This window comes from Streptomyces daqingensis (genome assembly GCF_014645895.1).
Lineage (GTDB): Bacteria > Actinomycetota > Actinomycetes > Streptomycetales > Streptomycetaceae > Streptomyces > Streptomyces daqingensis.
The window spans coordinates 1-115,343 of record NZ_BMMP01000005.1 but is presented as its reverse complement, the minus strand read 5'-3'; the positions used below and the strand labels follow the sequence as shown (position 1 = coordinate 115,343).

The following is a 115,343-nucleotide window of genomic DNA, read 5'->3' as shown; positions in this document are numbered from 1 at the left end:
CCGCGCGCCCATGACCGCCGCCTCCAGCGTGAAGCGCTGCAGCGGTTCGCCCGGCGAGTAGCCCGTCAGCGTGCGGATGCGCTCCAGGCGGTAGGAGAGCGTGCGGACGCTCAGCCCAAGCCGCCGCGCCGCCTCGGCGTTGACGTAGCCCGCGGCCGCGCAGACGGCGAGCGTCTCCAGCAGGGGCGCCGCACCGCCGCGGGCCTTCGTCAGCGGCCCCAGGACCGTCGCCACGAGGTCCGCCATCGCGGCACGGTCCCGCAGCAGCACCGGGAAGACGAGCATCTCCGAAGCGCTCAGCCGGACTCCGTCCAGGCCCAGCCGGTCGGCCAGTTCGAGGGTGCCCAGTGCCTCCTCGTAGCTGCGCACCACGCCGCCCGCACCGGAGTGATCGCGGCCCACCGCCACACGCTCCGCCGCCGGATAGCCGGCGCCAGGGTGCTCGGCGAGCCGCGCGAACTGGTCCAGCACGTCGCGGTCGTTGCTCGACGCGATGCACACAAGGCGGCCGTCCTTGGTGGCCAGCAGCACGTCACGCGCGCCGAAGCGGCCGAGCAGCTCCCGCTCGATGCGCCGGACGGTGCGGTGCACGTCGTCGTACCTCTCGGCGCCGGACGCCACGGCCACCGCGTGGACGCCCGCCAGCCGGAGCCCGAAGCGCTGTGCCTGCTCCGCCAGCCGCCCCATGTCGCTGCGCCCGTACAGCAGGTCGTCGACGAACTCCCGCCGCTCGTTCTCCTCCTGGCGCATGGCGAGCCGCTGGGCACGCTCGTGCCCCTCGCCGAGCGCGCTCACCGCCGCCTCGACCGCACCCAGGATCGCGTCGCCCGTCCGGGCCCGCTCCCCCGCCGTGCCCGCCCGGGCGACGCCCGGCAGTTCGCCCCACAGCCTCCGCGTCTCCCCCAGGTAGAGCCCGACGAGCTCACGCAGGTGCACGCCGCGCTCGGCCGCCAGCTCGCCCAGCGCGCGGAAGCCGTCCAGCTCGTCGCGGCGCGGGAGCCGCCCCGTCTGCGACACCTCGGCCAGCAGCTCCGGGTAGCCGCGGGCGAAGTCCTCGTCGCGGGCGTCCGCCCCGTCGTGGGACGCGGGTCCGCCGCCGGTGCCGCCCTCTCCGGGCCGGCCCGCCCTTCCCCCGGACCCCGCCGCTGGTCTGCTGCCGGCCATCGCTCCCACTCCCCGCCCCGCCTCACTGCAGGCGCCCGTATGTCTCCTGAGGTGCGCCACAGAGTATGCGAGCCGTGGGAGAGGCCGCGGATGACGAGGGCGGAAGGGGACGGTACGGTGTCGGTACCACGTCAAGATCGATGGCGTGGCGGTGTGCCGGGAAGTCTGGTCGGCGGCGCTTACGAGCGTCCTTGCCCCCTCCCGTCTTCGGAGACCCACAGATGCCGGACAGCTCCCGATCACGCACGGCCGCCCCTCTCTTCTCCCGCCCGTCGGCACCGGAACGCCGCCGGCTCACCGAAGCGCTGCGCACCGAGACCGTGGGCGGCATGGTGCTGCTGGCCGCCGCCGTCGTGGCGCTGATCTGGGCGAACACACCGTTGAGCGCCTCCTACGAGGCTGTGCGCTCCTTCCATTTCGGGATCCCCGCGCTCGGCCTCGACCTGTCCGTGGAGCACTGGGCCTCCGACGGCGTCCTGACGCTCTTCTTCTTCGTCGCCGGCATCGAGCTGAAGCGGGAGCTCGTCACGGGCGAGCTGCGCAATCCGTCGGCCGCCGCGCTGCCCGTGGTCGCCGCACTGTGCGGCATGGTGGTGCCCGCCGCCTTCTACCTCGCCACGAACCTGGCGGGCGGCGGAGAGCTGAGCGGCTGGGCGGTGCCGATGGCCACCGACATCGCCTTCGCGCTGGGTGTCCTGGCCGTCATCGGCACGCACCTCCCGGCCGGTATCAGGGCCTTCCTGCTGACCCTCGCCATCGTCGACGACCTGGGTGCCATCGTCGTCATCGCCCTCTTCTTCACCTCCACGCTCAACTGGGCGGCCCTGGCGGGCGCGCTGGCGGGACTCGTGCTCTTCCGGATGCTGCACGTCAGGTGGCGGGTGCGCGGCTGGTACGTGTACGTGCCCCTGGCGCTCGTCATCTGGGCGCTCATGTACAACAGCGGCGTCCACGCCACGATCTCCGGTGTCGTCATGGGCATGCTGCTCAGCGTCCGTCCCCGTGAGCGCGGCCGCACGTCCGGCAGTGACGCGGCTCAGGACGCGGAGACCTCCGGCGACGACGACCCGCCGCCTTCGCCCGCCGACGAGGTCGAGCACCGGCTGCGGCCGCTGTCCGCCGGTTTCGCGGTGCCGTTCTTCGCTCTCTTCGCCGCCGGCGTCGCCGTCTCCGGTTCCGCGCTCGCCGACGTCTTCCGCGACCCCGAACCCCTGGGCGTCGTGCTGGGGCTGTTCCTGGGCAAGCTCGTGGGCGTCTTCGGCGGCACGTACCTCGCCGCCCGCTTCACCAAGGCCCGGCTCGATCCGGCGCTGTCCTGGTCGGACGTCTTCGGCATATCGATGCTCGCGGGGATCGGTTTCACGGTCTCGCTGCTGATCGCGGAGCTCGCGTTCGAAGGGAAGGCGGTGACCGAGCACGTGAAGGCCGCCGTCCTCGTCGGTTCGCTGCTCGCGGCCCTCGCGGCGTGCGTGCTGCTGAAGATGCGCGACGCGAAGTACCGGGCCCTGTGGGAGGAGGAGACCCGGGACGAGGACAAGGACACCGTCCCCGACATCGACCAGCCCGAGGACTCCGTGCTCCGCCCGGCGGAGGCGGCCCGCAGGGCGGCCGAACGCGCACGCGAGGCAGCGGAGCGGGAGCGGGAGGAGACGACGGCGCAGGACGGCGGCTCAGCGGACCGCGCGCCCCGCGGGCGGGACTTCCGGCACGGCGAGCACGGAGACGGGAGCCACGGGGCCGGCTAGGTATGCAGCCAGGCCCGTACCAGGCGGATGCGGCGCTCCTCGTGAGGGTTCCGGCCGCGACGGCGCCATGCCGGCGGCGGATACGGGCATCAGCTCTTTCTATTGTTCACGGCCCCCGGTCAGCCGGGACGATGAAGCCCGGGGACGCGGAACCTCGTCCGGCCCGCACGCCCGCACGGGACGCCCGGATGCGGGTACGGAGGGCGTACACGAGGCACCTCGGGACGGGTCCGTGCCTGCAGTTCGACGACGAGGAGTGAGCCATGGACGCCTCCCAGAGCGGGCTGCGCCCGTACGTGGAGTCGTGGAGGCCCGAGGCCGTCACGGAGACCGACGGCATGCCGCCCGCACCGGCCGCCTCGCTGTCCGCCGTCCTGGACCTGCCGGGCCCCGCGGCGGCGGAAGGCGATCCGCTGCCGCCCCTGTGGCACTGGCTGTACTTCCTGCAGTGGCCGCCCCAGAAGGAGCTCGGGGACGACGGGCATCCCGCCGACGGCCGCTTCCTGCCGCCGATCCCCGAGAGGCAGCGGATGTTCGCCGGCGGCCGCTGCCGGATCGGCGAACCCCTGCGCCTGGGCGAACCGGCCGAGCGAGTCAGCAGCCTGGACGCCGTGGAGACCAAGCAGGGAGCCTCGGGCGAGCTCCTCTTCGTCACCGTGCGCAGCGCCTACAGCCAGCTCGGCCGGACCTGTCTGGTGGAGGAGCAGGACATCGTCTACCGCTCGGGGCGGAGCGGCGGCCGGCACCCCGCGGAGCTCGACACGTCGGCCGTGCCCGACGAGGCCGGTGAGCCCTGGTCCTCCCCCCTGCGCACGGACCCGGCCCTGCTGTTCCGCTTCAGCGCCCTCACCGCGAACGCGCACCGCATCCACTACGACGCGCCCTACGCGCGGGGCGAGGAGGGCTACCCCGGCCTCGTCGTCCACGGCCCGCTGCTGGTGCTGGCGATGCTGGATCTGGTGCGCCGCGAGGCTCCGGGACGGCGTGTGACGTCCCTGTCCTACCGGTTGCGGCGTCCCGCGTTCGCGGGCGAGCCCCTGCTGGCCTGCGGTACGCCGGCGGGCGGGAGCGCCGCCCTGCGCATCGCCACTCACCGTGAGCCCCGCCACGCCACGGCGGAGGTCGCCTTCGCCTGACACCCGCCCGCGCCGCCGCCGGTCCGGTCCGCCGGTTCCGCTGCGGCGTGGTCAGACGACGCCGCCGGACTTCAGACGCTTGATCTCGCCGGCGTCCCGCCCCAGCGCGGTCAGGATCCGCTCGGTGTGCTCGCCCGCCGCGGGGACGGGGTCCATCCGCGCCTCCACTCCCGCCAGGTCCGCCGGCGGGCAGAGGGCTTCCATCTCACCGCCGGGGACGCTCACCCCGCGCCAGCGCCCGCGCTCGGCGAGCACCGGGTGGTCGAGGAAGGCCTGTACGTCGTTCACGTCCGCGTTGGCGATGCCCGCCTCGTCGAGCAGGTCCGTCACTTCGCTGCCGGCGGAGCGCCGGAAGCGTTCGGCGACGATGGCGTTCAGCTCCTCGCGGTGGGCCACACGGTCCGACCCGGTGGCGAAGCGCGGGTCGTCCACCAGCTCCGGCCGTTCGAGGAACCGCTCGCACAGGGCGGTCCACTCCCGCTCGTTCTGGATGGAGAACAGCACCTGCTTGCCGTCCGCCGCGGTGTAGGCGCCGTACGGCGCGATGGTGGCGTGCTGGGTGCCGACGCGGGGCGGCTGGGTTCCGCCGTAGAGCGTGTAGTACGCGGGCTGGCTCATCCACTCGGCGAGCGCCTCGAACAGCGAGACCTCCACGGCCCGGGCCACCCCCGTGGTGGCCCGCGTGTACAGGGCGGTGAGGACCCCGGAGTACGCGTACATGCCGGCGGCGATGTCCGCCACCGAGACCCCTGCCCGCGCGGCCTCCTCCGGGGTGCCGGTCAGCGAGACGAGGCCGGTCTGGCACTGCACGAGCAGGTCGTAGGCCTTCCGCCCGGCCCAGGGGCCGCTGGAGCCGTAGCCCGTGATCGAGCACGGGATCAGCGAGGGGAAGCGCTCTGACAGGGACTCCGCGTCCAGTCCGAGCCGTGCCGCCGCGCCCGGGGCGAGGTTCTGCACGAACACGTCCGCCTCGGCGAGCAGTTCCTCGAGGATCTCGCGTCCGGGCGGCGACTTCAGGTCCAGGGTCAGGGACTCCTTGGACCTGTTGAGCCAGACGAAGTAGCTGGACTGACCGTGCACTTTCGTGTCGTACCGGCGGGCGAAGTCGCCGCCCGCGGGCCGCTCCACCTTGATGACCCGGGCGCCGAGATCGGCGAGCTGGCGGGTGGCGAAGGGCGCGGCCACGGCCTGCTCGACGGTGACGACGGTGACGCCGGAAAGGGGGAGCTCGGTCATGCTGGGCCTCTCTGCGGGGGGACCGTGGGCGGGGAAACCCGCGGCGTTACCATCATGGGCACTCATGGCAGGGCCGGTGAAATGACGTCTCCTGATGGAGCCATGTCCGGCGGAAATGGCACGGAGTGGTCCAGTGGACTTCAGACAGCTCAAGGCGCTCGTCACCGTGGCAGAGGTGGGCAGCGTCACCCGGGCCGCGGAGCTCCTGCATCTCGTCCAGCCCGCCGTCACGCGGCAGATCCGCACGCTGGAACAGGAGTTGGGGGTGGCGCTGTTCGAGCGCACCCGGCACGGCATGAGGCCCACGGCCGCCGGGACGACCCTCGTGGAGCGTGCCCGACGGGCGCTGGCCGAACTCGACCGGGCGCGGGCGGAGATCCAGCCGACGCCGGGCGTGGTCACCGGCATCGTGACCGTCGGCCTCCTCGACAGCGCGAGCGACCTGCTGGCGGAACCCCTCGTCTCCGCCTTGGCCCGCGACCATCCCGGCGTCCAGCTGCGCCTGCTCACCGCTTACTCCGGCCACCTGCAGCAGTGGCTCGACGACGGCGACCTCGACCTCAGCCTGCTGTACGGCCTGGAGAGCAGCCCCTCGCTCAACGCGGCACCCCTCGTACGGGAGAGGCTCTGGGTCGCGGCCCCGCCCTCCGAAGCCCTGAGCGGCGACGAGCCCGTGCCCTTCGCCGAGGCCGCGACGCGACCCCTCGTCATGCCCGCGGCCGGCCACGCGCTGCGAACGCTGATCGACGGGGCGGCGGCACGCGCCGGCGTGCGGGTGGCGGAGAGCGTCCAGACCAACTCGATGCGCGCGCAGAAGCAGCTCGTACGCGCGGGCCACGGCTGGACGATCCTGCCCGCCGTCGGCATCGCCGCCGACGTCGCCGACGGCTCCCTCAGCGCCGCCCCTCTGTCCGAACCGGACGTCTGGCGTTCGATCGTGCTCGGCACTCCGAGGGCCGGACGGATGCCGGCAGCCGTCGAAGCCGTCGCCAGGGAGCTGACCCGCCAGGTCCACTCCGCCGTCCACAAGGGGCGATGGCCCTCGGCGCTCCTCGGCGGGACGGGCACTGCCCAGGAGGCCTGACGCCGTGCGCCCCGTCAGCCGTCTCCGGCGGCGGGGCCGTCGCAGCGGCCGGTGCCGTCAGGCGGCGGCCTCGTCCCGGGTGCGCTCGTGCCGCAGCAGTACGACGCCGTTGCCGAAGGTGCGGGTTCCGGCGAGGCGCAGGTCCGCTCTGGTGTCCGTCGCGTGGAAGAGGGGTCTGCCCCGGCCGAGGAGGACCGGATGGACGTAGAGGCGGTACTCGTCGATCAGGTCGCGCTCCCTGAAGGCCGCCGCGAGGGAGGCCCCGCCCAGGGCCATGTCCCCGCCCGGACGGGCCTTCAGCTCCCGGATCCCGCCGGCGTCGACGGAACGGCGGAGCGAGGTGTTCCAGCGGAGGCCGCCGGGGTCCAGCGTCCGGGAGAAGACGAACTTCGGCATCTCCCGCCAGATGCCGGCGAACTCCCTCACCGGTTCGGGGACGCCGGGGCCGGCGTCGGCGGTGGGCCAGAACTCCGCCATCAGCTCGTACGACACGCGCCCGTCGAGGAAGGCGCTCATGCCGCGGAGTTCGTCGTTGAAGTGGCGGTGCAGCTCCTCGTCGACCAGGTGCCAGTCGAGCTCGCCGCCGGGGCCCGCCATGAACCCGTCCAGCGACACGGACATCGCGACGACGATCTTTCTCATACCGCGCTCCTGTCCGGGAAGGAGTGGTGCTCGTGCGACACGAGCCACCGCCCGTGCTCCTTGCGCAGACCGAACGTGAGACGCAGCCGTCCGTCCGGGTTCTCGTGCAGCTCCCTCTCCGTTCCGCAGCGCAGCAGCGCGTGCGCGAAGGCGACGTCCTCGCCCGCTGTGACGTCCAGCGAGACGAGCTCGAACGTGGCCCCCTGCGCCTGCCACATGAAGAACGGCGGCCACGTCTCCCGGTAGTGGTCGATGCCCACCACCCCCTCCTCGGGCGGCGGGACGTCGAACATCACGATGTCGTCGGCGTGGTCGGCCAGCACGCCGTCCATGTCGCCCTCGTGCACCGCCTCTGCCCAGCGCTCGATCAGCGTTCTGATGCGTCTCTCGTCATCGGTGCTCATGGAGGTGCCGACCGCCGCCGCGGCCTCGACTCATCGCCGGCGCGGGCGCCGTCCGGGCTCGTCCACCACGGTGGCGTACGGACCGGACCCCGGCGTGGCCGCGGGAGCCCGGCGGCGGATGTCCCGAAGCTGGCCGCTGTGAGTGGTGCGCTCGTAGTGCGGTTGCCGGTGGAGCTGGTACGGCCGAGGGCGGTCGAGTCGATCCCCGACGGCCCCGGCTGGCACCACTCCGTCAAGCTCGACGGATGGCGCGTCGCTCTCGCCGTCACCGGGGAGGGCGTGCGCGTGCAGTCCCGCAGCAAGCGCGACGTCACCCCGCAGTTCCCCGAACTGGCGGCTGCCGCGGCCGGGTTGGAGGCGGGCACCGTCATCGACGGCGAAGCCGTCGTGTGGAGCGAGGAGCAGGGGCGGTTCGACTTCGAGGCTCTCCAGTCCCGGGGCCTGGCCAGACGCCCCCGTCCCGGCGCGCCCGGCGCCGTTCTCGTCGCGTTCGACCTGCTCGCCGTGCCCTACACCGATCTGCGCCCCTCCCCGCTGCGGACGCGGTGGGCCCGGCTGCGCGACGTCGTCGGGCAGGCGGGGCCCGAGATCCAGACGGTGCTGGCCACCGAGGACGCCGAACAGGCCCGCGCGTGGACGCGCGAGCTGAGGCCCCGGGGCGTCGAAGGCATCGTCTCCAAGCGCTGGGACTCCGCGTACCGGCCGGGCGACCGGCGGGCGGCGTGGCGCAAGATGCGCATCAGCGACACGGTCGACGCGCGGCTCCTCGGAGTGGTCGGTCCCGGGCGGCGACCCTGGTCCGCAGTCGTCGCGCTGCCGGACGGGCGGCGGGCGGTCACCACGCCCCGGCTGGACTCCGTCGCCGCGGCCCGGCTCGGGCAGGCCGTCGCCGGGCAGCTCGGCGAGGAGGTGCGGGACGCCGAACTGGACGTCCGCTGGAGGCCGTTGGCGGAACCGGTCACCGTGGAGGTCCGCGTCCGCACGGGCCGGGACACCCTGGTGCGCTACGCCCGCCTGCGGCCGGAGATGTGACGCGGCGCGTGGCCGGGGTGCAGGCGGCCGCTCACTCGTGCACGGACCGCCGGCCGCGCGTCACGCCGGGGCCACGGCCTCCGCGAGGTCTTCCAGCGCGTCGGCCAGCAGATCGGCGCTCCGCAGAGCGACAGAGGGCGCCGGCTGGTCCGCCTCCAGCTCCCACCACTGCGACAGGGCCGCGTGGACGGAGCCCCAGTCCAGCGGCTCGTTCTCCCGGACGGCCCTGTCCGCCGCCGGCAGCGTCTCCCGCAGCGCGGCGGCGAACTGGGCGGCCCCCGCGCTCGGTTCGGCGCTCCGCTCCGGCAAATGCGCCTCCAGCAGCATCGTCACGCGCCCTCCGGTGAGCAGCGCCGCCTGCGCGTCGGACGCCGAACGCCGCGAGAGCCTGCCGCGGTGCCGTACGGGTTCCGCGCCCGCGCGGCCGGCGGTCTCGTCCCATTCGAGACGCGCGGCCCGGGCGTCCAGCAGGGCGTCGCGCACCTTGCGGTCCGGGTGCTCCGGTGCGGGAGTGCCCGCGGGCCCCGAAGCGGCTTTGGCCGGGTCGGCGAAGCACTCCAGGACGGCGACGGTGTAACTCACCGTCGCCGAGAGCCAGTCCGCGAGCCGGTCCCGCAGGAGCGGCGTCTGCCACGCCGGGAAGACGGCGTAACTGAGCATGGCCAGCGCGCCGCCGATCGCCGTCAGCCAGATGCGTTCCAGCACGGTCTGCGACCACGTCGACCCGGCGACGCCGAGGAGGAAGACGACGTACGAGCCGATGCACGCCGAGGTGATGGCGTAACCGGTGCGCATCAGCAGGTACATGAGGCCGACGCTCACCACCGCCAGGCCCGCGCTCGCAGCGGGCGGCGGGTGGAAGAGGACCGTCACCGTGCCGGCGACGGCCACCCCGAACAGCGTCCCCACGAGGCGCGCGACCCCGCGCTCGTACGTGCGGGAGAAGTCCGGGCGCAGCACCATCACGGCGGTCAGCGGCACCCAGTAACCGTGCTCGGGCGGCAGGGACTTGCCGATCAGGTAGCCGACGGCGACGACGACCCCGACGCGGACGGCGTGCCGGCACACCGGCGACGACCAGCGCAGTTCGCGGCGGAACGTGCGCAGCGCGAGGGGCACCAGCGCGGTCAGCGACGGCTGGCTCAGGTGCCGCGGCGGGGGGATCTTCACCGGCCGGCCCCGCGCGTCGGGGTCCACGTAGACGTCGGCGTCGTCGGCGCTGCCGGAGCGGGCGGGCATGTGCCACGTCGCACGCGGGACGAGCGGCAGCCGGCGGGTGACCTCGACGGGCTCCTGCGCGGCGTCGACGGCGTCCTCGGTCAGGGCGATCAGCCGCATGCCCGCCTTGCGCGCGGGCCCGTTGAGCTCCGGCCCCGTCTCCGGAACCTGCAGCACCTCGAGGGCGTCCGCCGGGATGCGCACGCGCTCGGCGCGGCGGATCGCGCGTGCGGTGGCGTCCAGCACCGTCGCCGCCGCCGCGAGCAGCTCCCGCACCCGCTCGCGCTCCCGCCCCACCATGGGCGCTCCCACGTACGGGTCGGCGAGGGAGGCCAGCACCGGCCGGAACCGTTCGGCGAGGCCCCGGTACCCGCCGAGCTGCCGCGGGCGGCGGCGCGCCTGGCGCGGGGAGACGGCGGCGGCGCTGCGCGCCTTCATCAGCGGCTCGGGGTCGAAGGGCGCGCTCGGATCGTGCCGGAGGCGTCGCGCGTAGTCGGCGACGCCGGCCAGCGCGTCGGCCAGCGCGTCGCGCCGCTCACCCCAGCGCCGTACGGGGAACAGCACGATCAGCGCGGCCTGCACACACCCGCCGGCCGCGATGAGCGCCGCGTGCGCGAGCGCGCCGAGCAGCGTGGTGGGGAGGGTGACGGTGACGAGCATGACCGCGACCGTGGAGGCGGCCACGACGCCCGCGGTCGGCCCCACGCCCCAGGCCATGCCGGCCGCGAACGCCCATGCTGCGAGCAGCAGTACGAACACGAGCGGGTTCCCCGACGCCAGGAAGCCCACGAACGTGGAGAGCGCCAGCCCCGCCGCCGCGGACAGGGCCAGCACGGGGCGGGGCCGCCAGCTCCGCTGGAAGGTGGCCACGCCGGAGGAGAAGGCACCGAAGGCGGAGGAGACGGCGAGCTCCGGCGACCCCGCCCAGAGCGTCAGCCCGACGACGATGCCGACGCCGACCGCTCCGCGGAGCGCGATGAGCGGGTGGATGGAGGTGCGCTCGACCGACAGGCCGGCCCGGGCGGTCTCTCCGATCGCTCGGATCCAGGGCACGGCCTTCATACGCACGAGGATACGGGGACGGCCGAGGTCAGAGGGGTGGCGGTGCGCCGCCCCGAACCGGGACGCCCGCCGCCCGTGCCGCCGGGCCGCGCATCTCCGGCCCGGGCCGATGAGTTCGCCCCGGCCCGCCGGTCGGAATCGGGAGCGGAGCGGCGGCGCATGTCCGTGCCCGTCCGCACAGCCGCACAGCCGCACTTCCGACCGAGGAGAGACCGATGACCGGCAGCACACCCGGAAGCGAGTCCGCATCCGGAGCCCCGACGCCCGAACTCGTCACCGTGGGACAGGCCGTCACGGCCGTCGTCCGGGGCGTGGTGCCCACGGCTGGGTTGCGCGACTTCTTCGACGGCTCGTTCCGTGAACTGGCAGCCGTCGTCTCGAAGCAGCAACTCGCCCTCCAGGGGCCCGCGTTCGCGCTGTACCACGGCGTCCCGGGCGATACGGCCGACCTGGAGGTCGGCTTCACCACGGACCGTCCCGTCACACCCGAGGGCCAGGTGGCCCCCGGAACGCTCCCCGCCGCGCGCGTCGCCCGCGTGGTCCACTGCGGCTCGTTCGACGCTCTGGGCAACTCCTGGGGGCGGCTGGGCGCCTGGATCGGCGAGCAGGGGATGACGCCGGGCGAGGACATGTGGGAGTGCTACCTCACGGAGCCCTCCCCGGACATGGACCCGGACGACCTGCGCACCGAGCTCAACTGGCCCGTGCGGGACTGACGTACGGGCTCGGTCGGCCTCTTTTGCGCCCGGGCGAGCCCCGGGCCCGACGCGCGGCGGCGGGACGGTCGTCGCGGCCGCCCCGCCGCCGCTCACAGCGCTACGGCAGTGGGCTCACCGGCCGGACTGCCCGTCCCGCCCGGCCCTTCCGCGCAGCGGTCCGGTACGGAACCGCACGGTCTGCCCGCGGGTTTCGGCCGGGTGGAGTCCCGCCTTCTCCAGTACGCGGACCGACGCCCGGTTCGCGGGCTCGACTTCGGCCCGCACCTCGTCCACGGACGGCGAGGACAGCGCGAACGCCACCAGGGCACGGACGGCCTCGGGGGCGTAACCGCGGCCCCTACGGGAGGGAACGACGCCGTAACCGAACTCGACGGTGCCGGCGTCCGGTGGCCAGAACAGCCCGATGGAGCCGACCACAAGTCCCGTGGCCCGCTCGAGGATCTGCCGCTGGCCGTGCTCACCGCGGGAAGCCGGGTGCGCCTCGACGAAGCCCGCGATGACGCGGTCGCCGTCGGCGGGAAAGTCCTCCGCCCAGTGGGGCAGACGCTCGTCCCGGTTCACGGCGGCAGTGTCGGCGGTCGGCCAACTGCGCAGCCGCAGGCGGTCCGTGAGCAGATCTCTTCCGTCGGTGGTGAAGGAATTCGACACGCGATTCTCCTGGTCGCTGGGGCGACCGGGCCGCGCGCTCAGCGCAGGGCGGCCCGGACAGGGGCATGCTGACGGAGCTCACGGCGAGCCATATTCATCAACCTCCCTTGTCTCGGCGGCAGTTCGCGGTCGCGTCACAGCGCCGGAGCGCAGGATACCAACCCGGCCGCCCGCGCCCGGGCCGTCTTGCCCGTCCCAGGCGGTCCTCAGACGCGGCGAAAGCTCCGCTTCGGCGAGTGGACGACCACGCTCCCGGTCCCGCCAGGAGCTTCCGCGTGGTCGTCTGCCTGTCCGTCCCCCTCGACGGGCCCCGCATCCCCAGGACTAGCCTGCGAGCCCTGGGCGGCAGCGGGGACAGCGAGTGGCCACCTTCCGCCGCCTTTTCGCGACCCGGTCCGGCGGTGAGAGGTTCCGCGCGGGCGATGTCGCTCTCGCACCCAGGAGCGACGAGTGCTGCGCCCAGGGACCGCGGCGTCCGTAGTCTTCCGTAAGGCCCTTGCAGGAGAGGGAAGCCGAGCGGATTCCCTGTGTGCGAGACCGCGGTGAGGCGGACCGGCTCGGGAGTCCGGCGACCCGGGACGAGCGTCGGAGAGTGAACTGACCGTGGGATGTGACAACGACGCCGCGATCCGTCCCGTACGCCCCGGGGAGCTGGAGGCCGTCGCCCTGCTCCGGTGGCGGTGGATGGCGGAGGCCGGCGGCGAATCGGCGGCGGCACGCGAGGAGTTCGTGGCCCACTTCGCCGCCTGGGCCGAGGCTTGTGCGTCCTCCCACCGCTGCCTGGTCGCGGTACGCGCGGAGACCGTCGTGGGAATGGCGTGGCTGGCGGTCACGGAGCGGGTGCCGCACCCCGGCGCCCTCGTGCGGGCGTCCGGTGACGTCCAGTGCGTGTACGTCGTCCGGGAGAGCGCGGCAGCGGGCTGGGGAGCCGCCTGATCGACGCCGTAGTGGCGCCGGCACGCGAGGCGGGGCTCGAACGCGTGACGGTCCACTCCGGCGACAGGGCGGTCCCGGCGTACGCACGCCGCGGATTCGCCGTCTCCCCGCGCCTTCTCCAGACGGAGCCCGTCCCGCGGACGTGAACACGGCGGGCAGAACCGTGAGTTGACGGTCCGGGACTTCATGGCCCGCCTCCGCGCCCGACGGCGGCTCCCTTCCGGGCCTCACACCTCCGCCGCGTACCGCCAGAAGTCGCGCATCCCCTCCGGCGCCACCGGTGACGTCAGCTCCAGCTGGGTGAGGAGGAGGGTCACGGTGCCGGTGGCGGGGACGATGTGCCCGGCCGTACCGGAGCCTCCGACCCAGCCGTAGCGGCCCGGCACGTTCCACGGATCTCTGCGCTCGACGTCGACCGAGCCCCCGAAGCCCCAGCCCTGGCCTTCCAGGAACAGCGCACCCTGCTCGCGCTGCGCGGGGGTGAGATGGTCCGTGGTCATCAGCCGCACCGACTCGGGGGACAGCAGCCGGCGGCCGCCGGCGCTCCCGCCGGCGAGGAGCATCCGCGCGAAGGCGTGCCAGTCGTCGGCCGTGGAGACCAGCCCGCCGCCGCCGGACGGGAACGCGGGCAGGCTGCTCCACTGCCCCTCGGGTGCGTCGGCCGGCTCCGTCCCGTCCGGTCCCGCCCGGTAGAGACCGGTGAACCGGCCGAGCTTGCCGGCAGGGACGTGAAAGCCCGTGTCGGACATGCCGAGCGGTTCGAAGAGCCGCTCGGCGAGGAACTCGTGCAGCTGCATGCCCGACGCACGCGCGACGAGCACCCCCTGGATGTCCGAGCAGACGTGGTACAGCCAGCCCTCGCCCGGCTGGTGCAGCAGGGGGACGCGGGAGAGCCGCGCCATCCACTCGTCCGGCGGCGCGGCCCTCTGAGGCTCCATCGGGGAGAAGTCCAGTTCGCTGAACAGCAGCTTGACGGCGGGCAGTTCGAAGTCGGACGGAAATCCGTACCCGGCCCGGAAAGTGAGCAGGTCGAGGACGGTGACCGGCCGGGACGCCGGCACCACGTCGTCGGCAGGGCCGGACGGACGGCGCACCACGACCGGCGACGCCAGCTCCGGAAGCCAGTCCGCGACCGGGTCCTCCAGCGCGAAGCGGCCCTCCTCCAACAGCACCATGACCGCCGCCGCGGTGACGGGCTTCGTCAGCGAGGCGAGCCGGAAGACGGAGTCCCTGGACATCGGGACGGTCCCCGCGGTGTCGGCGAAGCCTGCCGCCGACACCTCCGTGCGGTCCCCGCGAGCCACGAGTCCCACCGCTCCCGGAGCCCGCCCGGGGCCGGTCTGCTTCGCCAAGACGTCGTGCAGAGCGCTCATCGTTTTCCTTCCGGAGTGTGCTGGCCGGAAGGACGACCTCGTCCGGGGCGCGAACTCATCGTTCACCTGCGGGACGTGCCCTACGAAGCGCACGGGGCGACCGGACAGCGGCCGGACCGGGAGTGAAGCGGGGATCGACGCGGCGCCAGGGCTCCCCCTTGAGCGCTACTCCTTGCGGGACAGCAGAAACGCCTGGGGCGTCGTCTCCATCCCGCGGTCGTCGGGCTCCCGCGACAGCCGGGCCTGTACGGGCAGTCCGGCCTCGGCGAGCAGCTCCGCGACGAATTCGGGCTGCCGCCGGTGGAAGTCGAGGGAGACCTTGTGGCCGAGGGGGCGGTCCAGGTAGATGGGTTCGTCGCCGATCTGGAAAGCGAACAGCGCGTGGCCTCCGGTCACGAGCAGCCGGTGGAACTCGGCGAAGAGCTGCGGCAGCAGGTCGTCGGGGGTGTGGATGATCGAGTGCCAGGTCACGATTCCGCTGAGCGTGCCGTCCGGCCGGTCCAGGTCCGTCATGGTGCCCTCTTCGAACCGGAGGCCGGGATGCGTCCGCCGGGCCAGTGCGACCATCTCCGGCGACAGGTCGACCCCGTGGGCGCTCAGCCCCAGCCCCTGCAGGTGGGCGGTGACCCGGCCGGGACCGCAGCCGAGGTCGGCGACAGGGCCGCCTCCCGCGTGCCGCACGAGTTCCGCGAAGGCGGTGAGCATGGCGCGGTCCAGCGGCTTCGCGTCGAGCTCGTCGTGGAAGCGCGCGGCGTAGTCGACGGCGACGGCGTCGTAGAACGTCCGTATGCCGCTCAGGTGATCGGGCTGGGTCACAGCGGGGAAGATAACAGTCCCAACCACGCTTCGTGCGCACCCAGTTGAGCACAGCGAGGCCCCGCCCGGACGATTCCGGGCAGGGCCTCGCTCAGCGGCGTCCGGTCTACGACGAGGTCGGGAAGCCCAGGTTGATGCCGCCGCTCTCGGCCGGGTCCGGCCAGCGGGTCGTGATCACCTTGCCGCGCGTGTAGAAGGCGATGCCGTCGTTGCCGTAGATGTGCAGGTCACCGAAGAGGGAGTCCTTCCAGCCGCCGAACGAGTGGTGGCCGACGGGCACCGGAATGGGCACGTTGACGCCCACCATCCCGGCCTCGACCTCCAGCTGGAAGCGGCGGGCGGCGCCGCCGTCGCGGGTGAAGATGGCGGTCCCGTTGCCCCAGCGGCTGCTGTTGATGAGGCTGAGGCCCTCCTCGTAGGTGTCCGCGCGGACCACGCACAGCACCGGGCCGAAGATCTCGTCCCGGTAGGCGTCCATGTCCGGGGAGACCTTGTCGAGGAGCGATACGCCGAGGAAGAAGCCGTCCTCGTGACCGTCCACGGTGTAGCCGGTGCCGTCGACGACGACGTCGGCGCCCTGGCCGCGTGCCCCGTCCACGTAGGAGGCGACCTTGTCGCGGTGCTCGCGGGTGATCAGGGGGCCCATTTCGGAGGACGGGTCGTCGCCGGGGCCGATGCGCAGCTTCTTCGCACGGTCGGCGATCTTCGCCACGAGTTCGTCGCCCGTGTCGCCGACGGCGACCACGACGGACACGGCCATGCAGCGCTCCCCCGCGGAGCCGTACGCGGCGTTGATGGCGTTGTCGGCGGCGAAGTCCAGGTCGGCGTCGGGGAGTACGAGCATGTGGTTCTTGGCGCCGCCGAGCGCCTGGACCCGCTTGCCGTGCGCCACGGCCTCCGACTGGATGTACTTCGCGATCGGCGTCGAGCCGACGAAGCTGACTGCCGCGACGTCGGGGTGCGACAGCAGGCGGTCCACAGCGACCTTGTCGCCGTTGACGACGTTGAGGACGCCCTCGGGAAGCCCTGCCTCCGCGGCGAGTTCGGCCAGCCGGTACGGCGCGGACGGGTCCTTCTCGCTGGGCTTCAGCACGAAGGTGTTACCGCAGGCGATGGCGAGCGGGAACATCCACATCGGCACCATGGCCGGGAAGTTGAACGGCGTGATGCCCGCGACCACACCGACCGGCTGGCGGATGGACGCGACGTCGACGCGGGTGGAGACCTGCGTCGACAGCTCGCCCTTGAGCTTCTCCGGGATTCCGCAGGCCAGTTCGAGGATCTCCATGCCGCGCGCGACCTCGCCCAGCGCGTCGGAGTGCACCTTGCCGTGCTCGGACGTGATCAGCGCCGCGATCTCGTCGCGGTGCGCGTCGAGCAGCTCGCGGTACTTGAACAGGAACGCGGTGCGCTTCGCCAGCGAGCTCTGCGACCACTCCCCGTACGCCCGCCGGGCGGCGTCCACGGCGGAGTCGACCTCCTCGGCGGAGGCGAGGGCCACGTGCGTGGGCTGGGCGCCGGTCGCCGGGTTGTAGACCGGGCCGACGTTGCCGGAGACGGACTCGACGCTCTTGCCGCCGATCCAGTGTCCGAGGGTCTTCATGGAGTGGGGCCTTTCTTCAGGGAGTTGCGAGTCTGCGGGGGTATGGGTGCGGGGCCGGCGCCCGGCGTCGCGGGCGTTCACAGGTGGCGGCGCCTGGCCGAGGCATGGCGTTCGTACTCCTCACGCGCCTTGCGCGCCGCCGGACGTCCGGAGGTCTCGGCGACGACGACGTCCCACCAGGCCGTGGGCCCCGGGGCCGCCGGCGCGGCCGGGCCGGTCTCCGTCTCGACGTACACGCACGTCGGCCGGCTGGACGCCCGTGCCTGCGCGAGCCCGGTGCGCAGCTCGCCGAGGTTCTCCGCGCGGATGACGTCCATGCCCAGCGAGGCGGCGTTGGCGGCGAGATCGACGGGAAGCGGCTCGCCCGTGTAGCCGCCGTCCGCGGCGCGGTGGCGGTAGGCGGTGCCGAAGCGTTCGGCGCCCGTCAGCTCGGACAAGCCGCCGATGGAGGCGTAACCGTGGTTCTGCAGCAGCACCACGTTGATGTCGACGCCTTCCTGGACGGCCGTGACCAGCTCCGTCGGCTGCATGAGGTACGTTCCGTCGCCGACGAGGGCCCACACGGGCGCCTCCGGGGCGGCGAGCCGCACGCCGATGGAGCCGGGGATCTCGTAGCCCATGCAGGAGTAGCCGTACTCCAGGTGGTACTGCCGGGGAGAGCGGGCCCGCCACAGCTTGTGCAGGTCGCCGGGGAGGGAGCCCGCGGCGTTCACGACGACGTCGTCGTCGCCCACCACCGCGTCCAGGGCGCCCAGTACCTGCGCCTGCGTGGGCCGCACGCCCTCGTCCTTCGCGGCGTACGCCGAGTCCACGACGCGTTCCCAGCGGGCCTTGGCCTGGGCGTACTCGTCCTCGTAGGCGGCGGCGACGCGGTGGCCGAGCAGTTCGCCCGCCAGTGCCTCCAGCCCCGCGCGCGCGTCGGCGACGAGCGTCTGCCCCGCCATCTTGTGCGCGTCGAACGCGGCGACGTTGATGTTGAGGAAGCGGACGCCGGGTTCGGCGAACAGCGTGTTGGAGGCCGTCGTGAAGTCGCTGTAGCGGGTGCCCGCTCCGATGACGAGGTCGGCGGTGCGGGCCAGCTCGTTCGCGGCGGCCGTGCCGGTGTGGCCGACCCCGCCGACGTCGGCGGGGTGGTCGTGACGCAGGGAGCCCTTGCCCGCCTGGGTGCTGGCGACGGGGATGCCGGTGGCGTCGGCCAGCGCGCGCAGCGCGTCTTCGGCCTCGCTGTGGTGCACACCGCCGCCCGCGATGATCAGCGGCCGCCGCGCGGCACGCACGGCCTCAGCGGCGGCGGCGACCTCGGCGGCCTCCGGGGCCTGGCGGCGTACGCGCCAGACGCGCTCCGCGAAGAACTCCGCGGGCCAGTCGTACGCCTCCGCTTGCACGTCCTGCGGCAGCGCGAGCGTGACGGCGCCGGTCTCGACCGGGTCGGCCAGGACGCGCATCGCCTGGAGCGCCGCCGGGATCAGCGCCTCCGGGCGGTGCACGCGGTCGAAGTAGCGGGAGACGGGGCGCAGGGCGTCGTTGACGGACACGTCGCCCGCCCAGGGCACTTCGAGCTGCTGGAGCACGGGGTCGGCGGGGCGGGTGGCGAAGGTGTCGCCGGGCAGCAGCAGCACAGGGATGCGGTTGACGGTGGCGAGGGCCGCGCCGGTGACGAGGTTGGTGGCACCGGGACCGATCGAGGTGGTGACGGCGTGGGCCGAGAGGCGGTTGCGCTGGCGGGCGTATCCGACCGCCGCGTGCACCATGGCCTGCTCGTTGCGGCCCTGCAGGAAGCGGAGGGGCGCGCCGTCCCCCTGGCCGCTCTCCACCAGCGCCTGCCCGAGGCCCGCGACGTTGCCGTGCCCGAAGATGCCCCAGCAGGCGTCGACGAGACGGTGCCGCTGCCCGTCGCGTTCGGTGTACTGCGCGGACAGGAAGCGGACGAGGGCCTGGGCGACGGTCAGCCGCAGCGTCGCGTCCCCGGCGCCCGTCCTGGTCTCTGCTGAGCTCACTTGCCGTCCTCCCCTTCCACTGTCGGCGCCTCGTAGAGCGGAAGCCTTGGATCGACAGGCTGGTGCTCCCAGCTGCCTCGGATCCAGGCGTGGTCTGGATGGTCGCAGATAAGCCACGCACGCTCCAGCCCCGGACCGGCCATCACGTTCAGGTAGTACATGTCGTGGCCGGGGGCGGCCATCGACGGCCCGTGCCAGCCGTCCGGGATCAGGACGGCGTCGCCGTCGCGCACCTCGGCGAGCACGTCCGTGGAGCTGCCCGGGCCGGAGGGCGAGACGCGCTGGTAACCGAGGCCGGGGATCGCCTCCTCGCCGGTGCGGTGGGGGGCGATCTCGAAGTAGTAGATCTCCTCCAGCTCGCTCTCCACGCCCGGCCGGTGCTCGTCGTGCTTGTGCGGCGGGTACGAGGACCAGTTGCCGCCCGGCGTGAGCACCTCCACGGCGATGAGCTGGTCCGCCTCGAACACCCCTGCCGCGGCGAAGTTGTTGACCTGCCGGGAGCAGGTGCCGCTGCCGCGCAGCTCGACGGGGACGCCGGACGCCGGCCCGTACCGCGCGGGCAGGCGCCGGGTGCAGCGGGCGCCGGTGAGCGCGAAACGGCCGCCGGCCTCGCTCGTGACGGTGGCCTTCGCGTCCCGCGGCACGTAGGCGAAGTCGCTGACGCCGTCGAAGACGCTCCGGCGCCCTCGCAGGGAGAACGCGGCCTCCTCGGTGGTGACGGAGCAGCCGCCGCTCAGCGGCAGGACGATCCATTCGCTGTCCCCGGCGCCGAACTCGTGCGAGCCGCCGGGTTCCAGCTCCAGCACGCGCAGCGAGGAGTACCCCCAGCCGGCACGTGCGGGGTCCACATCCAGGGCGTACGGCCCGGCGGCGGCGCTGCCCGCCCGCAGGTGCAGCCCGCTGCCCGTCCCCGGCGTCGCGGGCGTTCCTTCAGTGCTGCCAGTCATGTTCGTCATCCTCGACTCTCTGCCGCTCCGGAAACATCGGGTCGTGGCCGCCTGGGGGCCGCGCACCGCCGTGCGGGACCGTCCGTCCCGCGGCGGCCCCGGCGGGCCGCCGTCTCAGAGGAGCCCCACGGCGGTGTCCACGGCGGCGGCCACGTCGCCGTCCGCCGGGTAGAGCAGGGACCGTCCGGCGACCAGCCCCCGCACCGTCGGGAGGCGCAGCGCCGAGCGCCACTTCTCGTACGCGCCGTCCTGGTCGCCGTTCGTCTCGCCGCCGAGGAGGACGACCGGCAGCGTGGAGGTCTCGGCGACCCAGGCCATGTCGTCGGGGTTCTCGGCCACCGGCAGCTTCAGCCAGGTGTACGCGGACGTGCCTCCGAGCCCGGAGGCGATGGCGATGGAACGGGTGACGGCCTCGGCGCTCAGGTCGTTGGTCACGGCTCCGCCCACGCGGCGCGAGATGAAGGGCTCGACGAAGACGGGCAGCCGTTGTCCGGCCATCTCGTCGACCGCCCGGGCGGTGGCGACCATCGTGGACAGCGAGCCCGGGTCGTCGTAGTCGATGCGCAGCAGCGCCTTGCCCGCGTCGAAGCGGAGCCGCGCTATGTCCTGGGCCCGGTACCCCGTGAACCTGTCGTCCAGCTCGAAACGCGCGCCGTAGAGGCCGCCGCGGTTCATGGAGCCCATGACGATCTTGTCCTCGAGGGCGCCGAGCAGCAGCAGGTCCTCCAGGATGTCCGCGGTCGCCAGCACGCCGTCCACGCCGGGACGGGAGAGCGCCAGCGTCAGCCGCTCCAGCAGTTCGCCCCTGTTGGCCATGGCGAGCGGGCTGCCGCCCGTGCCCAGGGCCCCGCGCGCCGGATGGTCCGCGGCGACGATCATCAACCGGCCGCTGCCGCCCACCAGGGGGCGGCGGGCGCGTCTGGCGGCAGCCTCCGCGATCGCCTCCGGGTGGCCGGCCCGAACGGCGGAGAGGTCACGGATGCTGATGCTGCTCAAGGGGACTCACTTTCGTGGCCGGGTGTGCACGCGGGGGACGGCCGGGACATTCCGCCCCGGGGCGGACCCCGGCGGGCGGGCGGACCTCTGGAGGGGCGGACGGGCCGGAAGGGCGGGCGCAGGGGCGGACGGACGGATTCAGCCGCGCATCAGGGCCTCGACCTCCGAGGCGGTGGGCATCGCGGTGGAGCAGGCGAGCCGCGAGGCGACGAGGGCGCCGGCGGCGTTGGCGTAGCGCATGGCGTACTCGAGGTCCCAGCCCGAGAGCAGCGCGTGGCACAGCGAACCGCCGAAGGCGTCCCCCGCGCCCAGCCCGTTGACGACCTCGACCGGGTGGGGCGGCACCTCGGCGCGTGTGCCGTCACGGTGCGCGGCGAGCACGCCCTTCGGGCCCTGCTTGACGACGGCCAGCTCGACTCCGGCTTCCAGCAGGGCGTCGGCGCAGGCCCGCGGTTCGCGGGTGCCGGTGGCGACTTCGCACTCGTCGAGGTTGCCGACGGCGACGGTGGCGTGGGCCAGCGCCTGGCGGTAGTACGGGCGGGCCTCGGCCATCGCCTCCCCGGGCTCGCCGGAGGCCGCGTCCCCTTCCGCGCGGCCCCAGAACATGGGGCGCCAGTCCATGTCGAAGACCGTCGCGGTGCGCCTGTCTCCGGGGGCGGCGGCCTCCTGGCTCTCCGCGCGCATCTCAAGTGCCGCCAGGGTGGTGGTGCGGCTGGGCTCGGCGCACAGACCGGTGCCGGTCACCCAGAAGATCCCGGCGTTCTCGACGGCTTCCCTGTCCAGGTCCTCCGTGCGCAGTTCGAGGTCGGGCGCCTTGGGCTCCCGGTAGAAGTAGAGCGGGAAGTCGTCAGGGGGGAAGATCTCGCAAAAGGTGACGGGCGTCGGGTAGCGCGTCACCGGCGTCACCCACCGGTCGTCTACGCCGAAGCCGCGCAGCGCCTGATGGCAGTACTCGCCGAAGGGGTCGTCGCCGGTGCGGCTGATGACGGCGCTGGAGCGGCCGAGCCGTGCCGCGGCGACGGCCACGTTGGTGGCGGAGCCGCCGAGGAACTTCCCGAACGTCTCGACCTGCGGCAGCGGCACGCCCGTCTGCAGCGGATAGATGTCGACGCCGATGCGGCCCATCGTGACGACGTCGTGCGGCTGTGCCGTGGCTGCCATGAACGACCCTTCCCGTTCGGTCTTCCTCGCGCTCGGCGCTTCCCGGTCCGGTTCCTCATCGTCAGTGCTGTCCTCGACACCTGTCAACAGTTTGTCCTTACATACTGACGTCATGCCCGGAGGTGGTCACTACGGTGATCAGCGGGACCGCACGGCACTCGTACGTCCGTATGAAACGTTGTCCTAACAAACTCTTGACAGTGCCGCCGCGCACCGAGTTGGCTCGCCCCCGGTGCCCCGGACCCGCCCGGGGCCTGGCCCGCAGGCTCACCCGCACGTACCCGAGGAGCCCTTCCGTGAGTTCCGTGAATCCCTCCCTCGACCGCATCCGGGTCGGCTCGGCCCCCGACTCGTGGGGCGTCTGGTTCCCGGAGGACCCCCAGCAGGTGCCCTGGCAGCGCTTCCTCGACGAGGTCGCGCAGGCCGGCTACGAATGGATCGAACTGGGCCCCTACGGCTATCTCCCCACGGACCCGGCCCGCCTCGGCGACGAGGTGGCGTCGCGGAACCTGAAGGTCTCCGCCGGCACCGTCTTCACCTCGCTGCACCGCGGACCCGAGGTGTGGGACGCCACATGGGAGCACGTCAGCCAAGTCGCGGCCCTCACGCAGGCGATGGGCGCGGAGAACCTCGTCGTCATCCCCTCCTTCTGGCGCGACGACAAGACGGCCGAGCTCATCGAGGACAGCGAGCTGACCCCCGAGCAGTGGCGGCACCTCGCGAGCGGCACGGAGCGGCTCGCCCGCGAAGTCCGGGAACGGTACGGGCTGGGAATCATGGTCCACCCCCACGCCGACACCCACATCGACACCGAGGAACACGTCGAGCGCTTCCTCGACGCGACCGACCGCGACCTGGTCAACCTCTGCCTCGACACCGGTCATTACGCGTACTGCGGCGGCGACAGCGTCAAGCTGATCGAGACCTACGGGGAGCGGATCGGCTACCTGCACCTGAAGCAGGTGGACCCCCGGATCCTCGAGGACGTCGTCAGCAAGGGCACCCCCTTCGGGCCGGCCGTGCGGCAGGGCGTGATGTGCGAACCGCCGCTGGGCGTCCCCGCGATGGAGCCGGTGCTCACCGCCGCCCAGGGCCTCGGAGTGGACCTCTTCGCCATCGTCGAGCAGGACATGTACCCCTGCCCGCCCGACCAGCCGTTCCCGATCGCCGAGCGGACCCGCCGCTTCCTGCGGGGCTGCGGAGCCTGACTCCGCGACGCCTCCCTGCAGTTGACGGCGGCCGCGGCCGCCGGACCGGCCGCTTCGTGACGCGCGCGGTCCGCCGTGCCGCGCGCGTCACGGACGTCACCATTGCTCGGGCGGTACGTCACAGATCCTCAACAGGCCCTCCCCGCTTGTCACTCGGTGTCGTTCACCGGACACAGCCTGATGATCGACAGCCACGACCGTGGCTCGCGTGGGAGGTGCCGAGTTGCCCGATCGACGACTCTGGTCGTACAAGGACATCGCCGCGCACATCGGAGTCCAGACGGACACGGTGCGCTCGTACCGCAAGCACGGCCTGCTGCCACCGCCCGATCTCGTCGAGCGGGGCAAGCCGTTCTGGTACGCGGACACCGTCCGGGCCTGGGTCGCCCGCCGCCCCGGCCACCGAGGAGGGCGCTGACGGCGGACCGCGGCCTGTCCGCACCGTTTCCAGAGGGCCCCGTGCGGCGTTCTCCCGGAGCAGTCCCGGGAGAACGCCGCACGGGGCCCTCTCTCATGCCCGGCCGCATGCCCGGCCGCGTGCCGTGCCGCGTGTCCGAGCGGACCCGCGCACGTGTCGGGGACCTGTGCCGGACGGTTTTCCAGAGATCTCAGGAATACCTAGGGGGGGTATAGTGTTGAGCGGAAGACCAAGGCCCGGAGACACAGAACTGGAGCGAGGGATGAGCACTGTCACCACTTACAAGGTCACCGGCATGACCTGCGGCCACTGCGAGAGCGCGGTCGTCGAGGAGGTCTCCGCCATCGAGGGGGTGACCTCGGTGAAGGCCACCGCCTCCTCCGGCGAGGTGACCGTCACCTCCGCCGCCGAACTGGACGAGGGGACCGTCCGCGCCGCCGTGGACGAAGCAGGCTACGAACTGGCAGGACGCGCCTGAGGGCGCGGAGGAGGCCACGATGACCAGCGTTACGGCTCAGGGGGCTCCGGTCCCGCCTCCCGGCGGCAGCCGGGAGGACGCGGAGGGGGCGGCGGCCACCCGGCGGGTGGAGCTGTCGATCGGCGGCATGACGTGCGCCTCGTGCGCGGCCCGCGTCGAGAAGAAGCTGAACCGGATGGACGGCGTCAGCGCCAGCGTCAACTACGCGGCGGAGAAAGCCAGGATCTCCTACGCGGACGCGGTCTCCGTCGACGACCTCGTCGCCACGGTCGAGCGCACCGGCTACACGGCCGAGCCGCCTCCCCCGTCGCCGGCCCCCGCCCCGGCGGGGACGCCCGCCGCCGGGACGGGCGCCGCGACCGCCGGGGAGAACGGCGAGGAAAGCGCCCCGGCAGGCGAACTGCGCGTGCTGCGGCAGCGGTTCCTCACCGCGCTCGCCCTGTCCCTGCCCGTCGTGCTGCTGGCGATGGTGCCCCCGCTGCAGTTCGACAACTGGCAGTGGCTCTCGCTCACCCTTGCCGCTCCCGTCGTCGTGTGGGGCGGACTGCCGTTCCACCGCGCCGCCTGGACGAACCTGCGGCACGGCGCGGCCACCATGGACACCCTGATCAGCGTCGGCACGCTGGCGGCCTTCGGCTGGTCCCTGTGGGCGCTGTTCTTCGGTGACGCCGGCATGCCGGGAATGCGGCACGGCTTCGACTTCACGCTCTCCCGGCAGGGTGCGGAGGGAGCATCGGCCCTCTACCTCGAAGTCGCCGCCGGCGTCACGACGTTCCTTCTCCTGGGCCGCTATCTCGAAGCCCGCGCCAAGCGGAAGGCGGGCGCGGCCCTGCGGGCGCTGATGCAGCTCGGCGCCAGGGACGTCGGCGTACTGCGGAACGGCGTGGAGACGAGGATCCCGGTCGCCGAACTCGCCGTGGGGGACCGCTTCGTCGTACGTCCCGGCGAGACCGTGGCCACGGACGGCACGGTCGAGGAGGGGAGTTCGGCCGTCGACGCCTCGATGCTGACGGGCGAGTCCGTGCCCGTGGACGTCACGGCCGGGGACGCCGTCACCGGCGCCACCGTCAACGTCTCGGGGCGGCTGGTCGTCGCCGCCTCGCGGGTCGGCGCCGACACCCAGCTCGCGCGCATGGCCCGGAGGGTGGAGGAAGCGCAGAGCGGCAAGGCGGCCGTGCAGCGGCTCGCGGACCGCGTCTCGGCCGCCTTCGTCCCCGTCGTCCTCGTCCTCGCCGTCGCCACGCTCCTCGGCTGGCTGCTGGCGTCCGGCGACGTCACGGCCGCCTTCACCGCCGCCGTCGCGGTGCTCATCATCGCCTGCCCCTGCGCACTGGGCCTGGCGACCCCGACGGCCCTGATGGTCGGCACCGGACGCGGCGCCCAGCTCGGCATCCTCATCCGGGGGCCGGAGGTGCTGGAGTCGACGCGGCGCGTCGACACCGTCGTCCTGGACAAGACGGGGACGGTCACGACGGGGCGCATGGCGCTGCGCGACGTGGTGCCCGGCGAGGGCGTCGGCGAGGACGAACTGCTGAGGGTCGCGGGCGCACTGGAGGACGCCTCCGAGCACCCCATCGCGCGGGCGATCGCGCAGGGTGCGCGGGAGCGCGCCGCGGAGGACGCGCCGCCGCTTCCGGTGCCGGAGGACTTCGAGAACCTCGCGGGCCTCGGCGTACAGGGCACGGTCGAGGGACGGCACGTCCGCATCGGGCGGCCCCCGTCCGGCCCGGTGGAGAACCGGGACGGCGCCGGCGGCGCTCCCGCGGCCGAACAGACCGTCCTGCCCGACGGATTGGCCCGCGCCAAGGCCGAGGCGGAGGCGGCGGGGCGTACCGCCGTGGCCGTGAGCTGGGACGGCGCCGTGCGGGGCGTGCTCACCGTCTCCGACACCGTGAAGGAGAGCAGCGCGCAGGCGGTCCGTGAACTCAGGCAGCTCGGGCTCACCCCCGTCCTGCTCACGGGCGACAACCGGACCGTGGCCGAGGCCGTCGCCCGCGAGGTCGGCATCGAGGGCGAGGGCGGCGTGATCGCGGAGGTGCTGCCGGAGGACAAGGCCGAGCAGGTGCGGCGTCTTCAGTCCGAGGGGCACACCGTGGCCATGGTCGGGGACGGCGTCAACGACGCGGCGGCCCTGGCGAGCGCGGACCTCGGCCTCGCGATGGGCACGGGGACCGACGCCGCCATCGAAGCCGGCGATCTCACCCTCGTACGAGGGGATCTGCGGGTGGCGGCGGACGCGATCAGGCTGGCCCGCAGGACGCTGGGCACGATCAAGGGCAACCTGTGGTGGGCCTTCGGCTACAACGTCGCGGCACTGCCGCTCGCGGCGGCCGGGCTGCTCAATCCGATGATCGCCGGAGCCGCCATGGCCTTCTCGTCGGTCTTCGTCGTCACCAACAGCCTCCGGCTGCGCCGGTTCCGCTGACGGGCCGGCCCGCGCCCTCCCGGGCGCCCACCGGAAGGCGTGAGGAAAACGTGAAGATGCTGTGACAGCCGGTCCTCAGTGCCCGGCACCCCGCGACTCTTACGGAAGTCACCCGGAACATCCGACTCCGCAAGCTTTGGGAGGAGATTCCGGCCCGTCGCGGGACGAACGAAAAGCGCCCCGCCGAGCAGGTCCCCCCACGGGCCTGTCGACGGGGCGCTCCCGTTTCCCGGTCACGGATTCCCCCCACGGGATCCTGGCCGGGTGCTTGCTGGCTGCACGTACGCACGGGAGGGCCGCTCAAGCTCCCCGGGCACGCTTGCCGATGGTGCCATCCGCGCGCGTCCCCCAAAGACGCACTCGGTGGGTGGCGGCGACTCCGCCGGGGGCCGCTGCCACCCGGTTAGACGTCCGACCCCGGGCAATGGTTACCCCCCAATTTCTGTGACCTACGTCTCGTTGGGGATCTGCACATACGGAAGGCCCCAATCCGCCTGGATGGGGCCTTCCTTGAGCACTCCCCTGGGCGGTGTCACGGAGTGTACAGCCAGGGTCACCCGCGGGTCAGCGGGATTCGATGGGAACGTACTCCCGCTGGACGACACCGGTGTAGATCTGGCGCGGGCGGCCGATACGGGAACCCGGCTCCTTGATCATCTCGTGCCACTGGGCGATCCAGCCGGGCAGCCGGCCCAGCGCGAACAGCACCGTGAACATGCTGGTCGGGAAGCCCATGGCCCGGTAGATCAGACCCGTGTAGAAGTCCACGTTCGGGTAGAGCTTCCGCGAGACGAAGTAGTCGTCGCTCAGGGCCCGTTCCTCGAGCTTCAGTGCGATGTCGAGGAGCTCGTCGCTCTTGCCCAGCGCGGAGAGGACGTCGTGCGCCGCGGCCTTGATGATCTGCGCCCGGGGGTCGAAGTTCTTGTAGACGCGGTGACCGAAGCCCATCAGCTTTACGCCGTCCTCCTTGTCCTTCACCTTGCGGATGAAGGAATCAACATCGGAGCCGGACGCCTTGATGCCCTGCAGCATCTCCAGGACGCTCTGGTTCGCGCCGCCGTGCAGCGGCCCCCACAGCGCGTTGATGCCCGCCGAGATGGAGGCGAACATGTTCGCCTGCGAGGAGCCCACCAGACGGACGGTGGAGGTCGAGCAGTTCTGCTCGTGGTCCGCGTGCAGGATCAGCAGCTTGTCCAGGGCGTTCACCACGACCGGGTCCAGCTCGTACTCCGCCGCGGGCACCGAGAAGGTCATGCGCAGGAAGTTCTCGACGTAGCCGAGGTCGTTGCGCGGGTAGACCACGGGGTGGCCGATGGCCTTCTTGTACGCGTAGGCCGCGATCGTGGGCAGCTTGGCCAGCAGCCTTATGGTCGACAGGTGCCGCTGCTCCTGGTCGAACGGATTGTGGCTGTCCTGGTAGAACGTCGACAGCGCGCTGACCACCGACGACAGCATCGCCATCGGGTGCGCGTCACGCGGGAACCCGTCGTAGAAACGCTTGACGTCCTCGTGCAGCAGGGTGTGGCGCGTGATCTCGTCCTTGAACGCCGCCTGCTGGTCGACGCTCGGCAACTCGCCGTTGATCAGCAGGTAGGCCGTCTCCAGGAACGTGCCCCGCTCCGCCAGCTGCTCGATCGGATATCCGCGGTAGCGCAGGATGCCCTGCTCACCGTCGAGATACGTGATGGCGGACTTGTACGCGGCGGTGTTGCCGTAGCCCGAATCCAGGGTCACCAGACCGGTCTCGGCGCGCAGCTTTCCGATGTCGAACCCACGGTCACCGACCGTGCTGTCGACGACGGGGAAGCTGTGCTCATCGTCCCCGTACCGAAGTACTACAGAGTTGTCGCTCACGTCTTCCCTCACCGACGTAGTGCCTCTTCTTCGAGGTGCCCTGACCCGTTCACTGTCCCCCACTCCGTGCGGTGCGGTGCACTCGGGGTCGGCCAATGGGCTCTTTGGTGGCACGCAGTGCCGTGGTCTTTCTCAACATCCTGCACCCTCGACACGGCGCCGGTCACCCCCCGGAACCGCTTGCTCTCCATCGCCCTGCGCGGATCGGCCGAACAGACGGTGATCCAGTGCGGTGCAGCGCCGACCAGCCGAGACCGTGCGCACTGCCTGGCCGATCGCCCTGCGCGACCCCACCAGCACGACCAGTCGCTTTGCCCTGGTCACCGCCGTATAGAGCAGATTGCGCTGCAGCATCATCCAGGCACCCGTCGTGACGGGAATCACCACAGCCGGGTACTCGCTGCCCTGCGAGCGGTGGATGGTGACGGCGTACGCGTGGGCCAGTTCGTCCAGCTCGTCGAACTCGTAGTCCACCTCCTCGTCCTCGTCGGTGCGTACGGTCAGGCGCTGATCGTCGGGATGCAGCGCCGTGACGACACCGACGGTGCCGTTGAAGACACCACACGCACCCTTCTCGTAGTTGTTACGAATCTGGGTGACCTTGTCGCCCACGCGGAAAACCCTTCCGCCGAAACGCTTTTCCGCGAGGTCGGGACGGCCCGGGGTCAGCGCTTGCTGCAGCAGCCCGTTCAGCGCGCCCGCACCGGCCGGGCCCCGGTGCATGGGGGCGAGGACCTGCACGTCCCGGCGGGGGTCCAGTCCGAACTTCGCGGGGATGCGGCGGGCGACCACGTCGACGGTGAGCCGCCCGGCCTCCTCCGAGTCGTCCTCGGCGAAGAGGAAGAAATCACTCAATCCGTGGGTGACGGGCTGCACCCCTGAGTTGATGCGGTGTGCATTCGTCACCACGCCGGACTGCTGGGCCTGGCGGAAGATCCGCTTCAGCCGCACCGCCGGCACGGGCCCCTCCTCGGCGAGCAGGTCCCGCAGCACCTCGCCGGCCCCCACGGACGGCAGCTGGTCCACATCTCCGACGAGCAGCAGATGTGCCCCCGGCGGCACGGCCTTGATCAGCTTGTTGGCGAGCAACAGGTCGAGCATCGACGCCTCGTCCACGACGACGAGGTCGGCGTCCAGCGGGCGCTCCCTGTCGTACGCGGCGTCGCCGCCGGGCTTCAGCTCCAGCAGCCGGTGCACCGTGGACGCCTCCGCCCCCGTCAGCTCGGCCAGGCGCTTGGCGGCGCGGCCCGTGGGCGCCGCCAGCACGACCTTCGCCCGCTTCGCCCGCGCGAGCTCCACGACCGAGCGGACCGTGAACGACTTGCCGCACCCCGGGCCGCCGGTCAGCACGGCGACCTTCTCGCTCAGCGCGAGCCGCACCGCCTGCCGCTGCTCGGGGGCCAGCTCCGCTCCGGTACGGGCGGCGAGCCAGCCCAGCGCCGCGTCCCAGTCGACGTCCCGGAACGCGGGGAGGCGGTCCTCCGGCGTGCGCAGCAGGCGGTGCAGCTGCGAGGCCAGCGAGATCTCCGCCCTGTGGAAGGGCACCAGGTAGACCGCCGTGACGGGGCGGCCGTCCTCCCCCGGAACGCTCTCCCTGACGACGCCCTCCTCGGCCGCCAGCCGGCCCAGGCAGTCGACGACGAGGCCGGCGCCGACCTGCAGGAGCTTCACGGCGTCCGAGATCAGCCGCTCCTCCGGCAGGTAGCAGTGGCCCTGGTCCGTGGACTGGGACAGCGCGTACTGGAGGCCGGCCTTGACCCGCTCGGGGCTGTCGTGCGGAATGCCGACCGACTGTGCGATGCGGTCGGCCGTGAGGAAGCCGATGCCCCACACGTCGGAGGCGAGGCGGTAGGGCTCGTTGCGCACCACGGAGATCGAGGCGTCGCCGTACTTCTTGTAGATGCGCACCGCGATCGACGTGGAGACGCCGACCCCCTGGAGGAAGATCATCACCTCCTTGATCGCCTTCTGCTCCTCCCAGGCCGCCGCGATCTTCTTCGTGCGCTTGGGACCGAGCCCGGGCACCTCGATGAGCTTGCCGGCGTCGGCCTCGATCACCTCCAGCGTCGCCGTGCCGAAGTGGTCCACGATGCGCTCGGCGGTGCGGGGGCCGACACCCTTGATCAGGCCGGAGCCGAGGTAGCGCCTGATGCCCTGCACGGTGGCGGGCAGGACCGTGGTGTAGTTCTCGACGGTGAACTGGCGGCCGTACTGCGGGTGCGAGCCCCAACTGCCCTCCATCCGCAGCGACTCGCCCACCTGCGCGCCGAGCAGCGAACCGACGACGGTGAGCAGTTCGCCGCCGCGGCCCGCGTCGACGCGGGCCACCGTGTACCCGTTGTCCTCGTTGGCGTAGGTGATGCGCTCGAGCACGCCTTCGAGCACGGCGTTCCGGAAAGCCATGTGACAGACCGTAGCGCCGCCCGCAGACATCGCGGGGCAGACCGGTCACGGGAGCCGGCCGCAGGGCCCGGCACGCTCATCCGGCCGCCCCCGGCGGGCAGTTGCCGTACGGCCGCCGGGGGCACGGGGGCGGCCGCGGGGCAACGTCACGATCGCGCACGAACCCCTTGCGCGAGGGCGGTGGAGTCCCGTTCCATGTCGCATGTAATCGTTACCATGTGATCGACTCCCAGGACGGGTCAGGAAGTTGACCAGCATCAAGGACGTGGCCTTCGCCGCGGGTGTCTCCGTCGCCACGGTCTCCCGGGTCCTCAACGACCACCCGGCCGTGCGTCCGGACACGCGCACGCGCGTGCTCTCCGCGGTCACCGATCTCGGCTACCGGCCCAACGCCGTCGCACGCTCCCTGAGAACCCATCAGACGCGCACGCTGGGCCTCGTCATCAGCGACGTCCTCAACCCGTTCTTCACGGAGCTCGCGCGCGCGGTCGAGGACGCCGCCCGCGGACGCGGCTACAGCGTCGTCATCGGCAACGCCGACGAACACGCCGCCCTGCAGGAGCACCACGTGCGCACCCTCCTGGAGCGGCGCATCGACGGTCTGCTGGTCTCGCCCACGGACGGCGGCACCTCGATGATCAGGGACGCGGTCGCGGCCGAGACTCCCATGGTCTTCGTCGACCGCTGGATACCGGGCCTGGACGTGCCCGTCGTCCACGCCGACGGCAGGCCCGCCGTCCACGACCTCGTCGCCCACCTCCACTCGCTCGGCCACCGGCGCCTCGCCATCATCGGCGGCCCCAGCGAGACGACGACGGGCAACGAGCGCGTCGAGGCCTTCCGGGAGGCGCTGGAATCGCACGGCCTGCCCCTCCCCCGCCGGTACATCGGCGAGGGCGACTTCCAGACCGAGAGCGGCAGGCGCGCGACCGCGGCGTTCCTCGACCTCGCCGAGCCGCCCGACGCCGTCTTCGCCACCGACAACCTGATGGCGCTCGGCGCGATGGACGAACTGCGCCGCCGCGGCCTGCGGGTTCCCCAGGACATGGCGCTCGCCGCCTTCGACGACATCCCCTGGTTCCTGCACACCGATCCCCCGATCACGGCCATCGCCCAGCCGACGGCCGAGCTGGGCCACCGCGCCGTCGGAGCGCTGATCGACCTCGTCGAGGGGCGGACGGCCTCGTCCGTCACCCTCACCGCCCGCCTTGTCACGCGCCGCTCCTGCGGCGAGAGCGAAGGGAGCCGCAGTTGAGCACCCCCGACCCCCCGCACACGCCTCGGCCGGGGGACCTGCCGCCGGAGCGGCGGCAGCCGCCGGCACGGGAGCTGCTGCGGACCCAGGGCATCCGCAAGACCTTCCCCAACGTCGTCGCCCTCGACGGCGTCGACTTCGAGCTCCGCTCGGGCGAAGTCCACGTCCTCCTGGGTGAGAACGGCGCCGGCAAGAGCACCCTGATCAAGATCCTGTCCGGCGTCCACAGGGCGGACGCCGGACAGGTGTTCCGCGACGGCAGGCCGGCGCGCATCCACAGCGCCAACGACGCCGAGCGGTACGGAATCGCCACGATGCACCAGGAGTTCAACCTCGTGCCGCACCTCAGCGTGGCCGAGAACATCTTCCTGGGGCGCCAGCCGCGCCGCTTCGGGCTGCTGGACCGCAAGCGCATGGAGTCGGACGCCGCCGGACTCCTGGCCCGCGTCGGCGTGGACATCTCCCCCCGGACGCCCGTACACCGGCTGGGGATCGCCCGCTCGCAGATGGTCGAGATCGCCAAGGCCCTCAGCCTCGACGCCCGCATCCTGATCATGGACGAGCCGACGGCGGCCCTCACGGCTGACGAGGTGCGGAGGCTCTTCGCCCTCGTGCGCCGGCTGCGCGACGAGGGCGTGGGCATCGTCTTCATCACCCATCACCTGGAGGAGATCGCCGAGTTGGGTGACCGCGTCACCGTCCTGCGGGACGGGCGCAGCGTCGGCCAGGCCCCCGCCGGCACCCCGCGGGACGAGCTCGTCCGGATGATGGTCGGACGCAGCATCGAGCAGCAGTACCCGCGTCAGACGGGCCGCGACGGCGAGCAGGCGCGCACGGCGACGCCCCTGCTGAGGGTCTCCGGCCTGAGCCGGGCGGGCGCCTTCAGCGACATCGGCTTCGAGCTGCGTGCGGGTGAAGTCGTGGGCCTCGCGGGGCTGGTGGGCGCCGGCCGGACGGAGGTGGCCCGCGCCGTCTTCGGGGCCGACCCGTACGACACGGGCACCGTGGAGGTGCAGGGCAGGAGGCTGCGCCGGCACGACATCAACGCGTCCCTGGCCGCGGGCATCGGGCTCGTCCCCGAGGACCGCAAGGGCCAGGGCCTGCTGCTGGACTCGTCCGTGCAGGACAACCTCGGCCTGGTCACGCTCGGCCGCGCGTCACGCGGCGGGATCGTCGACCTGGCGGGGCAGCAGAAGTCCGCCGCCCGGATCGCCGAGCGACTGGGTGTGCGGATGGCCGGGCTGGGCCAGCGCATGGGCACGCTCTCCGGCGGCAACCAGCAGAAGGTCGTCATCGGAAAGTGGCTGCTGGCCCAGAGCCGGGTGCTGATCCTCGACGAGCCGACGCGCGGCATCGACGTCGGCGCGAAGGTCGAGATCTACGAGCTGATCAACGAGTTGACGGCCTCGGGCCACGCGGTGCTCATGATCTCCAGCGACCTTCCCGAGGTACTGGGCATGAGCGACCGCGTACTCGTGATGGCCCAGGGCCGTATCGCGGGCGAACTCCCCGCGGGCGACGCCACCCAGGACGCCGTGATGGCGCTGGCCGTCGGCACAGCCCACCGGGACGGCGGGGCCACGGCCGCGGGTCCCGCCGCGACCGCGCCCGTGCACATGACGAAGAACAGGGAGGGCCTCCGTGGCCACTGACATCCACAACGGCAGCGGTACGGGGCCCGGACAGGGGCACCGGGTGGGCAAAGGGCCTTCGGGAGGGCGAAGGCCCGGGGGGCCGGGGGGCGCTCAGCCGGTGCTCCGCAAACTGTTGCTGGAGAACGGCGCGCTGAGCGCGCTGGCGGTCCTCGTCGTGGCGATGACCGTCATGTCGACGGACTTCCTGAGCACGCAGAATCTGCTCAACGTCGGTGTCCAGGCGGCCGTCACGGCGATCCTCGCGTTCGGTGTCACCTTCGTCATCGTGGCGGGCGGCATCGACCTGTCGGTCGGTTCCGTCGCCGCGTTCTCCGCGATCATGCTCGGCTACCTGTCGACGACGGGCGGTCTCCCTGTCTGGCTGGCCGTGCTGCTCGCCCTGGGAACGGGACTTGCCTGCGGCCTCGTCAGCGGCGGCCTCGTCGCGTACGGCAAGCTCCCGCCGTTCATCGCCACCCTCGCGATGCTCTCCGTGGGACGGGGCCTCTCCCTCGTCTTCTCGGACGGCACCCCGATAGCGCTCCCGTCGTCCGTCGCCACGATCGGCGAGACGCTCGGCGGCTGGCTCCCGGTGCCGCTGCTGGTTCTGCTGGTGATGGGCGGGATCACCTCGCTCGTGCTGGCGCGCACCTACAGCGGGCGCTCGATGTACGCGATCGGGGGCAACGAGGAGGCCGCACGCCTGTCGGGGATCCGGGTGCGGAGGCAGAAGCTCGTCATCTACGCGCTGTCCGGGACGTTCGCGGCGGTCGCCGGGATCGTGCTGGCCTCGCGCCTGGCGTCCGCCCAGCCCCAGGCGGCCATGGGGTACGAACTGGACGCCATCGCCGCGGTGGTCATCGGCGGGGCAAGCCTCTCGGGAGGCGTGGGCAAGGCGTCCGGCACTCTCATCGGGGCGTTGATCCTGGCAGTGCTGCGCAACGGTCTCAATCTGCTCCAGGTGTCGATTTTCTGGCAGCAGGTGGTCATCGGGGCGGTGATCGCCCTGGCGGTACTGCTCGATACACTCCGTCGTCGCGCGTGAAATTCGCGCGTCGGAGGGCTGTTGCCGTCTGTGGTTCCATCTGCTGTCGACTGCAAGGAAATGCAGCAATGAGCAAGAGAAAGAGCACATGCGCGGTACTCGCCGCTGTGGCGTTGATAGGCACCGTCACGGGATGCGGCAGCGACTCGGGGAAAGCGGGAGGTAAGGGGTCCGTCAAACTGGGACTCGCCCTCTCCACGCTGAACAATCCCTTCTTCGTCGAGATGAAAAAGGGCGCGGAAGCCGAAGCCAAATCCGCCGGCGCCGAATTGAGCGTTCAGGACGCCCAGGACGACGCCTCCCAGCAGGCGAACCAGATCCAGAACTTCACCAGCCAGAACGTGAAGTCGATCATCATCAACCCGGTCGACTCGGACGCCGCGGGCCCCTCCGTGAAGGCCGCGAACAACGCCGGAATCCCGGTCGTCGCCGTCGACCGTACGGTCAACAAGGCCGAGGTCGCGACGACCGTCGCCTCCGACAACGTCTCCGGCGGCCAGAAGGCCGCCCAGGCCCTCGCGAAGGAACTCGGCGAGCAGGGCAGCATCCTCGTGCTGCGCGGGCAGCCCGGCACCTCGGCCTCGCGCGAGCGCGGCAAGGGCTTCATGTCGGCCATCAAGAAGTACCCGGGCATCAAGATCGTCGGTAAGCAGGCCGCGAACTTCGACCGGGCCAAGGGCCTCGACGTGACCACCAACCTGCTCCAGTCCCACCCCGGAGTCACCGGCGTCTTCGCCGAGAACGACGAGATGGCGCTCGGCGCCATCAAGGCGCTGGGCGGCAGGGCCGGCAAGGACGTCAAGGTCGTCGGCTTCGACGGCACGCCCGACGGCTTCAAGGCCGTCAAGAAGGGCACTATGCACACGTCGATCGCCCAGCAGCCCGCCGCCCTCGGCAAGATGGCCGTACGCAACGCGCTCCGCAAGGTCGAGGGTTCGGACCCGGAGGCGCAGATCAAGGTGCCCGTGGTGCCCGTCAGCGCGCGGAACGTCGAGAAGTACTCCTGACGAGATGTACTCCTGAGGCCGGGCGCGCCCCCGGCGGCGAGCGGGGCGGCGGCCGGAGGGCCGCCGCCCGGCACCCGTCCCGGCCCCGGCCCGGAGGGCCCAGCACTCGACACGGGTGATGCGGGCGCGGGTGCGGGTGGTGCGGGAGACCAGCTGGACGCGGTAGACGCCGAAGCGTGCGCGCCGAGGCGAGAAGGAGCTGTGCCGGAGTGAAGAAGACGGGCATCCTCAACCGTCATCTCGCGGGCGCCCTGGCGCGGTTGGGCCACACCGACCGGGTCGTCGTCTGCGACGCGGGACTCCCCATCCCCGACGGGCCCCACGGGCCCCACGTCGTCGACCTGGCGTTCCGCGCCGGCGTTCCGCGCTTCTCCGAGGTCCTCGACGGTCTGCTCGGCGAGCTGGAGATCGAAGGCGCCACGGCCGCCGCAGAGGTCAGGGACAGCAATCCCGAGACGTCCGCCCTCCTGGAAGGGCTCTTCCCCGACCTCGTGCTCGTCCCCCACGAGGCGTTGAAGACCCTCACCCGCGAGGCCCGGCTCGTCGTCCGTACGGGCGAGGTCCGCCCCTACGCGAACGTGATACTGCACTGCGGAGTGCCGTTCTAGCGGCTGCCCCCGACCCCTTCGGCCTGGGGCCACGCTGCTCGTCGCCGCCGAACTTACCCCGGTGCGCGCACTGTTGATGGTCACTATCCTGTGGAGTGATCACGAATAGCAGTACACGCCCCGGGGGGCGGCGTCTGAGCCACGGGGGTACGGGGATGGGCTACGTTCTGCCGGGCTGGCTCGATGAGATTCTGGATTTCATCGGAATCAACTGGCCCAACGTGGACGAGGACGACTACCGTGAAATGGCCGACGCCATGCGGGAATTCGCGGACAAGTTCGAGGGTCACGGCGGAGATGCCCACGCTGCGGTGAACCGCATTCTTGCCTCCAGCGAGGGCTACGCGGTCGACGCGCTGAAAGGCCACTGGGGAAAAGTCAAGGGCTCACATCTCGACGAAGTGCCCAAGGTGGCGCGCCTCTTCGCGAAAGCGTGCGGATGTGGTCGCAGACGTCATCTACGGCATGAAGGTCAAAGCCGAGCAGTGGTTCGGGCGGAAACAGCGGCCAGGGCGGCGGGGGTCGCGTGAGGATCGACCCGGACGAGTTCGAGCCATCGTCACCGACCTCGTCGGCCGCCCGACGGAACTGGTCGACGAAACCGGTCACATCGCCTGGCACACCCGCGCGACTCTCTGGGGCACTACCACTTGGAACAAGGACGCCACCGCATACACTCCGCTCCGGTTCCCGGGCCAGTACGCGGACCTCGAAACGGGACTGCACCACAACTACTTCCGGCACTACGACCCGGAACTTGGAAGATTTGCCTTCCCAGACCCCTTGGGCCTTGCACCGGCAGATAATCCGGTCGCCTATGTCGCGTCTCCCCTGGTCTGGTCCGACCCTCTGGGGATCACTCCATGCAAGGAAACATTCTACCGAGTGATGTCCAAGAAGGAGTTCGACCGACTCGGCCCCAACGGTGAGATCAATGTCAGGGTGAGAACTTCGCGGATAAATACACCCACCTTGTCCAGTATGAGATGGAACCAGGCACCCGAGATGCTTTGATCGCAGCAGGCTGAGGCTCGGGGGACAACATAGCAGCCGTTCGGAGCGCGTACGGGATCGACCTGGAAGAGATCGGAAACAGCCCTGACTTCGTACACGTGAAGATGGAACGCGAGGGACTAAACTTCGGACTTCGCAGCGGCTCCGTCGATGTGTTCAATTCGCGCATCAAGAGCGTGAGCCACGAGCTTCTCTGACAAATTCGCGAGAGGAATAACCTGATGAATGAAGCGGCAGCAAGAGTGGATCGCATCCTGGGAACAGGATACATCGACCAGAAGAAGGCCGAGCAAGTACGCGAGGAGGAACCAGGCTTCACAGCGAACCTTCTCGATTTTATGATCTCATTGAGAAGGGAGGGGGACCTCCTCCAATTTTCGCGCCTCGCGAATCTGGCAGTATGGCTTACCCCCGAAGGGCTGAGCGATGTGATCGTACCCGTGCTGCAAGGACGCCCCGAGGGGGCCCAACTGGAGGACTTGGTCGATATTCTCGGCCAGTTGCGCTCCGATTCTTCAGTTCCTGCGATCGAGAATCTGATCGAGGCGAGAAAAGACCGGGAAGCACCATATTTCGCTCTCACTACCAAGTGCATCCAGGCCCTGGGGGAAATCTCCTCCCCCCAGGGAGACGAGGTGCTCAGGAAAGTCGCGACGGGAGACTACCCGAAGCCACTCAAGTGGCATGCCGCCGTAGAGCTCGGCATTGAGGACGACTTGGGCTTCGTAGAAGACGAGATGCTGCAGTTCCCCTGAGCCGACCGACAGCAACCGAGGTGGGCCGCCTCCACTCGGCTGGCTCGGCTGTCCGGGCGGGGGCTTCCTCGCGGTTCGACCCCAGCCCTCAGCCGTACTCACCGACGAGCATCGAGAACCGCCCCGAGGCCCGCTCGCAGGTCTTCGACGAAGTATTCGGGGACCTCCAGCGACGGGAAATGGCCTCCGGCCTCGGGAGAGTTCCACCGGACGATCTTCCGGTACCGCTCCTGCGCCCAGGCGCGGGGGGACTTCTCGATGTCGCGGGGATACATGGTGATCGCCGAGGGGACGTCGACCCGGAGTTCGGGGTCGAGCGAATTGTGGCTCTCGTAGTAGATTCGCGCCGCGGAAGCACCGGTCCGCGTCAGCCAGTACAGGGTGACGTCGTCGAGGATTCTGTCCCTGGAGATCGTCTCGAACGGGCTGTCCTCGGTGTCCGACCACTCGGCGAACTTGTCGAGGATCCAGGCGAGGAGCCCGACCGGCGAGTCGACGAGCGAGTAGCCGATGGTCTGGGGCCGGGTGGCCTGCTGCTTCGCGTACGCCGCTCGTCGGCGCCAGAAACGGCGGGTCTCCTCGGTCCATTCACGCTCGAGCGGCGTCAGCCCGTCCGTCGTCAAACCGGGCGGCGACTCGGCGAAAGTCGAGTGGATGCCGAGAACGTGCGCCGGGAATCTGCCGCCGAGAACCGTGGTGATGTTTCCTCCCCAGTCGCCGCCGTGGGCCAGGAACTCGCCGTAGCCGAGCCTTCCCATGAGTTCCACCCACGCGGCCGCGATCTTCTCGGTTCCCCACCCGGTGGTGGACGGTTTGTCGCTGTAGCCGAAGCCCGGCAGCGAGGGAGCGACGACGTGGAACGCCGGCGCGTCCGCGTCTTCCGGATCTGCCAACTCGTCCACTACATGGACGAATTCGGCGATGCTGCCCGGCCAACCGTGCGTCAGGACCAGAGGTGTGGCGTCCGCGCGCGCCGACCGGCGGTGCAGGAAGTGGATGCCGAGGCCGTCGATGGCCGTGCGGAACTGGCCTACGCGGTTGAGGCGATCTTCGAACGACCGCCAGTCGTATCCGGCGCGCCAGTACTCCACGACGTCGACCAGGTCGGCGAGAGGAACGCCCTGCCCCCATCGGCTTGGGCCGGGTACGGCGCCTTGGACCGTCTCGGCTTCCGGCAGCCGCGCCGCGGCCAGCCGGGCGTGCAGATCGTCGAGGTCGGCATCGGTTGCGTGGGCTTCGAACGCTTGCACGTCAGTGGCACGACGGGGCATGAGACCTCCAGGCCAAAAAGAACCGGCTAAGACGGTTCTAGCAGTGTCTCGTGGCGGCGCGCAACCGGCTAAGGTGGTTCCATGCGTGCTGGGTTCCCTGACTTCCGCCTCGGCAGCGTGCTGGCCACGAGCTTCACGGCGACCCTGACGGAGCGTCAGGGTGATGCCCTGGAGCGCGTTCCCACGCCGCAGCGGCTGATCGACTGGCTCGCGGTGAACGGTCTCGCTGTGGACTCCTGCACCGACGCCCAGCTCGAACGAGCCCGCGAACTACGGGAGTCGATTCACGCCGCGGCGACAGCGACCGCACTCCAGGAAGACCTGCCCTCGTCCGCCATCGAGATCATCAACGATTGCAGCGTCCAGGGCCGGGCGGCAGCCGTCCTGACGCCCGAGGGCGAACGGCGATGGCGGCTCGGACCGGCCGACTCGGCCTCTCGCGTAGAGGACGCCCTCTGCGTCATCGCCGACGATGCGGTCAGCATCATCGCGGGCGAAAGAGACGGGCGGCTGGCCTTGTGCGCATCACCGACCTGCCGGGCCGCCTTCTTCGACACCAGTCAGAGCCGCACTCGCAAATGGTGCGACATGAACACGTGTGGGAACCGCCAGAAGAAGGCGCGCTTCAATGCCGGCCAGGGCAGGAAGTCCAGCTCTGCGAAGTGAAGCGTTCTGGAACATCCCGATGCCTCAAATCTGCGCGCCCTCTGTCGCGTTGCACCACTCAAAGCGAAGTGAGGGCGCTCCCTGGCTTTCGATCGGCGTTCCGGGCAGAGAGATGACGCCCGCCGCCTATGAGTACAAGAAACGCATCGGTGCATGGGGATTGATCGTGCGGGTCACTGCTGAAGTCTCAGGAGTGGCGGACGTCCCCTCGGATGCGCAGCGGATCGCCGACGAAGACGTCTGGATCCGATTCGCGAACAGCGCGTCCGAGCCTGACAAGGAGTGGACTGCTCACGGCTTGTCGCTTACCGCGAAACAGCTTGCAGCCGCGAGCATCGGATCCGCGAGCACTCTTGTCGTCGTGCACGGCATCGAAGCCCCTCTACCCACTGACTACCAATCCGAGGCTTGTGCTCTTGCGATGGTCGGCTGGCTTCGGAAGTACGCGAACGTCCCGGGCGTGGAAGTACCCGTCAACTTCGACAACGAGCACAACCGCTATGTCTTCGACTGGGACGGCGCGCATGCTCCGCAGAAGGAGGTCAGCGCGGATAGCCCACCAAGGCGCTAACTCGCACCAGCCTCAGCGCGGTTCCGCCGGGTGCCGTCGCTGTCAGCGCTCCGCGCCCGGCGGCTTCCCGGAACTACTCGCCCTGCTGGTAGTCGTAGTCGTAGCTGTACTCGTAGTCGTACTGGTAGCCGTCGCCGTGCTCGTGGTGCTCCCAGTGCGTACGCCCAGGGCCCGGTGCGCCGTACTTCTCCCTCCACCTCTCGGCGAACTCCCGCGCCCATTCCGCCTCGGAGACCCCGGGGACGGACGGTTCGGACGTCGGCGTGTCGGTGGGCTCGGGCGCCGGTGAGCTCGGTGGGGGCGAGGTGGTCGTGGGGGCGGGCTTCGCCGGTGCCTCGCTCTTCGTGGGCTCGGGGGAGGTGGGTTCGGCCGTCTCCGTGGGTTCGCGCGGCAGGGCGGAGGCCGGGATCTTCTTGTTCGAGACGGGCTCCTCGGCGTCGCCGCCGGCGGCCATCAGCCCCGCCGCAACGCCCGCACCGAGGACCAGGACCGCGCCGGTCATGGCGAGCCGTGCGCTTCTGGGTATGGCGCCGCCTATGGCGCGGAGGTTCAGGGGCGACGTCTGCGCGGCGTCGGGATACGAAAGGCGATAGAGACCGTGCCCGCACTCCCGGCACGATTCGGACGCGGCAGACGATTTCGTCCCACAACGCGGGCATGTGGTCGGCATGCGCACACTCCAGAGCTGACTTACAGGGCACTCGTTCAGTGACACCGGTGCACCTGCGGAGACTAGCGGCCGACCGGCCGGTAACCAGAGCGTTCGCACCACATCACGGATCGCAACCGTGTGAATCGGCCCCGGGACACAACTTCCTTGTACGAAACGGGTGTTGATGTCGGGCGCGCCGCCTCTCGCCCGAGCGCGCCTCGCATCCCCGAGCGCGGGCCCTTCCGGACACCGAGCGCCTCCCGCGCCACGCGTACCGGCGCCGGGCGCATGGGATAGGGGCCCGGCTGCCGTGCTCCAACGGCCGGGCCCCTCTGCCCCCCTCGGCCTCTGCTGACCCCCCAGGAGGCCCGAGTACCAGCTAAGACCCCCGGCTGGCCGGAACGGTTGCACTCGATCCGGAATTTCTTCTTCAGGTTTTTCCGTGGCCTGCGGCGTCCCTCTCCGGCAGGACGTGACGCACGTACCGCTCAACCGTTTCCGCGAGGACCTCGGCGCCGTCCCGGGACCACAGGCCCGGGTTGAAGATCTCCACCTCGATGGGTCCGCCGTACCCCGCCGCGTCGACGAGTGCGCGGAAGCGCCGCAGGTCGACGGCGCCGTCCCCGAGCTGGCCCCGGCCCAGCAGGACGCCTTCGGGCAGCGGCGTCACCCAGTCCGCGAGCTGGAACGCGGCCAGCCGGCCGCCCGCCCCCGCACGCGCGATCCCCTCGGGCGCTCGGTCGTCCCACCACACGTGGTACGTGTCGACGACGACGCCCACCTGCTCCGACGGGAAGCGCTCCGCCAGGTCGAGCGCCTGCCCGAGCGTCGAGACGACACACCGGTCGGAGGCGAACATCGGGTGCAACGGCTCGATCGCCAGTCGCACGCCCAGCTCCCCCGCGTACGGGGCGAGTTCGGCGAGTGCGTCCGCGATCCGCTCCCGTGCGCCCGCGAGGTCCCTGCTCCCCTGCGGCAGGCCTCCGCAGACGAGTACGAGCGTGCTCGTCCCCAGCGTCGCGGCCTCCTCGACAGCGGCGCGGTTGTCGTCGAGTGCGCGGCGCCGCGCCGCCGGGTCGGGGGCCGTGAGGAAGCCGCCCCTGCAGAGCGAGGTGACGGCGAGACCCGCGTCGCGCATCAGCCGCGCGGCCGCCTCCGCTCCGTACGCCTGGACCGGCGCCCGCCACAGCCCCACCTGCCGGACGCCCGACTCACCGCACGCGTCGGCCAGTTGGGGAAGCGTGAGCTGCTTTACGGTCTCCTGGTTGATGGAGAAGCGGGCGAGGTCGTCCTGGGTCACCGCGCGACTCCGTGGAGGTCGAGGAGGCGGCGCATGCGCGTCTCCGCCAGTTCGGGGTCGGGGAAGAGGCCCAGCCCGTCGGCCAGTTCGTAGGCGCGGGCGAGGTGCGGGAGCGAGCGTGCCGACTGCATGCCCCCGGCCATCACGAAGTGGTCCTGATGGCCGGCGAGCCATGCGAGGAACACGACTCCCGTCTTGTAGAAGCGGGTCGGCGCCTCGAACAGGTGCCGGGCGAGCGGGACCGTCGGGGCGAGCGCGGCCTCGAACCCGTCGCGGTCGCCCGCGTCGAGGAGCCGGACCGCCCCGGCGGCGAGCGGTGCGAGCGGGTCGAAGACGCCGAGCAGGGCGTCGCTGTGGAACTCGCCGTCGCCCGCGATGAGTTCGGGGTAATTGAAGTCGTCGCCGGTGTAGCAGCGGACGCCTTCCGGAAGGCGGCGCCGCAGCTCCGCCTCGCGCCGGGCGTCGAGCAGGGACACCTTCACACCGTCGACCTTCGCGGGATGCTCCTCGATGATCCGCAGGAACGTGCCGGTGGCGGCGTCCAGTTCGGTGCTCCCCCAGTAGCCCTCCAGCGCGGGGTCGAACATCGGCCCCAGCCAGTGGAGGATGACGGGTTCGGCGGCCTGCCGGAGCAGCTCGCCGTAGACGTTCAGGTAGTCGTCGGGGCCGCGGGCGGTCGCGGCGAGGGCGCGGGAGGCCATGACGATCGCCTGCGCCCCCGCCTTCTCCACCACCTCCAGCTGCTCCTCGTACGCTCTGCGCACAGCTTCCAAGTCGACTTCACCGGTCGGCAGTTGATCCGTACCGGCCCCGCAGGCGACCCGCCCGCCGACTGCCCTCGCCTCCGCGGCGGAGCGCCTCGTCAGCTCCGCCGCCGCCGTCCAGTCGAGGCCCATCCCGCGCTGGGCCGTGTCCATGGCCTCCGCGACGCACAGGCCGTGCGACCACAGGTGGCGGCGGAAGGCGAGGGTGGCGTCCCAGTCGAGTGCGGGCACTCCGGAGTTCGGGTCGGCGAGGGGGTCGGCGACGACGTGCGCGGCGGCGAAGACCGTACGGGAGGCGGGCGGGGCGCCGGACGGCGGCAGCAGCACCGGGCCGGCCGGTTCGGCCCTCGGCTCGTGGACGCGCAGGACGCCGTTCTCGTCGGGCAGTCGGATCACAGGTTGTCTTCCTCTCCCTCGCAACTAGGGCACGCCGTTTGGATCTTCGCGGGCTCGCGACGCCCAGCACGCCCATCTGCTGCGTTGTCGGAGTCGCCCGAGTACGCCCAGTACGAGGGCGATCCTCCGCCTGGCATCTGGACGCACCGGACGCCACTCGCTGATCCACCAAAATCCAAACGACGCACCCTGGGCGTATCAGAGCGACAGTTCAGGAACCGGCAGGCGACGGCCCTCCGCCGAGGAACGCAGTCCGAGTTCGGCGAGCTGCACGCCCCGCGCACCTGCCAGCAGGTCCCACTCCCAGGGCGTGCCCAACGCCACGTGCCTCAGGAAGAGTTCCCACTGCGTCTTGAAGCCGTTGTCGAACTCGCCGTTGTCCGGCACCTCCTGCCACTGGTCGCGGAAGGTCTCCGTTGCGGGCAGGTCCGGGTTCCATACGGGCTTGGGTGTATGCGCCCGGTGCTGCACGCGGCAGCGGCGCAGTCCCGCGACGGCGGAGCCCTCCGTCCCGTCGACCTGGAACTCGACGAGCTCGTCGCGGTTGACGCGCACCGCCCAGGAGGAGTTGATCTGCGCGACGGCCCCTCCGTCGAGTTCGAAGATCCCGTAGGCCGCGTCGTCGGCCGTGGCGTCGTAGGGCCGGCCGCGCTCGTCCCAGCGCCGCGGGATGTGCGTGACCGCGTGCGCCTGGACCGAAGTGACCCTGCCGAACAGGCCGTTGAGCACGTACTCCCAGTGCGGGAACATGTCGACGACGATGCCGCCGCCGTCTTCCGAGCGGTAGTTCCAGGAGGGCCGCTGCGCCTCCTGCCAGTCCCCCTCGAAGACCCAGTAGCCGAACTCGCCGCGAACGGAGAGGATCCGCCCGAAGTAGCCGCCGTCGACCAGACGTTTGAGCTTCAGCAGTCCCGGCAGGAAGAGCTTGTCCTGTACGACGCCGTGTCTGACGCCGGCGGCGTGCGCCAGGCGTGCCAGGTCGAGTGCGCCGTCGAGGCCGGTGGCGGTGGGCTTCTCGGTGTAGATGTGCTTCCCGGCTGCGATCGCCTTGCGGAGCGCGGCCTCGCGGGCGCTGGTGAGCTGGGAGTCGAAGTAGACGTCGATGCTCGCGTCGGTGAGGACGGCGTCGAGGTCGGTCGTCCACTCGTCCAGGCCGTGCCGCTCGGCGATGGCCTTGAGGGCGAGGTCGCGACGGCCCACGAGCACGGGTTCGGGCCACAGAATGCTGCCGTCGCCGAGGTCCAGCCCGCCGTTCTCGCGGATGGCCAGTACGGAGCGGACGAGGTGCTGGCGGTATCCCATCCGCCCGGTCACCCCGTTCATGGCGATGCGCACTGTCCTGCGTGTCACGTGGGTCTTCTCCTTACTGTCCGCCTGCCCGGCTCTGCCCGGTACTGCCGCGCCGTTCCGCCGTCGTGCAGGGCCGGGGCCGCTGTGGCCGCTGGGGCACCGAAGCCGCAGAAAGCGCTTTCCCGTACGAGGAGTCTGCTGCCACCGGCCCTCCCGGACAAGCCCGCCGTCCGCCTCCCCGCCGCGCCCGCTCGTCCAACATCAGCCTGTCACCCGCGAGTTGACCACGCCATCCGGCTGGGACGGCCGAACCCCCGCCGGGAACGGCGGTTCGGGCGGCCCCGACACCGAGGTGGCGCGCGCGGACCGCATTCGGAGGTACCGGATGAGTCATCGGATGTACGTAGTGCCAGTACGAGTGTGTACTTGTCGGACCCGAAGAACCAGACGGCCGCACGAAAGTCGCCGCGGCACCCTGCCTGCGGAGAGGAAGACGATGAGGACCGGCCCCCCGCACCTGCCCGGTCTCGGGCACGCGGCACAAGAAAGCGCTTGCCGATCACCGGCGGGCAGGGCGCTCGCGTCACCGGTGCGCAGGTGGCTGCGGCGTCCCGCGGCCAATCTGTCCGGCTCTGTCCCCCTGCTGCCTCGTCACCGGTTGTGGTCACCGCGGCCCGAACAGAGTGAGAACATGGGCCCGCCCGCCGCCCGCACGCACAGCTGTACGGCCGCGGCCGTGCGGCGCGCTCCCGTACGGCACCGCGGGCGGCGACTGCGGGTTCGGCTGCCCCGACGCGTGCGTCCCAGGGGCTCCGCAGCCGCCTATTGCACAGCGCTACAGGCACACAGTGGACCAGCCCGGACGGACGTGGGCAGCGGACAACGGAGGACTGAATGGCAGTGACCCTGGCCGATGTGGCGACGCGAGCGGGGGTCTCGGCAGCAACCGTCTCGCGCGTGCTGAGCGGCAACTACCCGGTGGCGGGCGCCACTCGGACGAGGGTGCTCCGCGCGGTCGAGGAGCTGCAGTACGTCGTCAACGGCCCGGCGAGCGCCCTCGCCGCGGCCACCTCCGACCTGGTGGGCATCCTCGTCAACGACATCGCCGACCCCTTCTTCGGCATCATCGCCGGCGCCGTGCAGAGCGAGATGGGCGAAGGCCCGGCGGGAGGCACGGGGGGCCAGAAGCTGGCCGTCGTCTGCAACACCGGCGGCTCGCCGGAGAGCGAACTGACCTACCTGACGCATCTGCAACGGCAGCGCGCCGCGGCTGTCGTGCTCACGGGCGGTGCCGTGGAGGACGAGGAGCACGGGGCCGCCGTCGCGGCGCGCCTGCGCCGCCTCGCCGCGGGCGGTACCCGCATCGTGCTGTGCGGACGTCCGCCGCTGGCCCCCGCGGCGGGTGAAGAGGGCAAGGGGTCGCCGGAGGGCGGTGCTGGGGACGAGCCGGACGAGGGCGACGGCATCGTCACAGTCGCCTTCGACAACCGCGGCGGCAGCAGGCGGCTGACCGAGCATCTGCTGTCGCTAGGCCACCGGCGCATCGGCTACGTCGCCGGCCCCGCCCACAGCACCACCACCCGGCACCGGCTCGAAGGCCACCGGCTCGCCCTCGGCGAGCACTCCGCCGGCCTTCTCGCGCAGGCGGAGCACTTCACGGTGCACGGCGGCGACTACGACCGCTCCTCCGGCTACGACGGCGCCCTCGAACTGCTGCGCCGCGTCCCGGACCTGACCGCCGTCGTGGCCGCCAACGACACCGTCGCGCTGGGAATATGCGCCGCCCTGCGGGACCAGGGCAAGCACATACCCGAGGACGTCTCCGTCGCGGGCTTCGACGACCTGCCCTTCAGCGCCGACGCCTCCCCCGCCCTCACCACCGTCCGCATACCCCTGCACGACGCGGGCGCGCGGGCGGGCCGCCTCGCCCTCGGCAGGGAGACGCCCCCGCCCGGCGGAGTCGCGACCGTCCGCGTCGAACTCATGGTGCGGGCGTCGACGGCGGTGCCGGCCGGCCGCACAGACTGAACGCTCCCGACGCCGGGCCCGGGCAGCGGCCTCACACGGACACGTAGCGGCCGTGCCGGGCACGTAGCGGCCGTGCCGGGCACGTAACGGCCGCTCGGTGCGGCTCACGGCCGCCGCACGGTGCGCCACGTCTGCGACGCGCCCGTGCGGGTACTCGGTACGGCCCGGCCCAGCCCGGCGGTACGGCCCGACCCGGACACACGTCCACACGGCCCCTGTCGCGGGGCACGAGCGGGCAGTTCGCGCCCAGGAGCTTGTCCGACAGCACCGACATCTGATCCGCTGTGGCAATGCGACTCGCTTTCTCCACCCTTGGCATCCCAGGTCTGTCCGTGTCCGACGCAGTCCAGCTCGCCGCCGACAACGGCTACGAGGGCCTGGAGCTGCGCGCGCACCCCGAGGAGCCGGTGCACCCCGGACTGTCGCTCGACGACCGCGTCGACGTGGTCGAGGAGTTCAAGGCGGCGGGTGTGGAGATCCTCACCGTCGCCGGATACGCGAAGATCGCCGCACCCGGCGACGACGAGGCGGTCTTCACGGAGGTGCGCGGGCTGCTGGAGCTGGCGCGGGACCTCGGGGCGTCGTACGTACGGGTCTTCCCCGGCGGCGGCGACAACCCCGAAGAGGCCGACGCGACCGCCGCACGCCGCCTCGCGGCGATGGCGCCGCTGGCCGCGGACCTGGGCGTGCGGCTGCTGCTGGAGACGCACGACTCGCACAGCACCGGCGAGGACGCGGCGCGCGTGCTCGCCGCGGTGGGCCACGCCTCGGCGGGCGCGCTGTGGGACGTCATGCACACGTGGCGGGCCGGCGAGGACCCGCTGGTCAGCCACCGCCTGCTCGCGCCCTTCCTCGGCTACGTGCAGGTCAAGGACATCGCGTCCGTGGACGACACCACTCCGCTCCCTCCCGGCCGGGGAGTGCTCCCGCTGCACCGGATCCTCGGGCTGCTGACGCACGCGGGCGAGGCGGACGACCCCATCGGGGCCGTGGGATCCGGGGGCAGCCCGGCGCCCGGCACCCGTGCCGACAGCGCCCGCGGATGGCTGTGCTGGGAGTACGAGAAGCGCTGGTATCCCGAGGTGCCGGACCTGCCCGCGCTCCTTCCCGGGGTGCGGGACCACCTGAAGGCGCTGCTCGCCGAGGTCTGAGCCCGCGGGCGCGCTACGAGCGGAGGGCCCGGCCCGGGGACGGAATCCCCGGGCCGGGCCCTCGCATGCGCACCGCGTACGAGCCGGCAGGCGTGAGCCGCGCGGCTCCCGTGCGGTCCTACGGCCGGAGCATCCGGTCCCGCTTGTCGGGACGGTCCAGCTCGGCGTCGTACTTCGTGAGGCGCTTGGGCTGCGCGCCGTCACCCTGCTTCACGCCGGCCCACTTCAGCAGCACGCTCGTGGCCTTCGCCTTGTCGTCCGCGTTGAGGCCGGCGATGTTCGCGCCGTGGTTGGCGCCGGGAGCCTCGAGGACGTACGAGTCCTTCGCGCCCTTGCCGACGCTGAACGGCTCGGCGCTCCAGGGGTCCCTCTCGCCGTTGACGAAGAGCATCTGCGAGGCGTTCTTGCGCACCCAGCTGTCGACGTCCTTCATCGCCTTGCGGTCGAACTCCATCGGGATGTCCCGGGGCACGTACGTACGCGGCGTGTTGAGGCCCGGGTACTTGCGGACGTCGTCCAGGAGGGGCGACTCGTAGTCCGGCGAACCCAGCTGCGTACCGGCCTGGAAGTAATACGGCGTGTAGTACTCCATGCCCTGGTCGGTGCCGGCCTCCCAGCCGCCGATCTCGTCGGCCCACGCCCACAGTTCGTCGGTCTTGGCGTCCTTGGTGGGAACGGTGTCGCACTCCTCTTCCTCGGAGTGGTACTGCCAGAAGCCCCACACCAGGTCCTGGGCGACCAGCTCGAACGCCTTGTCGGCGCTGCCCGTGAGCTTGAAGGTGTACTTGCCTTCCTTCGCCCACTTCTTCAGGCGGTCGACCATCTCACCGCGGCGGTCGAAGATCTCGTGCTGCGTGGAGTTGAGGCGGTCGCGGCACTCCTTGGAACCGACCTTCTCGAAGAAGTCGTAGTAGGCCGAGTCCTCCTTGTTGTCCACGTCGTTGGGCGCGACGTAGGCGACCGTGCCGTCCATGTCCTCGGGGTGGAAGCGGCGGTAGTACGTCGCCGTCATGCCGCCCTTGCTGCCGCCGGTGGAGATCCAGCGCTTGCCGTAGATGTCGTTCAGCGCCGTGAAGACACGGTGCTGGTCGTCGGCGGCCTGCTTGATGTCCAGCTTCGACCAGTCGGCCGGCTCGGGCCGCGACGGCGTGAAGAAGCGGTACTCCATCGAGACCTGGTTGCCGTCGATCATCTGCGTCGGCTCGCTGCGCCGGGGCTCCTCGTTGAGCCCGTAGCCGGAGGTGAAGAAGACGGTGGGGCTCTTCTCGCTCTTGTGGAGCAGGGAGAGGCGCTGCTTGAAGGTCCCCTTCTCGGGGTTGCGGTGGTCCACCGGCTGTTCGTAGTTGAGGAGGAAGAAGCGGTAGCCGTCGACCGGCTTCTCCTCGATGATGCTCATCCCCTTGATCGCGAGGATGCGGTCCTTGATGTCCGTGTCCGCCGCTGTGGCGTTGAACGATGCTCCGCCGACACCGGCGGCGCCTATGAGCACCGTCAACGACAGCAGCCATCTGGAGGTTCTTCGCATGCGCTCTCCCCTGGATCCGGCAAGTCGAGGTGAACTTACCGGTAGGGATGCGGCACCGCCATAACTTCCGCCCGGGTGTGACGCAGCCCGGACGCTTGCCACTCCACGCCACGAGACGGACTCGGGGAGCCGACCCGCCGGAAGGGGCTCTCCGGTCAACCGTCCCCGCAGCGGCGGGCGGTGGGCGTTACCGCGCGGCGTCCCGTCGCACAGCGCGAGGAATTACGCTGCTGTGCATGACGGACGCTCGGGAAGTACCGCTGGTCACCGGCCCGCGCCGGATGGCCCTGCTCTCGTTCGACGACGCGGCCGAACTGCCGGAGAGCGCGGGCTACGAGGACGTCCCGACCGGATACGTCCTCGTCGTGCTCTGGCACGAGGGCCGCGTCCTGATGGTCTACGAGCGTGAGCGCGCATGCTGGGAGCTGCCCGGAGGCGGCATCGAGCCGCAGGAGTCGCCCAGGGCTGCCGCCGTGCGGGAGCTGCGGGAGGAGACCGGTCAGTGGGTGGACGAGGCAGAGCTGCGTTTCGTCGGGCACACGCGGACCGCTATCGGCGAGGCCCGAACCGTGCTCGGCGGCGCCGTGTTCACGGCCGAGTTGCGGCGGCCGCGTCCGTTCACCGCCAACGACGAGGTGTCCGCAATGCACTGGCGCAGCGGCTCGGAACCCCTGCCGGGCGCGGGACTCGTGCAGACAGTGGACGAGTACATCGTGGAGCTGTGCCGGGAGAAGCCGGCGCACTGAACGGGTCGTGGACGGCGCAGCGGACGGCACGTTAGTACGGCCGTCCGGACCGGCGGACGCACAGTCGCACGCCCGCCGGCCGCCCTCCGCTCACTGCCCGCGCGCTTCGCGCACCTTCAGCTCCGCGATACCGGCGAACTTCGCGGCCTTGCCGTCCTTCCCCTTCCCGGCGCTCACGGTGACCCGCACGTAGCGGACCGCCGAACGTTCGCCGTTCCCACTGCCCTCTGCGGCCGGACGCCAGTGCTTTCCGTCCGGGGAGACCTCGATGCGGTGGCGGGCAGGCTTCCCGTCGTTCCACTGCGGTTCGACCTCGGCCTGTGCAACGGGTTCGCGCAGCCGCAGCGTGAGTGAGCCCTTGCTGCCGTCCGGCGTCCAGGACGTCGCCGGGCTTCCGTCGACCGCGGATGCCGCGTACCGGCCCGGCTCCTCGGACGTCGCCTCCGCCTGCCGGCAGCGTGCGACGTCGCTCGTCGGCGCCAGGTCCGGGCGGCGGGTCCGGAGCACTACGGGGGCGCCCTCACTGACCACCCGGTCGCCCCGCGGCGTCTCCACGGTGAACGGTTCGCCGCTCGTCAGGCGCACCGTGCTGCGGTGCGCCCCGAGCCGCATCTCGTACGTACGCCCCTGCCAGCGAAGGCCCGTCAGCTTGACGCCCTTCGTCAACTCCGGCGGCAGCATCGGGTCGAGCTTGAGCTTCCCCTCGCGCAGCCGCTGCCCGGTGAGACCGTGCGTGAAGACTTGCAGGAAGCCGCCCTTGCCCGTGACGAAGTCCTGCGCGGGATGGCCTGAGCCGGTCTCCTGATCGCCGCCCGTCACGCCCCGGGCTTCGGAGAAGAGGGCGAAGGGGCTGCGCATGAACGGTTCGACGGAACGCTTGAGGTAGGTGCCGGTGGAGCAGCCGGGTTCGCCGTTCTGGGCGGCGTCGACGGCGTGCACCGAGTCCGTCATGGCGGGGCCGTCGGGGTCGGTGCGCTCGGCGTAGTGGTCGAGGGTCCTGCCGGCGGTCTCCTTCGACATCGGCCACTCCAGCGGGTACTGCAGCAGCACTGTGTCCGCCTGCTTGATGGTCGAGCCGTCGTACCCGTCGAACTGCTGGAAGACTTTGTTCTTCTTGTCGAAAGGGATGCGCAGCTTGCCGGCGATCTGCGACCACGCTCGCGGCGCGGACTCGCCGAGCAGCTCGGCGGCTCGGCCGGCCTGGCGGAGCGCTGTCGCGGCGCCCGCGTTGGTGAAGACGCCGTCGTCGACGCCGTTGCTGTACTCGTCGGGGCCGGCGATGTTGTTCACCGAGTAACTGCCGTCGCCGTTCCGGGTCGCGCGGCTCGCCCAGAACTCGGCGATCCCCTTCAGCACCGGCCAGCCGCGCTCGCGCAGCCACTCCTCGTCGCCGGTGGCCAGGTAGTAGTGCCAGTTGGCGAGGGCGATGTCGCTCTGCAGGTGGTTCTGCGTGCGGCAGTGCGGCGGTTCCCAGCTGTGGCACTCCTTCCACAGGTCGCCGTGGCTGCCGGTGGTCCAGCCGTAGAACAGGCCGTCGTATCCGAGTTTCCGCGCGTTCTCACGGGCGCCCGCGCGGGTGCGGTAGCGGTAGTCCAGCACCGGCTCGGCGAGTTCGGGGCGGCCGGCCAGCAGCGCCGGGAACATCCACGTCTCCGCGTCCCAGAAGATGACGCCGGCGTAGTTGTCGCTGGTGAGTCCGGCGGGAGCGATGCTGTCGCTGCTGCCGCGCCGCGTGCTCGACAGCAGCCCGTACTGCGCGGAACGCAGCCACTTCTGCAGCGTGGGACGGCCCTCCACTTCGATGTCCGTCTCCCACAGTTTCCGCCAGGAGGCGGCGTGCGCCGCGTAGCCGGCCTCCCAGCCGCGCCGCGCCGCTTCCCGTGACGCCGCGACGGCGCTCTCCCCGGGCTCCTTCGACGTGAGTTCCGTGTCGACGCCGACGTACTTGGTGAAGCGGTACGTCCCGCCCTTCCGCGCGCGGAACGAGACGCCCTGCTCGGCCGTCAGCTTCTTCGCGGGCGCGGCCCCGTGTTCGTCCGTCGTGCGCACGCGAGGCCCGGGGCGGAGCGTGGACGCCACCGCGCCGTCCGTCTTCGTCCCGTGGGTGCGGAACGCGACGTCCATGGTCTGCTCTCCCGGCCGCGCCGCCCCGTCCGTGCGGGCGCCGCCTCCGGTCTGGGAGATGCGGCGTGCGCCGCGTCCGTCCAGTACGTCGGTCACCCGCGCCTCGCCGCTCCAGTGCGGCCGCATCGTGACGCGCACGGCCCCGGAGCGCCGGTGGTTGCGGTCGGCCAGCACCTCGTAGGTGAGGTCCGTGGCCCGGCCGTCGGTGGCGGTCCAGGTCAGCGAGGTGCGCACCACGCCCTGACGCATGTCGAGGGACTGCTTGTAGCGTGAGATACGGCTCGCGGGGGTGTCGGAGGAGAACCTCTCACCGGACTCCCCGCCTGTGGTGAGGTCGAGACCCGTCCAGGTGGGGAGGGCGGCGAGCGTCTGGCGGTTCTCGGCCGTCTTCTTGTTGTGCGCGTAGAGCCCGGCGACGAACGAGCCGTCGTAGCGCGGCGTGTAGAGCGGCCAGCCGGACTCCTCGCCTCCCGCGGAGTAGCCCGAGCCGGAGGGGGCGACGCGCTGGCCGAGGTAGCCGTTGCCCACGTAGGGGCGGTAACTGCCGTTCGGCTCAGGCTCGTTCGAGGAGAGCACCCAGCCGCTCCGGTCCCCCGTACCGGACGCCGTGGCGGCGGCACCGTCCGGGGAGCCGGAGGGCTGGAGCGTTGCCGGCGCGGCGGATGTCGACGCTTGCGGTACCGCCGCCACGAGAGCGCAGCCGAGGAGCGGAAGGAGCAGGCGGGCAAGGCGGCGTGGAGGGCGGCGGAGCATGGACCGAACCTAGGTTTGTGACCGTGCTCCGTCAACGGCGCCGGACCTGCCTCAGACCTTCGAACTCTCCACGGTGGCAGGCGCGTCGGCCGCCGGCTCGGATTCGCCCGAGAAGGTGCGCCACAGCTGCGCGTACTTGCCGTCCAGCGCGAGCAGCTCTCCGTGCGTGCCGTCCTCGACGACCCGGCCGTGGTCGAGGACCACGACCCGGTCCGCGCGTGCCGCGGTCGTCAGCCTGTGTGCGACGACGAGGGTGGTGCGTGTCCCGGCGAGCCGGTCGGTGGCCTGGTTCACCATCGACTCCGTCGCCAGGTCCAGCGCCGCTGTCGCCTCGTCGAGCAGCAGGATGTCCGGGTCGACCAGCTCCGCCCTCGCGAGGGCGATGAGCTGCCGCTGCCCGGCGGAGAGGTTGCGGCCCCGTTCGGCGACGGTGTGCAGGTAGCCGTCCGACAGTGTCGCGATCATCTCGTGGGCGCTCACCGCCCGAGCCGCCGCCTCCACTTCGGCGTCGGTGGCGCCGGGCCGTCCGTAGGCGATGGCGTCGCGCACGGTGCCGGGGAAGAGGTACGGCTCCTGCGGGACCACTCCGAGCCGGTGCCGGTAGGCGGGGAGGTCGAGCGTGCGCAGATCCTCCCCGTCGACGAGGACGGCGCCGGCGGTGGGGTCGTAGAAGCGGGCGACCAGCTTGACGAGCGTCGACTTGCCCGCGCCGGTCTCCCCGACGAAGGCGACGGTCTGCCCGGCGGGGATCGTCAGCCCGATGCCGGACAGCGCCTCCTCCTCGTGCGTCCCGCCGTCGGCGGTGGCGTAGCTGAAGTCGACGTTCTCGAAGGTGATCTCCCCGCGGAGAGCGCCCACTTCGCGCGGCTGGTCCGGTGCCGGCGTCGTCGTCTCCTCGCCCAGCAGCTGCTGGATGCGCCCCAGCGCGACGGACGCCTGCTGGTACCCGTCGAAGACCTGCGACAGCTGCTGCACGGGCGAGAAGAACAGCTCGATGTAGAGCAGGTAGGCCACGAGCCCGCCCGCCGTCAGCGTCCCCTCGCCGATCCGGCCGGCCCCCACTACCAGGACAGCGGCCGTCGCCAGCGAGGCGAGGAGCTGCACGAACGGGAAGTAGACCGAGATCAGCCACTGCCCGCGCACCCGCGCCTGGCGGTAGCCGTCGCTGCGCTGCACGAAGCGGTCGGTGCCGCGCCGCTCCCGGCGGAAGGCCTGCACCATGCGCAGCCCCGCAACGGACTCCTGCAGGTCCGCGTTGACGACGCTGACCCTCTCGCGGGCGAGTTCGTACGCCTTGACGCTGTGCCGCCGGAAGTAGACCGTGCCGACGATCAGAACCGGCAGTGTCGCGAAGACGACGAGCGCCAGCTGCGGGTCGAGCACGAACAGCGCGACGAGGATGCCGAGGAAGGTGAAGACCGAGACGACCGCGGTGACCAGTCCGGTCTGCAGGAACGTCGACAGCGCGTCCACGTCGGTCGTCATACGGGTCATGACGGCACCGGCCAGATGGCGCTCGTAGTAGTCGAGTCCGAGGCGCTGCAGATGGGAGAAGATCTTGAGCCGCAGTGCGTAGAGCACGCGCTCGCCCGTACGGCCGGTGAGCCGCATGGCGACGAACTGCGCGCCCCACTGGCAGACCACCACGAGGAGGGCCAGCGCGGACGCCGTCCAGACGGCGCCGAGGGCGGCCTTCTCCACGCCGTCGTCGATCCCGTTGCGGATCAGTACGGGCAGGGCCAGCCCGAAGCCCGCGTCCAGGGCGGCGAAGAACAGGGCGACGAGCAGCGCGGCCCCGAAGCCGTTCAGCAGCCGGAGCAGCCCGTAGGACTTCTCCGCGCCCTCCGCACGCTCCTCGTCCACTTCCGGGACGTCGTCGGCGGGCGGCAGCGCGGCGACTTTGGCGAGGAGCTCGGGGCTGCCCGGCATGGACGCCAGCTCGGCGGCGAAGCCGCCCGGGCGCCCGGCCTGTGCGGAACCGATGTCGGAGCTTCCGGCGCCCGCGGCCCCGTTCGCCGACTTCTCGCCGCGCCGGACCCACAGTTCCGGCGTGACGCCGTCCACCCGCGGAACGCTCCTGATGGCCGCGCCTTCCTCGGCGCCGTCCGCCGAACCGGCCGCCGGCGGCCCCGGCTGGGCCGCCGCGGCGGCGAGACCCGCCGGGTCCCGCTCGACCTCGCCCAGCTCGTCGGGGTCGGTGAGCAGGCGCCGGTAGAGCGCGCAGCGCTCCTCCAGCTCCTCGTGCGTTCCGACGTCGGCGAGGCGCCCGCCGTCCAGGACGGCGATTCTGTCGGCGAGTTGGAGGGTCGACCTCCGGTGTGCGATCAGCAGCGTCGTACGTCCCGCCATGACGCTGCGCAGCGCCTCGTGGATCTCGTGCTCCACGTGCGCGTCGACGGCCGACGTCGCGTCGTCGAGGAGCAGCAGCCGGGGGTCGGTGAGGATGGCGCGGGCGAGCGCGATGCGCTGCCGCTGGCCGCCGGAGAGGGTCAGCCCCTGCTCGCCGACGGTGGTGTCGTAGCCGTCGGGCAGGTCGCCGATGAAGCCGTCGGCCTGGGCGGCGCGGGCGGCGGCGCGGATCTGCTCGTCCGTGGCGTCGGGGGCGCCGTAGGCGATGTTCTCCCGGATGGTCTCCGAGAAGAGGAAGCTGTTCTCGGGTACGAGCCCGATCGCGGAGCGCAGCGAGCCGAGGGTCAGGTCCCGCACGTCGTGCCCGCCGACCCGTACGGCGCCCTCCGTCACGTCGTAGTAGCGGGGCAGCAGGAGGGCGAGGGTGGACTTGCCGCTGCCGCTCGATCCGACGACGGCAACGGTCTCCCCCGGCTCGACGCGCAGGCTGAACCCGTCCAGGACCATGTTGCGGCGGGCGGGCGCGGAGGAAGCGGCCCCCGCCGTTTCCGGAGCGGCGGCGGCCTCCGCCGCCTCGTCCTCCCCCGGCTCGTCCGGCTTCTCGTATCCGAAGCCGACGCCGTCGAACTCGACGGACGCCTCGGCGTCGGCGGGCAGTTCGCGTGCGTCGGGCCGCTCCTTCAGCTGCGGCTCCGTGTCGATCAGGTCGTAGACGCGTTCGACGCCGGCCCTCGCCTGCTGCCCGACCGTCAGCATCATGGCGAGCATCCGCACGGGGCCGACGAGCTGGGCGAGGTAGGTGGAGAAGGCGACGAACGTGCCCAGCGTGATCTGGCCCTCGGTCGCCATCCAGCCGCCCAGCGCGAGCATGCCGACCTGTCCCAGGGCCGGTACGGACTGCAGGGCGGGCGTGTACCGGGAGTTGAGGCGCACCGTGCGCAGCCGGGCGGCGAACAGCTCGCGGCTGATGTCCCGCAGCTTCCGCTTCTCCTGGTGCTCCTGGCCGAACCCCTTGACCACGCGGACGCCGGTGACCGCTCCGTCCACGACGGAGGCGACCGTTCCGGCCTGCTGCTGCGCGTACCAGGTGGCGGGGAAGAGACGGGTGCGGCTGAGATTGGCGATCCACCACAGGGCGGGGAAGACGGCGAGCGAGACGACGGTCAGCAGCGGGGAGAGGACGATCATCACGACGAGCGCGACCGCGAAGAGCAGCACGTTGCCGATCATCATGGGCAGCATGAACAGCAGGCTCTGCACCAGCTGCAGATCGCTGGTGCCCCGTCCGACGACCTGACCGGTCGAGAGTTCGTCCTGGCTGCGGCCGTCGAGGCGGATGATCGCGCGGTACATCTCGGTACGCAGGTCGTGCTGGACGTCGAGGGCGAGACGCCCGCCGTAGTAGCGGCGCGCCCAGGTCAGGACGTAGATCACGACGGCGGCCGCGATCAGCAGGCCGATCCACAGGACCATGCCGTCCCCGCCGCCGACCACCACGTCGTCGATGATCACCTTGGTGAGCAGCGGAACGAGAGCCATGACGCCCATGCCCGCGAGGGAGGCACCGACGGCGAGCACCACGGCCCGCCTGTAGTGCCAGCAGTAGCCCGCCAGCCGCCGTGCCCAGCCCTGCGGTCCGCTCCCCCGCGTCCCGCTCTCCTCTTCCGTCCCCGTCACCCTGTCTCCTCGCTCTCCGGACGCTGCCGCGCCGCCTCACGACGTGGGAACCCCGGGGTGTCCCCCGCTCCGATGCTGCCGAAGGCACCAACGCCGCGGTGAGCGGAATTCATCCCGCCGGTCCGGGGCGGGGCGAATTCAGGACCAGCGCGCTAGGACTTCGGACGGAGCGCGGCCGGGACGGCTGCGGGATCTCCGTGGACGTGGGGGCGGGAGCCACCGCATGTGCATCCGGGACGGGCCGGGAGAGCGGGGGGCTCTCCCGGACCGTCCCGGCGGGAACGTCCATGGAATTGCTGACAGGCAGGCACCCCCCACAGGGCCGACGCTGTCGCCGTCATGTGACGTCCCCTTTCCCGCGGGACCGCACTGCGGAGTCTGTCGGGAAGTTTCACGGAATGCACATCGACCGACCAGATTGAGTAACGTTTTGTATTAAATCAGTTTCGCACAGTTACCGCTTACTGACTGTGGTCGTGATCACACGCACCGCTCCCACCAGCCATGATCGCCGGCGGCCTTCGAAGGCGAATCGACACGTTGTGCGAGCAAGCGCATACAGTCAGTTTCCAAGACGGCTGGAAACCGCCCCGTGTACGTGACTCGAACCGCCTGTCGAACCACTCCCGTCCCATCGCTCACGCGTCCTCGCGCTCACCTGCCACCTGGCGGGCCATCAGCGTCGTGAGCTCGTACGCCGTGTGCGAGGCCGCGACAGAGGTGATCTCCGCGTGGTCGTACGCCGGCGCCACCTCCACGAGGTCCGCCGAGACGAGGCGGCACGACGCGAGTCCGCGGATGATCTCCAGCAGTTCGCGCGAGGTGAGGCCCCCCGCCTCCGGCGTCCCGGTGCCCGGCGCATGGGCCGGGTCCAGCACGTCGATGTCCACGGAGATGTACAGGGGCCTGTCGCCGATGCGCTGCCGGAGCTGGTCGGCGACCTCGTCGACTCCGCGGCGCATCACGTCCGCCGAGGTGACGATGCCGAAGCCCATCTTCGCGTCGTCGTCCAGGTCCTTCTTGCCGTACAGCGGGCCCCGGGTGCCGACGTGCGAGACGGCGGAGGTGTCCAGCAGCCCCTCCTCGAAGGCGCGGCGGAACGGCGTGCCGTGGGTGTAGGCGGCGCCGAAGTAGGTGTCCCAGGTGTCGAGATGGGCGTCGAAGTGCAGCAGCGCCACGGGTCCGTGCTTCCTCGCGACCGAGCGCAGCAGCGGCAGCGCGATCGTGTGGTCCCCGCCGAGCGTCATCATCCGCGCGCCCGTGGCGAGGATGCCGTCGGCCGCCTCCTGGACCGTCTCTACGGCCTCACCGATGTCGAACGGGTTCGCCGCGATGTCCCCCGCGTCCGCGACCTGCGCGAGCGCGAAGGGCGAGGCGTCCTGGGCGGGGTTGTACGGACGCAGCAGGCGGGACGCCTCGCGGATCGCGTTCCCGCCGAACCGTGCGCCCGGCCGGTAGGAGACGCCCGTGTCGAAGGGGACGCCGACCACCGCCACGTCCGCCCTGCCGCCGGTCTCGTCGAGACGGGGCAGCCGCGCGAAGGTGGCGGGCCCCGCATAGCGCGGTACGCGCGAGGAGTCGACGGGGCCGAGCGGCTCGGCGCGCGGCCGCGGAGCGGGAGACTCCGCGTGCTGCTGGGACTGTTCGGGCTGCTCCGCTGTACTCATGGTGGCGAGCGTAGGCGGCGGGCCCACCCCGCTCGTTGGACGTATCTGAGAGCGGCGGGCCTGCTTTTGTCCGCCGCGTACAGAAGCAGGGTGCCGCGTGACCGACGGCGGGTGCCACGTGGCCTATGGCGGGCGCCGCGTGACCGACGGCGGGTGCCGCCGGAGAACGCGCACGGCAAGGGGCGACAATGACCGCATGCCCATATTCAGCGACGCCGCCCCCACCAGAACCGAGCTGATCGACCACCTGGTCCGCACCCGCATCGCGGGGGACGTGGCCACCCCCCGCGAGAACAACCTCTCCCACTACCGCCGCCTCGCGAACAACGACCGGCACTACTGGCTGGGGCTGGAGCTCGGCGACCGCTGGAGCGACGAGCAGGACGTGCTCGCGGTGATGGCGGAACGCTGCGGCGTCGTCGACGATCCCGACCACCGCACCGGCCAGGACACCATCGACCCCGAACTGACCGTCGGCGCGCTGGACCGCGCCGCGGCGGAGCTGCGCAAGGCCGCCGAGGCGCAGCGGCGCGTGCTGCTGGCGACGGGCCATCCCGGCGCCCTGCTCGACATGCACGGCGCCGTCGCCCAGGCGCTGCACGACGCCGGGTGCGACATCGTGCGCGTCCCGCTGGACACGTTCGCCGACGAGGGCGTCGTGGTGCAGTTCGGCGGCGTCGCCGCGTACGAGCGGGGTGCCTCCCTCTGGCACACGCACTCGCCGGCGCCGATGGCGCAGGTGCTCAACTCCCTCCGGCAGGCCGGTGAGGAGCAGCCCGACCTCGTCGTCGCCGACCACGGCTGGGCCGGATACGCCGCCCAGCAGGGCATCCACACCGTGGGGTTCGCCGACTGCAACGACCCGGCTCTCTTCCTCGGCGAGGCCGAGGGCACCCTGTCGGTCGCCGTGCCGCTGGACGACCACGTCGTACACCCCCGCTACTACGAGCCCATGACGGCCTACCTGCTGGCGGCGGCCCAGCTCACCTCGGACTGACCGGGCCCGGGCCCCCTTCCCCGCACTCGAAGCCGCCCGCAAAGCCGCCCGCCGGCCGGATCCGCCGCGCGGGAAAACCCGTTGTGCGGCCGTTCCGCCGCGCATAGCCTTCCGGCCATGTCAGCAGCGTGCCAGGCGATCATCGACGGCGTGAGCGCCGATGCGCCGGGTGCGTTCCGCACACTCCCGGGTCCGACAAGGCTCGGCCGCTGGGCCGTCCTCCTACCCGTCACGCGCCCGCGCTACCGGCGCCCGGTCCTGGCCGTCCGCCAGGACGCCTGAGGCGATCCGGTCCTCGCGCTCCGCCCTCTCCGCACTCCTCACGCTCACGCACACGCCTGCGCGCGGGTACCCGCCCCCGCACGGACGTCGCGGTTCCGTACCCGCATGAGCGTCCAGGGGTGACGGTCCGGGCGCCGCCCGCTGCCGTCCGGCGCCGATCCGTCCGGTCCCTGTATCCGACCGGCGAGGCGTCCCCCGCACACGTGCCAGGGCCTCCGGTGTCCGACATCCACCGGACAGGCCCGGCCCCGGCGCGCCCGTACGGCATCCGTACGGGCGCCCGCCCCGACGCGGCGCACCGCCGTCCAGGTCGCCGGGCCCGTCCTCACGCCCAGAGGACCAACGCCGTGGCGCACCGCCGCAAGACGCTCTCCCAGAACTTCCTCCACGATCCCGCCGTCGTACGCCGGATCGTGCGCCTGTCCGCCCTCCCCGACGACGCGCTGGTGTGGGAGCCCGGCGCCGGAGAGGGGGCGCTGACACGCTCGCTGGCCGCCGGCCGGCGCCGCGTCGTCGCCTACGAGGTCGACCCCCGGCTCGCCGCCCGGCTCTCCCGCGACCTCGGCGGGCTGCCGGGCCTGCGGCTCGTGCAGGGCGACTTCCTGCGTGCCCGTCCGCCGCGCGAGCGATTCTGCGTGGTGGGCAACATCCCCTACTCCCGTACGACGGACATCGTCCGCTGGTGCCTGGCGGCGCCCCGGCTGACGTCGGCCACGCTGCTGACCCAGCTCGAGTTCGCCCGCAAGCACACGGGCGAGTTCGGGCGCTGGCCGCTGCTGACGGTGCGGACCTGGCCGGAGCACGCCTGGCGCCGCCTCGGCAGTGTCGACCGGCGCTCGTTCACGCCGGCCCCCCGAACGCACTCCGCGGTGCTGCGTCTCGAATCGCGTCCGCGGCTGCTGCTCCCGCGCGAACGGCTCCCCGCCTACCGGGACTTCGCCGAGCTCGGCTTCACGGGCCTCGGCGGATCGCTCGCGGCCACCCTTGCGGGACGCCACGGCCGCAGGCGCGTACGCGCAGCCTTCCGCGCCGTGGACGTGGCGGAGTCACTCCCCGTCGGGCTCGTGGCACCCGCTCAATGGCTCGCGCTGTTCCGGGAGTTGGAGTGCTGACGCGGCACGCGGACGACGCCCTCCTGGATCACCGAGACGGCGAGCCGTCCGTCGCGCGTGTAGATGCGCCCCTGGCCGAGCCCCCGTCCGCCCTGCGCGGTCGGGCTGACCTGGTCGTACAGGAGCCATTCGTCGGCGCGGAAGGGGCGGTGGAACCACATCGCGTGGTCCAGGCTGGCGCCCACCACGTCCCCGACCGCCCAGCCGCCGCGCCCGTGCGCGAGCAGCACCGAGTCCAGCAGGGTCATGTCGGAGACGTACGTGGCAAGGCAGACGTGCAGCATCGGGTCGTCGAGCGCGCCGTCCAGCTTGCCGTTGGTACGGAACCAGACCTGCGAGCGCGGTTCGCGGGGCCGTCCCGCGCTGGCGAAGGGCGGCTCGCGCACGTAGCGCAGGTCGACCGCGGCGCGTGCCTTCAGCAGCCGCCGCGGGACGTCGGAGCCGCGGAAGAGCTCCGCGTACCGGGGCAGCATCTCCTCTGCCGTCGGCAGCGTCTCCGGGTCCGGCGCCTCCGGCATCGGCTCCTGGTGTTCCAGCCCTTCCTCGTAGGTCTGGAAGGAACTGGACAGGTGGAAGATCGGCTGCCCGTGCTGGACGGCCACGACCCTGCGGGTGGTGAAGGACCGGCCGTCCCGGATGCGGTCGACCGTGTAGACGATCGGGGCGCCCGGATCGCCCGGGCGCAGGAAGTACGCGTGCAGGGAGTGCGGAAGACGCCCCTCCGGGACGGTCCGGCAGGCGGCGACGAGGGCCTGCGCGGCCACCTGGCCGCCGAAGACCCTCGGTACCACGGCCTCCCGGCTGTCGCCCCGGTAGATGTCCTGCTCGACCCGCTCCAGATCGAGCAGGTCGAGCAGGGACGTCAGTTCATTGCTCATGCGGGCGATTGTGCCCTTCGGGTGCTACCGGCGGTCACGGTGCGGACCACAGTGGAGGAAGAAGCGGCAAGCATCACATCGCCGCTGCTCACAGCGCGGTCGGCGGCAACGGTCACGTCCCGCTCACAGCCCCATCGACTTGGCCACGATCGAGCGCATGACCTCGCTGGTGCCGCCGTAGATGCGCGACACCCGGGTGTCCGCGTACAGGCTGGCGATCGGGTACTCCAGCATGTATCCGTAACCGCCGTGCAGCTGGAGGCACTTGTCGATGACCTTGGCCGCGAGCTCCGTGGTGAAGAGCTTCGCGGAAGCGGCGTCGGCGGGCGTCAGCTCGCCGGCGTCCAGCGCTTCCAGCGCGCGGTCGCAGACCGCCTGCATCGCGTCGACGTCGGACCTGCAGTCCGCCAGCACGAACTTGGTGTTCTGGAAGGAGGCGACCTCCCGCCCGAAGACGGTGCGCTCCTTGACGTACTCGTGCGCGAAGCGGAGCGCGGCCGCGGACATCGCGTACGCCCCGATGGCGATGCCCAGCCGCTCCTGCGGCAGGTTGTGCGTCAGGTACTCGAACGCCTTGCCGGGCTCGCCGAGCATGTCCTCGACGGGAACCTTGACGTCGTTGAAGGAGAGTTCGGCGGTGTCGGAGGCGCGCAGGCCGAGCTTCTCCAGCTTCCGGCCCACCGCGTAGCCCTCGCTCCTGGCGTCGACGACGAGGATCGAGATGCCTCCGCGCCGGTCCTCCGGGTCGGGCGGCGACGTACGGCAGCACACCAGCACGCGGTCGGCCTGGACGCCGCCGGTGATGAACGTCTTGGCGCCGTTGAGCACGTAGTGCGTGCCGTCATCGGAGAGCCGGGCCGTGGTCTTCATCCCCGCGAGGTCGGAACCCGTCCCCGGCTCGGTCATGGCGATGGCGGTCATCATGTCGCCGGAGACGAAGCCCGGCAGCCAGCGCCGCTTCTGCTCCTCCGACCCGTACTTGAGGATGTAGGGCAGGCACAGCGCCGTGTGCACGCTGGAGCCGCCGAAGCTGACGCCCGCCCGCGCGCACTCCTCGGTGATGACGGCGTTGAACTTGAAGCTGGCCTCCCCGGCGCCGCCGTACTCCTCGGGCACCTCGATGCCGAAGACGCCCAGCTCGCCGAGCTTCTTGTAGAAGTCTCTGGGGACGTAGCCCTGCTCCGCCCATTCCGGGTAGTGGGGGACGACCTCGGCCTGGATGAACTCCCGAATCGTCTGACGGAACGCCTCGTGGTCCTCGTCGAACACCGTGCGACGCACTGGCACGCCTCCTCAAGTCCCGCTGTCGCGCGCCAGCCGCCCCGGCCTGCCGCTCACGGTGCTGTACGGAGTGCTGTACGGACCTGCTCGACTAAGGCCGCCGCCTTGGCTAAGCGCTTGCTCAGTCAACAAGCTACCCAGGAGTCAGCTCGCCTGTCCAGAGGTGGGCCCGCCCTACGTGCGCACACTGCCCTGCGGCTTCGCGCGCGCACCGGCCCCGGCGGCGCCGGCGGGAGCCGCGGAGAGGGCGCCGCGGGCGAGGCGGTGCAGCAGCGCCGCCGTCGTCTCGCGGTCCGGGAGCGCGGACGAACCGCTCAGGTGCGGCGTGGAGTTGAGCAGCCCGAAGACCGTGTGCACGGCGACCCGGGCCTCCAGTTGCGTCAGCTCGGGGTAGATCGCCTGCACGGCGCCCACCCACAGCTCGACGTACTGCCGCTGCAGCTTCCGCACCTGCTTGCGGTCGCTCTCGCGGAGCCTGTCCAGCTCGCGGTCGTGCAGGGTGATCAGCGGGCGGTCGTCCAGGGCGAAGTCGATGTGGCCGTCGATCAGGGCGTCGAGCGCCGCCTCCGGCGAGAGACCCGCCGCGGCGGCCTCCTCCATCCGCGTCCGGCCCCCGTCGTGCAGTCGCTCGCTGATGCCGACCAACAGCTCGGCGAGCATCGCGTCCTTGCCCGCGAAGTGGCGGTACAGGCCGGGGCCGCTGATGCCGACCGCGGCCCCTATCTCGTCGACGCCGACGCCGTGGAAACCGCGCTCGGCGAAGAGACGGGCAGCCTCCCGCAGGATCTGCTCGCGGCGGGTGGGGGCGGAGACCGGCTGGGAGCTCATAAACCCATTCTAGACAGGCGGGTTAGCGAGCGTTAACCTGAAGGAGCCGGTTAATGGACGTTAACCGCCCGCGTGAGCAGAGGGTCGCGATCACAGCGTTCGCGAGGAGAGGGTGAGGGGGCGCGACGTGAGGGACGAGCAGCCGCAGCCGGTGACGGCGGGCGCCTCGGAGGCGGCACCGCCGCACTGGCCGGTGCCGGAGGCCACATCGGCGGGGGCGGCGGCCCCGGCCGCGGTGTCGGCGTCGGCTCCGCCGCTGACCAGCGGCATCGATCCGGCGTCCGAATCCTGCCAAGCCAACGAGGCGGCGCACCGCGAACTGGCCGCCGGGCTGCGCGAGAAGCTGGCGGCGGCCCGTCTGGGCGGCGGTGAGCGCGCCCGCGAGCGGCACGTCGCCCGGGGCAAGCTCCTTCCGCGCGACCGGGTCGACGCACTGCTCGATCCCGGCTCCCCGTTCCTGGAGCTGGCACCGCTGGCCGCGGAGGGGATGTACGGCGGGGCTGCGCCGGCGGCCGGAGTGATCGCCGGCATCGGCAGGGTCGCGGGCCGGGAGGCCGTGATCGTCGCCAACGACGCCACGGTCAAGGGCGGCACCTACTACCCGATGACGGTGAAGAAGCATCTGCGCGCCCAGGAGGTCGCGCTGGAGAACCGCCTGCCGTGCATCTACCTCGTCGACTCGGGCGGCGCGTTCCTCCCCATGCAGGACGACGTCTTCCCCGACCGCGAGCACTTCGGCCGCATCTTCTACAACCAGGCACGCATGTCCGGCGCGCGCATCCCGCAGATCGCCGCGGTGCTCGGCTCGTGCACGGCCGGCGGCGCGTACGTCCCCGCCATGAGCGACGAGGCCGTGATCGTGCGCAGCCAGGGCACGATCTTCCTGGGCGGGCCGCCGCTGGTGAAGGCCGCCACCGGCGAGGTCGTCACCGCGGAGGAGCTCGGCGGCGGCGAGGTCCACAGCAGGGTCTCGGGCGTCACCGACCATCTCGCGGAGGACGACGCCCACGCCCTGCGCATCGTCCGCCACATCGCCGGCACCCTGCCCGAGCGCGGCCCGCTGCCCTGGGCGGTCAGGCCCGCCGAGCCGCCCGCGGTGGACCCGGCGGGGCTCTACTCCGCGGTCCCCGTCGACTCGCGTACGCCGTACGACGTGCGGGAAGTGATCGCCCGCGTCGTGGACGGCTCCCGCTTCCAGGAGTTCAAGGCCGAATACGGAACGACGCTCGTCACGGGCTTCGCCCGTATCCACGGGCACCCGGTCGGCATCGTGGCGAACAACGGCATCCTCTTCTCCGAATCGGCCCAGAAGGGCGCCCACTTCATCGAGCTGTGCGACCAGCGCGGCATCCCCCTGCTCTTCCTGCAGAACATCTCCGGCTTCATGGTCGGGCGGGACTACGAGGCGGGCGGCATCGCCAAGCACGGCGCGAAGATGGTGACGGCGGTCGCGTGCACCAGGGTGCCGAAGCTGACCGTCGTCGTCGGCGGCTCGTACGGCGCGGGCAACTACTCGATGTGCGGCCGGGCTTACAGCCCCCGCTTCCTGTGGATGTGGCCGAACGCCAAGATCTCCGTGATGGGCGGCGAGCAGGCCGCCGCCGTGCTCGCGACCGTCAAGCGCGACCAGATGGAGGCGCGGGGCGAGGAGTGGAGCGCGGAGGAGGAGGCCGACTTCCGCGCCCCGGTGCGCGCCCAGTACGAGGAGCAGGGCAGCGCCTACTACGCGACGGCGCGGCTCTGGGACGACGGCGTGATCGACCCGCTGGAGACGCGGACGGTGCTGGGCCTCGCGCTCACCGCCTGCGCCAACGCGCCACTGCCACGCAAGGATTCCGCGCAGCCGGGCTTCGGCGTCTTCCGGATGTGAGGGGCTGCATCGTGAGGATGGGGACTGAGACCATGTTCGACACCGTGCTGGTGGCCAACCGCGGCGAGATCGCGGTGCGGGTGATCCGTACCCTGCGGCAGCTGGGCGTCACCTCGGTCGCCGTCCACAGCGACGCGGACGCCGGCGCCCGGCATGTGCGGGAGGCGGACAGGGCGGTGCGCATCGGGCCCGCCGCCGCGGCCGAGAGCTACCTCTCCGCGACGCGCCTGCTCAAGGCCGCTGCCCGCGGCGGCGCGCAGGCGGTGCACCCGGGGTACGGCTTCCTCGCCGAGAACGCCGCGTTCGCACGGGCCTGCGCCGAGGCGGGCCTGGTCTTCGTGGGGCCGCCGGCCGAGGCGGTCGAGCTGATGGGCGACAAGATCCGCGCCAAGGAGACGGTGCGGCAGGCGGGCGTCCCCGTCGTGCCCGGCTCGTCGGGCTCCGGCCTGAGCGACGCCCAACTGGCCGACGCCGCACGGGAGATCGGCATGCCGGTGCTGCTGAAGCCCTCGGCGGGCGGCGGCGGAAAGGGCATGCGGCTCGTGCGCGACGAGTCGGCCCTGCCGGAGGAGATCGCGGCGGCGCGCCGGGAGGCCCTCGGTTCGTTCGGCGACGACACCCTGCTCGTGGAGCGGTGGATCGACCGCCCTCGCCACATCGAGATCCAGGTCCTCGCCGACGCCCACGGCAACGTCGTGCACCTGGGCGAGCGCGAGTGCTCCCTGCAGCGCCGCCACCAGAAGATCATCGAGGAGGCTCCGAGCCCCCTGCTGGACGAGGCGACCCGCGAGGCGATGGGCAGGGCGGCCGTGGACGCCGCCCGCTCGTGCGGCTACCGCGGCGCGGGGACCGTGGAGTTCATCGTGCCCGGCGAGGCTCCCGGCGCGCCGGGCGACGGCACTCCGCGTCCGTACTACTTCATGGAGATGAACACCCGCCTCCAGGTCGAGCATCCCGTGACGGAGATGATCACCGGCCTCGATCTCGTCGAGTGGCAGCTGCGGGTGGCGGCGGGCGAGCGGCTGCCGTTCACCCAGGCGGACATCTCCCTGGACGGGCACGCGGTCGAGGCGCGCATCTGTGCGGAGACGGCACGCCTGTCCGCCCAGGAGGGCCGGGTGGACTTCCTCCCCTCCGCCGGCACCGTGCTCAAACTGCGGGAGCCGGGCGGCGGGCAGGACGGCGAACCGGCGGACGGCTCCGTGCGCACCGACTCCGGCCTGCTGACCGGGAGCGAGGTCGGCACGACGTACGACCCGATGCTCGCCAAGGTCATCGCCCACGGCCCGGACCGTCCCACCGCGCTGCGCAGGCTGCGCGGCGCGCTGGCGGGGACGGTGGTGCTCGGCGTCGAGACCAACACCGGTTTCCTCCGGCGGCTGCTGGCGCACGACGCCGTGGCCGCGGGCGACCTCGACACGGGTCTCGTCGACCGTGACGCCGCCTCGCTCGTGCCGCGCGAGGTGCCCGACGAGGTGTACGCCGCGGCCGCCCTGCTCCGCCAGTGGGCGCTCGAACCGGCTGAGCCGGCCGCGGCGGCGGGCGCCACCGACGCCGGATGGACGGACCCCTTCTCACTCCCCTCGGGCTGGCGGCTCGGCGGCGAACCGGCCTGGACGGTGCACCATGTGCGCGTCCCCGGGCACGAGCCCGTCGCCGTGCGCGTCCGCGGACGCTCTCCCCTGCCCCGCCGCAGGGACGCTCTCGAGGCGCAGGTCCGCGTCGGCTCGTCGGAGCAGCGGACCGCCCGGCTGACGGTGGACGCCGCCACGGACAGGCTCCTGCTCGACTGGGACGGGCTGACGGTCTCGCTGGACCACGCGCCCGCGGGCAGCGGCCACTGGCTGGGCCTCGACGGCGACAGCTGGCACATACAGGACCACGACCCCGTGGCGGCCGCCCTGCGCGGCGGCGCGGGCGCGCACGGCGCGGACGCGCTGACGGCGCCCATGCCGGGCACGGTCACGGTGGTCAAGGCCGCTGCGGGCGACGAGGTCACGGCCGGTCAGAGTCTGCTCGTCGTCGAGGCGATGAAGATGGAGCACGTCATCACCGCACCACACGACGGGACCGTCACGGAACTGGACGTCACCGCGGGCAGCACCGTCGCCATGGACCAGGTACTCGCCGTCGTCGAGCCCCACGAGTCCGGCACGTCCGGCACGTCCGGCACGCAGGAGAAGGAGGCGGAGGCATGATCGAGGGTCTGCCGATGCGGTTCCCCGACGGCGGTCTGCCGCCCGAGGTCCGGATCTACGAAGTGGGCCCGCGGGACGGCCTGCAGAACGAGAAGGCGACCGTCCCCGTCGAGGTCAAGGCCGAGTTCGTCCACCGGCTGCGCGCGGCGGGGCTCGGCACCGTCGAGGCGACGAGCTTCGTGCACCCCAAGTGGGTGCCCCAACTCGCGGACGCCGAGCAGCTCATGCCGCTGCTGGGCGATCTCCCGCCCGGTCTGCGGCTGCCGGTCCTCGTCCCCAACTCGCGGGGTCTGGAGAGGGCGCTGGCCCACGGCTGCCGCGACGTCGCGGTCTTCGCCAGCGCCACCGAGTCCTTCGCCAAGGCCAACCTGAACCGCACGCTGCAGGAGTCGCTGGCGATGTTCGAGCCGGTCGTCTCCCGCGCCAAGGCGGAGGGGCAATGGGTGCGCGGGTACGTCTCGATGTGCTTCGGCGACCCGTGGGAGGGGGCGGTGCCGCCGGCCCAGGTCGTGCGCGTGTGCCGCGCCCTGCTGGAGATGGGCTGCGACGAGTTGAGCCTCGGCGACACCATCGGCGTGGCGACCCCCGGGCACGTCTCGGCGCTGCTGGCCGGACTGGACGGCGCGGGCGTGCCCGTCGACCGGATCGCGGTCCACTTCCACGACACCTACGGCCAGGCCCTCTCCAACACCCTCACCGCGCTCCGGCACGGCGTGACGACCGTAGACGCCTCCGCGGGCGGCCTCGGCGGCTGCCCGTACGCCAAGAGCGCCACCGGCAACCTCGCCACCGAGGACCTCGTGTGGATGCTCCAGGGCCTCGGCATCACCACCGGGGTCGATCTCACCCGTCTCGCGGCCGTCAGCGGCTGGATGGCGGACCGCCTCGGCCGTCCCAGCCCCTCCCGCACCGTGCGCGCGCTCACCGGCGCCGACGACCGCGGGGGATCTCACCAGCACTCCCACAAGGAGCAGTGACCACCATGTCCCTCGATCACCGTCTCTCCGCAGAGCACGAGGAACTCCGCCGCACCGTCGAGGAGTTCGCGCAGAAGGTCGTCGCGCCGAAGATCGGCGAGTTCTACGAGCGCCACGAGTTCCCGTACGAGATCGTGCGGCAGATGGGCGAGATGGGCCTGTTCGGCCTCCCGTTCCCCGAGGAGTACGGCGGCATGGGCGGGGACTACCTCGCCCTCTGCCTCGCCCTGGAGGAGCTGGCGCGAGTGGACTCCTCCGTGGCCATCACGCTGGAGGCCGGCGTCTCGCTCGGCGCCATGCCCGTCTTCCGGTTCGGCACGGAGGAGCAGAAGCGCGAGTGGCTGCCGAAGCTGTGCTCCGGCGAGATGCTCGGCGCCTTCGGCCTGACCGAGCCCGAGTGCGGCTCCGACGCGGGCGGCACGCGTACGACCGCCGTGCGGGACGAGAAGACCGGCGAGTGGGTGATCAACGGCAGCAAGTGCTTCATCACCAACTCCGGCACGGACATCACGGGCCTGGTCACCGTCACGGCCGTCACCGGCCGCAAGGACGACGGCTCGCCGCGTATCTCCACGATCATCGTCCCGTCCGGGACTCCCGGCTTCACCGTCGCCGCCCCCTACTCGAAGGTCGGCTGGAACGCGTCCGACACCCGGGAGCTGTCCTTCAGCGACGTCCGGGTCCCGGAGGCGAACCTGCTGGGCGAAGAGGGCCGCGGCTACGCCCAGTTCCTCCGCATCCTCGACGAGGGCCGCATCGCGATCTCGGCCCTGGCGACGGGTCTCGCCCAGGGCTGCGTCGACGAGTCGGTCGCCTACGCGAAGACGCGGAAGGCGTTCGGCAAGCCGATCGGCGCGAACCAGGCCATCCAGTTCAAGCTGGCGGACATGGAGATGCGGGCGCACACGGCGCGTATCGCCTGGCGCGACGCCGCCTCCCGGCTGCTGCTGGGCGAGCGCTTCAAGAAGGAGGCCGCGCTCGCGAAGCTGTACTCGTCGGAGATCGCCGTGACCAACGCCCGCGAGGCCACGCAGATCCACGGGGGCTACGGCTTCATGAACGAGTACCCGGTGGCCCGCATGTGGCGCGACTCGAAGATCCTCGAGATCGGCGAGGGGACGAGCGAGGTCCAGCGGATGCTGGTGGCCAGGGAGCTCGGCGTCGGATAATCGCCTCATGGCGGAAATCATCCAGCGCGCGGGCACGTGGACGTTCGACGGCGAGACCGTCCGCATCGTGCCCGCGGCGGACAAGCAGGTGCACCCGCTGCGCAAGGCCCTCGGCGAAGTGGCGGTCCCCCTCGAGGCGGTCTCCGGCGTCGCGTACGAACCGGGCCGCAAGGCAGGCCGGTTGCGGCTGCGCCTCCGCGAGGGGGCCGACCCGCTCTCCCAGGTGGCGAGCGGGCGGCTGCCGGACGCCTCCGACCCGTACCAGCTGCCGGTGGAGCGCGACCGCACGGGCGTGGCCGAGTACTTCGCGGAGGAGCTGCGCCACGCCCTGCTGCTGGAGGAGATCCCGGCCACGCCCTGCGACCGCTACCTGCTGCCCGGCCCGTCCGTCCCGCTGACGGCCTCGGGCACGGACGGGGTCGCCTCCTTCGACGGGGAGCGTGTCCAGCTCGACTGGAACTGGATGGCCGGCGAGGGCAAGTCGCACGCGGGGCCGCGCGTCCTGGCCGTCGGCGAGCTGGAGGGAGTGGAGTGGACTCCCGCGATCGGCTGGGAGAACGGCTCCCTGCGCTTCCGCCCGAAGGGCGGGCACGCGGTGCTCAAACCGGAGCACGACCCGAACTGCCTGCTGCTGTGGGGCGTCCGCCAGGCCCGCGAGACGGGCGGCTCGGTGCTGCTGGCGGCGGCGGTGACGGCCCGTCTCCCCCACCCTGCCGTGACGCGGACGCTCCCCGAGGAGGAGCGGCGGGAAGCCCTTCCCCCTTCCCTCGACAAGACCTCGCGCGAGTACCCGGGCGAGGACGCGGACGCGGGCGGCACGGCCCGCGGCGGGGCCGCCGACCACGACAGCCTGCTGCGGCGCCTTCGCGACCTGGGCGAGCTGCACCGCGAAGGGGTGCTGACGGACGAGGAGTTCGTCGCCGCCAAGAAAGCGGTCCTCTCCCGCTTCTGACCGCTTCCGCAGGACCGTCCGTCCCCCCGGAGGCCCGGGGGGACGGTGTGACCGAGGCCCTCGACGGTTCCCGTCAGCCCTCGTCAGCGGGCCACGGCACCTGCGGCGAGCGCCAGAAGCCGATGCCCAGCTGTTCCCAGCGCGGCGCCTGCTGGGCCAGCCGCACCCGGTAGGCGTCCCAGTCGAGCGACGCCGCGGACGACCAGCCCAGCTCGGCGATCCCCGGGAGCCGGGGGAACGCCATGAACTCGATGTGGTCGCTGTTCTCCAGCGTCTCCGACCACAGCGGCGCCTCGACGCCCATGACCGCGTCCTCGGGCGCGCCCTCGATGTAGCTGCCGGGGTCCCAGTCGTAGGACTGCTGCGCCTCGACGTAGCCGGCCCAGTGCAGACCGAGCGGCGTGTCCTCGTTGTACTGCATGTCGAGGTAGGCGCGGTTCGCCGGCGAGAGGATCAGCCGCGTCCCCTTCCTGGCGGCCTCCACGACCTCGGGTTCGTCGGCGGCGCCGCTCGTCCCCCAGTACTGGACGACGGCGCCCTCCGCCGGTTCCGCCTCGGCGAGCTGGTGCCAGCCGATGACCTTCTTGCCGTACCGGGCGACCGTCTTCTGCGCCCGCTCCATGAAGGCCGCGTAGTCCTCGGGGCTGGTCTCGTGCGCTTCGTCGCCGCCGATGTGCAGGTAGGGGCCGGGCGTCATCTCGGCCAGCTCACGCACCACGTCGTCGACGAAGTCGTAGGTCCGCTCCAGCGGCACGCACAGCGAGCTGAATCCGACCTCGATGCCGGTGTAGCGGGGCGGGGCCACGCCGTCGCAGTTGAGTTCGGCGTACGAGGCGAGGGCGGCGTTCGTGTGCCCTGGCATGTCGATCTCCGGGACGACGGTCAGCTCCCGCTCCCCGGCGTAACGCACGATCTCCCGGTAGTCGGCCTTGGTGTAGTAGCCGCCCGGCCCGCCGCCGACCTCGGTTCCCCCGCCGTACGTCGCCAGGCGCGGCCACGAGTCGATCGCGATCCGCCAGCCCTGGTCGTCGGAGAGGTGGAGATGCAGCTTGTTGACCTTGTAGAGGGCGAGCTGGTCGATGTAGCGCTTCACCTCGTCCACGCCGAAGAAGTGGCGGGAGACGTCGAGCATCGCGCCGCGGTAGCCGTACCGAGGCTTGTCGGTGATGGTGCCGCCCGCGACCTGCCAGGGCCCCGGCTGCTCCGTCTTCGACTCGACGCGCGGGGGCAGCAGCTGGCGCAGCGTCTGGACGCCGTGGAAGAGCCCCGCGGTGGTCGGCGCGCTGACGACCGCCGCCTGCTCGGTGACTTCCAGGCGGTAACCCTCGCCGCCCAGTGCGGACTTGCCCTTCCCGTCGTCCTCCAGCCGGAGCTGGATGCCGTCCGCGCCCGGCTTCGCGGTGACGGGCAGGGCGAAGCCGGTGGACGGCCGCAGCAGTTCGGCGAGCCGGTCGCCGACCCCGCGCGCCTTCCGTGACTCGCGGTCCGTGCCGGCGCCGCCCGCGGACGACGCGGAGCTGCCGGACGCCCCGTCGGATCCGCTCTTCCCGGACGTGCCCGGGACCCGGATCACCGTCCGCTCGTCGATCGTGAAGGGCTCGCCCTTCTCCTGCACGGACAGGGGGGCCGGGATGACCTGGCCCAGCGGCGTCGGCTCCTCACCCGCGGGCCCGGACGGTTCCGCGGCGGCGGCCGGGTACGCGCCCGGCATCGTGGCGGTGGCGGTGGCCGCGAGGAGGACGGCGCAGATCAGCAGTGGCCGGATTCGTCTCACGAGCGATCCCTTCGACGGGGCTTCGTTCATGGAGGCGCACACGGCGGAGGCCGCATGGCCGGGCATGTGCGTGGAGCGACGGGACGGTCACACTCGTACCGTGCGGCTACGGACCGGTCAAGGTGTAGACCACTTCGGAGCGCGGTCCCCGCTGCCTTCCGGCCCCGTCGTTCCGGGCTTCCTCCCGCACCCCTCACCTTGATCGACACGCTTGCCCGAAATCGGGCAGGTTTCTTGCGTTACTCGCTCCGAGCCCGCAATATCAAGATGTGCTTGAAGTCCGTACGCCCGTCCACGACGACCTCATCGACCATCTGGTCCGCACCACGCCGCTCCACCGCGGCGAAGCGGCCCGGATCGTCCTGGACGTCCTGGCGTACTTCGACGAGACGACCGAGGAGTACGTACGCCGCCGCCATCGCGAACTGCAGTCCAGGGGCCGGAGGAACCCGGAGATCTTCGCCCTGATCTCGTCCGAGCTTCCACGCCGGGCGGTGGCGCCTCCGGACCTGTCCCTGCGGCAGCTGCGCCGCATCGTCTACGGATGACACACCTGACCGGCACCCGGCACAGGCCGGGAGCAGCGCCGGAAGCACCGCAAGCGCCGGCAAGAGCCGGCACACCCCGCACCTGAGACCGCAGCACCGCCGCACCCGGCCGCACCGGCCCCCGGCGGAGTCCGGGACCCGGCCGGCAGAGGACCGGCGGGACACACCGACAGCACAGCAGAACGACAGCGAGCCACCACCCGGTGGACAGCGACGAGGGAGAGGCGACAGCCAAAATGTGCGGAATCGTGGGATATATCGGTCAGCGTGACGTCGCGCCGCTCCTGCTCGAAGGCCTGCAGCGCCTGGAGTACCGGGGGTACGACTCCGCCGGCATCGCCATCCACAGCAGCGGCACGGGCAAGAGCGCGGGCCTGAAGACCGCCAAGACCAAGGGGCGGGTCCGCGACCTGGAGGAGCGGGTCCCCGCCCGCTTCGAGGGCACGACGGGGATCGCCCACACCCGCTGGGCGACGCACGGCGCGCCCAACGACGTCAACGCCCACCCGCACCTCGACGCCGCCGAGCAGGTCGCCGTCGTGCACAACGGCATCATCGACAACGCCTCCGAGCTGCGGGCCAAACTCACCGCGGACGGCGTCGAGTTCGTCTCCGAGACCGACACCGAGGTCCTCAGCCACCTGATCGCCCGCGCGCAGGCCGACCAGCTCGAGGCGAAGGTCCAGGAGGCGCTGCGGCTCGTCGAGGGCACGTACGGCATCGCCGTCCTGCACGCCGACTTCCCCGACCGCATCGTCGTCGCCCGGAACGGCTCGCCCGTCGTGCTCGGCATCGGGGAGCACGAGATGTTCGTCGCCTCCGACGTCGCCGCGCTCGTCTCCCACACCCGCCAGGTCGTCACCCTCGACGACGGCGAGATGGCCACCATCAAGGCCGACGACTACCGCACGTACACCACCGAGGGCTCCCGCACCTCCACCTCGCCGGAGACCGTCGAATGGGCCGCCGAGTCCTACGACATGGGCGGTCACGACACGTACATGCACAAGGAGATCGCCGAGCAGGCCGACGCCGTGGACCGGGTGCTGCGCGGACGCATCGACGAGCGCTTCGCGACGGTCCACCTCGGCGGCCTGAACCTCGACGCCCGCGAGGCGCGCCGCATGCGCCGCGTGAAGATCCTCGGCTGCGGCTCCGCGTACCACGCGGGCATGATCGGCGCCCAGATGATCGAGGAGCTCGCGCGCGTCCCCGCGGACGCCGAGCCCGCGAGCGAGTTCCGCTACCGCAACGCCGTCGTCGACCCCGACACCCTCTACATCGCGGTCAGCCAGTCCGGCGAGACCTACGACACCCTCGCGGCCGTCCAGGAGCTCAAGCGCAAGGGCGCGCGGGTGCTGGGCGTCGTGAATGTCGTCGGCTCCGCCATCGCCCGCGAGACGGACGGCGGCGTGTACGTGCACGCGGGGCCCGAGGTGTGCGTCGTCTCCACCAAGTGCTTCACCAACACCGCCGTGGCGTTCGCGCTGCTCGCCCTCCACCTGGGCCGCATCCGCGACCTGTCCGTCGCGGACGGCAAGCGCATCATCGAGGGGCTGCGGCGGCTGCCGGGCCAGATCGACGAGATCATGCGCGCGGAGGACGACATCAAGAAGCTGGCGGCGGACTACGCCGAGGCGAAGAGCATGATGTTCGTCGGCCGTGTACGGGGCTACCCCGTGGCCCGCGAGGCCTCGCTGAAGCTCAAGGAGGTCTCGTACATCCACGCCGAGGCGTACCCGGCGTCCGAGCTCAAGCACGGCCCGCTCGCCCTGATCGAGCCCGCCGTGCCGACGGTCGCGATCCTCCCGGACGACGAACTCCTGGACAAGAACCGCGCGACGCTGGAGGAGATCAAGGCCCGCAGCGGCAAGATCCTCGCGGTGGCGCACCAGGAGCAGGAGAAGGCGGACCACACGATCGTGGTGCCGCGCAACGAGGTCGAGCTCGACCCGGTCCTGATGGGCATCCCGCTCCAGCTGCTCGCCTACCACACGGCGCTGGCGCTCGGCCGTGACATCGACAAGCCGCGCAACCTCGCGAAGTCCGTGACCGTCGAGTAAGGCGGCAGAACCCCGGCCGCGGCCCTCTCCGGAGGACGCGGACGGCGGTGGGCGGAACCCCGCGCGGGCCACCATCCACGCGGGATTCCGCCTCCCCTGCACCGGCGTCGCCCATAACGCCGGCGGGTCGCCGCCCCGCGGGACCGTCACCTCCCGCGCGGCGGCTCGCCGTTGGAGTCCGGGCGCGGATGCGCCCTGCGTCCTGTGCCACCTATATGCCCCTCACAAGCGCACAAGTCACCTCGTGAAGCGAGGAGATTCCGTGCTGGACAACTGCGAACTCGCCCCGCAGACAAGGGCATTCAAGGCATCCCGAGGGCGGGGACCGCTACGGGATCACCACGACCGGCCGCTCCGCACGCCGGGCGAGACGGCCCGCCACCGAGCCGAAGATGCGGCCCGCGAGACCGTGCGTGGACCCGACGACGATGGCGTCCGCCTCGTACTCGTGCCCCACCTCTTCGAGTTCGTGGCAGATGTCACCGCCGCGCTCGACGAGGATCCACGGGACCTCCGCCAGATGCTCCGCACACGACAGTTCGAGGCCGAGGACCTCGGTGCGGTGGTCGGGGACGTCCACGAAGACCGGCGGCTCGCAGCCCGCCCACACCGTCGTCGGCAGCCGGTTGGCCACGTGGACGATGATCAGGCCGGAGCCGGAACGGTGGGCCATCCCGATGGCGTACGCCAGGGCACGCTCGCTCGACATGGAACCGTCGAAGCCCACGACGACACCGTGCTGGAACGCCGGGTCGCACGAGTGGCGTGCTTCTTCCGCCGCTTCAGGAATCGCTGTCGGATCGGCGACCTGCTTGCGGTCCGCTGGTTCGGGGATCTCTTTTCCGGCCATCGGCGTCTCGGCGAAGGGAGTCCTCTGTGCGGAGGGAGCGGCGGTTGACTTCGGTCTTCCAAGGGGGAGACGAGAGGAGCTTCGGCACTGAGGGGATAAGGAGCCCGCTGGGGTTCACGGACGCGCAATCCCGGCCAAGGCCTCATCAGCCCCTTACCCGCAAGGGTACGACCGCACTCCCGCCTTGCCCAGAGGCGCCGGGAGGCACTGACCGTCACGGGCTGACCCCGGAGCATGCCTGAGGATGTGCCTTCACGCAACGCCCCTCCGCGCCCCTTACCTCCCCCGCTCGCACCGTCGGCGCGCGACGGGGCCGTGCATCCTCACCGATGGGCTGCGCACGACGACGCTCGGTGACCGCCCCGGCGCCCTCGCGTTAGCAGTGCGTGCCAGCACCCACCACAGGAACGGGCCGCCGGCGGCGCGTCCCCGCCACCGCACCGCGGCCCGGATACCGCAAGGATTCGGACACCCGCGTCCGACCGGACGAGACCCCCGACGAGGCTACCGAGTGCGACCCCGAGGCCGCGGCGCACGCCTCCGCGACGGCGGCTGAGATCGTCCGCTGGGGCACCTTCGCCTGCGCCCTGGCCCCGCTCACCCTGCTCGTGTGCGGTTCGCCGCTGCAGACGGTTGCTGCGACCGCGGCCGGTCTTGCCGCGGTCAACGCGGCCTGCCGTGCGCTGCTTCGCTGCTCAGAGCGCGTGTACACCCGCCAGGCGACCGGCCGTTGGCCCGCCGGAAGGCCCGAGCCGCACCGGGGACGTCACAGCCGCACCGGCACCGGCCTGCACAGAGGCGGACGGCACACCGGCCGTACCTGACCGTCCGGAACGCCCGACTTCGCACCGGCGCACGACAGTAGGCAGGGGCGCACACCGGGGGTGTGTCCGGATCACGCATGTGATCCCCACTTTTTTCGGCCAACTTTCGCCTCCACAAGGGCCGTTGACGGCGTGACAGCCCAACCGCCCACGACCTGCGCGGAAAGGACCGACCGGCACGTGTGGCCGCATCGGCAGCGGGGCAGGGACGGCATGCGCACTTCCCAGTGGCGTCACCGAATGCGACGCTTCGTGATCGAATGCTTCACGCCAAGTTGCCTTGTCGACATAGCGGCGGGTCTGGAACTCGTCCCGCCGACCTCGTGCGACACAGTAGATTCGATCTTGGCTATCGCCGCGGGGGAAACGTGCAGGACCGAGAAGAACGCGACGATTGAGGGGGGCTGACATCCGGTGAGCGTTCCAAAGAGCCATCAGGACTCGACGAACGGCCCGGCAACGACCCGCAAGCTGGCCGCACGGAGGCGCCGCGAGATCGTGGCGGTGCTGCTCTTCAGTGGCGGGCCCATCTTCGAGAGCTCCATACCGCTCTCTGTCTTCGGCATCGACCGCCAGGACGCCGGGGTCCCCCGGTACCGGCTTCTGGTGTGCGCGGGTGAGGACGGGCCGCTGCGGACCACCGGCGGGCTGCAGTTGAGCGCCCCGTACGGACTCGACGCGCTCTCCCGCGCCGGGACCGTCGTCGTACCGGCCTGGCGCTCCATCACCCAGCCGCCCCCCGCCGCGGCGCTCGAGGCCCTGCGCCGGGCGCACGAGGAAGGGGCGCGCCTGGTCGGCCTCTGCACCGGAGCGTTCGTGCTGGCCGCCGCCGGCCTGCTGGACGGACGTCCGGCGACGACGCACTGGATGTACGCGCCGACGCTCGCCAAGCGCTACCCGGCCGTCCACGTCGATCCGCGCGAACTGTTCGTGGACGACGGCGACATCCTCACCTCCGCCGGCACGGCGGCGGGAATAGACCTGTGCCTGCACGTCGTGCGCAACGACCACGGTGCGGAGGCCGCGGGTGCGCTCGCGCGCCGCCTCGTCGTACCGCCGCGCCGCGGCAGCGGCATGGAGAGCGGAGGTCATCCACGCCATCTGGACCGCTCTTTACCCGAGGAGATCGGTGCGGACCCGCTCGCCGAGGTCGTGGCGTGGGCCCTGGAGCACCTGCACGAGCAGTTCGACGTGGAGGCCCTGGCGGCACGCGCGTACATGTCGCGCAGGACCTTCGACCGCCGCTTCCGCTCCCTGACGGGCAGCGCGCCGCTGCAGTGGCTCATCACCCAGCGAGTGCTCCAGGCGCAGCGGCTGCTGGAGACCTCCGACTACTCGGTCGACGAGGTGGCGGGACGCTGCGGCTTCCGCTCGCCGGTGGCGCTGCGGGGCCACTTCCGGCGCCAGTTGGGCTCCTCCCCCGCCGCGTACCGCGCGGCGTACCGGGTCAGGCGTCCTGACAGCGGCAACGGAGGAGGGCACTCAGGAGGGCTCGGAGAGGGCGGACGAGCGGAGGGAGGCCAGGGAGGCCCCGGCACGGCGGGCGGTTCCGGCGGGACGGGCGGCGGCGCGCACGGCGCGGCAGGCGGATCCGCCGGCGGGACGCAGGGCGGCGGCAGCGCGCACGGCATGGTTCCGCACGCCGGCCAGTACATGGCCCGTGACCTGCGGGACGCGGCCCGTCCGCACCGTGAGGCCCGGGACGCGCACCAGCCGCGCGAGCAGCGCGAGCACCGCGAGCACCGTCCGGAGGCCGCGGAGCCGGGGAAGCCGGAATCGGACGCCTGGGCTCCGAGGCTCCCAGGACAGCGGGGCCGGGGCTGAGGGTGTCGACGTAGGGTGAAGCGCATGAATGACCGCATGGTGTGGATCGACTGCGAGATGACCGGCCTCTCGCTGGCCGACGACGCGCTCATCGAAGTGGCCGCCCTGGTCACCGACTCGGAGCTGAACGTACTCGGCGAGGGCGTGGACGTGGTGATCCGGCCTCCGGCACGTGCGCTCGCCTCGATGCCGGAGGTGGTCCGCGAGATGCACATCGCCTCCGGCCTCCTGGACGAGCTCGACGAGGGCACGACGCTCGCCGAGGCCGAGAAGCAGGTGCTGGCGTACGTGCGCGAGCACGCGCCGGAAGCCGGCCGTGCCCCGCTCTGCGGCAACTCGGTGGGCACCGACCGCGGCTTCCTCGCCCGCGACATGGCGGAGCTGGAGACGCACCTCCACTACCGCATCGTGGACGTCTCCTCCGTCAAGGAGCTGGCCAGGCGCTGGTACCCGCGCGCCTACTTCAACAGCCCGCCGAAGAACGGCAACCACCGGGCTCTGGCCGACATCCGGGAGTCCATCGCGGAGCTGCGCTACTACCGGGAGGCGGTCTTCGTTCCGCCGCCGGGTCCCGACTCCGACACCGCCAAGAAGGTCGCCGCCAAGCACGTGGTGCCCCCGGCCTCCTGACCGGGACGTGTGCGGCCCCCCGTAAACCCGTGCGCAAGCATCCCGGCCGACCCTGTACACTCTTTCTCGGCCGGTGAGAAGCGCGCCGGACCGTGGTGGATGTAGCTCAGGTGGTAGAGCACCTGGTTGTGGTCCAGGATGTCGCGGGTTCAAGTCCCGTCATTCACCCTCGAAGATCAAGGCCCTCGCCCGGATTCCCGGGCGGGGGCCTTGTCGCGTGTGCGGCCCCGCCGCCCGTGGTCGTCCCCGGGCCGACGCAGAGGGGCGGCGCCCTCCCGGCCCGCCCCCGCCCTGAGCGGCACCGGGTACCCGCGTGGAGGCGGGGAGCGTCCGCGCAGGGACGGGAGCGCGCTACCCCCGCCGAGGGCCGGTCGCGCCGGGGGCGGGCGGGCCCTGCCGTCGGCGGCCCGTGGTGGTGGCCGGAGTCCCCGGGCGTTCGGTCAACGGCAATGGGAGCGCGCCACGGCCCCGGAGGCGGTGTCGGCCCGCCGACGCCGGGGCGAAGGTCAGCCGCGCGCTCGCTTCGCGCAAGGGTCGTGCTCGCGAATCCCCTGGGGGTGCCGGGCGCGGGCCGGCGGCCGCGCAGAACTCCAACTCCCCGTCGGGGAGCCTGCGTACGAGGTCCGCGGTCGCGGCGAGGTGGGGCCTTTCCCCGAGTGCGGGGAGAGTGCGCCGTCGAAGGACCGTCCTCGTCGCCCCGCCCCCGGATCGGACGGGTGGACGATCCGCGGGAGCCGGGCGCGTCCCGCAGGGTGCCCGGCCGTCGTCCGATTCGGGGTACCGCCGCGCGGGTGAGGGGCGCCGCCGTCGGCTCACCGCCGCCGGACTGGAGATGCGGGCGCCGTCGCGCGGACCGAGCCTGAGGGAACCGGCGGTGGTCCGGGGAGGCCCAGGAGAGGACGCGACACCGATGGCAGGTACACACGGCCCGTACGGCCCGCAGGATCCGCAGGAGCCGGAGGACCCGCGGGGGCAGGGGGAACGGCAGCCGCGCCGCCCCGCCGGGGGGCCGGGCGGCGCACATGCGGGTGGTACGGGCCGCCAGGGCGGGTCCCCAGGGCCGGCCGGGGGCGGAGACCACGACGGGCCGTTCGAACGTTTCGACCCGGTTCCGGGCTACGGGCCGACGAAGCAGTACCCCGATCCGTACTCGGGCCCCGTGACGGAGCGCGGCACCAACGGCTACAACCACGACCGGCGCCCGCCGCGCAGCGCACACCGGCGCTTCAGCGCCGTACGCCTGTGGGCGGGCGGCACCGCCGTCGCGCTCGTCGCGGCGCTCGCGGCCGCCGTGGCGATGCTGCTCGTACGCGGAGTGCTCGACATCCCGGTCTTCGCACCCGAGACCGAGGGGATGCTGGTCGCCGCCTCGACGTGGCCCCTGGCCCTCGGCGCGGCCCTGGCCGCGCTGGCGGCCACGGCGGTACTGCATCTGCTGCTGCTGGCGACACCGCAGCCCGGCCGGTTCCTCGCCTGGATCATCGCGCTCGGGACGGCGGCGGCGATGCTGGCGCCGTTCAACTCGACGGCGAGCTGGGAGGCGAAAGGCGGCACCGCGGGCGTCTATCTGGTGATCGGCCTGGTCATCGGCACACTCATGTCGACAGTCGCACGCAGCGCGACCTCCGGACGTGACTGAAGCGCGACGCTCCCCGGCATCCCCTCCTCGCACCGCTCGGCAGTGCGCTCCGTGGCAAGGTCCCCACCGGGACACCTCTCCGGTGGGGACCTCTTACTGGCTCGCCGCGGTCCCGCGCCCTAGGCGATCCGGACGCCGTGCCGAGCCAGGTACGTGACGGGGTCGACCTCGGTGCCGTAGCCCCGCTGAGCACGTACTTCGAAGTGCAGATGCGGTCCCGTCGACCGCCCGGTGTTGCCGGATTCGCCGAGCACGGTGTTCGCGCGCACGACACGTCCCAGCCGGACCGTGATCTTCGACAGATGGGCGAACAGGACGTGCTTGCCGTCCTTCATATGGACGATCACGGCCTTCCCGTACGATCCCGCCTCCCCCGCGAGTTCGACCCGCCCTGTCCCCACCGATCGCACGACCGTTCCCGGGGAAGCGGCGAAGTCGACGCCTGTGTGATGGCCTGCCGCCCAGCCGCCGGGAACTCCCCACCTGGCCGTCACGGGGGCGGCTCGGGAGATCGGGCGTGAGTAGTCGTCGACAGCGGGCTCGCTCGGCGCCTGCTGTCCCTTGCGGGCGCTTGCGGCCTCGTGGGCCACCGGTTCCGCTCCGCGGCTGCCGCCGGCCGGCGCGGTGCCCGCGAAGCCGCATATGGACACGGCCGCGGCGACTGCTCCTGTCAGTATTCGGCGGACGGTACCCGGCTCACGTCGCGTGTCTGAGGTCATACCAGGCAGCAAAGGGCAGCACCGGGGGTGCCGCACGCGGGAGTTGTCCGGAGGGGTGACCGACTCACTCCCCGTCACATTCAGGGGCAGGCTTCCGGCCGCTACCGCGGCGGCGGTTCGGCCGCCGGGCCCGGCTCAGGACGAACCGCGCCGCACCAGTTCGGTGGGGAGCACCACGGAGCCCGCGGCCGCGCGCCGCACGGCCTGCGCGGTTGTCCCGCCGGTCCCACCGGCCGCATTGATCCCGCCTCCACCGGTCCCGCCGACCCCGCCGGCCCCGCCGGATACGGAGTCCCGCTCCCGCGCCATCAGCCCCAGCAGCGTCCGCACCATCGCACGTCCCATCTCCTCGATGGGCTGCCGGACGCTGGTCAGCGGAGGGTCCATGTGGCGGGCGACCGCCGAGTCGTCGAAGCCGACGAGCGCCACGTCGGCCGGGACGCCGCGGCCGGCTTCGCGCAGCGCCAGCCGGGCACCGGACGCCATCAGGTCGGAGGCGCAGAAGACGGCGTCCACCTCGGGAGCCCGCTCCAGCAGCTCGCGCATCGCGCGTTTGCCGCCCTCCTCGGTGAAGTCGCCGTGCGCGACGAGCCGTTCGTCTTCCTCACGCCCGGCGGCTCGCAGCGCGGCACGGTGGCCCTCGAGGCGGCACTGGGCCACGTACATGTCGAGCGGGCCGGTGATCGTGGCGACGGCACGGCGGCCACGGCCGATCAGGTGCTCGACGGCGATCTGCGCGCCGTCCACGTTGTCCGAGTCGACGTAGGGCACGGTCTCGGTGCCGCTGCGCCTGCCGCCCAGCACCGCGGGCATCCCCGACTCGACGAGCTGGTCGGGCAGCGGGTCGTCGGCGTGGACGGAGACGAGAAGCACGCCGTCGACGCGGCGGGCCGCCGCGTACTGCGCGAAGCGGTCCCGCTCGTGCTCGTCCCGGATGAGGGTGAGGAGCAACTGCATGGAGCTGTCGGCGAGTTCGGCGCTGACGCCGCGCAGGATGCCGGAGAAGTACGGCTCCGCGAAGAGCTTGGTCTCGGTCTCGGGCACGACGAGCGCGACGGCGTCGGCGCTCCCGGCGGCCAGCGCGCGGGCGGCGCCGTTGGGCACGTAGCCGAGTTCGGCCACGGCCGCCTCGACCGCCGCCCGCGTGCGGTCGCTGACACTCGGCGAACCGTTGATGACACGGGAAACGGTGCCCCTGCCGACACCCGCGCGCGCGGCGACCTGTTCGAGGGTCGGCCTGGGCCTTCCCCCGCCCGCGGAACGGGACGTGCGTCCGAGGTGGGCTGCCGCCATCGATGCCTCCCCTCCCTGGTCGGGCCCCCGCCGTGACGGCCGCCGCCACTGCTGCTGCGGCCCGCCCGGCTCGGATCATTCAACTACACGAGGTACGGGGCACGTTGCCGCCGTATCCCTTGACACCCCGCCACCTCTCGTGGACTCTTCAACTCATCAAGTATGGGAGCGCTCCCATGATAGCCGCTCCCTTCACAGCCCGTAAGTACGGGAGGGGATGGCACAGCCATGCACACCAGCAGGAACACTTCCCCGCTCCACCGCACCAGCCACCTGCGGCACCGCCCGGGTTCCCGGCGCCTCACCGCCTCAGGGCTCGCCGCCGTGCTCGCCGCGGGTCTCCTCGCGGGCTGCGCGCAGGACGGCGGGGGCAGCGGCTCGGGGACGAGCGCGGACGGCAAGACCGTCGTCTCCGTCGGGGTCTTCGGCGTCTTCGGGTACAAGCAGGCCGGGCTCTACGACGAGTACGAGAAGCTCAATCCCGGCATCAAGATCAAGGAGAACTCGACGGAGCGGAACGAGGACTACTACCCCGCGCTGCTCAACCACCTCACGGCGAACAGCGGTCTGAGCGACATCCAGGCCGTCGAGGTCGGCAACATCAACGAGGTCGCGAACCTCCACTCGGACAAGTTCGTCGACATGGCGAAGGCGGAGGGCGTCGACAAGTCCGCCTGGCTGCCCTGGAAATGGGACCAGGCGAAAGCGGAGAACGGCAAGGTCGTCGGCCTCGGCACGGACATCGGCCCCATGGGCGTGTGCTACCGCAAGGACCTGTTCAAGAAGGCCGGGCTGCCCACCGACCGCAAGGACGTCGCCGAACTGTGGGCCGGCGACTGGGCCAAGTACGTGGAGACGGGCGAGGACTACATGAAGGACGCCCCGAAGGGCACGGCCTTCACGGACGCCGCCGCGGGCCTCTACAACGGGTCGGTCTCCAGCTACGCCGTCAAGAACTACGACCGGGACGGCAAGCTGATCTACAAGAAGAGCGAAGCCGTCGAGAAGTCCTGGGACCTGGCGATGCAGGCCGTCGAGGGCAAGATGACCGGCAAGCTCAAGCAGTTCGACAAGGCGTGGGACCAGGCGTACGCCAACGGCACCTTCGCCTCCGTCATCTGCCCGCCCTGGATGCTCGGCTACATCAAGGAGAAGTCCGGCCCGAAGGGCGCCGACGCCTGGGACGTGGCAGCACCGCCCCGGCCCGCCAACTGGGGCGGCTCGTTCCTGACCGTCCCGGAGCACGCGAAGAACAAGGACGAGGCCGTCAAGCTGGCCAAGTGGCTGACCGCGCCGGAGCAGCAGGCGAAGCTGTTCGAGAAGCAGGCCAGCTTCCCCAGTTCGAGCAAGGCGCTCTCGCTTCCTGCCGTCGCGGACGCGGAACACGAGTACTTCGACGACGCGCCCATCGGCGAGATCTTCTCCGATGCCGCGAAGGACATACCGACGGCCGTGCTCGGCCCGAAGGACCAGCTCATCCAGGAGAACATCGGCAACATCGGCATTCTCCAGGTCGAGCAGCAGGGCAAGTCGCCCGAGGAGGGCTGGAACGCGGCGGTGAAGAAGATCGATGACGCTGTCGAGGACTGAGCCCGCGACCGGCTCGGGGAAGCCGCCGGTCCGTCCCGCCGCGAGTGGCGGCGGCAGCCGCGCCGAGGAGCGCCGCAGCCGCCGCTACCGCCGGGACGCCCGGTGGAGCCCGTACGCCTTCATCGCCCCCTTCTTCCTGTTCTTCGCCGCCTTCGGCCTGTTCCCGCTGCTGTACACGGGCTGGGCGTCGCTGCACAACGTCTCGCTGCACGACCCCACGCACATGGAGTGGGCGGGCCTGCACAACTTCTCCCGACTGTGGGAGGACGAGTTCTTCTGGAACGCCCTGCGCAACACCGCCACGATCGGCGTCCTCTCGACGGTGCCCCAGCTGGCGATGGCGCTCGGCCTGGCCCACCTGCTCAACTACCGGCTGCGCGGCTCGATGTTCTTCCGCGTGGTCATGCTCACCCCGTACGCGACCTCGGTCGCCGCGGCGACCCTCGTCTTCGCGCTGCTCTTCGGGCGGGACTACGGGATGATCAACTGGGCGCTGGGGCTGGCCGGTTTCGATCACGTCGACTGGGAGAACGGCACGCTGACGTCGCAGATCGCGGTGTCGAGCATCGTGATCTGGCGCTGGACGGGCTACAACACGCTCATCTACCTCGCCGCCATGCAGGCCGTACCCGACGACCTGTACGAGTCGGCGGCCCTCGACGGGGCCTCGCGGTGGCAGCAGTTCTGGCACGTGACGATCCCCTCGCTGCGGCCGACGATCCTCTTCACTGTCGTCGTCTCCACCATCGGAGCGACCCAGCTCTTCGGTGAGCCCCTGCTGTTCGGGGGCTCCCAGACGGGCGGCGGATCGCACCAGTACCAGACGCTGGGGCTCTACCTGTACGAGCAGGGCTGGTTCAACTTCCACCTCGGCCGGGCCTCCGCCATCGCCTGGACGATGTTCCTGATCCTGCTGGTCATCGGCCTCGCCAACTGGCTGATCGCCAGGCGCCTGCAGAGGAGCTCGAGCCAATGAGGGAGGTCGGCACGGTGCAGACGGACACACGGGACCAGACGCCGGAACCGCTCACGGGCCCCGGCGCGGCGCAGGGCGCACCCGCACCGGGCGAGGGCCCGTCCGGCGGGCGGGGCGGCAGGACCGCCACGACGAAGAGGGCGGGCACGGCGGGCAGGCATCTGCACGCGGGGCGGCTGACCTACGCGGTCCTCTCGCTCTTCACGCTCGGCTCGCTCTTCCCGCTGGTGTGGACGGCGATCGCCGCGTCCCGCGACAACCAGCGGCTGGCGGAGACTCCGCCGCCCTTCTGGTTCGGGTCGAACCTCATCCCGAACATGACCACCGCGTGGAACGACGCCAACATGGGCAAGGCGCTGCTGAACACCTTCGTGGTGGCCGGCACCGTCGCCGTCAGCACGGTCGTCTTCGCCACGCTCGCCGGATACGCCTTCGCGAAGCTGCGCTTCCGCGCCAGGAACGCGCTGCTGCTGACGGTGATCGGCACGATGATGGTGCCGCCCCAACTCAGCGTGGTGCCGCTGTACATGGCGGTGGCGAAGCTGGAGTGGGCGAACCAGCTGCAGGCGGTGATCCTGCCGTTGATGGTGAGCGCGTTCGGGGTGTTCTTCATGCGGCAGTACCTCGTCAACGCCCTTCCCACCGAACTCATCGAAGCGGCCCGGGTGGACGGCGCGCACAGTCTCCGCGTCGTGTGGCACATCGTCTTCCCGGTGGCCCGGCCCGCGATGGCGGTGCTGGGGATGCTGACGTTCGTGATGGCCTGGAACGAGTTCTTCTGGCCGGTCATCGCACTCACCCAGGACAACCCGACCGTGCAGGTGGCGCTGACCGGACTGGGCCGGGGCTACATCCCGGACGAGTCCGTGATCATGGCGGGAGCGTTCCTGGGAACTCTGCCGCTGCTCATCGCCTTCGCCCTGTTCGGCAAGCAGATCGTCGGCGGCATCATGCAGGGCGCGGTGAAGGGCTAGGGCCTGTCCTGACCCGTCCCGGCGGCGGGGTCCGGGCTCTCAGGAGCCCGGGGCGACCCGCCGCCGGCCGCGGCCCGCCACCTACGGCTCCTGCCCGCCCGTCCCGATGTGGCCTCACCCCACCGACCCGCACCTCTTCACGTCCTCGAATGGGAGCGCTTCCATGACCATGTCCCCCCTGTCCCCCGACGCCGCCCCGCAGCCCTCTCCACAACCCCCGGACGGCCTCTCCCCCGCGGCCGGAGCGGCCGTGGCGGATCTCCGCTTCCCACCGGGCTTCATGTGGGGCTCGTCGACCTCCTCGTACCAGATCGAAGGCGCGGCCGCGGAGGACGGGCGGACCCCCTCGATCTGGGACACCTTCTCGCACACCCCCGGCCGCACCGAGGGCGGCGACACAGGCGACGTAGCCTGCGACCACTACCACCGCTTCCGCGACGACGTCGCGCTCATGTCCCAGCTGGGACTGGGCGGTTACCGGTTCTCCGTCTCCTGGTCCCGGGTGCAGCCCACCGGGCGGGGCCCGGCCGAGCAGCGGGGCCTCGACTTCTACCGCTCCCTCACGGACGAACTGCTGGAGGCCGGCATCACCCCCGTCCTCACCCTCTACCACTGGGACCTCCCGCAGGAGCTGGAGGACGCCGGCGGCTGGCCGGAGCGCGACACGGCGCTCCGCTTCGCCGACTACGCCCGCCTCGTCGCCGACGCGCTCGGCGACCGGATAAAGCTGTGGACCACCCTCAACGAGCCCTGGTGCAGCGCGTTCCTGGGGTACGGCTCGGGCGTCCACGCCCCCGGCCGCACGGACCCCGCCGACGCGCTGCGCGCCGCACACCACCTCAACCTGGCGCACGGCCTGGCCACTCAGTCGCTGCGGGACGTCCTCCCGGCGTCCGCCGAGGTGATGATCAGCCTCAACCCCGCAGCCGTACGCCCCCGTTCGGACTCCGCGGAGGACCGGGACGCCGCCCGCCGCATCGACGCACTCGCGACGCGCGTCTTCACCGGGCCCATGCTGCACGGCCGTTACGACGAGGACCTCCTCGCCGACACCGCCCGGATCACCGACTGGTCCTTCGTGCAGGACGGCGATCTGGCCGCCGCGCACCAGCCGCTGGACGGCATCTGCGTCAACTACTACACCCCGTCGGTGGTTTCGGCGGTCGAGCCCGACGAGGACGGTCCCGCCCCGGAGCGCCGCGACGGGCACGGCGCGAGCGAGCACTCGCCCTGGCCGGGCGCCGACCGCGTCGTCGCCTTCCACCAGCCGCCGGGCGAGCAGACGGCGATGGGCTGGAGCATCGACTCCGGCGGACTCACCGAGCTGCTGCACCGCTTCCACCGCGAGGCCCCGGGAGTACCCCTCTACATCACGGAGAACGGTGCTGCCTACGCCGACGAGCCGGACAGCGAGGGCCGGGTGCACGACCCGGACCGCATCGCCTACGTCCACGAACACCTCGCCGCCGTGCACCGCGCTGTGGAGGAGGGGGTGGACGTGCGCGGCTACTTCCTGTGGTCGCTGATGGACAACTTCGAGTGGGCGTACGGGTACGGGAAGCGGTTCGGCATCGTCCACGTCGACTTCGCCACCCAGGTGCGCACGCCCAAGTCCAGCGCGCACTGGTACGCGGACGTGGCCCGTACGGGGCGGCTTCCGGCCCTGTGACCCCGGGAGGGGTGTGAACGCGGGCGGGCGTAGGCCCCCGTGCCGGGCGGCATGTCCGGCACGGGGCCGCTCCGGCCGGGGAGGGAGGACGGGTGGGGCGCAGGGGTGTGGGGGGAAGGTCTGCGCCCCACCCTGACCGGGGGCCCGCTGGCGGGCGGCCCTGAGGACCGGCGGAAGCACGGGATCAGGGCCGCGGACCGCGACGGCGGATCAGCCCGTGAAGGCTCTCGTGAAGTCGTTCTCTCCCTGCTCGATGCTCGAACAGGTCGCGTCCGCCTCGTCCTTGGGCCCTCCGGGGCAGGGCTTGTCGCGGGTGGCCGACCACATCGACAGCCACGCCAGGCCCTTCTCCCGGGCGAACTGCGCGACCTCGGCGGCGTCTTCGGGCGTGAAGACCTCCACCACGACGTCGTTCACGCCGATCATCGGGGTGACCGCGACCGTCCGCCACGCCTCGGCGTCGTCCTCGATCCCCAGCGCCGCCTTCACCTGCGCCTGGGTCGCGGTGGCGGCCTCCAGGGCGTACTCGCCCATGTCGCCGTCGTAGGAGGGCCCGTAGTCCATCGCCATGATGTTGACGGCGGAGACGTCGACGCCGTTCGCCGCCGCGTCCTCCAGCAGCGCGGTGCCCTCCGGTGTCAGGCCCTCGGGAAGCACCGGCAGGGTGAAGGAGACGTCCAAGTCCGGGTGCTGTTGCTGGAGTTGTGCGATGGCCTGGGCGCGGCGGGTGTTCGCGGCGGTGTCGGGCAGGGCGGCGCCCTCGATGTCGAAGTCCGCCTTCGTCAAGTCGAACGCCTCGACGACCTCCCCGTACGCCCTCGCCAGCTCTTCGGCGGAGCCGCACACCAGGCCGAGTTCGGAGCCTGCCGCGCCGCCGAAGGAGATCCTTACGTCGCCGCCCATGGCACGCAGCTCCTCCACCTGCCGCGCCACGGCGTTGTCGCCCAGTTCCTGCGTCCCGCCCCACTTGGGCGTGCAGCCGCCGCCGGAGGTGACGAAGGCGAGGTTGTACTCCTTCACCCCCGTCTCCCCTGCGTTCCCGAGGAGGTCGTAGGAGGGTTCGAGGGAGACGTCGACGTACGGCGTGAACGCGCCCGCTGCCGCGGGGCTCCCGCCTGTGCCACCCGCGGGTTGCACTCCCCCATGGTCCGCCCCTGCGGCACTGGCGGTGCCGGTGGTCGTCAGCGCGGAGCCGAGGACCATGACGGCGACGGACACCACCGACGCCGCGAACCTGATGCGACCGATGCGGCGTCTGCCGCGCCGGGAGTGTGCTGATGCTGCCTCGTAAGTCATCCTCGACCGCCTCGTGTGGGGGGTGGGTGGGACTCGGACGAGGAGCAAGCTAGCGACGGCGACTCGGGCAATTCCCTCGTACCGGACGCGGGTCAGCGGACTTGAGCCACGCTTAAGCCACGGAAATGGCCTGGTTAGGGAAGGGCGGGAGCGGCAGGGTGAAGGAGCCGCCACAGATCGTCAATATCCGCTGGGGCGCCTCCCGTTCGGTCATCGGCACCTGAACACCCGTCCGCCGGCCGGCCTTCCGTCCGCCCGCGGTCACGTCGTCGTGCTGCGCCGCGGCGAATACCTCAGCCGCCGCTCCGACTTGCGGCGCCCGCGGCGCCTGCCCGTCTCCTCGCCGGCCCCGTTCAGCGTCAGCCACACGCGCACTTCCGTACCCCCGAGCACCGAGGGGCCGATCCGCACGTCGCCGCCAGTCGACTCGGCCACCCTGCGCACGATGTCCAGGCCCAGCCCCGTCGAACCGGGCTTGCCGTCGCCGTGGCCGCGCAGCAGTGCCGCGTCCGGGTCGGCGATGCCGGGGCCGGCGTCCGAGACCAGCACGATCACCGAGTTGCTGGCGGAACCGCCGTGGTGCACGTCGACGGAGAAGGCCGTCCCCTCGGGGGTGTGCCGGAAGACGTTGCCGAGCATCGCGTCGAGCGCGGCGGCGAACTCGGCCCGGGCCACCGGCACCCGTACGGGGTGCTCCACACCGGCCAGGCGCGCCTCGCGGCCCTCGTCCTCGGCCAGCGCGGACCAGAAGGACATGCGGTCGCGTATCACCTCCGCCGCGTCGCAGGCGGCGGACTCCAGTCCGCCCGTCGACTGGGCGCGCTGCTCCCGCTGTTCGCGCGCGGTGCTGATGATCTGGTCGACCTCGCTCTCCAGCTTCGCGACGGCCTCGCGCGTGTGCGCCGCGGCGTCGCCGTCGCCGAGCGAGGCCGCGTTGAGACGGAGCACGGTCAGCGGCGTACGCAGCCGGTGCGAGAGGTCTGCGGCCAACTCGCGCTCGTTTGCGAGGAGTTGTACGACCTGGTCGGCCATGGCATTGAACGCCACGGCTGCGCTCCGCAGTTCGCGGGGCCCTTCCTCCTGGACCCGCACGCCGAGGCGGCCCTCGCCGAGTGAGCGGGCGGCGGCGGCCAGACGCCCCGCGGGACGCACCATCAGCGTCCCCAGCCTGTCCGCGACGGCCACCGAGCCCAGGATCAGCGCGATCCCGACGCCCGCGATGATCAGCCAGGAGGTGGTCACACCGTGGGTGACCTCCTCGTTGGAGATGAACACCTCCACCACGGCGAACTCGCCACTCGCCACGGCCGTCGGCCGCAGCAGCGTGTAGCCGCCGGGCACCTGGACCGTGGAGGCGCGCCCCTTGCGGCGTGCCGTGGCCACCTGCTCGTCGGTGGCCCGCTGCCTGCCGATCTCGACGGGCGGCCTCCCGGCCTCTCCGGTGGCGGTCTGCTTCGAGGACGTCGGCACGTGGACGGCGATCCGCCCGTCACCGCCCGCCTCCGTGCTGGCGACCGCGATCTCCAGCTGCTGCTTGTCCGTGGTGATCGCGAGCACCGGCCCCACCGTGGCGGCCTGCCGCTCGGCGTTGGAGTACGCGCGGTCCCGCGCCGTCTCCTTCACCACCATCGCGAGAGGCACGGCGAAGGCGATCACCACCATGGCGGTGACGGCGAGGCACACCTTCACCAGTGCCCATCTCATGCCCGCTGTTCCTTCCTCATGGCTGCCGCTCCCTCGGCGCTTCCAGCTTCACGCCGACTCCGCGAAGCGTGTGCAGGTAGCGGGGCCGCGCGGCGGTCTCGCCCAACTTCCGCCGCAGCCAGGAGAGATGAACGTCGATCGTCTGGTCGTCCCCGTAGGACTGCTGCCAGACCTGGGCGAGCAGGTCCTTGCGGGCCACCACGACGCCCGGACGTGCGGCGAGGAAGGCCAGCAGGTCGAACTCGCGCCGGGTCAGGTCCAGCAGCGTCCCGTCCAGCTCGGCCTGCCGGCGCAGCGGATCGATGACGAGCCCGCCCACCCGCAGCACCCCGGCGTTGTCACCATGGCCGGATCCGTTCCCCGCCCCTCCTCCCCGCGAGCGGCGCAGCACGGCCGACATGCGGGCCGAAAGGTGCTCGACGGAGAAGGGCTTGACGAGGTAGTCGTCCGCACCGTCGTTGAGCAGCCGGACGATCTCGTTCTCGTTGTCGCGCGCGGTGGCGATGATCACCGGTACGTCGGTGATGCCGCGCAGCATCTTCAGGGCCTCTGATCCGTCGAGGTCGGGAAGGCCCAGGTCGAGGATGACGACGTCGAATCCGACCTGCGCCACCTCGCGCAGGGCCTCAAGTGCCGTACCGACGCTGCGCACCGCGTGCGAGGCGTCGGTGAGGTGCCGGATCAGAGCGGAGCGGACGAACTGGTCGTCCTCGACCACGAGCACACGAGCCATGGCGGCACGTTACGCCATCCTCCTTCCGAGTGAACCGGACAGCGCTATGGTGACCGGGATGGGACGACCACTGGTGCACGCGGCAGCGTGGTTTCTGGCCACGAGCGCGGCGGTGACACTGTCCTGGTTCGGGGTGCACACGGTCCTCGCCGGGACGGAGTACGACCCGCCGCGCACGTTGCCCCTGTCCGACGAGGCGTCGACGGCCCGCCCCGGTGCGCCCGGCACCCAGGAGCCGGAGCCCCCGCCTTCGCGTTCCTCGCCGCCGCCCTCGGGTTCGCAGTCCCCGAAGCCGCCCGAGAAGCCCTCCCCGAGCGCTACCGGCGGCACCGGAAAACCGCAGCCGCAGCCCCCGGAGACCGAGCAGCCGGCGCCCGAGGGAGATGTACGCGGCACCGATGTCCCGGGCGGACGCGCCGTGTTCGACATGAAGGACGACTACGCGACGCTCGTCTCGGCGACCCCGGACGACGGCTGGGACACGCAGGTCTTCAAGGACACCACGTGGATCCGGGTGACCTTCTCCAAGCACGGCTCCCCCTCCCACTCCGTGTTCTGCCGGTGGGACGACGGGCCGCCGCGCATCGAGACCTTCCAGGGCTGAGCTCCGGCTGATCCGCGGGACTGAAGTCGCGGCGTACGCAAGGGAGTCGGGGAGGGCGAGCGGTCGTGCGCGTACCGCGCGTCTCCCGGGCCGGGAGCACCGCCCGTCCGCCTCCGGTCCCGTCAGCCGGCTCAGTCGAAGACGCCCTCCGGCGGCGCGGGCGAGGGGAGAGCCGTCGCGTCCGTGACGACCGCGGCTCCCGCGGCGAACTGCTCCAGCGCGGCGCCGTGTTCGACCCTCGCCGACCTGGGGTCCGCCGCGGCGCGGCGCGTGAGCTCGGCGTACGGCAGCTCACCGTCCGCGCCGACCAAAATTCCGTTGCCGAACCGGCGCCCGCGCAGCACCGCCGGCTCGCCGATCAGTGCGGCATGCGTGAACGAGGCCCGCACGGTTGCCACTTGGGAACGGAGATGCGCAAGCGGAGGGCGCTTCCCCCCGGCACCGGCCTGTTCCCCCGCGCCGGAGGAGCCCGGCCCGTCGGCGATGTTCGCCACGTACAGCCCGCCGGGCGCCAGCACCCGGCCCACCTCCTGGAGGAACTCGGCGCTCGTGAGATGGGCGGGGGTGCGGGCACCGCTGAAGACGTCGGCGACGACGAGGTCCGCCCACTGCCCGGGAATCTTCCCCAGCCCCTCGCGGGCGTCGCCGCCGCGTACCCGGATGCGCCAGCCGCGCTCCAACGGCAGTGCGTCGCGGACGAGTTGCGTCAAGTCGGTGTCCCGCTCGAAAACCTGCTGCGTGGAGCGCGGCCGGGTCGCCGCGACGTAGCGGGCGAGGGTGAGGGCACCCCCGCCGAGGTGTAGCACGTGCAGCGGACGTCCGGGCGGGGCGGCGGCGTCGATGACGTGGCCGATCCTGCGCTGGTAGTCGAACCCGAGGTACTCCGGATCGGCGAGGTCGACGTAGGACTGCGGGGCGCCGTCGAGGAACAGCGTCCAGCCGTCCGCGCGGTCGGGATCGGGCCGCAGTTCGGCGGTTCCGCCGCCGACGCGCTCCGTCAACGCCTGCCGTGCCCGGCGCCCCCGGCCGCCGCGCTCCTGGCCGCCGCCCTTTCCGGTATCGCCCCGGTTGCTCCTCGCCACCCGGCCAGTATCGCCGAACGGGCGCGGTGTCCGGCGTGGTGGGCCGTCCGTCAGCGGGCCCTCACCCCGGGGCAGACGCCGGACGGCGCGGGGATCGTCCGCGGCAGCCGCGCCTCGACGCTGATCTCAGCCGCAGCTGTCGGCGGCCTTGATCGTGCGGGCCGCCTCACCGAGCGCGGCACGCAGCAGCGACGCGTCCGTGGCCACCCCGAAGGCGCCCTCGGGCGGCACGAGCCACCCGGCGTCCGGTGCGGGGAGTTCCTGCGCGGCCGTCCGGGGACGTCCGGGGGTCTGGGTGCAGGAGCTGCCGGGCAGATCCCAGCACGCGGCTGTGCCCGGCGGTACGAGGAAGCCGAGGGTGTCGCCCGCTCCGTCGCACAGCACCGGACCGAGGCCGTCCCGCAGCCGCAGGATGTCCACCGCCTCCAGGCCTTGGCGCACGGGCACGGTCACCAGATCGCACGGCACACCGCCGGCGGCAGCTCGGACTACCGGGCCGCTCTCCTGCATCGAGACCCCTCCTTGGACCTGCTCCGCAGTGGTCATGCAGGGATAAACGGCTTCGAGCGTCAACAGGTACGGCATATGACGCCCACAAAGGATGGCACTTCATGGCAGATGACGGGTGAGATATCCGGTTTGCCGCCGAACAGTGCGTGTTGACCATGTCACAGCCTGTACCGTCCGGCCATGGCGTCGACATCTTCTGCGTCACAGGGCCCGCCCCGCGTGCCCAACACAGCGTTCCGGCGACTGCGCGGCACGCGCTCGCCGGCCGAGTTCGCCGCCGCCGTACGCCGCGCGGCGCGGGCCATCGGCGAACAAGTCGCTTGCGACGCCCGGTACATCGGGCGCGTGGAGGCCGGCGAGATCCGCTGCCCCAACTACGCCTACGAGCGTGTCTTCCTGCACATGTTCCCGGGCCGCACGCTGACCGACATGGGCTTCGCCCCCCGAGAGGCCGTCCGCGGCCGGGGAGCACGCCCCGGAGAGGCTTACGGAGGTGACAATTCAGCGCCACAACTGACGCCCCGTCAAGGGCAATCCCGTAGCCTCTTCGGCCACAGGAGCCCCTCTGGTCACACTGGCCCCAGCGACACCGGTTTCTCCAGCGACGCCCCTGACGCCTGCCACAACTCACCTTCCTGCCCGATCTGTTCAGAATGTCCCGAGATCCACGAGGAGAGCGACGTGCTACGTCGCGCGTTCATGATCAACGGCCCGGCGGCCGCCCTGGCCGCCATGCCCGCGACCACCGGCGGCCGCCCCTCGGCTGCGCGCCCGCACCGCCGCATCGGCGAATCCGAGGCAGAGAGCCTGGAGCACGCCGTACGCCGCATCCGCCTGCTCGACGACCGGCACGGCGCCGGCAGCCTCTACCGGCAGGCCGGCGACTCGTTGCGGGCCGCCTACGAACTCCTCGACGCGGGCGTCCCGCAACGTCAGTCCGTCACCGACCGCATCCACCACGGCGCCGGTGAACTCGCCATCTCCGTGGGCTGGTTGGCACACGACTCGGACCGGTACGGCGACGCCCGTTCCCACTACGCCGAAGCGCTCGCCACCGCCCGGGTCGCCGCCGACCCCGCGCTGGAGGCCCACGCCTTCTGCAACACGGCGTTCCTCGCCCGCGACGCCGGCCGCCCCCGCGAGGCCGTACGCGCCGCGCAGGCCGGGCAGCAGGCGGCCAAACACCTCGGCTCGGCGCGGCTGCTGTCGCTTCTCACCATGCGGGAGGCGGGCGGCTGGGCCGGGCTGGGCGACACCTCCGCCTGCAACGATGCTCTGAGCAGGGCGCACACCCTCTTCGACCGCGGCATCTCGGACACCGACCCCGCGTGGATGAGCTTCTTCGGCGAGGCCGAACTCGCGGGCCTCGAAGCGCAATGCCGCTCCGCGCTGCACGACTGGGAGCGCGCGGCGGAGAACGCCCGCCGTGCCGTCGACCTCCAGGACCCGCATTTCGTGCGCAACAAGGCTCTGTTCACAGCGGAGTTGGCGGGCGACCTCGCCGCGATGCGCCGCCCCGAGGAGGCGGCGGACGCCGGCAGCAAGGCCCTGGCGCTGCTCGGCCCCGTGCAGTCCTCGCGCATCAGCTCGATGCTGGACAAGACGGCTGAGCGGCTGAGTCCGTACGCCGGTGAGAAGACCGTCGGCGACTTCCTCGCCCGGCAGGAGAAGAACAAGCAGGACAACAGGGTCCCCCGCCCGCGCACGGCCTGACGGCACACGGCACGACGAGCCGGGCGGGCACGGCGCCCGGTTCGCGGGCTCCGGCCCACCGCTGCGAGCCGCGGCCTGCGGATACCGGAGTGCCGGGGGCCGGGTGCCTGCCCGGGGGCGCGTCAGCCCAGGTGGCCCGTGTCGTTCCAGCGTTCGACGGCCGGCTTCCCGTAGGCCCAGCCCAGCACCGACAGCGACGCGGGCGAGAGCGTCAGGCAGTGGCCGAAGTAGGTCTCCTGCCCGAGCCAGCGGGCGCCGAGGACGCGCAGCACGTGCCCGTGCGCGAAGAACAGCACGTCACGGTCCGCCGAACGCACCCACTCGACGATGCCGTCCACGCGCGAGGCGATGGCGGCGGGGCTCTCGCCCTCGGGGGCGCCGTCCCGCCAGATCAGCCAGTCGGTGCCCGTCCGCTCCCGGATGTGCTTCGTCGTGAGCCCTTCGTACGCGCCGTAGTCCCACTCCCTCAGCGCGTCCCACGTGACGGCCCGGTCGCCGAAGCCCGCCAGGTCGCAGGTGTCGCGCGCCCTCGACAGCGGGCTGGTGCGCACTTCGGCACCGGAAAGCCCGTCCCACGGCGGGCCGTAGAGGCGGCGTCCGAGGCGTTCGGCGTCGCGGCGCCCCGCGTCGAGCAGCGGGACGTCGGTCGTGCCCGTGTGCTGCCCGGTGGTCGACCACTCGGTCTCACCGTGCCGGACCAGCAGGATGCGCGCTGCCATGGGACTCCTCTTCCACCGTCGATGGGAACGTCCGGACGCCGTACGGGCGTTGGGGACCGCGCGGGCCGTCGCGGCACGCGGTCCGTGCCCGCGGCCCCTCGGGGCGCGGCACGTCCTCGCCCGCTTCTCCCATGGTGGCCGGAGCGCCGCCCCGCAGGCCCGCGGGCGCGCGGAGGACGGACGCACCCGCTGTCCGCAACCGCCGAACGGGGCGTCGCGATGTCGCCTGTCAGCGGTTGATGCCAGACTTCCGCTGGTACTGCAGTCTTCTCCGAGGCGAACGCCGATGACCCACACCGAAGGCAGCACCGCTGCACTGCGCCGGCGCCTCGCCGAGCTGCGCGGCGGTCCCGAAGTCCTGCCGCGCCCGCTGGACGCCCGCGCACTGGCGGCCCTCGCCGCGAATCCGGGGTGCCGCCGCCGGGCGCTGCTGGACGGCGCCGGGGTCGACAAGGCCGCGCTCGCCCAGGCGTTGGGCGCCCCCGCCCCCTTCGGGCAGTCGCAGTTCGCCTTCGCGCGCGGCAACTCGTTCGAGGCGAAGGTCAAGGCGGACGGCGGCGCCGAGCTGATCCGGCTGCTGTGCGCGTCCACCGGCGAGACGCCCCCCGAGCCGGGCGCCGTCACCGTCCCCGACCTCTCCGCGGACGGGCCCGCCGGGCGCACGGCACGCACCCGCGCGGCGCTGTTCCCCTCGGCGGCCTCGCAGGATCCGCCGGCCGCGCCCCCGGTGGAGGGGACGGACGAGGGCGGCACGGGGGGCTGGTCGCTGCTGTACCACCCGATGCTCGCGCTCGACGTCGCCGGTTCGACGGCGTACCTGGAGCCCGACGCGATCGCTGTGCACCCCGACGGCAGCTGGACGGTCGTCGAGATCAAGTCCTTCCCGATCCTCGACGGTTCGGCCGACGCGGCGAAGGTCGGAGCGGCAGCGCGCCAGGCAGCCGTCTACGCGCTGGCCCTGGAGGAGGCGGCCCCCGGTGGTCAAGCTCCGGTCCGGGAGCGGGCGTTGCTGGTGTGCCCCCGGGACTTCACGAACCTGCCGACCGCGCACGGCGTCGACATCCGCAAGCAGCGCGCCACGACGCGCCGCCAACTCGCCCGCCTGACCCGGCTGGAGGAGATCGCCGCCGAGGTCCCGGAAGGCACCGTCTTCGATCCGTCCCGTCCGGCCGGGCAGCTCTCGTCAGCCGTCGAGTCGGTGCCCGCCGCCTACGCGCCCGAATGCCTCTCCAGCTGCGAACTCGCCTTCCACTGCCGCGAACGCGCCCGCGCGGCGGGTGCCGTCGAGTCCCTGGGCAGGTCGATCCGGGGCGAGCTCGGCGGCTTCACCACGATCGGCGCCGTTCTGGAGGCCGCCGGCCTGGGCCCGGATTCCGAAAGCGGCACCCGGAGCGACGGCCCGTCGCAGCAGAGTGTGGACCGGGCCGAGGACGAGGACGGAGAGCGTGCCGATCCCGCCGGGTCGGCGCTGCGCCGCGCCGCCCGGCTCCGCTCCGAAGCGCTCGGGGAGGCGATGTGCTGACCGTCCGCCCCGGCCGCCGGTACGGGCGTTGTCACGCGCGTCACCGGGAGGCGACGTGTCGCTGATGTCCGCGCTGGCGCGCATGGAGGCAGCAGCCGCGGGCCGCGCCCGGCCGCGTGCGACCGTCCGCCACCGGCACCTTGCCGAACACCCCCTGGTTCTCGTGCCGTTGACCACGGCGGGAGAGGCCGGGGCACCGCTCGGCGCTCTCGCCGGCACCGACCGCGCCGCCCCCGAACTGCTCGTCGTCCCCCAGCCGCGCGACAGGGACCAGCGGTGGGCGTTCCTCGCCCGGCTGGCGGGAGTGCTCCTCCCCCATCTCGAATCCGCCCTGGACGACGTCGAGTTCGAGGAACGGAAGGAGACCGACCCGGAGACGGGCAAGAAGGTGACCGTGCAGGCCGAACTGTGCGTGGACGCACCGCAGTTGCTCGTCCCGAACGGACCCGGCGTGGAGTTCGTCCGGCTGCTCGGACGCTCCATGCGCTTCCGCCGCACGGCCGAGGACGACCCGGACGCCGCCTACCCCGCTCCGCCGCGCGTACCACTGCTGGGGCGCTGGCTCACGCAGTACGGGGAGCGTGCCCGGGTCCCCGGCTCGTGCCTGCTGACGTCCATGACGGAGCTGCTGTCGCGGCACTGGGCCACGGGTCAGAGCGCCCTGGAGGACCAGCACTTGGGGGCGCTGCTCGCGTGGATCGACCCGCCGGAGGGCCTGACGGGAGCCGAGGCGGCGCTGCGCGCGGAGACCGGACGGGACGCCGGCGGCCAGCTCCTGTGCCCGCCGGCCGGTCCGGCCACGGACCCCGCCTTCGACAACAAGCTGCTGGCGCCGGCCGTGGCCCGCTTCGACGCCGGCGTGCACGGCGCCGAGGAGGAGGTGCGGACGCTGATCGAGTCGCAGCTGCGGCCCACCTGGGAGGCGGTGTGGCGGGGCGTCGACCTGCTGCGCGGCCTGCCGGAGGGCGAGCGGGTGGCCGAGCGCTTCAAGCGCGACCGCTGGTCCTACACGGGCCACCGCGACCGCGTGCGCAGCGGCGAACCGCCCCAGCCCCGCCTCGACGACGCCGTCACGGCGGCGGCCAAACTCGCCGCACGCGAGCAGGCGCAGGCCCGGCTGGAGGCCCAGGAGGCGCTCGACGACCCGCTGGTGATGGCCGAACGCCGCCTGGCGGGCGAGGCGTTCGAAGGGGAGGTCGTCGAGGTCGAGATGGCCTGGTCGGAGGGGAAGCGGCCGATGCCGCGGCCCCTCGTCACCCTGCGGACCACGGACCGGCCCCACCTCAGCGAGGGGGGCAAGGTGCACCGGGCGATGGACGAAGGCGCCCGCCAGAGCGCCGAGTTCGTCGACGGCCACGGTCCGGGCACGCTGACGCTCCGGCTGACGAACGGCATGGGCCGGAGCAAGGAGCCGGCACCCGGCACGGTCCCCGAGAAGGGGGACCGCCTGTGCTGGACGCTCTTCGAGCACTCCCCGCGCGGCGGCCCGGGCCTGCCCGACGTGGAGGACACGCCCTGGACGCACGGCGGCCCGCCGTCCGAGAGCCCGGCCGCGGCGTCCGTTCCCGCCCAGACCCCCGGCCTGCCGGACCCCGGCGGCACCGTCGGCTCGGAACGGCCGGTCGAAGAACGCACGCCCGCGCCCCTCCCGCTCCCCGACCCCGTCACCAGTGAGGACCTGCTGTGAGCGCACCTCCTCGCCCCGCGGGCACCGCCTCGGCGAGCGGGCCGGCAGCCCCGTCCCGGTACCCCTCTGCCGAGGCCGCCTCCCCTGCCGAGGCCGCTGCCGGGGCCACCGAAGCGATCCTCCACGACGCCCTGCACAGCGCCTCCCGCGGCGTCGTCGTGGACTCGCCGCCCGGCGCCGGCAAGTCGACACTCGTCGTACGTGCCGCACGCGAACTGGCCGCGACGGGGCGCCCGTTGATCGTGATCGCCCAGACCAACGCGCAGGTCGACGACCTCGTCGGCCGGCTGGCGGACGCCGATCCGGAGCTGCCCGTCGGCCGCCTGCACAGCAGCGAGCCCCGCCCCTACGACCCCGCCCTGGACGAGTACGCCGCGGTCGTCACCTCGGCCAAGATCGCCGACCTCCGCGAGCTGCCGGTCGTCGTGTCGACCGCCGCCAAGTGGTCCTGGGTGAAGACGGAGACGCCCTGGCCGCACGCGATCGTGGACGAGGCCTACCAGATGCGCTCCGACGCCCTGCTCGCCGTCGCCGGGCTCTTCGAGAAGGCCCTCTTCGTCGGCGATCCGGGCCAGCTCGACCCGTTCAGCCAGGTGGGCGCGGAGCAGTGGGCGGGGCTGACCTACGACCCGTCGGCGAGCGCCGTCACGACCCTCCTGTCCCACAACCCCGGGCTGCCCCAGCACCGCCTCCCGGTCTCCTGGCGGCTGCCCTCCTCCGCGGCTCCCCTGGTCTCGGCGGCGTTCTACCCGTACACCCCCTTCCGCAGCGGCACGGGCCCCGGGGACCGGTCCCTCACCTTCGGCGCCCCCTCGGACGGCACACCGGTGGACCGGGTCGTCGACGAGGCGGCGGCCTCCGGCTGGGGCCTGCTCGAACTGCCCTCCCGCACGACTCCGCGCACCGATCCGGAAGCCGTGGACGCCGTGGCCCAGGTCGTACGGAGCCTGCTGACCCGGCGCGGCGCCACCACGGACGAACGCTCGGACGCGTCCGCGCCCCTGACCGCCGACCGCGTCGCCGTGGGCACCGCGCACCGGGACCAGGCCGCGGCCGTCCGCGCGGCTCTGGCCGCGCTCGCGGCGGACGAGGACACCGCAGACGCGGGTCTCACGGCCGTCGCCGTGGACACCGCGAACCGGCTCCAGGGACGGGAGTTCGACGTGACGGTCGTCCTCCACCCGCTGTCCGGACGTCCCGACGCCACCGCGTTCCACCTGGAGACCGGGCGGCTGTGCGTGCTGGCCTCCCGTCACCGGCACGCCTGCATCGTCGTCTGCCGGGCGGGCGTCCCCGAACTGCTCGACGAGCACCCCAGTACCGAGCCGGTCCAGCTGGGGGTCACGGTGAAGTTCCCCGACGGCTGGGAGGCGAACCACGCAGTGCTCTCCCACCTGGCGGCCCACGCGGTGCCGTGGGAGCGGTGAGCCCCGCGCGCGCCCTCGCCCGCGCCCGCGAGCCCGGAGGCCCTCTGCACATGGGCGGGGAAAGCAGGACAATGGTCGACGGCCACGACAGATGGAGGTAGCCACCATGCCCGAGCCGCATTCGGCTCCGGACCCGCGCGGGGGCAGTCCGCGCTTCCGCCGTCCGGCACCGCTGCTCTTCGAGCCCGCTGAGAAGCAGGGGGACGGCGAGCAGTTCTTCGACCTGGAGGCGATCAGCGACCCTCACGAGCTGCTGGAACGCTCGACGGAACTCGCACTCGCGTTCCGGGCGGCCGCCGACCGCGCCGTGGAGTTCCAGGCGATGGCCGCTGCGCAGCTCGCGGACCCCAAGCGCTTCGACAAGCTCTCCGACGCGGCCGTCGCCGAGCAGGGCGACTGGGCGGAGGACTACGCCCGCAAGATGATCGAGTTCGGACGCGAGCTCCTCGCGGACCGCGGCCCCGAGTAGGCCCGTCCGGCGGGACGGGCAGCCCGGCCGCCGCACGTCCCTCCAGCGCGGTCCGGGCACGTGTCGCGGCTCCGGCAGCCCTCCGCTCCGGACCGCGGCAAGCGCCGTCGCTCCGAAGCCTCCCGTCGTACGCGGGTGGCATATGCAGGGGGCGCAACCTACCCGAAACCGCTTGCTCTTGTCCGGTTTTCCCGAGACTGTTCAAAACACAACGGCATGTCCGGTAGATGTGTATGCCATGAGTGACTGGCAACGGGACACCACCCCCGAGCGCGTCGACCCCGTCGGCCACCCCGACATCCTGGAGTTCACCTCCACCAGCGCCTCGCGGCACACTCCCGCCGACCGGGGCCCCTCCTTCGTCACACCCGCCGGCGCCGACTGGCTCGCGTCCGCCAGCCTCTTCCCGGCGAGCGTGCACGCCCTGTGGCGGCACCGCCCCGACGCGCCCCGGACCCTGCCCTGCGGCACCGTCTTCGACGTCGTGAGCACGCCGCTGCTCCCCGGCCGCCGCCTGCTGGACCGCTTATGGACGAAAGGCCCGGGCACCGGACCCGTCGCCGTCCACCGGGGCCGGGTGCTGCTGTTCGCCGCCCCGGGCACGGCCGGGCGGCTCGCGGCGCTCTCGAACTGGGGCGAGTGGCGGCGCCCGCCGCAGGCCGGCACGGAAGCCGCTGCCGCCACGTCAGCCCCGTGGAGTTCGCGCGACGCCCGCGAGCCCGCCGTAGCAGAAACGTTCCCGTCGCTCATGTGCCACGGACCCGGCGACTACGTGACGGTCCCGGGCCTGCGCCCCCTCGGGTCCGCCGGCAGCACGGAAAGCGGAGCGGGCGGCCCGGCCCCGGGCGCGGCGGCGTCGCGCTCCCGGTGGCTGGTCGCTCCCGACCTTCGGCACCCGTGGCTGCCGGGAGCCGACGTGCTCCTCCGTGCCTGCCTGCGCTCACATCGCGAACGACTCACCCCGGCCGTCCACTACCCCGTCCTCGCAGGTCGCGGCCTTGCCGCCGCCGAACAATCGATTTCGGGAACAGCGGACGGTGATGCTAAGGTCTACGACGTCAGCAGGCGCCGCTAGCTCAGTTGGTTAGAGCAGCTGACTCTTAATCAGCGGGTCCGGGGTTCGAGTCCCTGGCGGCGCACAGACAGTCGAAGGCCCCTCGTGGAAGCGGGGGGCCTTCGACGTGCGCACCGCACCTCGGGGCGCCCTCAGCCGGCCCGGGACGGTCAGCCGGGCTCGGCCTCCAGCCGTTCGTAACAGTCGTAGTTGCGCTGCTCGACGATCTTGCCGTCCCGGAACTCCAGGAACGTCGCGATGTGCGCCCGCAGCACATGGCCGGCCGGCAACTCTCCCAGCGGCACGGCGAGGGTTCCCGTCCAGAGCACTTCGAGGGCGACCTGCCCGTCCGCCGCGACCGCGTTGACGACGTCGAAGGTCTGCCTGCTCAGGGCCTTGCGGCCCGCCTCGGCGGCGGCCGTCACTCCACCCCTGTCACGGACCGCTCCGTCCGGGAAGAGGGCGTTGGGCAGCTCCCGGTGGACGGCGTCCTCGTGGAAGAAGACGGCGAGCTCGTCGCCGGCGGCGAAACGGGCGACCGCCTGGTGGTAACGCACGGCGGCGCGGACGTCGGGGTGGTCCGGCAGCTCGCGGGGGCCGGGGGCACGGCCCCCAGGGGGCGCCGCGGAGCGCGGGTGGTGGGTCATCTCTCCGGCCGTCTCGTCAGTCGTCTCTTCACTCATATCGTCAACCATAGTTGCACAACCCTTGTTGTTAAAGTGAGGATGTGCCCATGCCTTCCTCCGTCGACCCGCTCACCCTGGACACCGGCACCCTCGCCCTCTTCGCGGGCTTCGCCGCCTCCGGCCACATCCAGGAGCAACTCGCCGCACGCGGTCACGGCGCCCTGCGCTTCTCCCACGGCTACGTCTTCCAGCACCTCGTCGACGCGGAGCCGACCGTCGGGGAACTCGCCGCCGAGCTGGAGATGACCCAGCAGGGCGCCTCGAAGGCCGTCGCCGAACTGGAACGCCTCGGTTACACCGAACGGACGCCCGACCCGCGCGACGCCCGGGTGCGCCGCGTGCGGCTCACGAACCGCGGACGGGAGGCCGTCGCCGCGGCCCGCCAGGCACGCGCGGAGCTGGACCGACGGCTGGGCGAACGCTTCGGGGCTGAGCGCCTCGCCGAACACCGGGCGCTGCTTGCCGAGTTGCTGCAGGAGCTCGGCGGCACGGCCGCCGTACGCGGACGGCGGGTCGCACCGCCCCGCTGAGCGCCGGGAGACCGCGCCGCCGGCGGACCGGAGCACCGGAAAGTGGCGGATTCCCCGCCCGGCCCCTCAGCTGACGTGCGCGTACGGTTCACGCGGTCCCGGTCTTGCGCGTGACCTTCACGCGCCAGCCGCCGTCGGCGCTGTGGCCGGTGACCTCCACGCGGATACCGCCTCCGCGGTCCGTCTCGTAGCTCTCACCCGGGCCGATCGGGGCGTCCGCCAGCGAGGGGTAGACCGACCCGTCGCTGCAGGCGTGCGTGCCGGGATGGCCGTCGACCACCCGGATCGGGCCGTAGGTCGAGGCGCGGTCGCTGCGCACCCAGTACATGAGCACCCCGGCCGCACACAGGCCGCGGTCGTTGCCCTCCGAGTCACGGGCCTCTATCGCCAGCGCCTCATGGTGGCCGGTGCGCACCACCGCGAGCCGCCGGTCGCCCTTCCCCCCGAGGGGGTGCGCGGCGACGGGCTGCAGGTGGTGCGTACTGCTGCCCCGGTCGGCCGGCACGCAGCTCACGTTGCGCCGTGAGAGCCACCCGAGTTTCCACTTCTCCCAGGCGAAGAGGTCGGGGGCGAGTCCGAACTGGCTGCCCATGAGGTCCCAGTCGCCGACGTAGGTGTCCCAGTCGGCCTTCCCCGAGGCGGGACGCTGGTAGAGGTCCGGGAGGTCGAAGGCGTGCCCGGTCTCGTGGGCGAGGACGTGCCGGTCGGGCGGGCTCTGCTCGAAGACGGTGACGAGGCGCCGCAGGTCGGTGCCGTCGGCCTCTATGGGGTCGTCGAAGTTGACGACCTTCGTGGCGTCGGAGTCGACGCCGCGGGCGTCGGGGTCGGCCACGAGGTAGACCAGGTCGTACTTGCTGAAGTCGATGCGCGGGTCCGCGGCGGCTATCGCGTCGTGGAGGTACTTCGTGCGTTTGCCGGCCTCCCAGTCGCGCTCTATCCCGTACGAGCGGGACGCGGCCGGCATCGGTATCCAGCGCTTCACGGGGTGTGTTCTGAGCCGGAACTTCCCGTAGGAGGCGCGGGAGAAGAAGTCCGAGGTGCTCGGGAAGTGGTCGGAGGCCAGCTCCCCGGGGGTGACCTGGGGGCGGGAGTCCGGGAACGAGAGGAAGAGCATCACGGCGTCGAGCCGGCGCTCGGGACGCGGGTACGCGGTGTCCCAGCTGTCCACGCCGAGGGAGTGGTGGGCGCCCGTCCGCGGGAGCGCGCAGGGGGCGGCCACTGCGGCCGCGGTTATCGGTCCCGCGAAGAGCGCCATGCCTATGAAGGCGCAGAGTGCGGTGACGACGGCTCCCGCACGGCGCCACCCGCACCGCACGGAAGCGGCTCTCCGCGAACCGTGCTTCCGCAGTCGCGCCACGTTCCGACCTCACAGGGCAGGGAGTAGGACCCTTCAACCCTTGCCCGTAATGTCGGCTAAGTCCTGTTCCGTTAGACCAGGCGCGTGAGCGGCAATATGACTACCGTGCGTGATTCGCAGCGGTACACGATCAGAACCTTTCCCGCACCTTTGCAGGAACGGTCACCCTCGCGTCCCCCCTCTGGCAACACCCGCACCAACGACCCGGTGGGACGCCGTGGATGCTGGCTCCGCTCACGCCCGAACCTCTATGATCGGCACATTTCCAGCGCGGATCGCCACGAAGCGCTTCGGGCCGAACGCCCGGCTGATTCGCACGCGACGAGCCACCCGGCGGGAGCGATCGGTGAACGGACCCATCGAAGGACCGGCCACAGACTCCGGCAGCGCCACCGGAAATCCTCCGCAGAAAATCACGGAACGTAGCCGCTCCCGCGGCGGCTGGCACGCCAGGGGCGAGTGGCGCGGGCGTAAGCGGGACAACGACTTCCGCGCCGCGTTCAACGCCGCGCGGCTCGCCATGGCGATCGTCGACCGCGACGGGCGGGTCGTCAGCGCGAACCAGGCGCTCGGCACACTGCTCGGCGCCGCCCCGGAGTCGCTCGTCTCCGCCTCCATCACCGATCTGCCCTCGCTGGGGCTGGACAGCAGTGCCTTCCGGAGCGGAGGCGTGCTGTCGGGACGCGGCACGAGCGAGCCGGACACCGGCAGCGCGAACGGGAAGCAGAAGCGGAGCGGAGCCCGGAACGGAAACGGGAGCGCCGCGTGCGGAACCGGCGCCCCCCGGATGAGCTGCACCCGCCGGCTGAAGAACCACGACGGCCACACTCTCTGGGCCGAGATCACCCTCGTCCCGACCACGCACGACGGCGAAGCGCTCCTCTCCGTCGCCGACATCAGCGAACAGCGCGACCTGCGCGACCGGCTGCGCCACCTCCAGATGCACGACCCGGTGACGCGCCTTCCCAACCGCGCCCTCTTCTTCGAACGTCTCGCGACCGCCCTCTCCGAGACCGCGACCGGACGCGTCGGCATCTGCTACCTGGATCTCGACGGGTTCAAGGCGGTCAACGACACCATGGGCCACCGCGTGGGCGACGAACTGCTCGACGCGGTGGCCCAGCGCCTCGTCCAGTGCGCCGAGAGCGGCGGGCAGCGCCACCTCGCGGCGCGGCTCGGAGGCGACGAGTTCGCACTGCTCGTGGACGGTTCGACGGGCGAGGAGCAGCTCACGGCCCTGGCCGACTCGGTGCTGACGGCTCTCCAGCGGCCGTTCGACCTGGGCGGGCAGCGGCTCACGGTCTCCGCCAGCATCGGGGTGGTGGAACGCGAGGCCGAGGGGACGGACCCCACCGAGCTGATGCAGGCCGCCGACACGACGCTGTACTGGGCGAAGGCGGACGGCAAGTCCCGCTGGAGCCTCTTCGATCCCGAGCGGAACGCGCACCGCATGACGCGTCAGGCCCTGTCATCCGGCCTGCGCGGTGCCGTCGAACGAGGCGAGTTCGTACTGGACTACCAGCCGATCGTGAGCCTCGAGGACGACATGCTGCGGGGCGTCGAGGCACTCGTCAGGTGGCGGCACCCGCAGTTCGGCAAGCTCGGCCCGAATCGCTTCATCGGGCTGGCGGAGGAGAACGGCGCGATCGTGCCGCTCGGCCGCTGGGTCCTGGAGGAGTCGTGCCGCCAGGCCCGTAACTGGATGCTCGGACACCCCGGCCCGCCGATCTACGTCAGTGTGAACGTGGCCGTGCGGCAGGTGTGGGACTCCGACCTCGTCGCCGACGTGCGCCACGTACTGGAGAAGACCGGACTGCCGTCCGGGCTGCTGCAGTTGGAGCTGACCGAATCGGCGGTCATGGGCTCCGCGGGCCGGCCGCTGCAGGCCCTTCAGGCCCTCAGTGACACGGGCGTGCGCATCGCCATCGACGACTTCGGCACCGGCTACTCGAACCTCGCCTACCTCAGCCGCCTGCCGGTACGCGCACTGAAGCTCGACGGGTCGTTCGTGCGGGGCTTCCACGCTCCCCGGCATGCCAATCCGGCCGACGAGACGATCGTCACGGCCCTGGTGCGCCTCGCCCACGAGCTCGGCCTGACGGTGACCGCCGAGTGCGTGGAGGACCAGGGCCAGGCGGACCGGCTGCGGCGCATCGGCTGCGACACGGGTCAGGGCTGGCACTACGCCAAGCCCATGCCCGCGCACTGCGTCTCGGCGCTGCTGCACTAGGTTCTGTCTGACAAATAGCGTCGTACGTCCGTCAGGACGTGGTTGGCGGTGTCCGGTGCGTGTGATCGCAAGGCGGAGGGTGGGGGCACCTCCCAGGCCGCGAGGCCGAGGGGGAGAGAGCGCAGCGGGCTGCGCCGACGATCGACAACGCAGTGAGGACGCGTGCCGGACACCGCCAACCAGGCGGGATTTGTCAGACAGAGCCTAGCGACACCTGCGGGACGTACCCCGGGACGCCCGGCGGGTCAGTCCTTGCGCCCCGTCGCGGCGACGGTCACGCCGAGGCCGATCATCGTGAGGCCGCCGGCTCCGCCGACGAAGGCGAGCCGCCGCGGTGAGCGTGCGAACCACTCCCGTGCGGTCGCCGCGGCGAGCCCCCAGACGCTGTCGCACGCGACGGCGATGACGTTGAAGACGAGGCCGAGCAGCAGCATCTGCCCTGTGACGCCGCCCTGTTCGCGATCCACGAACTGGGGCAGCACGGCGGCGAAGAAGACCATCGTCTTGGGGTTGGCGACACCGACCGCGAAGCCCTCCCACAGCGTCCGCCCACCCCCGCGGGCGGGGGAATCCTCGGTGAACGCCGCCTGGAGCGAGCCGCGTCGGCGCACCGCCCTGACCCCGAGGTGGATCAGGTACGCGGCGCCCACGAGCTTCAGCGCGGTGAAGGCGAGGGCCGACCGCTCCACGACGGAGCCGACTCCGAGCGCGACGCACACCACGAGCGCGTAGGCGCCCAGCGTGTTGCCCACGACCGTGGTCAGCGCGGCGCGGCGCCCCTGGGCCAGCGCCCGCCCGATCACGAAGAGCACGCTGGGTCCGGGTACCACGATCAGCAGGAGGGACATGGCGGCGAAGGCGAGCAGCCGGTCGGTGGAGACCATGGGCCGAGGGGATCACGGCCTGCGCCGCCTCCTCCAGCGGTTTTCCCCGCGAGCGGTGTCCGCGGGCGAGGCGGGCGCCGGCGGGCAAGGGCGCAGGTGTCCTACGGGGTCCACCCCGTCCCGCGGCACTGCCCGGCGGCGCGTCCCTACCGGGCTTCCGAGGGCAAGTCGTAGGCGTCGGCGAGGAGTTCGTACGAGCGCACGCGGGCCGAGGGGGTGTGGACGTTGGCCGTGAGCATCAGCTCGTCGGCTCCGGTGCGCTTGACCAGGGCGTCCAGGCCGTCGCGTACCGCATCGGGGGTGCCGTGGGTGACGTTGGCCAGCCAGCTGTCCACGAAGTCGCGCTCCGCCCCGCTGAACGAGTACGCCTCCGCCTCCTCGGGTGTCGGCACGAGACCGGCCCGTCCCGTGCGCAGGCGCAGCATCGCCAGGGCGCCGGTGAGCACCTGGCGGCGGGCCTGGGCCTCGTCGTCGGCGGCGAGGGCGGCGGCGCCGATCAGCGCGTACGGCTCGTCGAGCACCGCCGAGGGCCGGAAGCTCTCGCGGTAGAGCTCCAGCGCGGGCAGCGTGTTGCGCGCGGAGAAGTGGTGCGCGAACGCGAACGGCAGCCCCAGGCTGCCCGCGAGCTGGGCGCTGAAGCCGGACGAGCCGAGAAGCCACAGCGGCGGCCGGCCGGAGGCTCCCTGCACGGGCCCCGGGACGGCGTGGATACGGGCGTAGCGGTGGCCGTCCGGGAAGTCGCCGTCGAGGAAGTGCGTCAGCTCGGCGAGCTGCTGCGGGAACTCCTCCGCGCCCTCCTGGAGACGGGACGTACGGCGCAGCGCTGCCGCGGTCGCCCCGTCCGTGCCGGGGGCCCGTCCCAGACCGAGGTCGATGCGGCCGGGGGCGAGGGCTTCGAGCGTGCCGAACTGCTCGGCGATGACGAGCGGGGCGTGGTTGGGCAGCATCACGCCGCCCGAGCCCAGCCGGATGCGGTCGGTACGGGCGGCGAGGTGGGCGAGGACGACGGCGGGCGAGGAGCTGGCGACGCCGGGCATGGAGTGGTGCTCCGCTATCCAGTAGCGGGTGAAACCGCGCCGTTCGGCGAGCTGCGCGGTCTCGGCCGTTGCGGCCAGGGCGTCCCGGGAGGTGCAGCCCGCACCGACGTTCGCCAGGTCCAGGACGGACAGGGGGACGGGCGCGCTGCCCCGCGCCTCGCCCCGGATGCCGCCGTCCCGGCCGGTGTGGCCGCTGTTCTCACCGCTGCCGCCTGTGGCGCTGACGTCCTCCACGTGTTCCGCCCTCCGCTCGTTCACCGGTCTTCCCGAAGGTCAACGGCGGGCGGCGCCGATCTCTTCCCGCCTGCTCCCGGTGTACGCGGGAACAGGCGGACGCGCGGCCGTCAGGCCCGGCACGCCTCGCGGCCGGGGCCGCGAGGCGTGCCGTCAGGTGAAGAGCCTGCCCAGTGCGGGGCAGCGCACCTGGCGCTCCAGGAGGCGCAGCCCCTCCCAGGCGGTGACCTGGTTGGCCGTCAGGACGGGCTTCCCGAGCGCCTCCTCGATGTCCGGGATCCAGGCGGCGGTGTGAAGCGCCGTGTCGGGCAGCAGCACGGCCTGGGCCTCGGGGTGGTCGCCGCCCCGGGCGAGGGCGAGGACCTCCTCCTTGCCCCAGGTGCCGACCTCCGCGGCGGTGATGATGCCGCTCCCCCGCATGGAGACGACCTCGGCGCCGGCCGCCTTCAGGAAGGCGGTGAACAGCTCTCCGACGTCCTCGGGGTAGGTCGCGCCGATGGCGACGCGCTCCACGCCGAGCGCCCGCACGGCGTGCGCGAAGGCGAAGGAGGTGCTGGACGCGGGCAGGCCCGCCGTGGCGGACAGCTCCCGCACCTGCTCGTGGGCGCCGTCCCAGCCGAAGACGAAGCTGGCGCTGGTGCACGCCCAGACGACGGCCTGCACGTCCTGCTGCTTGACCTCGTCGACCTTGGCGGCCAGTCGCTTGGTGGAACCCATCTCGAGGAGGGCGTCGGCGCGGTGCGCGTCCTCGCCGATGTCGGTGTGGACGAGCGGCAGGCGGACGCCGGCTCCGGCGTCCGCGAGGATGCGCTCGAGCCGCGGATAGTCGTCTTCGGCCGAGAAGCCGGGGTAGAGGAATCCCACCGCCTGCGACTGGGATGCCGCCTGTGCCATCTACGCCTCCTGAGCGCTCTTGAGCCTCGCCGGGCGGCTGCCCGGCTGTTGTGACTGTTCGGACTGGGTGATCGGAGGGGGCGGCCGGACCGGCCGCCTGCCGGTGTGCTGTCGCGTCCGCACGGGCCGGCGGGGCGCGCGTATGTGTGCGGACGCGGGCACGGTCGGGCGCCGGACACGGTGTCCGGCGCCGTTGCTGTTGTCGTTCCCGGGGCGCGCCGCGGACCGCCGCGCGTGACCTGGGATCACACGGGCGGCTGGCCGCCGCCTCCCCACTCGTCGGTGAGGCCCGAGGGGTAGCCCTGCTCGTAACCGTCGAGGGGTTCGCCGCTCTCGGCACCCGCAGCGGCCAGGGCCGCCTCCGCCTCGACGGGGCGGGGTGCCTCCACCGGTTCGGGACCGGCCGGCTCCGGAGCGGCGGCGGGCAGCGAGGACGTCATGGCTGCGGGGCCGCGGCGCGCGACCGGGTCCAGCAGCGCCTGGTAGGGCCCCACCGCTTCCTTGCCGATGCGGCGCAGCGCGTCCCACATCGTCACCTGGTTCGCGGAGAGGACGGGCATCCGCAGCTCCGCTTCGAGCTGCGGGATGACGTCGTACGTCGGCAGGTTGGTGCAGCTGATGAACAGGGCGTCCGGAGCGTCGGAGACCGCCTCGCGGGCCATGTCGACGACGTCCCGGTACGGCACCCGCCAGATCTCACGGGTCAGCCCGAGATAGCTGCGGCCCGTGACGGACACACCGGCCTCGCCGAGGAACTCCTCCAGCGAGTCGGTGACGGACTTCGTGTAGGGGGTGACCAGGGCGACGCGGCGGGCGCCGATCTCCCGGAGAGCGCCGAGGAGAGCGCCGGACGTGGTCAGGGACGGGATCTCACCGGCCTCTTCCATGGCCGCCGTCATCGCCTTCTCACCCGTCATGCCTCCGACGAAGCTGCCGGAGGTGCATGCATAGGCCATCACTTCGGGGGACACGGCGCCGAGAGCCTGGACGCCCTCGCGCAGAGTCTCGTGCTCGCTGACGAGCCGGGCCTGGTCGAGGCTGACCTCGACGGGGACAAAAGGGGTCCGTGTCAGGTGCAATGACACGTCGTCGGGCACCCAGCGCCACAGCTCCCGGTCGAGAGCGAAGTCGAAGGGGGCGACGATTCCGACACCGCGTTGTGGCTGCGGTCCGCCGAGGAAGGAGACATCCATTAGCTGAGCCCCAAAGAACGGAGGGGTGGCCTGAGGCCGGAAGGGAAAAAACAGGAGCCGGCATTAGCCGGAACGCCGGGACAGATGCCTTCATTGACGACGGTAGTTTGCGCTACCTACCGTGGTCAATCCTTGCATCTGTGAGGAGTTCACGCCGTCGAGTTGAGCTGACTCGCCCAGTCAACCGCCCCCTCGTTTCGAAGTGGTTTCCTGCCAATGACCGAGCCTTGTCTCCTTGTCCTCGACGCCGACCCGCTGCCCCGCCTGGACCGGCTCTCGGGCCGCGCCCGTATCGTCCACGCGGACGAGAACACCCTGGCCGAGCACCTGCCCGCAGCCGACGTGCTGCTGGTGTGGGACTTTCTCTCCGACGCCGTGCGGGAGGCCTGGCCGGGCGGCGGCCCGAGGCCGCGCTGGGTGCACACGCCGAGCGCGGGAGTCGACCGGCTGCTGCCCGAACTGAGCGCGTCACCGGACACCGTCATTACCAACGCGCGAGGCGTCTTTGACCAGCCCATTGCCGAATACGTAGCCGGCCTCACTCTTGCTATGGCCAAAGATTTCCGGGGGAGCTGGGAATTGCAGCGTCAGCGCCGCTGGCGGCACCGAGAGACAAAAAGAGTCGGGGGGACTCGGGGTGTTGTGGTCGGGTCCGGGCCAATTGGAAGGGCCGTCGGCCGGACTTTGAAGGCACTGGGTGTCTCGGTGGAGCTCGTCGGGCGTACGGAGCGGACCGGCGACCCCGACTTCGGCAAGGTGCATGCCGGCGACGCGCTGCACGGCTTGCTGGGCGACGCGGACTGGGTCGTGTGCGTCGCGCCGCTGACCGAGGAGTCGCGCGGGATGTTCGACGCGGCGGCGTTCGCCCGTATGAAGCCCGGCGCCCACTTCATCAACGTCGGCCGCGGCCAGCACGTGGTCGAGAAGGACCTGAAGAGGGCGCTCGTCGAGCACCGCATCGCGGGAGCCGCCCTGGACGTCTTCGCGGACGAACCCCTGCCCTCCGAGAGCGAGTTGTGGGACGTCCCGGGCCTGCTGGTCTCCCCGCACATGAGCGGCGACACGATCGGCTGGCGGGACGACCTGGCCGAGCAGTTCCTCGACAACTTCGACCGCTGGGAGGCCGGGGAGCCCTTGCTGAACGTCGTCGACAAGGACCTGGGCTACGTCCCCTCCACCTCCTGAGGACGGCTCACGCGTGGCGGGCCCGGCCCGGGGCCGCCACGCTCCGGCCGGTTCCCGCCGCGCGGTGCCGGCACCGTCCGTCGGGCCCTTCACGGGCCCCGCTCCCCTGTTACCGCTCACCCCTCTCGACCCACGCCTCACGACGCCGTCGTGAGGTCCCGCAGGTCTCACCCGAAAGGTCGCCATGTCGGATCTCAGCAGCCTCACCGCCGCGCAACTCGTTGCCGGGTACACGACAGGAGACTTCTCCCCCGTGGAGGTCACCCGTGCGGTGATCGAACAGGCCGAGAAGGTGCAGCCGTACGTCAACGCCTTCGTGGGCATCTACGGCGACGAGGCTCTCGACCAGGCCCGCGAATCGGCGGACCGCTGGCGGCGCGGCGAGCCCAGGGGCCCGCTCGAAGGCGTCCCCGCCACGGTGAAGGACATCCTCCTGGAGCGCGGCAGGCCGACGCTGCGCGGCTCCTGGTCCTCGTCCGCCGACGGCCCGTGGGAGGAGGACGCCCCGTCGGTGGCCCGCATGCGCGAGGCAGGTGCGGTCTTCATCGGCCGGACGACGACCCCCGAGTTCGGCTGGAAGGGCGTGACGGACAGCCCCCGCCACGGCGTCACCCGCAACCCCTACGACACCTCCCGCACGGCGGGCGGCTCCAGCGGCGGCGGCTCGGCGGCGGTGGCGCTCGGCGCGGGGCCGCTGACGCTCGGCACCGACGCCGGAGGGTCGGTGCGCATCCCGGCCGCGTTCTGCGGGATCTTCGCCCTCAAGCCGACCTACGGCAGGGTGCCGATCTATCCCGCCAGCGCCTTCGGCACGCTCGCCCACGTCGGCCCGATGACCCGGGACGCGCGGGACGCCGCGCTGCTGATGGACGTGATCTCGCAGCCGGACGCCCGCGACTGGTCGCAACTCGCCCCGCCGGCCGGCTCGTTCCGGGAGACGGTGAAGGAAGGGGTGCGCGGGCTGCGCGTCGCCTACTCGCCCGACTTCGGCGGACGCGTCGAGGTCGACCCGGCGGTCGCCGCCGGCGTGCGCCGCTCGGTGGAGAAGCTGCAGGAGCTGGGCGCCGTCGTCGAGGAGACCGACCCCGGGTTCGACGACCCCCTCGAAGCGTTCCACTCCCTGTGGTTCGCCGGGGCCGCCCGCGTCACCCAGTTCTTCACGGAGGAGCAGCGGGAGGCCTTGGACCCCGGTCTGCGGGAGGTCGCCGAGGACGGCGCCGCGCGCAGCGCCCTCGACTACCTGGGCGCGGTGGACGTCCGCATGGCGCTGGGCAAGCGGATGGGCGTCTTCCATGAGACGTACGACCTGCTCGTGACGCCCACGACGCCCGGTACCGCCTTCGGCGCGGGGCTCGAGGTGCCCGAGGGTTCCGGCTACCGGCGCTGGACGGAGTGGACGCCGTTCACCTACCCCTTCAACCTGACGCAGCAGCCCGCGGCCTCGGTGCCCTGCGGCGTCGACGCGGACGGGCTGCCCGCGGGAGTGCAGCTCGTGGCCGCCCGCCACCGGGACGATCTCGTGCTCCGGGCCTCGCACGCCCTGTACGAGGCGGGGGCCGCCGAGATCCCGGCGCCCGCGCTGAGGGGCGCGCCCTCCTGACCTCCCGGAAGAGTGCCGCCCCTCGGGCGGCACCCTTCCGGAGGCCTAGGCCGTGTCTTCAATTGATCTTGTGTGGTGGATCATGGTCGGGTGATACGTCGCCATGAACTGTCCGATGAAGAG

Annotated in this window: 91 protein-coding genes, 2 tRNA genes and 3 pseudogenes (1 of these 96 running past the window's edge); 53 read left to right on the top strand and 43 right to left on the bottom strand. The window is 72.0% G+C overall.

Translation table 11 applies throughout. The annotated features are described in order from the left end of the window. Window positions 1–1,164 carry the 5' portion of a PucR family transcriptional regulator gene (locus tag IEY56_RS09220; RefSeq protein WP_189036639.1) on the bottom strand. Its footprint begins 30 nt before the window's first position, so only the first 1,164 of its 1,194 coding nucleotides appear in the window; it begins with the start codon at window positions 1,162–1,164; the stop codon falls past the left edge of the window. 221 nt (window positions 1,165–1,385) lie between these two features. Here IEY56_RS09220 and nhaA point away from each other — a divergent pair, with 221 nt between their 5' ends. After that, entirely contained in the window at window positions 1,386–2,909 is a 1,524-nt protein-coding gene (nhaA, locus tag IEY56_RS09215) for a Na+/H+ antiporter NhaA (RefSeq protein WP_189036638.1), read from the top strand. A 263-nt stretch (window positions 2,910–3,172) separates the two neighbouring features. Then, a complete protein-coding gene (locus IEY56_RS09210; protein WP_189036637.1) occupies window positions 3,173–4,045 on the top strand; it encodes an HTD2 family dehydratase in 873 nt (290 codons plus the stop codon). Window positions 4,046–4,096: 51 nt separating this feature from the next. Here the strand turns inward: IEY56_RS09210 and IEY56_RS09205 are convergent, their stop codons facing one another. Further along, window positions 4,097–5,281 carry a CaiB/BaiF CoA transferase family protein gene (locus IEY56_RS09205; RefSeq protein ID WP_189036636.1) on the bottom strand — a complete coding sequence of 395 codons (1,185 nt, stop codon included), beginning with the start codon at window positions 5,279–5,281 and terminating at the stop codon, window positions 4,097–4,099. Window positions 5,282–5,414: 133 nt separating this feature from the next. On the opposite strand from IEY56_RS09205, the gene IEY56_RS09200 reads away from it, so the two are divergent. After that, entirely contained in the window at window positions 5,415–6,365 is a 951-nt protein-coding gene (locus IEY56_RS09200) for a LysR family transcriptional regulator (protein WP_189036635.1), read from the top strand. Between the two features lie 57 nt (window positions 6,366–6,422). Here the strand turns inward: IEY56_RS09200 and IEY56_RS09195 are convergent, their stop codons facing one another. Together IEY56_RS09195 and IEY56_RS09190 are read right to left on the bottom strand one after the other, a co-directional pair. Beyond that, complete coding sequence (locus IEY56_RS09195) at window positions 6,423–7,007, bottom strand: dihydrofolate reductase family protein (RefSeq protein ID WP_189036634.1); 585 nt, start codon at window positions 7,005–7,007, stop codon at window positions 6,423–6,425. Further along, window positions 7,004–7,411, bottom strand: a complete 408-nt coding sequence (locus tag IEY56_RS09190) for a nuclear transport factor 2 family protein (protein ID WP_189036633.1) — start codon at window positions 7,409–7,411, stop codon at window positions 7,004–7,006. The genes IEY56_RS09195 and IEY56_RS09190 overlap by 4 nt, the downstream gene beginning before the upstream one ends. 138 nt (window positions 7,412–7,549) lie before the next feature. Here IEY56_RS09190 and IEY56_RS09185 point away from each other — a divergent pair, with 138 nt between their 5' ends. After that, window positions 7,550–8,443 (top strand): ATP-dependent DNA ligase, encoded by an 894-nt coding sequence (locus tag IEY56_RS09185; protein ID WP_189036632.1) that lies wholly within the window; start codon window positions 7,550–7,552, stop codon window positions 8,441–8,443. A gap of 60 nt (window positions 8,444–8,503) precedes the next feature. Here the strand turns inward: IEY56_RS09185 and IEY56_RS09180 are convergent, their stop codons facing one another. Then, window positions 8,504–10,723 (bottom strand): FUSC family protein, encoded by a 2,220-nt coding sequence (locus IEY56_RS09180; protein WP_189036631.1) that lies wholly within the window; start codon window positions 10,721–10,723, stop codon window positions 8,504–8,506. 215 nt (window positions 10,724–10,938) lie between these two features. Between IEY56_RS09180 and IEY56_RS09175 the strand changes: the two genes are divergently transcribed. Continuing rightward, window positions 10,939–11,439, top strand: coding sequence for a GyrI-like domain-containing protein (locus tag IEY56_RS09175; RefSeq protein WP_189036630.1), 501 nt, complete (start codon window positions 10,939–10,941; stop codon window positions 11,437–11,439). Between the two features lie 114 nt (window positions 11,440–11,553). Here the strand turns inward: IEY56_RS09175 and IEY56_RS09170 are convergent, their stop codons facing one another. Next, window positions 11,554–12,090, bottom strand: a complete 537-nt coding sequence (locus tag IEY56_RS09170; protein WP_229711740.1) for a GNAT family N-acetyltransferase — start codon at window positions 12,088–12,090, stop codon at window positions 11,554–11,556. A gap of 603 nt (window positions 12,091–12,693) precedes the next feature. Between IEY56_RS09170 and IEY56_RS28360 the strand changes: the two genes are divergently transcribed. Both IEY56_RS28360 and IEY56_RS28355 read left to right on the top strand, forming a co-directional pair. Beyond that, window positions 12,694–13,026: a hypothetical protein gene (locus tag IEY56_RS28360; RefSeq protein WP_229711739.1), complete on the top strand. Its 333-nt coding sequence runs from the start codon at window positions 12,694–12,696 to the stop codon at window positions 13,024–13,026. Further along, a complete protein-coding gene (locus IEY56_RS28355) occupies window positions 12,975–13,172 on the top strand; it encodes a GNAT family N-acetyltransferase (RefSeq protein ID WP_308424128.1) in 198 nt (65 codons plus the stop codon). Before IEY56_RS28360 ends, IEY56_RS28355 begins: the two co-directional genes overlap by 52 nt. An 81-nt stretch (window positions 13,173–13,253) precedes the next feature. Here IEY56_RS28355 and IEY56_RS09160 read toward each other — a convergent pair whose 3' ends face one another. From IEY56_RS09160 to iolC, 7 genes are all read right to left on the bottom strand, one after another. Beyond that, entirely contained in the window at window positions 13,254–14,399 is a 1,146-nt protein-coding gene (locus tag IEY56_RS09160) for a serine hydrolase domain-containing protein (RefSeq protein ID WP_189036629.1), read from the bottom strand. Window positions 14,400–14,564: 165 nt separating this feature from the next. Continuing rightward, window positions 14,565–15,215 (bottom strand): class I SAM-dependent DNA methyltransferase, encoded by a 651-nt coding sequence (locus IEY56_RS09155; RefSeq protein WP_189036628.1) that lies wholly within the window; start codon window positions 15,213–15,215, stop codon window positions 14,565–14,567. A 106-nt stretch (window positions 15,216–15,321) separates the two neighbouring features. Beyond that, window positions 15,322–16,818: a CoA-acylating methylmalonate-semialdehyde dehydrogenase gene (locus IEY56_RS09150; protein WP_189036627.1), complete on the bottom strand. Its 1,497-nt coding sequence runs from the start codon at window positions 16,816–16,818 to the stop codon at window positions 15,322–15,324. 77 nt (window positions 16,819–16,895) lie between these two features. Beyond that, window positions 16,896–18,815: a 3D-(3,5/4)-trihydroxycyclohexane-1,2-dione acylhydrolase (decyclizing) gene (gene iolD / locus IEY56_RS09145; protein ID WP_189036626.1), complete on the bottom strand. Its 1,920-nt coding sequence runs from the start codon at window positions 18,813–18,815 to the stop codon at window positions 16,896–16,898. Beyond that, window positions 18,812–19,762: a 5-deoxy-glucuronate isomerase gene (gene iolB / locus IEY56_RS09140; RefSeq protein ID WP_189036625.1), complete on the bottom strand. Its 951-nt coding sequence runs from the start codon at window positions 19,760–19,762 to the stop codon at window positions 18,812–18,814. Before iolB ends, iolD begins: the two co-directional genes overlap by 4 nt. Window positions 19,763–19,876: 114 nt before the next feature. Further along, a complete protein-coding gene (locus IEY56_RS09135) occupies window positions 19,877–20,758 on the bottom strand; it encodes a Cgl0159 family (beta/alpha)8-fold protein (protein ID WP_189036624.1) in 882 nt (293 codons plus the stop codon). 138 nt (window positions 20,759–20,896) lie between these two features. Beyond that, window positions 20,897–21,919: a 5-dehydro-2-deoxygluconokinase gene (iolC, locus tag IEY56_RS09130; protein ID WP_189036623.1), complete on the bottom strand. Its 1,023-nt coding sequence runs from the start codon at window positions 21,917–21,919 to the stop codon at window positions 20,897–20,899. Between the two features lie 296 nt (window positions 21,920–22,215). Here iolC and IEY56_RS09125 point away from each other — a divergent pair, with 296 nt between their 5' ends. The 4 genes and pseudogenes from IEY56_RS09125 (at window position 22,216) to IEY56_RS09110 (ending at window position 26,448) form a co-directional block, all read left to right on the top strand. Further along, window positions 22,216–23,127, top strand: a complete 912-nt coding sequence (locus IEY56_RS09125; protein WP_229711737.1) for a sugar phosphate isomerase/epimerase family protein — start codon at window positions 22,216–22,218, stop codon at window positions 23,125–23,127. A gap of 223 nt (window positions 23,128–23,350) precedes the next feature. Beyond that, window positions 23,351–23,545: a helix-turn-helix transcriptional regulator gene (locus IEY56_RS09120; protein ID WP_028431906.1), complete on the top strand. Its 195-nt coding sequence runs from the start codon at window positions 23,351–23,353 to the stop codon at window positions 23,543–23,545. Between the two features lie 274 nt (window positions 23,546–23,819). Continuing rightward, a pseudogene (locus IEY56_RS09115) lies at window positions 23,820–24,023 on the top strand (heavy-metal-associated domain-containing protein); the annotation flags it as partial. Between the two features lie 19 nt (window positions 24,024–24,042). Then, complete coding sequence (locus IEY56_RS09110; protein ID WP_189036620.1) at window positions 24,043–26,448, top strand: heavy metal translocating P-type ATPase; 2,406 nt, start codon at window positions 24,043–24,045, stop codon at window positions 26,446–26,448. 564 nt (window positions 26,449–27,012) lie between these two features. Here IEY56_RS09110 and IEY56_RS09105 read toward each other — a convergent pair. Then, window positions 27,013–28,302 carry a citrate synthase gene (locus tag IEY56_RS09105; protein ID WP_229711736.1) on the bottom strand — a complete coding sequence of 430 codons (1,290 nt, stop codon included), beginning with the start codon at window positions 28,300–28,302 and terminating at the stop codon, window positions 27,013–27,015. Between the two features lie 132 nt (window positions 28,303–28,434). Beyond that, window positions 28,435–30,705: an SF1B family DNA helicase RecD2 gene (recD2, locus tag IEY56_RS09100; RefSeq protein ID WP_229711735.1), complete on the bottom strand. Its 2,271-nt coding sequence runs from the start codon at window positions 30,703–30,705 to the stop codon at window positions 28,435–28,437. Between the two features lie 247 nt (window positions 30,706–30,952). On the opposite strand from recD2, the gene IEY56_RS09095 reads away from it, so the two are divergent. The 7 genes and pseudogenes from IEY56_RS09095 to IEY56_RS09060 all read left to right on the top strand — a co-directional run bounded on the left by IEY56_RS09095 (window position 30,953) and on the right by IEY56_RS09060 (window position 38,023). Further along, on the top strand, window positions 30,953–31,960 hold the full coding sequence (locus tag IEY56_RS09095) for a LacI family DNA-binding transcriptional regulator (RefSeq protein WP_189036617.1): 1,008 nt from the start codon (window positions 30,953–30,955) through the stop codon (window positions 31,958–31,960). 38 nt (window positions 31,961–31,998) lie between these two features. Beyond that, complete coding sequence (locus IEY56_RS09090; protein WP_189036802.1) at window positions 31,999–33,612, top strand: sugar ABC transporter ATP-binding protein; 1,614 nt, start codon at window positions 31,999–32,001, stop codon at window positions 33,610–33,612. A 43-nt stretch (window positions 33,613–33,655) separates the two neighbouring features. Beyond that, window positions 33,656–35,646 (top strand): annotated as a pseudogene (locus tag IEY56_RS28350) (ABC transporter permease/substrate-binding protein). Between the two features lie 209 nt (window positions 35,647–35,855). Beyond that, the gene (gene rbsD / locus IEY56_RS09075; RefSeq protein ID WP_189036615.1) at window positions 35,856–36,254 is read left to right on the top strand and encodes a D-ribose pyranase; all 399 of its coding nucleotides are present in this window, start codon (window positions 35,856–35,858) and stop codon (window positions 36,252–36,254) included. 155 nt (window positions 36,255–36,409) lie between these two features. Beyond that, entirely contained in the window at window positions 36,410–36,784 is a 375-nt protein-coding gene (locus tag IEY56_RS09070) for a WXG100-like domain-containing protein (protein WP_229711734.1), read from the top strand. A gap of 13 nt (window positions 36,785–36,797) precedes the next feature. Next, a pseudogene (locus tag IEY56_RS28345) lies at window positions 36,798–37,130 on the top strand (RHS repeat-associated core domain-containing protein); the annotation flags it as partial. A gap of 359 nt (window positions 37,131–37,489) precedes the next feature. After that, window positions 37,490–38,023 carry a hypothetical protein gene (locus IEY56_RS09060; RefSeq protein ID WP_189036614.1) on the top strand — a complete coding sequence of 178 codons (534 nt, stop codon included), beginning with the start codon at window positions 37,490–37,492 and terminating at the stop codon, window positions 38,021–38,023. Between the two features lie 98 nt (window positions 38,024–38,121). Here the strand turns inward: IEY56_RS09060 and IEY56_RS09055 are convergent, their stop codons facing one another. Beyond that, the gene (locus tag IEY56_RS09055; RefSeq protein WP_189036613.1) at window positions 38,122–39,294 is read right to left on the bottom strand and encodes an epoxide hydrolase family protein; all 1,173 of its coding nucleotides are present in this window, start codon (window positions 39,292–39,294) and stop codon (window positions 38,122–38,124) included. Window positions 39,295–39,375: 81 nt separating this feature from the next. Here IEY56_RS09055 and IEY56_RS09050 point away from each other — a divergent pair, with 81 nt between their 5' ends. Next, window positions 39,376–39,960: a CGNR zinc finger domain-containing protein gene (locus IEY56_RS09050; RefSeq protein WP_189036612.1), complete on the top strand. Its 585-nt coding sequence runs from the start codon at window positions 39,376–39,378 to the stop codon at window positions 39,958–39,960. Window positions 39,961–40,072: 112 nt separating this feature from the next. Beyond that, window positions 40,073–40,531 (top strand): hypothetical protein, encoded by a 459-nt coding sequence (locus IEY56_RS09045; protein WP_189036611.1) that lies wholly within the window; start codon window positions 40,073–40,075, stop codon window positions 40,529–40,531. Between the two features lie 73 nt (window positions 40,532–40,604). Here IEY56_RS09045 and IEY56_RS09040 read toward each other — a convergent pair whose 3' ends face one another. From IEY56_RS09040 to IEY56_RS09025, 4 genes are all read right to left on the bottom strand, one after another. After that, a complete protein-coding gene (locus tag IEY56_RS09040) occupies window positions 40,605–41,033 on the bottom strand; it encodes a hypothetical protein (protein WP_189036610.1) in 429 nt (142 codons plus the stop codon). A gap of 580 nt (window positions 41,034–41,613) precedes the next feature. Then, window positions 41,614–42,483 carry a sugar phosphate isomerase/epimerase family protein gene (locus IEY56_RS09035; RefSeq protein WP_189036609.1) on the bottom strand — a complete coding sequence of 290 codons (870 nt, stop codon included), beginning with the start codon at window positions 42,481–42,483 and terminating at the stop codon, window positions 41,614–41,616. Next, window positions 42,480–43,643: a dihydrodipicolinate synthase family protein gene (locus tag IEY56_RS09030; RefSeq protein WP_229711733.1), complete on the bottom strand. Its 1,164-nt coding sequence runs from the start codon at window positions 43,641–43,643 to the stop codon at window positions 42,480–42,482. The genes IEY56_RS09035 and IEY56_RS09030 overlap by 4 nt, the downstream gene beginning before the upstream one ends. 198 nt (window positions 43,644–43,841) lie before the next feature. Continuing rightward, complete coding sequence (locus IEY56_RS09025) at window positions 43,842–44,993, bottom strand: Gfo/Idh/MocA family protein (protein WP_189036608.1); 1,152 nt, start codon at window positions 44,991–44,993, stop codon at window positions 43,842–43,844. Between the two features lie 834 nt (window positions 44,994–45,827). On the opposite strand from IEY56_RS09025, the gene IEY56_RS09020 reads away from it, so the two are divergent. Both IEY56_RS09020 and IEY56_RS09015 read left to right on the top strand, forming a co-directional pair. Beyond that, window positions 45,828–46,961, top strand: coding sequence for a LacI family DNA-binding transcriptional regulator (locus IEY56_RS09020; protein WP_189036607.1), 1,134 nt, complete (start codon window positions 45,828–45,830; stop codon window positions 46,959–46,961). A gap of 290 nt (window positions 46,962–47,251) precedes the next feature. Continuing rightward, window positions 47,252–48,112, top strand: coding sequence for a sugar phosphate isomerase/epimerase family protein (locus IEY56_RS09015; protein WP_189036606.1), 861 nt, complete (start codon window positions 47,252–47,254; stop codon window positions 48,110–48,112). A 118-nt stretch (window positions 48,113–48,230) separates the two neighbouring features. On the opposite strand, the gene IEY56_RS09010 is transcribed toward IEY56_RS09015, so the two are convergent. After that, the gene (locus tag IEY56_RS09010; RefSeq protein WP_189036605.1) at window positions 48,231–49,637 is read right to left on the bottom strand and encodes a S28 family serine protease; all 1,407 of its coding nucleotides are present in this window, start codon (window positions 49,635–49,637) and stop codon (window positions 48,231–48,233) included. Window positions 49,638–49,873: 236 nt separating this feature from the next. Here IEY56_RS09010 and IEY56_RS09005 point away from each other — a divergent pair, with 236 nt between their 5' ends. Further along, entirely contained in the window at window positions 49,874–50,383 is a 510-nt protein-coding gene (locus IEY56_RS09005) for an NUDIX hydrolase (RefSeq protein WP_189036604.1), read from the top strand. Between the two features lie 90 nt (window positions 50,384–50,473). Here IEY56_RS09005 and IEY56_RS09000 read toward each other — a convergent pair whose 3' ends face one another. The 3 genes from IEY56_RS09000 to speB form a co-directional block, all read right to left on the bottom strand. Next, entirely contained in the window at window positions 50,474–53,260 is a 2,787-nt protein-coding gene (locus tag IEY56_RS09000) for a glycosyl hydrolase family 95 catalytic domain-containing protein (RefSeq protein ID WP_189036603.1), read from the bottom strand. A 51-nt stretch (window positions 53,261–53,311) separates the two neighbouring features. Further along, window positions 53,312–57,286, bottom strand: a complete 3,975-nt coding sequence (locus IEY56_RS08995) for an ABC transporter ATP-binding protein (RefSeq protein WP_189036602.1) — start codon at window positions 57,284–57,286, stop codon at window positions 53,312–53,314. A gap of 638 nt (window positions 57,287–57,924) precedes the next feature. Then, on the bottom strand, window positions 57,925–58,953 hold the full coding sequence (gene speB / locus IEY56_RS08990; protein WP_229711732.1) for an agmatinase: 1,029 nt from the start codon (window positions 58,951–58,953) through the stop codon (window positions 57,925–57,927). Window positions 58,954–59,149: 196 nt separating this feature from the next. Here speB and IEY56_RS08985 point away from each other — a divergent pair, with 196 nt between their 5' ends. Both IEY56_RS08985 and erm read left to right on the top strand, forming a co-directional pair. Next, window positions 59,150–59,950: a phosphatase gene (locus IEY56_RS08985; RefSeq protein ID WP_189036601.1), complete on the top strand. Its 801-nt coding sequence runs from the start codon at window positions 59,150–59,152 to the stop codon at window positions 59,948–59,950. 629 nt (window positions 59,951–60,579) lie between these two features. Further along, window positions 60,580–61,344: a 23S ribosomal RNA methyltransferase Erm gene (erm, locus tag IEY56_RS08980; protein ID WP_189036600.1), complete on the top strand. Its 765-nt coding sequence runs from the start codon at window positions 60,580–60,582 to the stop codon at window positions 61,342–61,344. On the opposite strand, the gene tesB is transcribed toward erm, so the two are convergent. The 3 genes from tesB to IEY56_RS08965 form a co-directional block, all read right to left on the bottom strand. After that, window positions 61,308–62,222 carry an acyl-CoA thioesterase II gene (gene tesB / locus IEY56_RS08975; protein ID WP_189036599.1) on the bottom strand — a complete coding sequence of 305 codons (915 nt, stop codon included), beginning with the start codon at window positions 62,220–62,222 and terminating at the stop codon, window positions 61,308–61,310. The genes erm and tesB overlap by 37 nt on opposite strands. Window positions 62,223–62,345: 123 nt before the next feature. Further along, window positions 62,346–63,503, bottom strand: a complete 1,158-nt coding sequence (locus tag IEY56_RS08970) for an acyl-CoA dehydrogenase family protein (RefSeq protein WP_189036598.1) — start codon at window positions 63,501–63,503, stop codon at window positions 62,346–62,348. A 174-nt stretch (window positions 63,504–63,677) separates the two neighbouring features. After that, a complete protein-coding gene (locus tag IEY56_RS08965) occupies window positions 63,678–64,331 on the bottom strand; it encodes an SACE_7040 family transcriptional regulator (RefSeq protein WP_189036597.1) in 654 nt (217 codons plus the stop codon). Between the two features lie 235 nt (window positions 64,332–64,566). Here IEY56_RS08965 and IEY56_RS08960 point away from each other — a divergent pair, with 235 nt between their 5' ends. The 5 genes from IEY56_RS08960 to IEY56_RS08940 are packed head-to-tail and all read left to right on the top strand — an operon-like array spanning window position 64,567 to window position 71,497. After that, entirely contained in the window at window positions 64,567–66,201 is a 1,635-nt protein-coding gene (locus tag IEY56_RS08960) for a carboxyl transferase domain-containing protein (RefSeq protein WP_189036797.1), read from the top strand. Window positions 66,202–66,233: 32 nt separating this feature from the next. Then, window positions 66,234–68,399 carry an acetyl/propionyl/methylcrotonyl-CoA carboxylase subunit alpha gene (locus IEY56_RS08955; RefSeq protein ID WP_189036796.1) on the top strand — a complete coding sequence of 722 codons (2,166 nt, stop codon included), beginning with the start codon at window positions 66,234–66,236 and terminating at the stop codon, window positions 68,397–68,399. Further along, window positions 68,396–69,376 (top strand): hydroxymethylglutaryl-CoA lyase, encoded by a 981-nt coding sequence (locus IEY56_RS08950; RefSeq protein WP_189036596.1) that lies wholly within the window; start codon window positions 68,396–68,398, stop codon window positions 69,374–69,376. Before IEY56_RS08955 ends, IEY56_RS08950 begins: the two co-directional genes overlap by 4 nt. Before the next feature lie 5 nt (window positions 69,377–69,381). After that, window positions 69,382–70,545 (top strand): acyl-CoA dehydrogenase family protein, encoded by a 1,164-nt coding sequence (locus IEY56_RS08945; RefSeq protein WP_189036595.1) that lies wholly within the window; start codon window positions 69,382–69,384, stop codon window positions 70,543–70,545. A gap of 7 nt (window positions 70,546–70,552) precedes the next feature. Continuing rightward, window positions 70,553–71,497, top strand: coding sequence for a DUF4429 domain-containing protein (locus IEY56_RS08940; protein WP_189036594.1), 945 nt, complete (start codon window positions 70,553–70,555; stop codon window positions 71,495–71,497). 73 nt (window positions 71,498–71,570) lie between these two features. Here IEY56_RS08940 and IEY56_RS08935 read toward each other — a convergent pair whose 3' ends face one another. Beyond that, on the bottom strand, window positions 71,571–73,301 hold the full coding sequence (locus IEY56_RS08935) for a beta-N-acetylhexosaminidase (RefSeq protein WP_189036593.1): 1,731 nt from the start codon (window positions 73,299–73,301) through the stop codon (window positions 71,571–71,573). Window positions 73,302–73,540: 239 nt separating this feature from the next. Here IEY56_RS08935 and IEY56_RS08930 point away from each other — a divergent pair, with 239 nt between their 5' ends. Both IEY56_RS08930 and glmS read left to right on the top strand, forming a co-directional pair. Continuing rightward, entirely contained in the window at window positions 73,541–73,819 is a 279-nt protein-coding gene (locus IEY56_RS08930) for a hypothetical protein (protein WP_189036592.1), read from the top strand. Between the two features lie 236 nt (window positions 73,820–74,055). Beyond that, window positions 74,056–75,882 carry a glutamine--fructose-6-phosphate transaminase (isomerizing) gene (gene glmS / locus IEY56_RS08925; RefSeq protein WP_189036591.1) on the top strand — a complete coding sequence of 609 codons (1,827 nt, stop codon included), beginning with the start codon at window positions 74,056–74,058 and terminating at the stop codon, window positions 75,880–75,882. Window positions 75,883–76,210: 328 nt separating this feature from the next. Here glmS and IEY56_RS08920 read toward each other — a convergent pair whose 3' ends face one another. After that, window positions 76,211–76,732 (bottom strand): universal stress protein, encoded by a 522-nt coding sequence (locus IEY56_RS08920; protein ID WP_189036590.1) that lies wholly within the window; start codon window positions 76,730–76,732, stop codon window positions 76,211–76,213. A 386-nt stretch (window positions 76,733–77,118) separates the two neighbouring features. On the opposite strand from IEY56_RS08920, the gene IEY56_RS28340 reads away from it, so the two are divergent. The 5 genes from IEY56_RS28340 (at window position 77,119) to IEY56_RS28335 (ending at window position 81,649) form a co-directional block, all read left to right on the top strand. Then, a complete protein-coding gene (locus IEY56_RS28340) occupies window positions 77,119–77,556 on the top strand; it encodes a hypothetical protein (RefSeq protein WP_229711731.1) in 438 nt (145 codons plus the stop codon). 414 nt (window positions 77,557–77,970) lie between these two features. Then, window positions 77,971–79,380, top strand: coding sequence for a helix-turn-helix domain-containing protein (locus IEY56_RS08910; protein WP_189036589.1), 1,410 nt, complete (start codon window positions 77,971–77,973; stop codon window positions 79,378–79,380). 24 nt (window positions 79,381–79,404) lie between these two features. Continuing rightward, window positions 79,405–80,010, top strand: coding sequence for an oligoribonuclease (gene orn, locus IEY56_RS08905; protein ID WP_189036588.1), 606 nt, complete (start codon window positions 79,405–79,407; stop codon window positions 80,008–80,010). 95 nt (window positions 80,011–80,105) lie between these two features. After that, window positions 80,106–80,178: transfer RNA gene (locus IEY56_RS08900), tRNA-His, on the top strand. A 742-nt stretch (window positions 80,179–80,920) separates the two neighbouring features. Next, complete coding sequence (locus IEY56_RS28335) at window positions 80,921–81,649, top strand: DUF6069 family protein (RefSeq protein ID WP_229711730.1); 729 nt, start codon at window positions 80,921–80,923, stop codon at window positions 81,647–81,649. Window positions 81,650–81,768: 119 nt separating this feature from the next. Here the strand turns inward: IEY56_RS28335 and IEY56_RS08890 are convergent, their stop codons facing one another. Together IEY56_RS08890 and IEY56_RS08885 are read right to left on the bottom strand one after the other, a co-directional pair. Then, a complete protein-coding gene (locus tag IEY56_RS08890) occupies window positions 81,769–82,299 on the bottom strand; it encodes a M23 family metallopeptidase (protein ID WP_229711729.1) in 531 nt (176 codons plus the stop codon). Window positions 82,300–82,503: 204 nt separating this feature from the next. Further along, complete coding sequence (locus tag IEY56_RS08885) at window positions 82,504–83,661, bottom strand: LacI family DNA-binding transcriptional regulator (protein ID WP_189036586.1); 1,158 nt, start codon at window positions 83,659–83,661, stop codon at window positions 82,504–82,506. A gap of 228 nt (window positions 83,662–83,889) precedes the next feature. On the opposite strand from IEY56_RS08885, the gene IEY56_RS08880 reads away from it, so the two are divergent. The 4 genes from IEY56_RS08880 (at window position 83,890) to IEY56_RS08865 (ending at window position 88,870) form a co-directional block, all read left to right on the top strand. Further along, window positions 83,890–85,251 (top strand): ABC transporter substrate-binding protein, encoded by a 1,362-nt coding sequence (locus tag IEY56_RS08880; protein WP_189036585.1) that lies wholly within the window; start codon window positions 83,890–83,892, stop codon window positions 85,249–85,251. Next, window positions 85,232–86,227 carry a carbohydrate ABC transporter permease gene (locus tag IEY56_RS08875; RefSeq protein WP_189036584.1) on the top strand — a complete coding sequence of 332 codons (996 nt, stop codon included), beginning with the start codon at window positions 85,232–85,234 and terminating at the stop codon, window positions 86,225–86,227. Before IEY56_RS08880 ends, IEY56_RS08875 begins: the two co-directional genes overlap by 20 nt. After that, the gene (locus tag IEY56_RS08870) at window positions 86,224–87,201 is read left to right on the top strand and encodes a carbohydrate ABC transporter permease (protein ID WP_189036583.1); all 978 of its coding nucleotides are present in this window, start codon (window positions 86,224–86,226) and stop codon (window positions 87,199–87,201) included. Before IEY56_RS08875 ends, IEY56_RS08870 begins: the two co-directional genes overlap by 4 nt. A gap of 163 nt (window positions 87,202–87,364) precedes the next feature. Beyond that, window positions 87,365–88,870 carry a glycoside hydrolase family 1 protein gene (locus tag IEY56_RS08865; protein ID WP_189036582.1) on the top strand — a complete coding sequence of 502 codons (1,506 nt, stop codon included), beginning with the start codon at window positions 87,365–87,367 and terminating at the stop codon, window positions 88,868–88,870. A gap of 210 nt (window positions 88,871–89,080) precedes the next feature. On the opposite strand, the gene IEY56_RS08860 is transcribed toward IEY56_RS08865, so the two are convergent. The 3 genes from IEY56_RS08860 to IEY56_RS08850 form a co-directional block, all read right to left on the bottom strand. Next, the gene (locus tag IEY56_RS08860) at window positions 89,081–90,166 is read right to left on the bottom strand and encodes a chitinase (protein WP_189036581.1); all 1,086 of its coding nucleotides are present in this window, start codon (window positions 90,164–90,166) and stop codon (window positions 89,081–89,083) included. A gap of 261 nt (window positions 90,167–90,427) precedes the next feature. Continuing rightward, window positions 90,428–91,870: a HAMP domain-containing sensor histidine kinase gene (locus IEY56_RS08855; RefSeq protein WP_189036580.1), complete on the bottom strand. Its 1,443-nt coding sequence runs from the start codon at window positions 91,868–91,870 to the stop codon at window positions 90,428–90,430. A 16-nt stretch (window positions 91,871–91,886) separates the two neighbouring features. After that, window positions 91,887–92,603 (bottom strand): response regulator transcription factor, encoded by a 717-nt coding sequence (locus tag IEY56_RS08850; RefSeq protein ID WP_074468041.1) that lies wholly within the window; start codon window positions 92,601–92,603, stop codon window positions 91,887–91,889. A gap of 58 nt (window positions 92,604–92,661) precedes the next feature. On the opposite strand from IEY56_RS08850, the gene IEY56_RS08845 reads away from it, so the two are divergent. Further along, window positions 92,662–93,207, top strand: coding sequence for a hypothetical protein (locus IEY56_RS08845; protein ID WP_189036579.1), 546 nt, complete (start codon window positions 92,662–92,664; stop codon window positions 93,205–93,207). A 131-nt stretch (window positions 93,208–93,338) separates the two neighbouring features. Here IEY56_RS08845 and IEY56_RS08840 read toward each other — a convergent pair whose 3' ends face one another. Further along, the gene (locus IEY56_RS08840) at window positions 93,339–94,289 is read right to left on the bottom strand and encodes a spermidine synthase (protein ID WP_189036578.1); all 951 of its coding nucleotides are present in this window, start codon (window positions 94,287–94,289) and stop codon (window positions 93,339–93,341) included. Window positions 94,290–94,415: 126 nt separating this feature from the next. After that, window positions 94,416–94,799 (bottom strand): hypothetical protein, encoded by a 384-nt coding sequence (locus IEY56_RS08835; RefSeq protein WP_045866718.1) that lies wholly within the window; start codon window positions 94,797–94,799, stop codon window positions 94,416–94,418. Between the two features lie 180 nt (window positions 94,800–94,979). Between IEY56_RS08835 and IEY56_RS08830 the strand changes: the two genes are divergently transcribed. Continuing rightward, the gene (locus tag IEY56_RS08830) at window positions 94,980–96,512 is read left to right on the top strand and encodes an NsdA family TPR-like regulatory protein (RefSeq protein WP_189036577.1); all 1,533 of its coding nucleotides are present in this window, start codon (window positions 94,980–94,982) and stop codon (window positions 96,510–96,512) included. A gap of 122 nt (window positions 96,513–96,634) precedes the next feature. Here IEY56_RS08830 and IEY56_RS08825 read toward each other — a convergent pair whose 3' ends face one another. Next, window positions 96,635–97,231 (bottom strand): histidine phosphatase family protein, encoded by a 597-nt coding sequence (locus IEY56_RS08825; protein WP_189036576.1) that lies wholly within the window; start codon window positions 97,229–97,231, stop codon window positions 96,635–96,637. A gap of 286 nt (window positions 97,232–97,517) precedes the next feature. On the opposite strand from IEY56_RS08825, the gene IEY56_RS08820 reads away from it, so the two are divergent. The 6 genes from IEY56_RS08820 to IEY56_RS08795 all read left to right on the top strand — a co-directional run bounded on the left by IEY56_RS08820 (window position 97,518) and on the right by IEY56_RS08795 (window position 103,475). Further along, window positions 97,518–98,753, top strand: coding sequence for a hypothetical protein (locus IEY56_RS08820; RefSeq protein WP_189036575.1), 1,236 nt, complete (start codon window positions 97,518–97,520; stop codon window positions 98,751–98,753). Between the two features lie 55 nt (window positions 98,754–98,808). Next, entirely contained in the window at window positions 98,809–100,440 is a 1,632-nt protein-coding gene (locus tag IEY56_RS08815) for a hypothetical protein (RefSeq protein ID WP_189036574.1), read from the top strand. Next, window positions 100,437–101,867: an AAA family ATPase gene (locus IEY56_RS08810; RefSeq protein WP_189036573.1), complete on the top strand. Its 1,431-nt coding sequence runs from the start codon at window positions 100,437–100,439 to the stop codon at window positions 101,865–101,867. The genes IEY56_RS08815 and IEY56_RS08810 overlap by 4 nt, the downstream gene beginning before the upstream one ends. 106 nt (window positions 101,868–101,973) lie before the next feature. Further along, on the top strand, window positions 101,974–102,336 hold the full coding sequence (locus IEY56_RS08805) for a DUF8844 domain-containing protein (RefSeq protein WP_189036572.1): 363 nt from the start codon (window positions 101,974–101,976) through the stop codon (window positions 102,334–102,336). A 238-nt stretch (window positions 102,337–102,574) separates the two neighbouring features. Then, complete coding sequence (locus IEY56_RS08800) at window positions 102,575–103,411, top strand: bifunctional DNA primase/polymerase (protein WP_189036571.1); 837 nt, start codon at window positions 102,575–102,577, stop codon at window positions 103,409–103,411. Continuing rightward, window positions 103,402–103,475: transfer RNA gene (locus IEY56_RS08795), tRNA-Lys, on the top strand. Before IEY56_RS08800 ends, IEY56_RS08795 begins: the two co-directional genes overlap by 10 nt. An 85-nt stretch (window positions 103,476–103,560) precedes the next feature. On the opposite strand, the gene IEY56_RS08790 is transcribed toward IEY56_RS08795, so the two are convergent. Further along, on the bottom strand, window positions 103,561–104,073 hold the full coding sequence (locus IEY56_RS08790; RefSeq protein WP_229711728.1) for a nuclear transport factor 2 family protein: 513 nt from the start codon (window positions 104,071–104,073) through the stop codon (window positions 103,561–103,563). Window positions 104,074–104,123: 50 nt separating this feature from the next. Here IEY56_RS08790 and IEY56_RS08785 point away from each other — a divergent pair, with 50 nt between their 5' ends. Further along, window positions 104,124–104,606: a MarR family winged helix-turn-helix transcriptional regulator gene (locus IEY56_RS08785; protein ID WP_189036570.1), complete on the top strand. Its 483-nt coding sequence runs from the start codon at window positions 104,124–104,126 to the stop codon at window positions 104,604–104,606. 88 nt (window positions 104,607–104,694) lie between these two features. Here IEY56_RS08785 and IEY56_RS08780 read toward each other — a convergent pair whose 3' ends face one another. Beyond that, window positions 104,695–105,861, bottom strand: a complete 1,167-nt coding sequence (locus IEY56_RS08780) for a M6 family metalloprotease domain-containing protein (RefSeq protein ID WP_189036792.1) — start codon at window positions 105,859–105,861, stop codon at window positions 104,695–104,697. Window positions 105,862–106,309: 448 nt separating this feature from the next. On the opposite strand from IEY56_RS08780, the gene IEY56_RS08775 reads away from it, so the two are divergent. Continuing rightward, complete coding sequence (locus IEY56_RS08775) at window positions 106,310–108,193, top strand: putative bifunctional diguanylate cyclase/phosphodiesterase (protein ID WP_189036569.1); 1,884 nt, start codon at window positions 106,310–106,312, stop codon at window positions 108,191–108,193. 245 nt (window positions 108,194–108,438) lie between these two features. Here IEY56_RS08775 and IEY56_RS08770 read toward each other — a convergent pair whose 3' ends face one another. From IEY56_RS08770 to IEY56_RS08755, 4 genes are all read right to left on the bottom strand, one after another. Beyond that, window positions 108,439–109,077, bottom strand: a complete 639-nt coding sequence (locus tag IEY56_RS08770) for a LysE family translocator (protein WP_189036568.1) — start codon at window positions 109,075–109,077, stop codon at window positions 108,439–108,441. 146 nt (window positions 109,078–109,223) lie between these two features. After that, window positions 109,224–110,282 carry an LLM class flavin-dependent oxidoreductase gene (locus IEY56_RS08765; RefSeq protein WP_229711761.1) on the bottom strand — a complete coding sequence of 353 codons (1,059 nt, stop codon included), beginning with the start codon at window positions 110,280–110,282 and terminating at the stop codon, window positions 109,224–109,226. A 219-nt stretch (window positions 110,283–110,501) separates the two neighbouring features. Further along, window positions 110,502–111,242 (bottom strand): maleate cis-trans isomerase family protein, encoded by a 741-nt coding sequence (locus IEY56_RS08760; protein ID WP_189036567.1) that lies wholly within the window; start codon window positions 111,240–111,242, stop codon window positions 110,502–110,504. 245 nt (window positions 111,243–111,487) lie between these two features. After that, on the bottom strand, window positions 111,488–112,435 hold the full coding sequence (locus IEY56_RS08755) for a maleate cis-trans isomerase family protein (protein WP_189036566.1): 948 nt from the start codon (window positions 112,433–112,435) through the stop codon (window positions 111,488–111,490). 216 nt (window positions 112,436–112,651) lie between these two features. Here IEY56_RS08755 and IEY56_RS08750 point away from each other — a divergent pair, with 216 nt between their 5' ends. Both IEY56_RS08750 and IEY56_RS08745 read left to right on the top strand, forming a co-directional pair. Continuing rightward, window positions 112,652–113,620 carry a D-2-hydroxyacid dehydrogenase gene (locus tag IEY56_RS08750; RefSeq protein WP_189036565.1) on the top strand — a complete coding sequence of 323 codons (969 nt, stop codon included), beginning with the start codon at window positions 112,652–112,654 and terminating at the stop codon, window positions 113,618–113,620. 184 nt (window positions 113,621–113,804) lie between these two features. Next, complete coding sequence (locus IEY56_RS08745) at window positions 113,805–115,220, top strand: amidase (protein WP_189036564.1); 1,416 nt, start codon at window positions 113,805–113,807, stop codon at window positions 115,218–115,220. The last annotated feature ends 123 nt before the right edge of the window (window positions 115,221–115,343 follow it).

Excerpts from the sequence above, each read along its gene's own strand:
- nhaA (WP_189036638.1), top strand. The coding sequence starts at position 1,386 with ATGCCGGACAGCTCCCGATCACGCACGGCCGCCCCTCTCTTCTCCCGC.
- IEY56_RS09210 (WP_189036637.1), top strand. The coding sequence starts at position 3,173 with ATGGACGCCTCCCAGAGCGGGCTGCGCCCGTACGTGGAGTCGTGGAGG.
- IEY56_RS09205 (WP_189036636.1), bottom strand. The coding sequence starts at position 5,281 with ATGACCGAGCTCCCCCTTTCCGGCGTCACCGTCGTCACCGTCGAGCAG.
- IEY56_RS09195 (WP_189036634.1), bottom strand. The coding sequence starts at position 7,007 with ATGAGAAAGATCGTCGTCGCGATGTCCGTGTCGCTGGACGGGTTCATG.
- IEY56_RS09190 (WP_189036633.1), bottom strand. The coding sequence starts at position 7,411 with ATGAGCACCGATGACGAGAGACGCATCAGAACGCTGATCGAGCGCTGG.
- IEY56_RS09180 (WP_189036631.1), bottom strand. The coding sequence starts at position 10,723 with ATGAAGGCCGTGCCCTGGATCCGAGCGATCGGAGAGACCGCCCGGGCC.
- IEY56_RS09175 (WP_189036630.1), top strand. The coding sequence starts at position 10,939 with ATGACCGGCAGCACACCCGGAAGCGAGTCCGCATCCGGAGCCCCGACG.
- IEY56_RS09160 (WP_189036629.1), bottom strand. The coding sequence starts at position 14,399 with ATGAGCGCTCTGCACGACGTCTTGGCGAAGCAGACCGGCCCCGGGCGG.
- IEY56_RS09150 (WP_189036627.1), bottom strand. The coding sequence starts at position 16,818 with ATGAAGACCCTCGGACACTGGATCGGCGGCAAGAGCGTCGAGTCCGTC.
- iolB (WP_189036625.1), bottom strand. The coding sequence starts at position 19,762 with ATGACTGGCAGCACTGAAGGAACGCCCGCGACGCCGGGGACGGGCAGC.
- iolC (WP_189036623.1), bottom strand. The coding sequence starts at position 21,919 with ATGGCAGCCACGGCACAGCCGCACGACGTCGTCACGATGGGCCGCATC.
- IEY56_RS09110 (WP_189036620.1), top strand. The coding sequence starts at position 24,043 with ATGACCAGCGTTACGGCTCAGGGGGCTCCGGTCCCGCCTCCCGGCGGC.
- recD2 (WP_229711735.1), bottom strand. The coding sequence starts at position 30,705 with ATGGCTTTCCGGAACGCCGTGCTCGAAGGCGTGCTCGAGCGCATCACC.
- IEY56_RS09070 (WP_229711734.1), top strand. The coding sequence starts at position 36,410 with ATGGGCTACGTTCTGCCGGGCTGGCTCGATGAGATTCTGGATTTCATC.
- IEY56_RS09060 (WP_189036614.1), top strand. The coding sequence starts at position 37,490 with ATGAATGAAGCGGCAGCAAGAGTGGATCGCATCCTGGGAACAGGATAC.
- IEY56_RS09055 (WP_189036613.1), bottom strand. The coding sequence starts at position 39,294 with ATGCCCCGTCGTGCCACTGACGTGCAAGCGTTCGAAGCCCACGCAACC.
- IEY56_RS09050 (WP_189036612.1), top strand. The coding sequence starts at position 39,376 with ATGCGTGCTGGGTTCCCTGACTTCCGCCTCGGCAGCGTGCTGGCCACG.
- IEY56_RS09045 (WP_189036611.1), top strand. The coding sequence starts at position 40,073 with ATGACGCCCGCCGCCTATGAGTACAAGAAACGCATCGGTGCATGGGGA.
- IEY56_RS09040 (WP_189036610.1), bottom strand. The coding sequence starts at position 41,033 with ATGACCGGCGCGGTCCTGGTCCTCGGTGCGGGCGTTGCGGCGGGGCTG.
- IEY56_RS09020 (WP_189036607.1), top strand. The coding sequence starts at position 45,828 with ATGGCAGTGACCCTGGCCGATGTGGCGACGCGAGCGGGGGTCTCGGCA.
- IEY56_RS09015 (WP_189036606.1), top strand. The coding sequence starts at position 47,252 with ATGCGACTCGCTTTCTCCACCCTTGGCATCCCAGGTCTGTCCGTGTCC.
- IEY56_RS09010 (WP_189036605.1), bottom strand. The coding sequence starts at position 49,637 with ATGCGAAGAACCTCCAGATGGCTGCTGTCGTTGACGGTGCTCATAGGC.
- IEY56_RS09005 (WP_189036604.1), top strand. The coding sequence starts at position 49,874 with ATGACGGACGCTCGGGAAGTACCGCTGGTCACCGGCCCGCGCCGGATG.
- IEY56_RS09000 (WP_189036603.1), bottom strand. The coding sequence starts at position 53,260 with ATGCTCCGCCGCCCTCCACGCCGCCTTGCCCGCCTGCTCCTTCCGCTC.
- speB (WP_229711732.1), bottom strand. The coding sequence starts at position 58,953 with ATGAGTACAGCGGAGCAGCCCGAACAGTCCCAGCAGCACGCGGAGTCT.
- IEY56_RS08985 (WP_189036601.1), top strand. The coding sequence starts at position 59,150 with ATGCCCATATTCAGCGACGCCGCCCCCACCAGAACCGAGCTGATCGAC.
- tesB (WP_189036599.1), bottom strand. The coding sequence starts at position 62,222 with ATGAGCAATGAACTGACGTCCCTGCTCGACCTGCTCGATCTGGAGCGG.
- IEY56_RS08965 (WP_189036597.1), bottom strand. The coding sequence starts at position 64,331 with ATGAGCTCCCAGCCGGTCTCCGCCCCCACCCGCCGCGAGCAGATCCTG.
- IEY56_RS08955 (WP_189036796.1), top strand. The coding sequence starts at position 66,234 with ATGTTCGACACCGTGCTGGTGGCCAACCGCGGCGAGATCGCGGTGCGG.
- IEY56_RS08950 (WP_189036596.1), top strand. The coding sequence starts at position 68,396 with ATGATCGAGGGTCTGCCGATGCGGTTCCCCGACGGCGGTCTGCCGCCC.
- IEY56_RS08945 (WP_189036595.1), top strand. The coding sequence starts at position 69,382 with ATGTCCCTCGATCACCGTCTCTCCGCAGAGCACGAGGAACTCCGCCGC.
- IEY56_RS08940 (WP_189036594.1), top strand. The coding sequence starts at position 70,553 with ATGGCGGAAATCATCCAGCGCGCGGGCACGTGGACGTTCGACGGCGAG.
- IEY56_RS08935 (WP_189036593.1), bottom strand. The coding sequence starts at position 73,301 with ATGAACGAAGCCCCGTCGAAGGGATCGCTCGTGAGACGAATCCGGCCA.
- glmS (WP_189036591.1), top strand. The coding sequence starts at position 74,056 with ATGTGCGGAATCGTGGGATATATCGGTCAGCGTGACGTCGCGCCGCTC.
- IEY56_RS08920 (WP_189036590.1), bottom strand. The coding sequence starts at position 76,732 with ATGGCCGGAAAAGAGATCCCCGAACCAGCGGACCGCAAGCAGGTCGCC.
- orn (WP_189036588.1), top strand. The coding sequence starts at position 79,405 with ATGAATGACCGCATGGTGTGGATCGACTGCGAGATGACCGGCCTCTCG.
- IEY56_RS28335 (WP_229711730.1), top strand. The coding sequence starts at position 80,921 with ATGGCAGGTACACACGGCCCGTACGGCCCGCAGGATCCGCAGGAGCCG.
- IEY56_RS08885 (WP_189036586.1), bottom strand. The coding sequence starts at position 83,661 with ATGGCGGCAGCCCACCTCGGACGCACGTCCCGTTCCGCGGGCGGGGGA.
- IEY56_RS08880 (WP_189036585.1), top strand. The coding sequence starts at position 83,890 with ATGCACACCAGCAGGAACACTTCCCCGCTCCACCGCACCAGCCACCTG.
- IEY56_RS08875 (WP_189036584.1), top strand. The coding sequence starts at position 85,232 with ATGACGCTGTCGAGGACTGAGCCCGCGACCGGCTCGGGGAAGCCGCCG.
- IEY56_RS08870 (WP_189036583.1), top strand. The coding sequence starts at position 86,224 with ATGAGGGAGGTCGGCACGGTGCAGACGGACACACGGGACCAGACGCCG.
- IEY56_RS08865 (WP_189036582.1), top strand. The coding sequence starts at position 87,365 with ATGACCATGTCCCCCCTGTCCCCCGACGCCGCCCCGCAGCCCTCTCCA.
- IEY56_RS08860 (WP_189036581.1), bottom strand. The coding sequence starts at position 90,166 with ATGACTTACGAGGCAGCATCAGCACACTCCCGGCGCGGCAGACGCCGC.
- IEY56_RS08855 (WP_189036580.1), bottom strand. The coding sequence starts at position 91,870 with ATGAGATGGGCACTGGTGAAGGTGTGCCTCGCCGTCACCGCCATGGTG.
- IEY56_RS08850 (WP_074468041.1), bottom strand. The coding sequence starts at position 92,603 with ATGGCTCGTGTGCTCGTGGTCGAGGACGACCAGTTCGTCCGCTCCGCT.
- IEY56_RS08845 (WP_189036579.1), top strand. The coding sequence starts at position 92,662 with ATGGGACGACCACTGGTGCACGCGGCAGCGTGGTTTCTGGCCACGAGC.
- IEY56_RS08835 (WP_045866718.1), bottom strand. The coding sequence starts at position 94,799 with ATGCAGGAGAGCGGCCCGGTAGTCCGAGCTGCCGCCGGCGGTGTGCCG.
- IEY56_RS08830 (WP_189036577.1), top strand. The coding sequence starts at position 94,980 with ATGGCGTCGACATCTTCTGCGTCACAGGGCCCGCCCCGCGTGCCCAAC.
- IEY56_RS08825 (WP_189036576.1), bottom strand. The coding sequence starts at position 97,231 with ATGGCAGCGCGCATCCTGCTGGTCCGGCACGGTGAGACCGAGTGGTCG.
- IEY56_RS08820 (WP_189036575.1), top strand. The coding sequence starts at position 97,518 with ATGACCCACACCGAAGGCAGCACCGCTGCACTGCGCCGGCGCCTCGCC.
- IEY56_RS08805 (WP_189036572.1), top strand. The coding sequence starts at position 101,974 with ATGCCCGAGCCGCATTCGGCTCCGGACCCGCGCGGGGGCAGTCCGCGC.
- IEY56_RS08800 (WP_189036571.1), top strand. The coding sequence starts at position 102,575 with ATGAGTGACTGGCAACGGGACACCACCCCCGAGCGCGTCGACCCCGTC.
- IEY56_RS08790 (WP_229711728.1), bottom strand. The coding sequence starts at position 104,073 with ATGAGTGAAGAGACGACTGACGAGACGGCCGGAGAGATGACCCACCAC.
- IEY56_RS08785 (WP_189036570.1), top strand. The coding sequence starts at position 104,124 with ATGCCTTCCTCCGTCGACCCGCTCACCCTGGACACCGGCACCCTCGCC.
- IEY56_RS08780 (WP_189036792.1), bottom strand. The coding sequence starts at position 105,861 with ATGGCGCTCTTCGCGGGACCGATAACCGCGGCCGCAGTGGCCGCCCCC.
- IEY56_RS08770 (WP_189036568.1), bottom strand. The coding sequence starts at position 109,077 with ATGGTCTCCACCGACCGGCTGCTCGCCTTCGCCGCCATGTCCCTCCTG.
- IEY56_RS08760 (WP_189036567.1), bottom strand. The coding sequence starts at position 111,242 with ATGGCACAGGCGGCATCCCAGTCGCAGGCGGTGGGATTCCTCTACCCC.
- IEY56_RS08755 (WP_189036566.1), bottom strand. The coding sequence starts at position 112,435 with ATGGATGTCTCCTTCCTCGGCGGACCGCAGCCACAACGCGGTGTCGGA.
- IEY56_RS08750 (WP_189036565.1), top strand. The coding sequence starts at position 112,652 with ATGACCGAGCCTTGTCTCCTTGTCCTCGACGCCGACCCGCTGCCCCGC.
- IEY56_RS08745 (WP_189036564.1), top strand. The coding sequence starts at position 113,805 with ATGTCGGATCTCAGCAGCCTCACCGCCGCGCAACTCGTTGCCGGGTAC.